101 protein-coding genes and 2 pseudogenes (2 of these 103 running past the window's edge) are annotated in these 112,622 nt (G+C 70.0%); 65 read left to right on the top strand and 38 right to left on the bottom strand.

The annotated features are described in order from the left end of the window. Together ACTMTI_RS10345 and treS are read left to right on the top strand one after the other, a co-directional pair. On the top strand, positions 1-1,397 hold the 3' portion of the coding sequence (locus ACTMTI_RS10345) for an asparagine synthetase B family protein (RefSeq protein WP_441119893.1). 241 nt of this gene lie to the left of the window's left edge; the window shows 1,397 of its 1,638 coding nt (coding positions 242-1,638); the start codon falls outside the window, past its left edge; the stop codon is at positions 1,395-1,397. Between the two features lie 261 nt (positions 1,398-1,658). Then, complete coding sequence (gene treS, locus ACTMTI_RS10340; protein ID WP_441119891.1) at positions 1,659-3,368, top strand: maltose alpha-D-glucosyltransferase; 1,710 nt, start codon at positions 1,659-1,661, stop codon at positions 3,366-3,368. On the opposite strand, the gene ACTMTI_RS10335 is transcribed toward treS, so the two are convergent. From ACTMTI_RS10335 to ACTMTI_RS10325, 3 genes are read right to left on the bottom strand one after another with little or no spacing between them, the layout of a single operon-like run. Beyond that, positions 3,355-5,622, bottom strand: a complete 2,268-nt coding sequence (locus tag ACTMTI_RS10335) for an FtsX-like permease family protein (RefSeq protein ID WP_441119890.1) — start codon at positions 5,620-5,622, stop codon at positions 3,355-3,357. The genes treS and ACTMTI_RS10335 overlap by 14 nt on opposite strands. Positions 5,623-5,650: 28 nt before the next feature. Beyond that, complete coding sequence (locus ACTMTI_RS10330) at positions 5,651-6,379, bottom strand: ABC transporter ATP-binding protein (RefSeq protein WP_441119888.1); 729 nt, start codon at positions 6,377-6,379, stop codon at positions 5,651-5,653. After that, entirely contained in the window at positions 6,376-6,882 is a 507-nt protein-coding gene (locus ACTMTI_RS10325) for a PadR family transcriptional regulator (protein WP_441119886.1), read from the bottom strand. The genes ACTMTI_RS10330 and ACTMTI_RS10325 overlap by 4 nt, the downstream gene beginning before the upstream one ends. A 128-nt stretch (positions 6,883-7,010) precedes the next feature. Between ACTMTI_RS10325 and ACTMTI_RS10320 the strand changes: the two genes are divergently transcribed. From ACTMTI_RS10320 to ACTMTI_RS10285, 8 genes are all read left to right on the top strand, one after another. Further along, positions 7,011-8,261, top strand: coding sequence for an ABC transporter substrate-binding protein (locus ACTMTI_RS10320; RefSeq protein WP_441119884.1), 1,251 nt, complete (start codon positions 7,011-7,013; stop codon positions 8,259-8,261). Positions 8,262-8,268: 7 nt separating this feature from the next. After that, positions 8,269-9,591, top strand: coding sequence for an ABC transporter substrate-binding protein (locus ACTMTI_RS10315; RefSeq protein ID WP_441119883.1), 1,323 nt, complete (start codon positions 8,269-8,271; stop codon positions 9,589-9,591). 12 nt (positions 9,592-9,603) lie between these two features. After that, positions 9,604-10,980 carry an ABC transporter permease subunit gene (locus tag ACTMTI_RS10310; protein ID WP_441119881.1) on the top strand — a complete coding sequence of 459 codons (1,377 nt, stop codon included), beginning with the start codon at positions 9,604-9,606 and terminating at the stop codon, positions 10,978-10,980. Further along, a complete protein-coding gene (locus tag ACTMTI_RS10305) occupies positions 10,977-11,879 on the top strand; it encodes a carbohydrate ABC transporter permease (RefSeq protein WP_441119879.1) in 903 nt (300 codons plus the stop codon). Before ACTMTI_RS10310 ends, ACTMTI_RS10305 begins: the two co-directional genes overlap by 4 nt. Positions 11,880-11,962: 83 nt before the next feature. Then, the gene (locus ACTMTI_RS10300) at positions 11,963-12,640 is read left to right on the top strand and encodes a uracil-DNA glycosylase (protein ID WP_441119878.1); all 678 of its coding nucleotides are present in this window, start codon (positions 11,963-11,965) and stop codon (positions 12,638-12,640) included. Positions 12,641-12,650: 10 nt separating this feature from the next. After that, the gene (locus tag ACTMTI_RS10295) at positions 12,651-12,971 is read left to right on the top strand and encodes a hypothetical protein (RefSeq protein ID WP_441119876.1); all 321 of its coding nucleotides are present in this window, start codon (positions 12,651-12,653) and stop codon (positions 12,969-12,971) included. 354 nt (positions 12,972-13,325) lie between these two features. Beyond that, complete coding sequence (locus ACTMTI_RS10290) at positions 13,326-13,616, top strand: MTH1187 family thiamine-binding protein (protein WP_441119874.1); 291 nt, start codon at positions 13,326-13,328, stop codon at positions 13,614-13,616. Positions 13,617-13,770: 154 nt separating this feature from the next. Further along, positions 13,771-15,366, top strand: a complete 1,596-nt coding sequence (locus ACTMTI_RS10285) for an FAD-dependent monooxygenase (protein ID WP_441119873.1) — start codon at positions 13,771-13,773, stop codon at positions 15,364-15,366. 27 nt (positions 15,367-15,393) lie between these two features. Here ACTMTI_RS10285 and ACTMTI_RS10280 read toward each other — a convergent pair whose 3' ends face one another. The 4 genes from ACTMTI_RS10280 to glgX all read right to left on the bottom strand — a co-directional run bounded on the left by ACTMTI_RS10280 (position 15,394) and on the right by glgX (position 22,494). Continuing rightward, positions 15,394-16,377 carry a hypothetical protein gene (locus ACTMTI_RS10280; RefSeq protein ID WP_441119872.1) on the bottom strand — a complete coding sequence of 328 codons (984 nt, stop codon included), beginning with the start codon at positions 16,375-16,377 and terminating at the stop codon, positions 15,394-15,396. A gap of 178 nt (positions 16,378-16,555) precedes the next feature. Further along, positions 16,556-18,271, bottom strand: coding sequence for a malto-oligosyltrehalose trehalohydrolase (gene treZ, locus ACTMTI_RS10275; protein WP_441119870.1), 1,716 nt, complete (start codon positions 18,269-18,271; stop codon positions 16,556-16,558). Next, positions 18,261-20,408, bottom strand: a complete 2,148-nt coding sequence (treY, locus tag ACTMTI_RS10270) for a malto-oligosyltrehalose synthase (protein ID WP_441119868.1) — start codon at positions 20,406-20,408, stop codon at positions 18,261-18,263. Before treY ends, treZ begins: the two co-directional genes overlap by 11 nt. Next, entirely contained in the window at positions 20,401-22,494 is a 2,094-nt protein-coding gene (gene glgX / locus ACTMTI_RS10265; protein ID WP_441119867.1) for a glycogen debranching protein GlgX, read from the bottom strand. The genes treY and glgX overlap by 8 nt, the downstream gene beginning before the upstream one ends. Before the next feature lie 219 nt (positions 22,495-22,713). Between glgX and mscL the strand changes: the two genes are divergently transcribed. From mscL to pip, 17 genes are all read left to right on the top strand, one after another. Next, a complete protein-coding gene (gene mscL / locus ACTMTI_RS10260) occupies positions 22,714-23,133 on the top strand; it encodes a large conductance mechanosensitive channel protein MscL (RefSeq protein ID WP_441119866.1) in 420 nt (139 codons plus the stop codon). Between the two features lie 52 nt (positions 23,134-23,185). Then, positions 23,186-23,758 (top strand): hypothetical protein, encoded by a 573-nt coding sequence (locus ACTMTI_RS10255; RefSeq protein WP_441119864.1) that lies wholly within the window; start codon positions 23,186-23,188, stop codon positions 23,756-23,758. Positions 23,759-24,223: 465 nt separating this feature from the next. Continuing rightward, positions 24,224-25,207, top strand: a complete 984-nt coding sequence (locus ACTMTI_RS10250; protein WP_441119863.1) for a UDP-glucuronic acid decarboxylase family protein — start codon at positions 24,224-24,226, stop codon at positions 25,205-25,207. A 12-nt stretch (positions 25,208-25,219) separates the two neighbouring features. After that, on the top strand, positions 25,220-26,749 hold the full coding sequence (locus ACTMTI_RS10245; protein ID WP_441119861.1) for a hypothetical protein: 1,530 nt from the start codon (positions 25,220-25,222) through the stop codon (positions 26,747-26,749). Continuing rightward, a complete protein-coding gene (locus ACTMTI_RS10240) occupies positions 26,739-27,728 on the top strand; it encodes a GNAT family N-acetyltransferase (protein WP_441119859.1) in 990 nt (329 codons plus the stop codon). Before ACTMTI_RS10245 ends, ACTMTI_RS10240 begins: the two co-directional genes overlap by 11 nt. A 28-nt stretch (positions 27,729-27,756) precedes the next feature. Next, positions 27,757-28,119 carry a YybH family protein gene (locus tag ACTMTI_RS10235; protein ID WP_441119857.1) on the top strand — a complete coding sequence of 121 codons (363 nt, stop codon included), beginning with the start codon at positions 27,757-27,759 and terminating at the stop codon, positions 28,117-28,119. Then, entirely contained in the window at positions 28,120-28,899 is a 780-nt protein-coding gene (locus ACTMTI_RS10230; protein WP_441119855.1) for a hypothetical protein, read from the top strand. Continuing rightward, positions 28,896-30,254, top strand: a complete 1,359-nt coding sequence (locus tag ACTMTI_RS10225; protein WP_441119853.1) for a phenylacetate--CoA ligase family protein — start codon at positions 28,896-28,898, stop codon at positions 30,252-30,254. Before ACTMTI_RS10230 ends, ACTMTI_RS10225 begins: the two co-directional genes overlap by 4 nt. Further along, positions 30,232-30,975, top strand: a complete 744-nt coding sequence (locus tag ACTMTI_RS10220; protein WP_441119851.1) for a HalD/BesD family halogenase — start codon at positions 30,232-30,234, stop codon at positions 30,973-30,975. Before ACTMTI_RS10225 ends, ACTMTI_RS10220 begins: the two co-directional genes overlap by 23 nt. Before the next feature lie 4 nt (positions 30,976-30,979). Next, positions 30,980-32,008 carry a glycosyltransferase family 2 protein gene (locus tag ACTMTI_RS10215; RefSeq protein WP_441119849.1) on the top strand — a complete coding sequence of 343 codons (1,029 nt, stop codon included), beginning with the start codon at positions 30,980-30,982 and terminating at the stop codon, positions 32,006-32,008. Beyond that, on the top strand, positions 32,005-33,213 hold the full coding sequence (locus tag ACTMTI_RS10210) for an ATP-grasp domain-containing protein (protein ID WP_441119847.1): 1,209 nt from the start codon (positions 32,005-32,007) through the stop codon (positions 33,211-33,213). The genes ACTMTI_RS10215 and ACTMTI_RS10210 overlap by 4 nt, the downstream gene beginning before the upstream one ends. Next, positions 33,210-33,884 carry a hypothetical protein gene (locus tag ACTMTI_RS10205; RefSeq protein ID WP_441119845.1) on the top strand — a complete coding sequence of 225 codons (675 nt, stop codon included), beginning with the start codon at positions 33,210-33,212 and terminating at the stop codon, positions 33,882-33,884. Before ACTMTI_RS10210 ends, ACTMTI_RS10205 begins: the two co-directional genes overlap by 4 nt. 2 nt (positions 33,885-33,886) lie before the next feature. Beyond that, complete coding sequence (locus ACTMTI_RS10200) at positions 33,887-35,167, top strand: phenylacetate--CoA ligase family protein (RefSeq protein ID WP_441119843.1); 1,281 nt, start codon at positions 33,887-33,889, stop codon at positions 35,165-35,167. Then, on the top strand, positions 35,164-36,399 hold the full coding sequence (locus tag ACTMTI_RS10195) for a hypothetical protein (RefSeq protein WP_441119841.1): 1,236 nt from the start codon (positions 35,164-35,166) through the stop codon (positions 36,397-36,399). Before ACTMTI_RS10200 ends, ACTMTI_RS10195 begins: the two co-directional genes overlap by 4 nt. Beyond that, positions 36,389-37,858 carry a cation:proton antiporter gene (locus ACTMTI_RS10190; protein WP_441119839.1) on the top strand — a complete coding sequence of 490 codons (1,470 nt, stop codon included), beginning with the start codon at positions 36,389-36,391 and terminating at the stop codon, positions 37,856-37,858. The genes ACTMTI_RS10195 and ACTMTI_RS10190 overlap by 11 nt, the downstream gene beginning before the upstream one ends. Before the next feature lie 5 nt (positions 37,859-37,863). Continuing rightward, a complete protein-coding gene (locus ACTMTI_RS10185; protein WP_441119837.1) occupies positions 37,864-38,883 on the top strand; it encodes an NAD-dependent epimerase/dehydratase family protein in 1,020 nt (339 codons plus the stop codon). Positions 38,884-38,931: 48 nt separating this feature from the next. Beyond that, positions 38,932-39,903, top strand: a complete 972-nt coding sequence (gene pip / locus ACTMTI_RS10180) for a prolyl aminopeptidase (protein ID WP_441119835.1) — start codon at positions 38,932-38,934, stop codon at positions 39,901-39,903. Here pip and ACTMTI_RS10175 read toward each other — a convergent pair. Further along, complete coding sequence (locus tag ACTMTI_RS10175) at positions 39,857-40,405, bottom strand: phosphatase PAP2 family protein (protein ID WP_441119833.1); 549 nt, start codon at positions 40,403-40,405, stop codon at positions 39,857-39,859. The two genes, pip and ACTMTI_RS10175, sit on opposite strands and share 47 nt — an antisense overlap. Before the next feature lie 231 nt (positions 40,406-40,636). On the opposite strand from ACTMTI_RS10175, the gene ACTMTI_RS10170 reads away from it, so the two are divergent. Further along, positions 40,637-41,431, top strand: coding sequence for a universal stress protein (locus tag ACTMTI_RS10170; RefSeq protein WP_441119831.1), 795 nt, complete (start codon positions 40,637-40,639; stop codon positions 41,429-41,431). Between the two features lie 5 nt (positions 41,432-41,436). On the opposite strand, the gene ACTMTI_RS10165 is transcribed toward ACTMTI_RS10170, so the two are convergent. Then, the gene (locus ACTMTI_RS10165) at positions 41,437-42,552 is read right to left on the bottom strand and encodes a glycosyltransferase (RefSeq protein WP_441119829.1); all 1,116 of its coding nucleotides are present in this window, start codon (positions 42,550-42,552) and stop codon (positions 41,437-41,439) included. Further along, positions 42,549-43,523 (bottom strand): glucosyl-3-phosphoglycerate synthase, encoded by a 975-nt coding sequence (locus ACTMTI_RS10160; RefSeq protein WP_441119827.1) that lies wholly within the window; start codon positions 43,521-43,523, stop codon positions 42,549-42,551. Before ACTMTI_RS10160 ends, ACTMTI_RS10165 begins: the two co-directional genes overlap by 4 nt. An 18-nt stretch (positions 43,524-43,541) precedes the next feature. Between ACTMTI_RS10160 and ACTMTI_RS10155 the strand changes: the two genes are divergently transcribed. Then, on the top strand, positions 43,542-44,633 hold the full coding sequence (locus tag ACTMTI_RS10155; RefSeq protein ID WP_441119825.1) for a Gfo/Idh/MocA family protein: 1,092 nt from the start codon (positions 43,542-43,544) through the stop codon (positions 44,631-44,633). Positions 44,634-44,637: 4 nt separating this feature from the next. Continuing rightward, positions 44,638-45,741: a zinc-dependent alcohol dehydrogenase gene (locus tag ACTMTI_RS10150; protein ID WP_441119824.1), complete on the top strand. Its 1,104-nt coding sequence runs from the start codon at positions 44,638-44,640 to the stop codon at positions 45,739-45,741. A gap of 9 nt (positions 45,742-45,750) precedes the next feature. Here ACTMTI_RS10150 and ACTMTI_RS10145 read toward each other — a convergent pair. The 3 genes and pseudogenes from ACTMTI_RS10145 to ACTMTI_RS10135 form a co-directional block, all read right to left on the bottom strand. Further along, positions 45,751-46,929: pseudogene (locus ACTMTI_RS10145) on the bottom strand (MGH1-like glycoside hydrolase domain-containing protein); the annotation flags it as partial. Then, entirely contained in the window at positions 46,926-47,711 is a 786-nt protein-coding gene (locus ACTMTI_RS10140; protein WP_441119822.1) for a sugar phosphate isomerase/epimerase family protein, read from the bottom strand. The gene ACTMTI_RS10140 and the pseudogene ACTMTI_RS10145, both read right to left, overlap by 4 nt. Before the next feature lie 3 nt (positions 47,712-47,714). After that, positions 47,715-48,743 (bottom strand): zinc-dependent alcohol dehydrogenase, encoded by a 1,029-nt coding sequence (locus ACTMTI_RS10135; RefSeq protein ID WP_441119821.1) that lies wholly within the window; start codon positions 48,741-48,743, stop codon positions 47,715-47,717. Between the two features lie 114 nt (positions 48,744-48,857). Here ACTMTI_RS10135 and ACTMTI_RS10130 point away from each other — a divergent pair, with 114 nt between their 5' ends. From ACTMTI_RS10130 to ACTMTI_RS10110, 5 genes are read left to right on the top strand one after another with little or no spacing between them, the layout of a single operon-like run. Further along, complete coding sequence (locus ACTMTI_RS10130; RefSeq protein ID WP_441119819.1) at positions 48,858-49,745, top strand: sugar phosphate isomerase/epimerase family protein; 888 nt, start codon at positions 48,858-48,860, stop codon at positions 49,743-49,745. A 32-nt stretch (positions 49,746-49,777) separates the two neighbouring features. Then, positions 49,778-51,148, top strand: coding sequence for an ABC transporter substrate-binding protein (locus ACTMTI_RS10125; RefSeq protein WP_441119817.1), 1,371 nt, complete (start codon positions 49,778-49,780; stop codon positions 51,146-51,148). Continuing rightward, positions 51,145-52,116, top strand: coding sequence for a carbohydrate ABC transporter permease (locus ACTMTI_RS10120; RefSeq protein ID WP_441119815.1), 972 nt, complete (start codon positions 51,145-51,147; stop codon positions 52,114-52,116). Before ACTMTI_RS10125 ends, ACTMTI_RS10120 begins: the two co-directional genes overlap by 4 nt. After that, the gene (locus ACTMTI_RS10115; RefSeq protein WP_441119813.1) at positions 52,103-52,948 is read left to right on the top strand and encodes a carbohydrate ABC transporter permease; all 846 of its coding nucleotides are present in this window, start codon (positions 52,103-52,105) and stop codon (positions 52,946-52,948) included. Before ACTMTI_RS10120 ends, ACTMTI_RS10115 begins: the two co-directional genes overlap by 14 nt. Before the next feature lie 3 nt (positions 52,949-52,951). Further along, positions 52,952-54,106: an ROK family transcriptional regulator gene (locus tag ACTMTI_RS10110; protein WP_441119811.1), complete on the top strand. Its 1,155-nt coding sequence runs from the start codon at positions 52,952-52,954 to the stop codon at positions 54,104-54,106. A gap of 6 nt (positions 54,107-54,112) precedes the next feature. On the opposite strand, the gene ACTMTI_RS10105 is transcribed toward ACTMTI_RS10110, so the two are convergent. Next, on the bottom strand, positions 54,113-54,862 hold the full coding sequence (locus tag ACTMTI_RS10105; protein ID WP_441119809.1) for a helical backbone metal receptor: 750 nt from the start codon (positions 54,860-54,862) through the stop codon (positions 54,113-54,115). Between the two features lie 218 nt (positions 54,863-55,080). Here ACTMTI_RS10105 and ACTMTI_RS10100 point away from each other — a divergent pair, with 218 nt between their 5' ends. Further along, positions 55,081-55,884, top strand: coding sequence for an SAM-dependent methyltransferase (locus tag ACTMTI_RS10100; protein WP_441119808.1), 804 nt, complete (start codon positions 55,081-55,083; stop codon positions 55,882-55,884). Between the two features lie 3 nt (positions 55,885-55,887). Continuing rightward, positions 55,888-56,790: a TIGR03619 family F420-dependent LLM class oxidoreductase gene (locus ACTMTI_RS10095; protein WP_441119807.1), complete on the top strand. Its 903-nt coding sequence runs from the start codon at positions 55,888-55,890 to the stop codon at positions 56,788-56,790. On the opposite strand, the gene tpx is transcribed toward ACTMTI_RS10095, so the two are convergent. Both tpx and icmF read right to left on the bottom strand, forming a co-directional pair. After that, complete coding sequence (tpx, locus tag ACTMTI_RS10090; RefSeq protein WP_441119805.1) at positions 56,783-57,283, bottom strand: thiol peroxidase; 501 nt, start codon at positions 57,281-57,283, stop codon at positions 56,783-56,785. The two genes, ACTMTI_RS10095 and tpx, sit on opposite strands and share 8 nt — an antisense overlap. Positions 57,284-57,427: 144 nt before the next feature. Next, positions 57,428-60,625, bottom strand: coding sequence for a fused isobutyryl-CoA mutase/GTPase IcmF (gene icmF, locus ACTMTI_RS10085; RefSeq protein WP_441119803.1), 3,198 nt, complete (start codon positions 60,623-60,625; stop codon positions 57,428-57,430). A 105-nt stretch (positions 60,626-60,730) separates the two neighbouring features. On the opposite strand from icmF, the gene ACTMTI_RS10080 reads away from it, so the two are divergent. Then, positions 60,731-61,780, top strand: coding sequence for a glucose 1-dehydrogenase (locus ACTMTI_RS10080; RefSeq protein ID WP_441119801.1), 1,050 nt, complete (start codon positions 60,731-60,733; stop codon positions 61,778-61,780). Between the two features lie 128 nt (positions 61,781-61,908). Here the strand turns inward: ACTMTI_RS10080 and ACTMTI_RS10075 are convergent, their stop codons facing one another. After that, entirely contained in the window at positions 61,909-62,802 is an 894-nt protein-coding gene (locus ACTMTI_RS10075; protein WP_441119799.1) for a CHAP domain-containing protein, read from the bottom strand. A 181-nt stretch (positions 62,803-62,983) separates the two neighbouring features. Beyond that, complete coding sequence (locus tag ACTMTI_RS10070) at positions 62,984-63,754, bottom strand: PP2C family protein-serine/threonine phosphatase (RefSeq protein ID WP_441119797.1); 771 nt, start codon at positions 63,752-63,754, stop codon at positions 62,984-62,986. A 76-nt stretch (positions 63,755-63,830) separates the two neighbouring features. Between ACTMTI_RS10070 and ACTMTI_RS10065 the strand changes: the two genes are divergently transcribed. From ACTMTI_RS10065 to ACTMTI_RS10050, 4 genes are all read left to right on the top strand, one after another. Next, positions 63,831-65,981 carry an N-6 DNA methylase gene (locus ACTMTI_RS10065; RefSeq protein WP_441119795.1) on the top strand — a complete coding sequence of 717 codons (2,151 nt, stop codon included), beginning with the start codon at positions 63,831-63,833 and terminating at the stop codon, positions 65,979-65,981. Positions 65,982-66,019: 38 nt separating this feature from the next. After that, positions 66,020-66,910 (top strand): serine/threonine-protein kinase, encoded by an 891-nt coding sequence (locus ACTMTI_RS10060; protein ID WP_441119793.1) that lies wholly within the window; start codon positions 66,020-66,022, stop codon positions 66,908-66,910. 278 nt (positions 66,911-67,188) lie between these two features. Beyond that, complete coding sequence (locus ACTMTI_RS10055; RefSeq protein ID WP_441119791.1) at positions 67,189-68,184, top strand: LacI family DNA-binding transcriptional regulator; 996 nt, start codon at positions 67,189-67,191, stop codon at positions 68,182-68,184. Positions 68,185-68,196: 12 nt separating this feature from the next. Continuing rightward, entirely contained in the window at positions 68,197-69,057 is an 861-nt protein-coding gene (locus ACTMTI_RS10050) for a phosphotransferase (protein WP_441119790.1), read from the top strand. 2 nt (positions 69,058-69,059) lie between these two features. Here the strand turns inward: ACTMTI_RS10050 and ACTMTI_RS10045 are convergent, their stop codons facing one another. Together ACTMTI_RS10045 and ACTMTI_RS10040 are read right to left on the bottom strand one after the other, a co-directional pair. After that, a complete protein-coding gene (locus ACTMTI_RS10045; protein WP_441119789.1) occupies positions 69,060-69,584 on the bottom strand; it encodes a carboxymuconolactone decarboxylase family protein in 525 nt (174 codons plus the stop codon). 15 nt (positions 69,585-69,599) lie between these two features. Beyond that, complete coding sequence (locus ACTMTI_RS10040; RefSeq protein WP_441119787.1) at positions 69,600-70,361, bottom strand: SDR family oxidoreductase; 762 nt, start codon at positions 70,359-70,361, stop codon at positions 69,600-69,602. Between the two features lie 61 nt (positions 70,362-70,422). Here ACTMTI_RS10040 and ACTMTI_RS10035 point away from each other — a divergent pair, with 61 nt between their 5' ends. Beyond that, positions 70,423-71,295 (top strand): LysR family transcriptional regulator, encoded by an 873-nt coding sequence (locus ACTMTI_RS10035; RefSeq protein ID WP_441119786.1) that lies wholly within the window; start codon positions 70,423-70,425, stop codon positions 71,293-71,295. A gap of 75 nt (positions 71,296-71,370) precedes the next feature. After that, a complete protein-coding gene (locus ACTMTI_RS10030; protein ID WP_441119785.1) occupies positions 71,371-71,610 on the top strand; it encodes a DUF3040 domain-containing protein in 240 nt (79 codons plus the stop codon). Here the strand turns inward: ACTMTI_RS10030 and ACTMTI_RS10025 are convergent. The 4 genes from ACTMTI_RS10025 to ACTMTI_RS10010 all read right to left on the bottom strand — a co-directional run bounded on the left by ACTMTI_RS10025 (position 71,584) and on the right by ACTMTI_RS10010 (position 74,160). Further along, positions 71,584-71,838, bottom strand: coding sequence for a DUF6343 family protein (locus ACTMTI_RS10025; RefSeq protein WP_441119784.1), 255 nt, complete (start codon positions 71,836-71,838; stop codon positions 71,584-71,586). The genes ACTMTI_RS10030 and ACTMTI_RS10025 overlap by 27 nt on opposite strands. Positions 71,839-71,859: 21 nt before the next feature. Next, positions 71,860-72,564, bottom strand: coding sequence for a maleylpyruvate isomerase family mycothiol-dependent enzyme (locus ACTMTI_RS10020; RefSeq protein ID WP_441119783.1), 705 nt, complete (start codon positions 72,562-72,564; stop codon positions 71,860-71,862). 16 nt (positions 72,565-72,580) lie between these two features. Then, on the bottom strand, positions 72,581-73,285 hold the full coding sequence (locus ACTMTI_RS10015; protein WP_441119781.1) for a DUF4344 domain-containing metallopeptidase: 705 nt from the start codon (positions 73,283-73,285) through the stop codon (positions 72,581-72,583). 140 nt (positions 73,286-73,425) lie between these two features. Next, complete coding sequence (locus ACTMTI_RS10010; protein WP_441119780.1) at positions 73,426-74,160, bottom strand: hypothetical protein; 735 nt, start codon at positions 74,158-74,160, stop codon at positions 73,426-73,428. A gap of 190 nt (positions 74,161-74,350) precedes the next feature. Between ACTMTI_RS10010 and ACTMTI_RS10005 the strand changes: the two genes are divergently transcribed. Beyond that, on the top strand, positions 74,351-75,223 hold the full coding sequence (locus ACTMTI_RS10005) for a sugar kinase (RefSeq protein WP_441119779.1): 873 nt from the start codon (positions 74,351-74,353) through the stop codon (positions 75,221-75,223). A 106-nt stretch (positions 75,224-75,329) separates the two neighbouring features. On the opposite strand, the gene ACTMTI_RS10000 is transcribed toward ACTMTI_RS10005, so the two are convergent. Together ACTMTI_RS10000 and ACTMTI_RS09995 are read right to left on the bottom strand one after the other, a co-directional pair. Continuing rightward, the gene (locus ACTMTI_RS10000) at positions 75,330-75,587 is read right to left on the bottom strand and encodes a type B 50S ribosomal protein L31 (RefSeq protein ID WP_441119777.1); all 258 of its coding nucleotides are present in this window, start codon (positions 75,585-75,587) and stop codon (positions 75,330-75,332) included. A gap of 28 nt (positions 75,588-75,615) precedes the next feature. After that, positions 75,616-76,377 carry an SDR family NAD(P)-dependent oxidoreductase gene (locus tag ACTMTI_RS09995; RefSeq protein ID WP_441119775.1) on the bottom strand — a complete coding sequence of 254 codons (762 nt, stop codon included), beginning with the start codon at positions 76,375-76,377 and terminating at the stop codon, positions 75,616-75,618. A gap of 93 nt (positions 76,378-76,470) precedes the next feature. On the opposite strand from ACTMTI_RS09995, the gene ACTMTI_RS09990 reads away from it, so the two are divergent. Both ACTMTI_RS09990 and recQ read left to right on the top strand, forming a co-directional pair. After that, positions 76,471-77,664 (top strand): MFS transporter, encoded by a 1,194-nt coding sequence (locus ACTMTI_RS09990; RefSeq protein WP_441119773.1) that lies wholly within the window; start codon positions 76,471-76,473, stop codon positions 77,662-77,664. 160 nt (positions 77,665-77,824) lie between these two features. Further along, complete coding sequence (gene recQ / locus ACTMTI_RS09985; RefSeq protein ID WP_441119772.1) at positions 77,825-79,645, top strand: DNA helicase RecQ; 1,821 nt, start codon at positions 77,825-77,827, stop codon at positions 79,643-79,645. A gap of 434 nt (positions 79,646-80,079) precedes the next feature. On the opposite strand, the gene ACTMTI_RS09980 is transcribed toward recQ, so the two are convergent. Then, positions 80,080-80,676 (bottom strand): TIGR03086 family metal-binding protein, encoded by a 597-nt coding sequence (locus ACTMTI_RS09980; protein ID WP_441119770.1) that lies wholly within the window; start codon positions 80,674-80,676, stop codon positions 80,080-80,082. Between the two features lie 150 nt (positions 80,677-80,826). Here ACTMTI_RS09980 and ACTMTI_RS09975 point away from each other — a divergent pair, with 150 nt between their 5' ends. Further along, positions 80,827-81,357 carry a hypothetical protein gene (locus ACTMTI_RS09975; protein WP_441119769.1) on the top strand — a complete coding sequence of 177 codons (531 nt, stop codon included), beginning with the start codon at positions 80,827-80,829 and terminating at the stop codon, positions 81,355-81,357. Between the two features lie 7 nt (positions 81,358-81,364). Here ACTMTI_RS09975 and ACTMTI_RS09970 read toward each other — a convergent pair whose 3' ends face one another. After that, positions 81,365-82,180 (bottom strand): lysophospholipase, encoded by an 816-nt coding sequence (locus ACTMTI_RS09970; RefSeq protein WP_441119768.1) that lies wholly within the window; start codon positions 82,178-82,180, stop codon positions 81,365-81,367. A 46-nt stretch (positions 82,181-82,226) separates the two neighbouring features. On the opposite strand from ACTMTI_RS09970, the gene ACTMTI_RS09965 reads away from it, so the two are divergent. Next, positions 82,227-82,868: an alpha-ketoglutarate-dependent dioxygenase AlkB family protein gene (locus tag ACTMTI_RS09965; RefSeq protein ID WP_441119767.1), complete on the top strand. Its 642-nt coding sequence runs from the start codon at positions 82,227-82,229 to the stop codon at positions 82,866-82,868. Here the strand turns inward: ACTMTI_RS09965 and ACTMTI_RS09960 are convergent. The 4 genes from ACTMTI_RS09960 to ACTMTI_RS09945 all read right to left on the bottom strand — a co-directional run bounded on the left by ACTMTI_RS09960 (position 82,852) and on the right by ACTMTI_RS09945 (position 86,342). Further along, positions 82,852-83,541: a helix-turn-helix domain-containing protein gene (locus ACTMTI_RS09960; protein WP_441119766.1), complete on the bottom strand. Its 690-nt coding sequence runs from the start codon at positions 83,539-83,541 to the stop codon at positions 82,852-82,854. The two genes, ACTMTI_RS09965 and ACTMTI_RS09960, sit on opposite strands and share 17 nt — an antisense overlap. A 9-nt stretch (positions 83,542-83,550) precedes the next feature. After that, positions 83,551-84,006, bottom strand: coding sequence for a hypothetical protein (locus ACTMTI_RS09955; protein ID WP_441119764.1), 456 nt, complete (start codon positions 84,004-84,006; stop codon positions 83,551-83,553). A gap of 66 nt (positions 84,007-84,072) precedes the next feature. Continuing rightward, positions 84,073-85,110 (bottom strand): alpha/beta hydrolase, encoded by a 1,038-nt coding sequence (locus tag ACTMTI_RS09950; RefSeq protein WP_441119763.1) that lies wholly within the window; start codon positions 85,108-85,110, stop codon positions 84,073-84,075. A 17-nt stretch (positions 85,111-85,127) separates the two neighbouring features. Then, the gene (locus ACTMTI_RS09945) at positions 85,128-86,342 is read right to left on the bottom strand and encodes an amidohydrolase family protein (protein ID WP_441119762.1); all 1,215 of its coding nucleotides are present in this window, start codon (positions 86,340-86,342) and stop codon (positions 85,128-85,130) included. 97 nt (positions 86,343-86,439) lie between these two features. On the opposite strand from ACTMTI_RS09945, the gene ACTMTI_RS09940 reads away from it, so the two are divergent. Further along, the gene (locus ACTMTI_RS09940; protein ID WP_441119761.1) at positions 86,440-86,883 is read left to right on the top strand and encodes an SRPBCC family protein; all 444 of its coding nucleotides are present in this window, start codon (positions 86,440-86,442) and stop codon (positions 86,881-86,883) included. A 3-nt stretch (positions 86,884-86,886) separates the two neighbouring features. Here the strand turns inward: ACTMTI_RS09940 and ACTMTI_RS09935 are convergent, their stop codons facing one another. Continuing rightward, positions 86,887-90,036: a BTAD domain-containing putative transcriptional regulator gene (locus ACTMTI_RS09935; protein WP_441119759.1), complete on the bottom strand. Its 3,150-nt coding sequence runs from the start codon at positions 90,034-90,036 to the stop codon at positions 86,887-86,889. Between the two features lie 89 nt (positions 90,037-90,125). Between ACTMTI_RS09935 and ACTMTI_RS09930 the strand changes: the two genes are divergently transcribed. Further along, positions 90,126-91,604, top strand: coding sequence for an MFS transporter (locus ACTMTI_RS09930; protein ID WP_441119757.1), 1,479 nt, complete (start codon positions 90,126-90,128; stop codon positions 91,602-91,604). 26 nt (positions 91,605-91,630) lie between these two features. Here ACTMTI_RS09930 and ACTMTI_RS09925 read toward each other — a convergent pair whose 3' ends face one another. Both ACTMTI_RS09925 and ACTMTI_RS09920 read right to left on the bottom strand, forming a co-directional pair. After that, positions 91,631-91,984, bottom strand: a complete 354-nt coding sequence (locus ACTMTI_RS09925; RefSeq protein ID WP_441119755.1) for a nucleotide pyrophosphohydrolase — start codon at positions 91,982-91,984, stop codon at positions 91,631-91,633. Between the two features lie 81 nt (positions 91,985-92,065). Then, positions 92,066-92,704: pseudogene (locus tag ACTMTI_RS09920) on the bottom strand (maleylpyruvate isomerase family mycothiol-dependent enzyme); the annotation flags it as partial. A 45-nt stretch (positions 92,705-92,749) separates the two neighbouring features. Here ACTMTI_RS09920 and ACTMTI_RS09915 point away from each other — a divergent pair. After that, positions 92,750-94,384 carry a serine/threonine-protein kinase gene (locus ACTMTI_RS09915; protein ID WP_441119753.1) on the top strand — a complete coding sequence of 545 codons (1,635 nt, stop codon included), beginning with the start codon at positions 92,750-92,752 and terminating at the stop codon, positions 94,382-94,384. A gap of 76 nt (positions 94,385-94,460) precedes the next feature. Here ACTMTI_RS09915 and lanL read toward each other — a convergent pair whose 3' ends face one another. Next, on the bottom strand, positions 94,461-97,136 hold the full coding sequence (lanL, locus tag ACTMTI_RS09910) for a class IV lanthionine synthetase LanL (protein WP_441119752.1): 2,676 nt from the start codon (positions 97,134-97,136) through the stop codon (positions 94,461-94,463). Positions 97,137-97,259: 123 nt separating this feature from the next. Then, positions 97,260-97,430, bottom strand: coding sequence for an SflA family class IV lanthipeptide (locus ACTMTI_RS09905; protein WP_165959921.1), 171 nt, complete (start codon positions 97,428-97,430; stop codon positions 97,260-97,262). A gap of 289 nt (positions 97,431-97,719) precedes the next feature. On the opposite strand from ACTMTI_RS09905, the gene ACTMTI_RS09900 reads away from it, so the two are divergent. The 3 genes from ACTMTI_RS09900 to ACTMTI_RS09890 all read left to right on the top strand — a co-directional run bounded on the left by ACTMTI_RS09900 (position 97,720) and on the right by ACTMTI_RS09890 (position 101,207). After that, positions 97,720-99,630 (top strand): ABC transporter ATP-binding protein, encoded by a 1,911-nt coding sequence (locus ACTMTI_RS09900; RefSeq protein WP_441119750.1) that lies wholly within the window; start codon positions 97,720-97,722, stop codon positions 99,628-99,630. Next, positions 99,627-100,466 (top strand): MauE/DoxX family redox-associated membrane protein, encoded by an 840-nt coding sequence (locus ACTMTI_RS09895; RefSeq protein WP_441119748.1) that lies wholly within the window; start codon positions 99,627-99,629, stop codon positions 100,464-100,466. The genes ACTMTI_RS09900 and ACTMTI_RS09895 overlap by 4 nt, the downstream gene beginning before the upstream one ends. Positions 100,467-100,685: 219 nt before the next feature. Continuing rightward, a complete protein-coding gene (locus ACTMTI_RS09890; protein ID WP_441119747.1) occupies positions 100,686-101,207 on the top strand; it encodes a hypothetical protein in 522 nt (173 codons plus the stop codon). Between the two features lie 193 nt (positions 101,208-101,400). Here ACTMTI_RS09890 and ACTMTI_RS09885 read toward each other — a convergent pair whose 3' ends face one another. Next, positions 101,401-102,411: a LacI family DNA-binding transcriptional regulator gene (locus ACTMTI_RS09885; protein WP_441119746.1), complete on the bottom strand. Its 1,011-nt coding sequence runs from the start codon at positions 102,409-102,411 to the stop codon at positions 101,401-101,403. Between the two features lie 142 nt (positions 102,412-102,553). On the opposite strand from ACTMTI_RS09885, the gene ACTMTI_RS09880 reads away from it, so the two are divergent. The 10 genes from ACTMTI_RS09880 to ACTMTI_RS09835 all read left to right on the top strand — a co-directional run. Then, positions 102,554-103,843, top strand: coding sequence for an extracellular solute-binding protein (locus tag ACTMTI_RS09880; RefSeq protein WP_441119745.1), 1,290 nt, complete (start codon positions 102,554-102,556; stop codon positions 103,841-103,843). Continuing rightward, positions 103,840-104,796 (top strand): carbohydrate ABC transporter permease, encoded by a 957-nt coding sequence (locus ACTMTI_RS09875; RefSeq protein WP_441119744.1) that lies wholly within the window; start codon positions 103,840-103,842, stop codon positions 104,794-104,796. The genes ACTMTI_RS09880 and ACTMTI_RS09875 overlap by 4 nt, the downstream gene beginning before the upstream one ends. Next, positions 104,796-105,638: a carbohydrate ABC transporter permease gene (locus ACTMTI_RS09870; RefSeq protein WP_441119743.1), complete on the top strand. Its 843-nt coding sequence runs from the start codon at positions 104,796-104,798 to the stop codon at positions 105,636-105,638. The genes ACTMTI_RS09875 and ACTMTI_RS09870 overlap by 1 nt, the downstream gene beginning before the upstream one ends. Before the next feature lie 4 nt (positions 105,639-105,642). Beyond that, entirely contained in the window at positions 105,643-107,010 is a 1,368-nt protein-coding gene (locus ACTMTI_RS09865) for a glycoside hydrolase family 5 protein (RefSeq protein WP_441119741.1), read from the top strand. A gap of 111 nt (positions 107,011-107,121) precedes the next feature. Next, the gene (gene efeU / locus ACTMTI_RS09860) at positions 107,122-107,955 is read left to right on the top strand and encodes an iron uptake transporter permease EfeU (protein ID WP_441119740.1); all 834 of its coding nucleotides are present in this window, start codon (positions 107,122-107,124) and stop codon (positions 107,953-107,955) included. 11 nt (positions 107,956-107,966) lie between these two features. Continuing rightward, positions 107,967-109,109, top strand: a complete 1,143-nt coding sequence (gene efeO, locus ACTMTI_RS09855) for an iron uptake system protein EfeO (protein ID WP_441119738.1) — start codon at positions 107,967-107,969, stop codon at positions 109,107-109,109. Between the two features lie 348 nt (positions 109,110-109,457). Beyond that, positions 109,458-110,699, top strand: coding sequence for an iron uptake transporter deferrochelatase/peroxidase subunit (gene efeB, locus ACTMTI_RS09850; protein WP_441119737.1), 1,242 nt, complete (start codon positions 109,458-109,460; stop codon positions 110,697-110,699). 154 nt (positions 110,700-110,853) lie between these two features. After that, on the top strand, positions 110,854-111,093 hold the full coding sequence (locus ACTMTI_RS09845; protein ID WP_441119736.1) for a hypothetical protein: 240 nt from the start codon (positions 110,854-110,856) through the stop codon (positions 111,091-111,093). A 123-nt stretch (positions 111,094-111,216) separates the two neighbouring features. Beyond that, a complete protein-coding gene (locus tag ACTMTI_RS09840) occupies positions 111,217-112,188 on the top strand; it encodes an STM4015 family protein (RefSeq protein WP_441119734.1) in 972 nt (323 codons plus the stop codon). Beyond that, positions 112,188-112,622 carry the start of an STM4015 family protein gene (locus ACTMTI_RS09835; RefSeq protein ID WP_441119733.1) on the top strand. Its footprint extends 537 nt past the window's final position, so 435 of the gene's 972 nt are visible here — the first part of the coding sequence; the start codon lies at positions 112,188-112,190; its stop codon lies off the right edge, out of view. Before ACTMTI_RS09840 ends, ACTMTI_RS09835 begins: the two co-directional genes overlap by 1 nt.

Genomic DNA, 112,622 nt, shown 5'->3' with positions numbered 1-112,622 from the left:
AGACGCCGGGGCTGATCGGCGATGACAACCGGGTCGCGCTCCACGCGGGCGCGCTCGGGCTGGTGGACGTCTACTACGTGCGCCAGGGCGAGGCGGTCTACTTCTCGTCGCTGATCCAGCCGCTGCTCAGCCTGGTGCCGATCACGATCGACTGGTCGGCCTGGGCCTCGATCATCCAGGTGACGTTCCCGCTGGGCGAGGCGACCCCGTACACCGAGGTCAAGCGGCTGCCGGGAGCCAGCGCCGTGGTGTTCGAGCACGGCCGGCTGGCCACCGAGCGGCGGCTGCCGCGCTGGCTGCGTACCGAGCCGTACGAGGCGTGGACCAGCCCGGAGGAGATCGTCGAGCTGCTGCACCAGGTCTACGCGGACTACGAAGGACGCAAGCTGCTCGTGCCGGTCAGCGGCGGCTACGACTCGCGGCTGCTGGCGAGCGTGGCCAAGGCCCGCGGCGCGGACGTCGAGTCGTGGACGACGAGTCCCGACGACGGCACCGACACCGACATCGCCTTCGCCAAGGCGATCACCAAGGAGCTGGGCATCCCGCACCGGGTGATCACCCAGGACGCCGCCGGCTACCCGCAGGACGCGGCCGAGGTGGCCCGCCGGCTGGAATACCTGACCCCGCACCACGCCTGGTACGCGCCCTTCGCCAAGGAGGTGCACGGCGCGGGCCGGATCCTGATCGACGGGCTGGCCGGTGGGCCGCTGCTGAAGAACTTCATGGTCAGCGGGGCCGCGCTGGAGGCGAGGACGCAGGCCGAGCGGTCGGCGGCGGTGCTCGGCTCGCTGTCTCTCGGCGCGCCTTCCCTGCCGTTCCTGTCCAAGAGCGCCGCGGAGTGGATCGAGGAGTCCGTACGCGAGCAGTTCGCGGCCGCCACCTCCATGCTCCACGGGCACCGCGCGGAGCTGCCGCTGTCGGTGCTGCACACCAGGACCGTACGGGGCATCGCGCGCTCGGCGGTCAACCTGGTCGGTCCCGAGGCGTCGTTCGCCGCGCCTTTCATCCACCCGGACTTCTTCGACGCCGCGCTGTCGGTGGGCGTGGCCCGCAAGGACAAGGGCCGCTTTTACCGAGAGGTGCTGCACGCGGCCAATCCGCGGGTGGCCGCGTTGCCCTCGACCAATGTCGTCAAACAACCGCTCCAGCGGGTGCCGTTGCGCTCCACGGCCGGGCCGGCCCGCGTTTATGGGCATCGAATGCTGGAGACCGTGGCGGACCGGGTGCCGGGGCTGTTGTCGGAGGAGCTGCACGAGGTGATCGCGGGTGGCCCCGACGAGCTGACCAGGTTCAACGGCTGGAATGACCGCTTCTGGGTGCGTGGATTGGTACTCTTCGGGCTCTGGTTGAGCGACTTCGAAAACGACCTCGCGGACCTGGCCCCACCTTTTTCATGAACCCTGGGTAACAGTGCGGTTACATACGGATCTCGTGGGTATTAACCGTCGCACAGCAGAAGCGGGTTCCGGAAAGCCAACGGGCTGGTAGTGTTCGGCCCGTAAGCGCCGCACAAACGAGCACCAGATCACAAATCCGGGCTCGTTCGAGGGCAGTGGGGTTCGCAGGGATGACGACCCCACGCGGCGCGGTCACCAGCAAAGAACGCCGGGGTAACCGGTGACTTCGTCCTGCCCACATCTCTTCCTGTGAGCGACAATATGATCAACGCATCCCCATCGCCGGAGCCGATCTCCGAGGCGTTCGTCTCCGAAGATCCGGCCTGGTACAAGCGGGCGGTGTTCTACGAGGTGCTCGTCCGGGGGTTCAAGGACTCCAACGGCGACGGCACCGGCGACTTGCGCGGGCTGATCGAGAAGCTCGGCTACCTTGAGTGGCTTGGCGTCGACTGTCTGTGGTTGTTGCCGCTCTACGAGTCGCCGCTGCGCGACGGCGGCTACGACATTTCGGACTATATGAAGATTCTTCCGGACTTCGGGGATCTCGGGGACTTTGTCCAGCTGATCGAGTCCGCCCACGAGCGTGGCCTGCGGATCGTCACCGACCTCGTGATGAACCACACGAGCGACAAGCATCCCTGGTTCCAGGCGTCCCGGCACGACCCCGAGGGGCCGTACGGCGACTTCTACGTCTGGTCGGACCACCCCGGCGGCTACCCCGACGCGCCGATCATCTTCATCGGTGCCGAGGAGTCCAACTGGACCTACGACCCGGTGCGCAAGCAGTACTACTGGCACCGCTTCTTCCACCACCAGCCGGACCTGAACTATGACAACCCGGCGGTGCAGGAAGCCATGCTGGAGGTGCTGCGGTTCTGGCTGGACCTGGGCATCGACGGGTTCCGGCTGGACGCGGTCCCCTACCTGTTCGAGCGGGAGGGCACGGCGTGCGCCGGGCTGCCGGAAACGCACTCGTACCTGAAGATGATCCGCGCCGAGGTCGACCGCCTCTACCCGGACCGCGTGCTGCTGGCCGAGGCCAACGGCTGGCCCGAGGACGTCGTGGAGTATTTCGGCGACCCCACGACGGGAGGTGACGAATGCCACATGGCCTTCCACTTCCCGCTCATGCCGCGCATCTACATGGCGGTCAAGAAGGAGACCCGCGAGCCGATCTCCGAGATCATGTCGCTCACGCCGAAGCTGCCCGAGCACGCGCAGTGGGGCATCTTCCTGCGTAACCACGACGAGCTCACGCTCGAGACGGTGACCGAGGAAGAGCGCGACTACATGCACAAGGAGTACGCCAAGGACCCGCGCATGCGGGCCTACCTCGGCATCCGCCGGCGCCTTGCCCCGCTGCTCGACAACGACAGGGACCGGATCGAGCTGTTCACGGCGCTGCTGCTGAGCCTGCCGGGCTCGCCGATCATCTACTACGGCGACGAGATCGGCATGGGCGACAACATCTGGCTGGAGGACCGGGACGCGGTCCGCACGCCGATGCAGTGGAGCCCGGACCGCAATGCCGGGTTCTCCACGGCCGACCCCGGCCGGCTCTACCTGCCGGTCGTCATGGACCCGATCTACGGCTACCAGGCGGTCAACGTGGAGGCCCAGCAGCGCCATGAGGGCTCGCTGCTCCACTTCACCCGCAAAATGCTGGAGATCCGCCACAAGCACCCGGTGTTCGGCATCGGCGCCTACACGGAAATGTGGTCGTCGAACCCGTCCGTGCTCACGTTCGTCCGCGAGGACGGCGACGACATCATGCTGTGCGTGAACAACCTGTCGAAGTTCCCGCAGCCGGTGGAGCTGGACCTGCGCAGGTTCGAGGGCCTGATCCCGGTCGAGGCGCGCGGCGGGGTGCCGTTCCCGCCGGTCGGGGAGCTGCCCTACCTGCTGACGCTGCCCGCTCACGGGTTCTACTGGTTCGCGCTCAAGCCCGCCGAGGCCGTCAGCGCGACGTGACCGGCACCTGGGCACGGGCCGCGCGACGCGCCGGGATGAGCGCGACCGCGAGGGCCGTGCCCACGACCGCCACGATGGCGATGGCCAGCGTCGAGGCCGAGGGCGGGCGGCCGATGCCCGCCCCGACGCCGCTCGTGTAACCCTGCAGGTCGATCAGCCCGGTCACCACGGACGCCCCCACCGCGGCGCCCGCGCCGACGCCGAGCACGACCAGCAGTCCCGTGCCGGTCACGAGCGTGGCCATGACCTGGCGGGGCGTCAGCCCCATGGCCTTCAGCACGGCCAGGTCGAAGGCATGGTCGCGCAGGCCGAGCGCGCTGGCGGTGAGCAGGTTGGCCAGGCCGATCAGGGTCAGCACGACGATCAGCGCGACGATCACCACCCTGATGATCGACAGCCGGTCCGCCGGGTTGACCGCGGCCTGCACGTCCAGGCTCTCCCCCGACTCGGCCAGCAGCCTGCCGCGTACTTCCGCCTGGTCGGCGCCCGGCTTCAGGGCGAGCGCGTAGAACTCCGGCGGCACCGCGTCCTTGGCCGCCAGGCTGTCGAGCCCCACCGAGATCACCTCGCCGTCCAGGTCGGGCTCGACGGTCCTGCCGACGATCCGGACGATCAGCGGTGTGCCGCCCACGGTGAGCCGCACCCGATCGCCGATCTTGATGCCCAGCAGGTCCAGCAATCCCTGGCCGGCGACGGCCTCGCCCTGGCGGCCGTACATGCGGCCCTCGACCACGGGGAACGGGTACGGCTCCGTCGAGCTGCCGATGGCCCGCACCCGGACCGAGCGGGCCTCGCCGGGGGCCAGGGCGTTGACGTCGGTGCCCGGGTAGACCGCGGCCACGTCCCGGTCCCGCTCGGCGATGCGCTTGGCGTCGGCCGACTCCAGCTTGCCCGGCCTCACGTACAGGCTCGCGTGCTGGCCCACCTGCTCCGGATGGTCGGCGAAATTGTCCAGCGTGGCCCACACGCCGAGCCCGATCGTGATCATCATCATCGGCACGGCCAGCCCGAACGCCGTCAGGAACGCGGGCACCCGTCTGGTGAAGGCGTCCCTGGTGCCCAGCACGAGGGCGGGCGGGAGACGTACGAGGAGGGCGAGCCTGGCCAGCCTGGACAGGTGGCCGCGCGGCGGGGCGGCGGGCACGTCGGGGATCGGCGGCGTGCGGCCGCCGCGCCAGGCGGGCAGCCCTACGGCGGCCAGCACCACCAGCGCCGTGCCCGCGACGATGGCCAGCACCGGCCCCGGCGCGACCGAGGTCGCCCCCAGCATCGCGGCCATCACGCCCCAGCCCGCGATGGTGCCGATCGCCACACCGAGCAGCCCGAGCGCGCCGTGCTCGACCAGCAGCAACAGTGCGACCTGCCCCTTGGTGAAGCCCATGGACTTGAGCGTGGCCAGGTCGCGTAGCTGCCCGAGCACCCGGCCGCCGGCCGCGTTGGCCAGCGCGAGCGCCGCGGCCACCAGCCCGACCACGCCGAACAGCGCCAGCAGCGTGCCCAGCAGCCGGTTGTCCAGCTCCATCGCGGCCCTGACCTCGCGCCAGGTGTAGACCCGCTGCAGCTTGTCGTCCAGCATGACCACCACGCGTTGCGAGACGACCTGCGTGGCGTCGGGGTCGGCCAGGCGCAGCCCGGTCACCCACTCGCTGCGGCCGAGCATGGGCTCGATCCTGTCGAGCATGGCCGGCAGCACGTAGGCCAGGCCGGGCGTCCACTGCGGGTAGAAGCCCTGCTCGGCGGAGTCGGCGATGCCGCGCACGTAGAGGGTGTGCCGCTCGCCGCTGAGCGCGATGACCGTGAAAGGGGCGCCGATCCTCAGCCGCAGCGTGGTGGCGAAGGAGCGTTCGACCACCACCCCGTCGGGCTGAGCAGCGTCCAGCCACCTGCCCTCGGCCACCAGCGGGTGCGCCACCTGCGGCGGCGTGGCGGTCATCGCGCGCAGCGCGGCCGGCTCCTTCTTGCCGTCCTGCGCCACGGTCACGGGCGCCGACCGGTACGGGCCGGCGACCTGCGTCACGCCGTCGATGCCGCCCAGGGCCACCTGCGGGCTGTCGTCGGTGTAGAGCCAGACGTGAGCCCCGTCGGTCTGGGCGAACAGGCTCCGCCACGGGTTCGTGCCGTCCTCCAGCAGGGTCGCCGCGGTGATCAGCGCGGCCACGATCCCGGCCACGGCCAGCACGGTCAGCACCGCCTGGCCCGCCCTGGCCCGCAGGTCGGCCTTGATCCACCGGCTCCCCGCCAGCGCGGTGCTCATGGGTGGCTCACCGCCGGCCGCCGCTCGCTCATCGGAGGTCGATCACCTCGCCGGCCGTGCCCGTGCGCCTGCGCGCGATGCGGCCGTCGTCGACGATCTCCCCGTCGAACAGCGACACCAGCCGGTCGGCCAGACTCGCCACGCGGGCGTCGTGCGTGACCATGACGATCGTCTGGCCCTCCTTGTGCACCTCGCTGAGCAGCCGCAGCACGTCACGCGTGTTGCGGCTGTCGAGGTTGCCCGTCGGCTCGTCGGCCAGCAGCAGGCTGGGCTGGTTGGCCAACGCCCTGGCCAGCGCGACCCGTTGCTGCTCGCCGCCGGACAACTGGGCGGGCGAGGCGTCGGCGCGATCGGTGAGGTTGAGCGCGCCGAGCAGGCTCTCCCTGCGCTCGCGGGCCACCTTGGGCGAGACCCCGGCCAGTAGCGCCGGCAGCTCGACGTTGTCGCCGACGGTCATGTTGGCGACGAGGTTGAAGAACTGGAAGACGAAGCCGATCTTCTTGCGCCGCAGCAGCGCCCACGCGCTCTCCGACAGCGTGTCGACGCGCTGCCCGTCGAGCCAGATCTCGCCGCTGGTCCTGGTGTCGAGCCCGCCCAGCATGTGGACGAGCGTGGACTTCCCGGAGCCGGAAGGCCCCATGATCGCGACGAACTCGCCCGGCTCGATCTGCAGGTCCACGCCACGCACGGCGGGCACGGGAACCGCGCCGTCCTGGTAGATCTTGACCAGATTGACCGTTTTCACTACCGCGCTCATGCCAGATCCTCCTGGCATCGCTCCAGCCAGTCAAGATCCGCCTGCAGGTGCAGCATGGCTCCTTCGATGAGCAGTGCGGCCACCCGGTCGGTCGGCGGCGTGCGGGACAGGAGGTCGTTGAGATCGCTCATGAGCCCCAGATAGTGGCGGCGCTGCCGGCTGATCAGCGCCATCCGGTCGGCGATGCCCGTGAGCGGCGCGAGCACGAGCTTCATGAAGAACTCGTCGCGTACCCTGGGTCCCTCGGTGGGCTCGTCCACCCAGGTGGTGAGCACCTCGCGGCCCTTGGCGGTCAGGTAGTAGACCTTCTTGTTGGGCCGGTTGGACTGCTCCACGTCCACGGCCCTGACCAGACCGTCCTTCTCCAGCCTGCCGAGCGTCACGTAGATCTGGCCGATGTTGGGCGAGGGATACGCGCCGCCGAAGGTCTGCTCGAGCGCCTGCTTCAGCTCATAGCCGTGAGCCGGCTCTTTGGCCAGGAGCGCCAGCAGGTGAAGCCGCACGCCTCATCTCCCGCCTGTGTTACGAATGCGTTACGTGATTATCCGTTGACCTTCAGATTACAGGTGTGCATAACATGAATGCATGTACCTAACACGTATGTAACCACTCTGAACATGGAGGAAACAGAGTGCTGCGCTCGCTTCGGCTCACACTGGCCATGCTCCTGGCGACGGCCGGCTGCGCCTCGGCGGGCGATGAGGGCGGCGGCGACACGGGGACGGGCGGAACCGGGCCCATCACGTTCGCCACCGGCCGCGACACCACGGCATACCTGCAACCCCTGCTCGATCGCTGGAACCAGGCCCACCCGGCCGAGAAGGTGACGCTGCTGGAACTGCCCGAGGCCGCCGACGAGCAGCGCGCTCAGATGGTGGCCAACCTCCAGGCCCAGAGCAACCGCTACGACGTGCTGGGGCTCGACGTGGTGTGGACCGCCGAGTTCGCGGAGAACGGCTGGATCATCCCCCTGGAGCGCGGGTTGTTCCCGCTCGACAGGTTCCTGCCGCCTGTCGTGGAAACGGCGGTCTACAAGGACAAACTGTGGGCGGTCCCGTACACGAGCAACGCGGGACTGCTCTACTACCGGACCGACCTGGTCAAGAAGCCGCCGCGGACGTGGGCGGAGCTACGCGACCAGGCACGACAGGTGACGAAAAAGCACAACGTAGAAGGCTATGCCGGCCAGTTCCTGGCCTACGAGGGGCTCACCGTGAACTTCTCCGAGGCCGTGCAGTCGGCCGGGGGACAGATTCTCAGCCACGACGGCTCGGAGGTGACGCTCGACCCGGCCACCGGCGAGACCGCGCTCGATTTCCTGCTCCAAGGGCTGCGCGAGGGCTGGATACCCAAGGAGTCCCTGAGCTTCAAGGAGGAGGAGTCGCGCCTGGCCTTCCAGGAGGGCCGGCTGGCGTTCGCCCGCAACTGGCCGCACGCGTACGGCCCGGCGAAGGCCGAGCTGGGCGACAAGATCGCGGTGACCAGGCTGCCCGGGCTGAACGGGCCGGGGTCCAGCACGCTGGGCGGCGTCAACCTGGCCATCAGCGCCTACTCCAAGCACCAGCACACCGCACAGGAGTTCATCCGCTACTTCACGAGCCTGGAGAACGAGCGCCGGGTGCTCACCGAGGGCTCGTTCCCGCCTGTGTGGACGGAGCTCTACGACGATCCCGCACTGATCAAACGTTTCCCGTACCTGCCGGTGCTCAAGGAGAGCATCCTCGCCGCCAAGGCACGGCCGATGAGCGCCAACTACAACCAGCTGAGCCTGGTGATCGCGAGCTCGGTCGCCAAGGCCCTGAGCACCCCCACCCCCGAGTCCGCCGACGACGTCGCGGCCTCCATGAAGTCCGAACTCGAAGAGATCATCAGAACCCAGTGAGGCAGTCATGCGAAAAGCCAGAGCAGCAGCGATCCTGGCCGGGCTTGCGGTAGCCGTCGCCGCCTGCGGAAACGCTCCCACCACGACCCAGCCCACGGCATCGAGCCCGGCCACGGCGGGCGGCGGCGACAAGTCGCTGCAGGGCGTCAAGATCGAAATTGCCGCCAAGTGGACGGGCAAGGAGCAGGAGAATTTCGAGCAGGTACTCAAGGCCTTCGAGGACAAGACCGGCGCCGAGGTGACCTACGCCTCCACCAATGAGGACACCGCCGCCTACCTCGGCCCGCGCATCCAGGCCGGCAGCCCGCCGGATGTGGCGATTCTGCCGCAACCGGGTCTAGTGCAGCAGTACGCCGAGCAGAAGGCGCTCAAGCCGCTGAGCGATGCGGTCATCACAGAGATCGACGGCAACTACACGCCGTACTGGAAGGAGCTCGGCTCCGCCGACGGGCAGGTCTACGGCGTGCTGGTCAAGGCCGCGCACAAGTCGCTGCTCTGGTACCGCGATCAGGCGTTCCAGGACGCCGGCGTGCAGCCTCCGACCAACTGGGACGAGCTTCTGAAGGTCTCCCAGACCATCGCGGACTCCGGCACTCCCCCCTTCGCGTTCTGTGGCGGCTCGGGCTGGACGCTGACCGACGTGTTCGAGAACGTCTACCTGTCCGTCGCGGGCCCGGAGAAGTACGACCAGCTCTCCAAGCACGAGATCCCGTGGACCGACCCCAGCGTCGCCACTGCGCTGGAGAAGATCGGGCAGATCGTGGGCAAGAAGGAATACATCGCGGACGGTAGCTCCGGCGCCCTGCAGAGTGTCTTCCCGGACTGCGTGAACAAGGTCTACGGTCAGAAGAAGGCCGCCATGGTCATCGAGGGGGACTTCGTCGCCACCGAAGCCACGCAGGCCGGGGCCAAGGTGGGCGAGGACGCCAAGTACGTCCCGTTCCCGAAGGTGGGCGACACCGCGCCGGTCATGGTCGGCGGTGACATCGCGGTCGCGATGAAGGACTCGCCCGGCGCCATGGCGCTGCTGCAGTTCCTGGCCTCCAAGGAGGGCGGCGAGATCTGGGCCAAGCTCCCCGGCTACCTGTCGCCCAACAAGAACGTCTCCCCCGACAACTACCCCGACGAGCTGACCAAGCAACTCGGCCAGACGATCATCTCGGCCGGCGACGCCGTCCGCTATGACATGTCCGACCTGGCGCCGAGCGCCTTCGGCGGCACCGACGGCAAGGGCGAGTGGAAGGTGCTCCAGGACTTCCTGCGCAACCCCGCCGACATCAAGGGCGCCCAGACCGCGCTCGAAGCCGAGGCCAAGAAGGCCTGGAAGTAAAGAGGTAAGGCCGTGACCGAACGGTTGGACGGCCCGCAGGACCCGCCCGCGGAGACCGCGGGCGGGCCCTCCACCGGACCGGCTGAAACCCCCCGAACGCAACGACGCCTCGGCCCCTCCCCCGTGGTCGCGATCGCCTTCCTCCTTCCGGCGGCGCTGCTGCTGGGAATCTGGGTGGTCTACCCGATCGTCTACTCGATCTTCCGGAGCCTGTTCGACGCGAACGGCACCGGATTCGTCGGGCTGGGCAACTACACGACGATCTTCTCCGATCCCGCTACGTTCACCACGATCCGCAACAACCTCATCTGGGTGGTCGTCGCGCCGATCGTGGTCACCACGCTCGGCCTGATCTTCGCGGTGCTGACCGAGCGGATCAAATGGGCGACGGCGTTCAAGCTGATCGTGTTCATGCCGATGGCGGTCTCGCTGATGGCGGCGGGCGTGATCTTCCGCCTCGTCTACGAGGAGGACCCGGACAAGGGCCTGGCCAACGCGATCCTGACCACCGTGCACGACACGTTCTCCTCCTCACAGGGCTACCCGGAGGCCCGCCCGCGCGAGGGCGACCAGTCGCAGGTGGCCGCCCAGAACGGCGCGGTCGTCACCAAGCAGCCCGCCCAGGCGGGCCAGCCGGTGCTGATCCCCATCGTCGGCGTCAAGCCGGCGGTCATGCCGGGCAACGCGCAGCCGGCCAAGGCTCCCCCGGCGGGCAACGAGCTGTCGGGAACCGTCTGGTTCGACTTCACGCCGGGCGGCGGCGGGCAGAGCGGCGCGGTGGACGGCACCGAGAAGGGCCTGCCGGGCATGACCGTCGAGGCGGTCCAGAACGGCCAGGTCGCGGGGACCGCCACGACCGCCGACGACGGCACGTTCCGCTTCCAAGGACTCCCCGCCGGCTCCTATGTCGTACGGCTCCCGCAGTCGAACTTCCAGGCCGCCTACGGCGGGCTGACCTGGCTCGGCCCGACCCTCATCACCCCGGCGATCATCGGCGCGTTCGTCTGGGTGTGGGCCGGGTTCGCCATGGTGCTGATCGCGGCGGGGCTGTCGGCGATCCCGCGGGACGCCTTGGAGGCGGCCCGCATCGATGGTGCCACGGAGTGGCAGGTGTTCCGCAGGATCACGGTGCCGCTGCTGTCGCCGGTGCTGCTCGTCGTCTTCGTGACGATGATCATCAATACGCTGAAGGTGTTCGACCTGGTGTTCATCATCGCGCCGCCCTCGGTCCAGCCCCAGTCGAACGTGGTCGCGCTGGAGATGTGGCGTGTGGCGTTCGGCGGCGGGAACAACCAGGGCCTGGGCAGTGCGCTGGCCATCTTCCTGTTGATTCTGGTCCTCCCCTTCATGATCATGAACATTCGCCGGTTCAGGAGGGAGAGCTCATGACCGCCGCCGCTACCGCCACGGCGCCGCCCAGGCTGGAGACGGGCACGCCACGCAGGGGCGTACTCGGCAAGATCGTCGATCGCCTGGGCAGTGGGATCGTCCAGGTCGTGATGGTGGTGCTGGGCCTGTTCTGGCTGGTGCCCACGCTCGGCCTGCTGGTCGTCTCCATGCGAACCACGAAGGTCAACAACGCCGAGGGCTGGTGGACGATCTTCACCAAGCCGGCCGAGCTGACCATCGAGAACTACAAGAACCTGCTGAGCGGCGGGTTCACGGCGTCCTTCTGGAACACCGTGCTGATCACGGTGCCGACCACGATCCTGGTGATCGGCATCGCGGCCATGGCGGCGTACGCGTTCGCGTGGATGGACTTCCCCGGGCGTGACGCGGCGTTCCTCGTGGTCGTCGGGCTGCTGATCGTGCCCATCCAGATCGCGCTGATCCCCGTCGCCACCCTCTACGGAAACGCCGGGATCTTCGGCTCGATCCCGGGAGTGGTGCTGTTCCACGTGGCGTTCGGACTACCGTTCGCGATCTTCCTGCTGCGAAACTTCTTCGTCGGCATCCCCGCCTCGCTGCTGGAGGCGGCACGGATGGACGGCGCCCCGGAGTGGAAGATCTTCGCGTCGGTGGTGTTCCCGCTGGGCAAGCCCGCCATCGCCTCGCTGGGCATCTTCCAGTTCTTGTGGGTGTGGAACGACATGCTCATCGCGCTGGTCTTCGCCAACACCGACAACCAGCCGATGACGAAATACCTGCAGTCTCAGATGCGGCAGTTCGGGTCGAACGTCGACATTCTCTCCTCCGGCGCGTTCCTGTCGCTGATCATCCCGCTGATCCTGTTCTTCGCGTTCCAGCGGTATTTCGTGCAGGGCATGATGGCCGGATCCGTCAAGTGACCCGTCCGTCGTGATCATTCTGGTACGGCTTGCGGTGACGTTTCGGCCACAAGCCGTACCAGACCTAGATAAGCTCAACGGCCATGGCCGGTCGTCCCCTGAACGAAGTCGTCGAAGCCGGATGGGCCACAGCGCTGGAGCCCGTCGCCGAGCAGATCTCCCAGATGGGCGAGTTCCTGCGCAAGGAAATCGCCGAAGGCAGGCAATACCTGCCCGCGGGCGCGCATGTGCTCCGCGCGTTCAACCAGCCCTTCGACGAGGTCAAGGTCCTGATCGTGGGCCAAGATCCCTACCCCACACCCGGCCACCCGGTCGGGCTGTCGTTCTCGGTGGCCCCCGAGGTGCGGCCACTGCCGGGCAGCCTGGTCAACATCTACAAGGAGATGGAGACCGATCTCGGCCTCCCCCGGCCGGCCAACGGCGACCTGACGCCGTGGGCCGAGCAGGGCGTGCTGCTGCTCAACAGGGTGCTCACCGTGATGCCCGGCAAGCCCGCCTCGCACCGCGGCAAGGGCTGGGAACAGGTCACCGAGCAGGCCATCCGCGCACTGGTGGCGCGTGACAAGCCGATGGTGGCGATCCTGTGGGGCCGCGACGCGCGCAACCTGGCCCCGATGCTCGGTGACGTGCCGCGCATCGAGTCCGCCCACCCCTCCCCGCTGTCGGCGCGCAGCGGCTTCTTCGGCTCGCGGCCGTTCAGCCGGGCCAATGAGCTGCTCATCCAGCAAGGCACCGCACCTGTCGAGTGGAAGCTGCCCTAAAGTCGTCGCCATGAGTGATGAACCGAAATTCCTGCGCCTCACGGTTGAGCTGACCGTCGAAGTGCTCGACATGGAAGCGTTGCAGGCGGCGGCGCTGGCCGAAATCCGGCATCCCGACGCGGACCTCACCGACGAGGAGCGCACGGAGCAGGCCGAACTGGTCAATACCGACGACACCGGCGCCTCGGCGCTGCAGTGGCTGATCGAGCCGGACCACGTGCTGTCCCTCGTCGACCACATCACGGTGATCGAGCCCCGCGAGGCCGTGCTCGGAGTGGAGCCGTCCGAGGGGCCCAGCGAGGAAGAGGAAGAAGAGCACGACCACGCGTGACGGCATGTTCAGCGGTGGCCACGGCGCTCGGCGGCGTCGTGGCTTTCGCATGTCAGGCTCCCATGTGAGCAGCCCGGCCTGGCACCGGCTCGGGTGCGGCTGCTGATTCCGGCTGGAGCTCACGGAGGCGGGCCGGCAGGCGCTCGGTAAGATCGAAACCCTCCAGGCTCAGGTGAGCGCCGGCATCTTCGGCGGGCTTAGCGTGGAGGATCAGGAGCAGTTGGAGCGGCTCCTGGCCAAGTTCGTGGGCGCGGAGAGCCCGTACTCGCCGTCGCAAGAGGGCACGCGGAGTCCGCGCCCGCCATCCTGAGAGGGCGCGGAGAGTCCGGGCCCTTCGTCGCAAGGGGGCGCGCAGTGATCGTCGCATTCTCCATCACCCCGCTGGGCGTCGGCGAGGGCGTCGCCGAACCCGTCGCCCGCGCCGTCAAGGTGGTCCGCTCCAGCGGACTGCCGAACCGGACGGACGCGATGTTCACCACCGTCGAGGGCGAGTGGGACGAGGTCATGGACGTGGTCAAGCGTGCCGTGGAGGCGGTGGCGGAGGTCGCTCCCCGGGTGAGCCTGGTGCTGAAGGCCGACGTCCGGCCGGGAGTCACGGACGGCATGACGTCCAAGATCGAGTCCCTGGAACGCCACCTCCCGTAACGGATTCCACGTCGGACCCTCGGGCGCACGGGCGCTCGGGGCTGTCGGCCTGCACTCCTCGGACAAGTCGAGATATGTCTTGACTGTCTCGACAGACGCGACATATCTTGTTGTTCGATAACGCGATAGTACGCGTCTTCGGAGGTGGAGAGCAATGGAGCGAGAGCGAGTGCCGGTCCTGGTGGTCGGCGGCGGATACGCGGGGCTGAGCGCGGCCACCCTCCTGGCCTGGCGCGAGGTGCCGGTCATGCTGGTCGAACGGCACCCGGGCACCTCGATCCAGCCCAAGGCGTTCGGCGTCGGCCCGCGAGCCGTCGAGCTGCTGCGCCCCGTGCCCGGCATCGAGCAGACCCTGAGCGACATCTGGGTGGGCATCGGCGACAACATGCGCATCGCGATCGCCAAGGACCTGACCGACCCGAACCCGCACATGATCATGAGCGACGAGCAGGAAGAGTTCGCCTTTCTGGCCGGCGTCACTCCCGCCGCGCCTGTCGGCGCGCCCCAGGCCGAGATCGAGCGCGTGCTGCGGGCCAAGGCCGAGGAGCTGGGCGCCGACCTGCGCTTCTCCACCGAGCTGGTCTCGCTGGAGCAGGATGCGGACGGGGTGACGGCGCGGATCCGCACCGCCGGTGAGGATCGCCTGGTGCGGGCCGACTACGTGGTGGCCGCCGACGGATACCGCAGCTCGCTGCGGCGGCTCCTGGGCGTGCCCACCTCCGGCAAGGGCGAGCTGGGCCAGATGTGCTCGATCATGTTCGACGCGGACCTGTCCGGGCTGGTACGCGAGCGCGAGGTCACCCTCTGGTATCTGCAGAACGACGTCTTCACCGGCGTGATCGTGACCGGCACCGGCGTGGGCGCGCACGTGCTCGGCGTCAACCTCGCCGAGGGCGAGAGCGAGGCCGGCTTCACCACGGAGCGCTGCGTCGAGTCGGTACGGATCGCGATCGGCCGCCCCGACCTGGACGTGCGCATCCTGGACAAGACGACGTTCGCCATGGCGCACATGCTGGCCGACACCTACCGCGCAGGACGGGTGTTCTTCGCCGGGGACGCCGCCCACACCATGCCGCCCACGGGCGGGCAGGGCGGCAGCACGGCGCTCCAGGACGGCTGCGACCTCGCCTGGCGGCTCTGGCTGGTGATCACTGGCCAGGCCGGCCCCGACTTCCTCGACACCTACGACGCCGAGCGCCGCCCGATCGGCACGCTGACGGCCGACGCCCAGCTGGCCAACCTCGGCGTACGCATGCCGCCTGCCGCCCGCGTCGGCTACCCGGAGCCCCTGGAGGACCCGGTGGGCGCCCTCATCGGATATCGCTACCACTCCACCGCCATCCTGGATGAACCCGGCGACGACGGCTCGATCCTGGAGGACCCGCGCGTGCCGAACGGCCGTCCCGGCAGCCGTGCCCCGCACGTGGTGCTCGACTGGGAGGGACAGCGCATCTCGACCATCGACCTGTTCGGCTCCGGTTTCGTGCTGCTGGCCGACAAGGACGGGGGCCAGGTGTGGATGGACGCGGGGCGCCTGGTCAAGGAGCGGCTCGGCGTGCGGCTGACGCGGCTGCTGGTGGACGAGGAGCTGATGGACGTGGATGGACGCTTCCGGGAGCGGTACGGCATCAGCGGGGGCGGCGCCGTACTGGTCCGGCCTGACGGATATGTGGCCTGGCGCACCCAGGAGCCCAGCCAGGACCCGGCGGCCACCCTGGAGCGGGTCATGCGGCAGATCCTCAGCCGCTGACGTGCCTGAAACAGGCACGGCTCCCCCTCAGGCCGCCAGGACTTGCGCCGGGTCCGGCGTGCGGCAACCGATCGACGTCAGCGTGGTGTGCCCGGCTCCCTGAGCAGCGCACAGCCAATCGTTCAGGGAGCCGGTGAAACCCGAGGGCGGCCCGACCTTGAGGCAGGTGATCTGGCCGGTGCCGGGGACGGGGCCGACCTTCAGCCGGCGGATGCTGCCGGTGCGGCCCAACTCGCCGGCGTCGGCGTCATAGGGGGTCAGCTGGACGCCGAACGGCAGGCCGTCGCCGTCGGGCCGGTCCGACGGCTGGATCCGGAGGAAGTCGTCGATCCGGCGTTCGGTGGCGTCCGGATGGGTGGCGACGTCGGTCAGATGGTCGGTGACCAGGCGGTGGGCCACGGTGCGCAGGAGGTTGGTCGCGCACAGGTTGTGGGCGCAGGCGGCGCCGTCGAGGGTGATCTCCGGCAGGGCGAAGCGGCGCAGGCCGCGCGAGGTGACGCGCAGGCAGTCGCACACGGCCGTGTCGGCCGGGTCCCACGGCGGGCAGGTCGCGGCGTCGTGGACCTGGAGGTCCCAGGCCAGCCAGTCGTCGCCGAGCCGGAAGTCCGAGGGCTCGCCCGCGCATCTGCCGCAGGTCAGAATGGCGGAGCCGGTCAGGGGATCGATCAGGACGCCGTCGCATTCGCGGGCCAGCGCCCGGGCCACCGCCCGCGCCACCTGCACGTTGGCGGGGAGCTCGCATGGGGGCGCCGTGGTGGCCACCACGAGGTGCCCCTTCGTACGCCGAAGGCGGCGTCTCTCGTCGTCGGTGAGCGTGGCTCCGACCGGTCTCCACGGGGACGCGTGGTGGGTCACGGACAGGGACCCGCCGCGAATCGCGCTGATCGCGGCCTTCCTGTGCGGCCCTCCGACGCGCCAGGGCACGAATGACCCGACATCGAAGGGCAGGTGCTCCATGGCGACGACGAACGTGGAGGTCAGCGCGCGAGGCAAGGGCAGGACGATCTTCATGAGTGGCCTCCGTGATCCGGATCCCATCGGTTGGTGAGGTCCCGTCGGTTGGTGAGGCACCCAGGATCGGAGAACGCGCGCGGCCGGAGTTGGATGGAACCCGGTTCTGTGGACAACGCCTCAGATCGCGCCGTCCCTGTGGATGAGGCAGCACGCGGTGTTCAGCGTGTGGCGGGATTCAGGACCCGGCGGCGCGGCAGATCGCCATCGACTGCCCAGGTAGCCGCAAACCCTCCGCACCGACCACGACAGGTTCATCGGAGGCCAGCAGCACCGTCTCCGCGGCCACCGGCAACGTCACCGACTCCTGTGCGAAGTTGACGCTCACGGCAAGCGTCCCCCGCCACATGAGCAGCCACTTCCCCAGCGGATCCACCTCCACCCGCACCCGGTCCAGCCGCGGGTCGGACAGCTCGGGCAGCGCCTTGCGCAGCGCGGTCAGGTCGCGGTACCAGCACAGCAGCGACCAGTGCGCCTCCTCCTTCACCTCGCTCCAGTCCAGCTTCGAGCGCAGGAACGTCTCCTCCTCCGACGGATCGGGCGCCTCCCACGCGTACCCGAATCCCTCGAACTCCCGCTCCCTCCGCACCCCCTCGCTCTCGCGCAGCTCCGGTTCCACGTGATCGGAGAAGAACAGGAACGGCGTACGCGCCCCCCACTCCTCGCCCATGAAGAGCATCGGCGTGAACGGCGAGGTCAGCAGCAGGCCGGCGCCGAGTTTGAGCGCCGGGATGGGCAGCCGGTCGCCCGCCGGCCGGTTGCCGATCTGGTCGTGGTTCTGCAGGCAGGCCACCAGCCGGTGGCCGGGCACGCCCGCGAAGGACCGTCCGTGCGCGCGCCCGCGGAAGCTCGAATGGCTCCCGTCGTGCAGCACGCCGCCCGTCAGCACCTTCGCCAGCGCGGACAGGCCGGCGAAGTCCGCGTAGTAGCCGTGGCTCTCCCCGCTCACCGCGCAGTGCAGGGCGTGGTGGACGTCGTCGTTCCACTGGGCGGTCATGCCCAGCCCGCCGGCCTCCAGCGGGCGTACCGTGCGCGGGTCGTTGAGGTCGGACTCGGCGATCAGCGACAGCGGCCGGCCGACCGCGCAGGCCAGCGCGTCGGCCTCCTCCGACAGCTCGGCCAGCAGGTGCTTGGCGCGGCTGTCGTGCAGCGCGTGCACGGCGTCCAGCCGCAGCCCGTCGATGTGGTAGTCGCGCAGCCACTGCATCGCGTTGCCGATGAGGTAACGCCGCACCTCGTCGGAGCCCGGCCCGTCCAGGTTGACCGCGTCGCCCCAGTAACTGCCCTTGAACCCGGCGAAGTACGGCCCGAACGGATGCAGGAAGTTCCCCGACGGCCCCAGATGGTTGTAGACGACGTCCAGGATCACGCCGATCCCGGCCCGATGGCATGCGTCCACGAACGACTTCAGCCCGTCCGGCCCTCCGTACGTCTCGTTGACCGCGTACAGATCCACCCCGTCATACCCCCAGTTCCGCCCGCCGGGAACGGGAGCCACGGGCATGATCTCCACGAAGTCGACGCAGAGTTCGACGAGGTGGGGCAGCTTCTCGATCGCCGCCTGGAACGTCCCCTCAGACGTGAACGTCCCGACGTGCAGCTCGTAGATCACCGCCCCGCGCAGGTCGCGGCCCTTCCAATCGTGGTCGGACCAGGTGAAGCGGGCGTGCTCGTACACGGCGCTCGGGCCGAAGATCCCCTCCGGCTGCCGCCGTGAGCGGGGGTCCGGGTACGGGCCGCCCCCGTCGACCAGGAAGGCGTACGTGGTGCCGTGCCCGGCCCCCGCCACTTCGGCCGACCACCACCCTCCCGCACCGGGAGACATCACCCGGCGCCCGCCCAGGATCTCCACCTCTACTGCCGTGGCCTTCGGTGCCCAGACCTCAAAGATCATGTCTCTCCAGGAGTGAGACCGGATACTGATGGAGCAGGTGTGCCAGCGGGATCCGGCCGGTGTAGAGATCGCCGGTGAGCAGGTCCCGCCATGTCCCCGAGGGCAGCGTTAAGGTCGTGGCGCCCCAGCCCGTCCTGGCCAGGCGCACTGGGAGCCGGGTGGCGACGGCGACAGCCTGCGGCCGGTCGCGGATGTCGGCGGCGTTCCCGCGGGCGAAGGCGATCACGTGCCCGGCCGCCTCCCCTTCCGCCGGCAGCGGCAGGTACGGCGCCGCGCCCCCGAGCCGCCGGCGAAGCCGCAGCGCCTGGGTGGTCACCAGCAGCTTGGCCGCGTCCCAGGAGGTCTCCGGTTTGCGCGGGTACGACACCGGCCGCCGGTTGTCCGGGTCGACGAGCGAGAAGTCGGTGGTCTCGTTGCCCTGGTAGACGTCCGGCACCCCGGGCATCATGAGCTGCACCAGCTTGGCGCCCAGCGAGTTGGACATCGCGAAGGGCTCGATCCGCTCGGTGAACTTCCCGATCGGCAGCCGGACGGCGGCTTCGGCGAAGTCCCGCAGCCCGCGCTCATAGGACGGATCCGGATTTATCCAGGAAATGGTGGTTTTCGCCTCGCGGGCCGCCTTGAGCAGGTAATCCGTGAACCGCTCGGCGGAGATCGGCCACGCGGCCATGAGGTTCTGCCAGGCCAGATAGTCCAGGTGAGGGTCGAAGCGCACGGCGGCCGACCACTGCGACACCGCCGCGGCCCACTCCTCCGGCAGCTCCGAGAGCACCGACAGCCGGGCCCGCACGTCCTCGGAGCGTTTGGTGTCGTGCGTGGACAGCGTGGTCATCGTGTACGGCGGCATCTCGGCACAGAAGTCGTGGAAGTCCTCCACCGAGACCCCGAACGCGTCCGGCTCGCCGCCGACCTCGTTGAGGCAGGCCAGCGGATACCACCGGTAGAGCGCCGTGTCCTCGACGCCCTTGGCCATGACGGGGCCGCACGCCTGCTGGAAGCGCACGATGGCCTCGGCGGAGCCGTACAGGACCTCGCGGACCAGCGGTTGCACGGCGGGCGAGCAGGCCTCGGCGGCCATCTCGACGATCTCGACGGACTCGGGCGGCGGCGGCTCCCCCGGCACCACGTACGCGCGATAGACCGGCATCGCGGCCAGCAGCTCGCGCACCACCGCCGGGTCGCACGAGGTGGCCCTGGCGAGCCGGTGGACCTCGGGACCGAAGAACAGCTCCAGCACCTCCCGCTTGGCCTGCGCCATCACGGGACGATATTCCGGTGGCTGCCCGGTCAGCCCGGTGAACAGCCGGACGAGCGGCTCCCTGCCCGCCGGGTCGACGAAGAGGCCGTTGACGCGGTTGAGCACGTCGTAGCCGGTGGTGCCGTCGCAGGGCCAGTCGCCGGGCAGCCGCTCGGGCCCGATGAGGATCTTCTCGACGACCGTCCAGGTCTCGCCCGCCCGGGCGCGTAGGCGTTCGAGGTAGCCGCGCGGATCGGTCAGCCCGTCGGGGTGGTCCACACGCAGCCCGTCGACCAGCCCCTCGTCGAGCAGCCAGAAGATCACCTCATGCGTGGCGAACAGCACGGAGGGGTCCTCCACGCGCAGCCCGATCAGCGTGGACACGTCGAAGAAGCGCCGGTAGCCCGGCCCCTCACGCCAGTCGACCAGCCGGTAGTGCCCGGGGTGGGGGAAGGCGTGCTCGTGGTAGCGCAGCACGTCGCCGTCGACCACGGGCGGCGTGTCGTCCCCGAGCACCGGCAGCGCGACCTTCCCGCCGGCCCAGTCGATGTCGAACCAGTGCGCGTACGACGAATCCGGCCCGTCCTTCAGCACCGACCAGAACTGGGCGTTGACCGTGTTCATGTGGTTCGGCACGATGTCCACGACGATGCCCAGGTCCTGCGCGGCGAGCTGCTGCGCCATCTCCCGGAAGCCCGCGGCCCCGCCGAACTCCTCCCTGATCCTGGAGTGGTCGGTGACGTCGTAGCCGTGCCGCGACTCCGGCACCGACTGCAGGATCGGCGACAGGTAGACGTGGCTCACGCCGAGGTCGCGCAGGTAGCCGGCGATCTCGGCGACCTGGGCGAAGCCGAAGTCCGGGGTCAGCTGCACCCGATACGTGGACGCCGGCCTAGACACGACGCAGCACCCGTACGCTGCGGCCGGGCACCGCGATCGCCTCGCCGCCGCGGCACATCCGCGCGTCGAGCCTGATCGGCATGGCGGTGTCGATCTCTGTGTGCCACATTTCGCCGAATTCCTTGGGGATCGTGAACTTGATCGTGTCGTGATGGGCGTTGAACAGCAACAGGAACGAGTCGTCCCTGATCGGCCGGCCGCGCCGGTCCGGCTCGGTGATGGCCTCGCCGTTGAGGAAGACGGCCAGGGACTTGGCGTACCCGACGGTCCAGTCCTTGTCGGTCATCTCCTCCCCGGAGGGGGTGAACCAGGCGATGTCGTTCAGCCCGCGTACCGGCTTGCCGTAGAAGAACCTCCTGCGGCGGAACACCGGGTGCTTCTTCCGCAGGGCCGCCAGGCTCTGCGTGAACTCCAGCAGCAGCCAGTTCTGCCGCACGTCCGACCAGTCCACCCAGGTCAGCTCGTTGTCCTGGCAGTAGCCGTTGTTGTTGCCCTTCTGCGTACGGCCCAGCTCGTCGCCGTGCGAGAGCATCGGCACGCCCTGCGACAGGAAGAGCGTGGTGAGGAAGTTGCGTTTCTGCTGCTCGCGCAGCGACTCGACGGCGATGCCCGCGGGCCCCTCCTCACCGCAGTTCCACGACCTGTTGTCGTCGGTGCCGTCGCGGTTGCCCTCCTTGTTGGCCTCGTTGTGCTTGTGGTTGTACGAGACCAGGTCCTGCAGGGTGAAGCCGTCGTGGCAGGTGACGAAGTTGATCGAGGCGGCGGGGCGGCGGCTGTCGTGCTGGTAGAGGTCGCTCGACCCGGTGAACCTGGACGCGAACTCGGGCAGCGTGGCCGGCTGCCCGCGCCACAGGTCCCGGATCGTGTCGCGGTAGCGGCCGTTCCACTCCGTCCAGCGGGACGGGAAGTTCCCGACCTGGTAGCCCCCTGGCCCGACGTCCCACGGCTCGGCGATGAGCTTGACCTGCGACAGCACCGGGTCCTGCTGCACCAGGTCGAAGAACGTGCTCAGCCGGTCCACCTCGTGCAGCTCCCTGGCCAGCGTCGAGGCCAGGTCGAAGCGGAACCCGTCGACATGCATCTCGATGACCCAGTAACGGAGCGAATCCATGATCATCTGAAGGACGTGCGGCGAGCGCATGAGCAGGCTGTTGCCCGTGCCCGTGGTGTCCATGTAGTAGCGCTTGTCGCTCTCGACCAGCCGGTAGTAGCGGGGGTTGTCGATCGCCCTGAACCCCAGCGTGGGCCCCAGATGGTTGCCCTCGGCGGTGTGGTTGTAGACGACGTCGAGGATGACCTCGATGTCCGCCTCGTGCAGCCCTCTCACCATGGCCTTGAACTCCAGCACCTGCCCGCCGCGCTGTCCCTGGCTGGAGTAGCGGTTGTGCGGGGCGAAGAAGCCGATCGAGTTGTAGCCCCAGTAGTTGGACAGGCCGCGCTGCTCCAGGATGTGGTCGGTGACGAACTGGTGCACCGGCATCAGCTCCAGCGCCGTCACGCCGAGCTTGGTCAGGTGGTCGAGGATCTCCGGGTGGTGCAGCGCCGCGTACGTGCCGCGCAGGTGCTTGGGGATCTTCGGATGGCTGATCGTCAGCCCCCGCACGTGGGCCTCGTAGATCACGGTGTCGTGGTACGGCGTCGCGGGCGGCCGGTCGTGGCCCCAGCCGAAGAACGGGTTGATCACGATGGAGCGCGGCACGTACGGGGCCGAGTCGCGGTCGTTGCGCGTGTCCGGCTGGCCGAACCGGTAGCCGTAGACCGCCTCGTCCCAGGTCACGCCGCCCTCGATGGCCATGGCGTACGGATCGAGCAGCAGCTTGTTCGGGTTGCACCGCAGGCCGCGCGCCGGCTCGTAGGGCCCGTGGACGCGGTAGCCGTACCGCTGGCCCGGGCCGATGCCCGGCAGGTAGCCGTGCCAGATGAACCCGTCCACCTCCGTGAGCGGCACCCTGGACTCGACGTTGTCCTCGTCGAACAGGCAGAGCTCGACCTTGTCGGCGACCTCGGTGTAGAGCGAGAAGTTCGTGCCCGCGCCGTCGTACGTGGCCCCGAGCGGATAGGGGTCTCCCGGCCAGATCTCGATCATCGAGGCTCCCTTGCGGTCTCTCCCCATGTTCCGTTCCCCCGCTCTACCGGACAAGCCCGGGCGCCATTGACCACCTTGTTCCCTTCCACGCTCACCGCGTCGTTACTCTCCCCGAATGGGCAGGCCGCCCCCGACGGCGCGGTATCGGAGGCGACCCACTCACACAGCATCGCTCCGCACGGGGTTTGCGGCACGCGTTCCCGGCAATGTGCCGACCTCATGAGTGGCTTCAAACAGTTCTTACTCCGCGGCAACATCGTCGAGCTCGCGGTGGCGGTGATCGTCGGCGCCACCTTCAGCGGGCTGGTACAGGCGCTCGTCACGGATCTGATCACCCCGCTGATCGGCGCGATCACCGGCGGCCGGCAGCCCGACTTCGCCCAATACTCCTTCACGATCAACGGCAGCAGGTTCAAGTACGGCGACTTCCTCAACCACCTGCTCAGCTTCCTGGTGGTCTCAGCCGTCGTGTACTGGCTCGTCGTGACCCCGATGACCCGGCTGATCAGCATGCTCCACCGGGACAAGGCCGCCGCGACCAAGCAATGTCCCGAATGTCTCAGCGACATCCCGGCCGAGGCCCGCCGCTGCGCCAGCTGCACGTCCGAGCTGGTACCGGATTCGGTGAAGCCCAGCTAGGTTGTCGTGCCCCGTGCGCACGGCCGGGGTCCGGGTCAGACAAGATGGACCGATGAGCGTTGAGTTGATGGTCTGGGACGAGCCGGTGCCGATCACCAGGGACCAGGCCCGCGCCACCTATCTGGCGGTCAAGAGGACCGAGCCGGTGACCGGGGACGTGCCTGACGTGGCCAAGGAGCTGCCCGGGAAGGTCACGCTCTATCCGGGACACGTGCTGGTGACGATGGACCTGGACACCATGGACGAGATGTCCGCGCAGGTGTTCACGATCGCGCGGGCACACGGGCTGGTCTGCTACGACCCGCAACGCGACCTGGTGCACAACGTGGCGCCACTGGGCGTCTATGAGGGCATGCAACTGCATTCGGGCGACGGGATGATCGTGCTCGACCCGGACCTGGCCCTGGTGCACGACGTGCTCGGCACGCTGTCCACGCAGAACCCGTTCGTCGCCCTGGTCAACTTCGGCCGGCACTTCCTGCAGGTCTCGCCCGGCTACGAGCTGGAGTACAAAGAGGGCACGCTCATCCGCACGATGGTGCCGGAGCTGGCGGAGGTGCGCCAGGCGTTCAACGAGTACGCCACCGGCGACCGCTCGTTCCTGACCCGCCAAGAGTGGACGTAGCAGGGCGTGCCCCCGCGGCCTGCGGGTCCTCCTTGGCCGCGATGACGCACCGTCCGGCGCTCCACAGCAGAGGGCCCGACGCTGCGTAAACCTTTACGGAAAGCGGTGTCGAGAAACTTATTGTGACATCACGCCCGGAAGCGCAGGCCAGGCTAATTTCGGACGTCCGTTATTGCCATTTCGCCAAAAGTCGTGTGAAGCGGCTTTGTCCTGCCGTGTCCAGATATGACCTTCGCGTCGATAGTTTGTCGTCAAAAAAGATGATTGACGCTGGCGTTGTGAGCGTCATACTCTGCCGGAAGGTTTTACGGGGGATTCTTCGAGCGCTTCGCAAAGCGTCGTCAGCTCATGTCTTTACCACGGGGGACGCACGCCCGATCGGCTGCGTCGTACGAGTAAAGCGGGGGAACATAGCGTGCTGTTCAATGCTGCCGTCAATGCTGGCCAGGACGGCGGGGATGACATATGAGACGCCCCGCTGTGGCCATTACCGGCGGTGCTGGATTTCTCGGCTCTCACCTTTGTGAACGTTTTCTCGGCGAGGGCTACGACATTGTCTGCGTGGACAACTTTCTCACCGGCTCCGTCGCCAATGTCGAACATCTCATGCCCGACGACCACTTCCGCCTCATCCGCACGGACGTGTCCCAGCACCTGGTCGTCCCGGGCGCGCTGGACGCCGTGCTCCACTTCGCCTCGCCCGCCTCACCCACGGACTACCTCCGGCTGCCCATCGACACGCTGCGGGTCGGCTCCAGCGGCACGTTCAACGCCCTTGAGCTGGCCAAGGAGAAGGGCGCCCGGTTCGTCCTGGCCTCCACCTCCGAGACGTACGGCGACCCGCTCGTCCACCCGCAGCCGGAGACCTACTGGGGCAATGTGAACCCGGTCGGCCCGCGCGGCGTCTACGACGAGGCCAAACGCTTCGCCGAGGCCATGACCATGGCCTACCGGCGGGCCTGCGGCGTCGACACCGCGATACTGCGGATCTTCAACACGTTCGGGCCCAGGATGCGGCCCTTCGACGGCCGGGCGATCCCGACGTTCATCAGGCAGTCGCTGCTCCACGAGCCGATCACGGTGTCGGGGGACGGCAGCCAGACCCGGTCCATCTGCTACGTGGACGACCTGATCGAGGGCGTCTTCCGGGTGTTCAACTCCGATATGGACGGCCCGGTCAACATCGGCAACCCGCACGAGATCTCCGTGCTCGCGCTGGCCGAGTGGATCAGGGAGCTCACCGGCTCCACGTCGGAGATCACGTTCGTGCCGCGCCCGCAGGACGATCCCGAGATCCGCCGTCCTGACATCACGCTCGCCAAGACCCGGCTGGGCTGGACGCCGCGCACGCCGATCGAGGAAGGGCTGCGGCAGACCATCGCCTGGTTCCACGAGCACCCGCAGCTTTGGAGCGCCGAGAACCTGGCCGGTGCGGCCTCCGCCTCCTAGGAGCAAGCGCGCATGACCTCTACTGCCGAGGTCGGCTATGCCGACCTGTTCAAACAGGACCGTTCTCATCCACATTGGGCCTACGACTACGCTCAGCGCCTGATCGAGCGGCACGGTCCCGGGCGACGAGTGGTGATCCAGACCAGCATGTCGCCGAGCGGCCGCTTCCACGTCGGCAACTTCCGCGACACGGCGTGCGCCTACCTGATTCACCGGGCGCTGCGCAGGCTCGGGCAGGACTCGCTGATCCTGCTCAGCTTCGACGACTACGACCCCATCCGGCCGAGCCAGGCCGCCCGCCAGCCCGAGCTGGCCGGGTACGGCGCGCGCCCGCTGGGCGCCGCCACCGAGCGCAGCACGCGGATCTGCCGACGCTACATCGCCGAACTGAAGCGCATGGGCATCTGCCCGGCCGAGGCCGACGCCGACGGCCGCACTCCGGCCGACGCCGCCTGGCAGACCCACTACCAGCACGAGCGCTATCTCGCCGGCACCTACGTGCTGCTCCAGAGCCGCTACCTGCGCGGCGCGGGCAAGCTCGGCAAGCTGCTCGGGCAGGCTCCCGAGCACCTGTTCAGCGTCTACTGCGAGCAGTGCGGCCGGGGCACCACGCGCAATCTCGAGCTCGGCCGAGACCGGGTGCGCTACGCCTGCGACTCCTGCGGCGCCCTGACCACCACCCGGCGCATCGAACTGGTGAAGCCGGCATGGGCGCTCGACTGGACGCTGCGCGTCACCCACGAGGGCATCGACTGCGAACCCGCGGGACAGGACCACTGCAGCGCGGGCAGCACGATGGACCGCACCAGGGTGATCTACCGCGAATATCTGCGCGCGCACCAGCCGGTGATCGTGCCGTACGGCCTGGTCCGCCAGTCCGGCGAGCGTGGCAAGATCTCCGGCTCGCGCGGCGGCGGCCTGACGCTCAGCGATCTCATGCGGGTGATGCCGCCCCAGCTGATCCTCTTCCTGTACGGCAGGCCCAACTGCCTGTCCGACTTCCGCATCGGCCTGGACTTCCCCGCCTTCGTCTCGTACTACGACGCCTATGACCGGTTCCTGGCCAAGGCGCGGGCGGGCGACCGGCGGGCCGCCGTGCTCCACGGCCTCATCACCGACGAGGGCGACGAGAACGTCGCGCTGCCCGGGATGCGGCGTGTGCTCGGGCTGCTCCAGAGCTGCTGCTATGACGTCGAGCGCGTCACCGCCATTCTCGGCCCGGCCGCCGCCGAGCGGGTGCGGCACGCCCACGCGTGGCTGGCCTCCCACGGCCCCCGCTGGATCGACCGGACCGCGGCGGCCGCGCCCGAGGGGCTGCTCCCCGACGGAGACCTGCCCGAACGCTGGGACCGCGGGTCGTACAGAACGCTCTATCTGACGCTGTTCGGCACCGAGTCGGGACCACCGCTGAGGCGGCTGACGGAGATCTTCGGCCGGGACGCACTCGTCGCGGCCGTCCGCGCCTACCGCGACCACGGCGAGCGCCCGCTGCGTGCACGGGTGCTCGCCCAGCTCAGGCCGGATGAAGCCGATGCGTGCTGAGATCATCGACCCCACAGTGGAGCCGGTGCCCGCCGACTGGGAGCTCTTCCGCAAGCGGGAGGGCCTGATCGCGGCCTGGCAGGCGGACGCGCTCACCGCCGTCGCCTGGTGCTCCACCCGGCCGGTCCGGCTGGGGGTCGTGCGTGACGGGGGCCAGGTGATCGCCCTGTTCAGCGGGGAGGTCACCAGGTTGCCGCCCAGCAAAGGCAGGTACGCCGACCTGGGGAGGCTGCCGCTGACCGGGTGGTTCAACTGCCGCCTGCTCATCGGCTTCACCAGCGGCTTCGCGTTCGCCACCGAGCTGTCCGCGAAGGGCAGGGCCGCCGCGCTCGACGCGTTCGAGAAGGCGCTCCGGCGCCGGCTGGGCAGGCACTGCCTGGGCATCCTCTACCGGCAGATCACCGACGATCTGCTGCCGATGGTGGGCCGCAGGCTCCGGCCCCGGTTCGCCACCGCGCCCAACACCCTGCTGCGCAACCGCTGGCCCGACATGGACGCGTACTTCGGCGACCTGCCGCGCGACCGGCGGCGCCGGCTACGGAAGATCCACGCCGAGGCCGCCGAGGGAACGCGGGTGCTCGCCGGCGTGAGCGAGATCGACCCCGTACAGGCGAGCGCGCTGGCCCAGGCCACACTGCGCAAGCACGGCCGCTTCGACCCGCCCCTGCCCGCCCGCTACTTCCGTGCGCTCAGTGGCGAGTCCGAGGTGCGCTACTTCGGCCACCTCGACGGGGATCGGCTGCTCGCCTTCGACCTCACCTTCGACGACGGCCGGCGGCTGGTCACCACGGTCACCGGCGCGCTGGAGGTCAGGGACGGCGGCCGCCGCAACCTCTACTTCGACCTCTACTTGCGCGAGATCGCCTACATGATCGAGCACGGCCGCGAAGGGTGTGAGTTCGGCAAGGGCATGGCCGAGCTCAAGCAGCGGTTCGGATGCGAGCTCATCCCCCAATCCGCAGTGATCGCCGCGTGGTGACACACCTGATATCCGAAGGGCACGACTAATGGAGTTCTCACAGGCGCTCGACGCGCATCTGAAGGCCATCGAGGCACGCGACCTGGACACGTTTCTGGAAACCCTCCACCAGGACGCCACGCTGATCCTGCCGAACGGCACGCTTCTCCGCGGCAAGGACGCGATCGCCGAGTTCCACGCGAGCTGGTTCGGCGACCCCGACTGGTCCATGCGGACCGAGACGGTGCGGACGGAGACGGCGGGGGATTCCGCGTTCGTGGTGCTGTCGGTGGTGTACGACGACCTGGATCCGGAGGGGAAGCCGTACCAGAAGACGTACTACCTGACCCTCTACTTCGCGCGGGCCGGCGAGCGGTGGCTGCTGGTCCACGACCAGAACACGTTCTGCTGAATGAGCGCGCGGAGATTCTCGCAACGGGCCTGGGACCAGCGGTTCCAGGCAGCGGTGGCGCGGGCGTTCGCGACCGTGCCGTACTACCGCGAGATGTGGGCGGAGGCGGGCGCCCCGCTGGAGGAGCCGGTGGTGACGCCGGTGGCGCGACTGGACGCTGTGCTGGACAGGCTCTACCCGCTGGCCAGGCCGTACGAGCGGCAGCGGGAGGAGCCCGGCTGGACCGGCGAGCCGGGCGAGCTGATGGAGGCGCTGAAGCTGACCGGCGACTACCGGGGCGAGCCGCTGTTCGAGGTGCGCAGGGCCCTGCTGGACTGGGAGCGGATCGGCAGGGCGCGCTACCACGTCGTGCTCGGCGCGGACGCGGAGGTCGCGGACCCCGAGCTGCGAGCGGCCGGCGTGCGGGCCTTCCACGCCGCCCGCGAACCCGCGCTGTTGGGCGATCCGGCCCAGATCGCCGCGCTGCCCGCCCATCCCGGCCGGGCGCGCGTGTTCCTCCGCCGGTCCCTGACGGACCTCGGCACCCGCGACTCCCGGCATGGAGAGGTCGTGCATGACCCACGCCTCGGCTATCTCGGAGGCCGCTACCGGACCTGCGGGCACGTGCACCTGAACTGGCGGCGCGTCCACGCCCGCCAGAGTCCGTCGGGCCCCCTGCTCACCCTGCTGCGGCGGCGCCGGCCGACGCTGGCGGGCATCTCGGTGCCCGGCACCGCCCACCTCGGCGTGCAGCACTGCCCCGAGCACGGCACGCCCATCTTGCGCGAGGTGGCATCGTGAGCAGGCTGCGCTCCTCGGTCAACCTCGTGCCGGTCGCCTACCACCTGGCCCGCGTCCGCCGGCAGGAACGCCTCGAGCATGCGGCGCAGCAGCGGCTCCAAGCCCAGCGGCTGGGCGCCCTCGTACGGTACGCCTACGCCCGCGTCCCCTACTACCGGCGCGTGTTCGACCGCGCCCGCGTCGAGAGCCTGCGCACCGCACACGACCTGGCCGGATTCCCGGTCCTGGACCGCATGGACGTGCACAACGGCGGGACTGACCTGCTCGCGGCCGGATTCACCGCCGCCAACACCCGCGCCGCCACGACCAGCGGCTCCTCCGGCATCCCGGCCACGATCCGCAACTCCGAGCGCGACCTGGGGTATCTGCGCGCCACCTACTTGCAGGACATGCTCGCCACGGGGCTGCGGCCCACCGACAGGATCGCCTACTTCCGGGTCAGCTCGTTTCTGCGCCATCCGCTCGAACGCCTGGGTGTGGGGCGGAGCTTCCACGTCCCCACCGACCGGCCGCTGGACGAGCAGGTGGAGGCCTTCCTGGCGGCCCGGCCCACGTACCTCATGGGGCTGCCCAACATCATCGCCAGTGTGGTGGACGAGCTGCGGCGGCGCGGCATCGCCTACGACGGCGTCAGGACCGTGATGTTCGGGGGAGAACGGCTCACCCCGGCCGCTCGCGCGTACATCCTCGACTACTTCGGGGCCACCCATCACGAGGTTTACGCCTGCGTCGAGACGTTCACCATCGCCCGTACCTGCCCGGCCGGCAACCTGCACCTGCGCACGTCCGACCTGGTCGTCGAGGTCGAACACGAGGACGGCGGCGTCTCGGTCGAGGACGGCGAGGGCGAGATCCTCATCACCAGGCTGCGCGGCCGGGCCATGCCGCTGATCCGCTACCGGCTCGGCGACCGGGTGCGGATCACCGCCGGCGACTGCCGCTGCGGCACGACCGGGACGCCGATCGTGCGCGAGGTGCTGGGCCGCAGCCAGGACCGCATCGCCGCCGCCGACGGCAGGCGTTACTACGGCGATTTCCTCACCTACGTCGTCCAGGAGTTTCCCGAGGTGATCCGGATGCAGCTGCTCCAGCACCGGCCGGGGACGATCGAGGTGGTGGTCGTGCTGGCCGCGGGCGCCCGCGGCGGCGTCACGGCCGACATCACGGACGCCCTCCGCCGCAAGGCGCCCGACCTGGAGATCGCTGTGCGGCAGGCGCCGCGGATCCTCCCGGAGGCCAACGGCAAGGTCAAGATCGTGAAAGTACTCGATGCCTCCGGAGATCGCGTGCTTTCCGCTGGTTCACCCCTTCACAGAGAAAGGCACACGTCAGATGTCGTTGAAGGAATCGATTGACCAGCGTCTCGCCGAGCACCTGAAGACGGCGTACGCGGACGACCACGTCGTACGCAAGCTGTCGCAGCACTACCGGCGCGAGGGCTACGTGAAGCTGCCCGGGCTGGTCCCGCAGTCGCTGTTCCAAGAGACCAGCGACGAGGTGCACCGGCTGCTCGATCTGCATGAGAAGCGGATCGACATCCATCTCGCGGAGACCGGCAACTCACCCCGCTACATGAGCACGATCAGCCAGCAGGCCATCGCCAAGGACAGCGAGCTGATCCCGGCCATCTACGAGTCGCAGGCGCTCATGGACTTCCTGTCGCGGCTGGCGGCCCAGCCGGTCGTGCAGTGCCCGTGGGAGGAGGAGAAGTACATCGCCATCCGCCAGCACAAGAAGGGCGACACCCACGGCTGGCACTGGGGCGACTTCAGCTTCACGGTGATCTGGATCATCGAGGCGCCCGAGGCCAAGTACGGCGGTCAGCTTCAGACCATCCCGCACACCGACTGGAACAAGGCGGACCCGCGCGTCGAGGAGTACCTCCAGGAGCACCCCATCAAGACGTGGGGGCACGTCACCGGCGACCTGTACTTCCTGCGCTCGGACACCACTCTGCACCGCACGATCCCGCTGAACGCCGACAGGACCCGCATCATCCTCAACACCTGCTGGGGCAGTGAGTCGGACGCCAAGAAGGAGGCCACTCACGAGACCATGCAGGCGATGTTCGACTGACGCGATGTCGGACACCATGCCCCCGACGGGCGCGCATGCGGGCACGGTCCGCATGCCGCCCCTCGGCATCACCGCGATGATCCCGTGCTACAACGAGATCGACTGCGTCGAGCGCGCCTACCAGGAGATCCGGGCCGAGCTCGAGAGGTACGAAGACGTCGAGCTGCTGTTCATCGACGACGGCAGCACCGACGGGACGCTGGACGCGATCAAGCGCTTCGCGGCCGCGGAACCGCGGGTGAAATACCTCTCCTTCGCCAGGAACTTCGGCCTGGAGGCGGCCTTCTCCGCCGGATTCAAGTACGCGTCCAAGCCGTGGACGGTGCAGTTCGACGCGGACCTGCAGTCGCCTCCGCACGAGCTGCACCGCCTGGTGGAGAAGGCGCTCGAGGGGTACGACGTGGTCTTCGCCGTGCGCGAGAACCGCCAGGACCGGTGGTACCGGCGCCTCGGCACCTGGGCGCACCAGATGATCGCCCAGCGCTGGCTCGGGATCGAGCTGCCGACCGGCGCGTCGGTGTTCAGGCTCGTCAGGACCAGCGTGGCGCGGAAGGTGGCGGACAGCAGGCTGTCCACGCCGTACTTCATCGCCACCATCCCGCTGATCGGCGCTCGCTACACCACGCTGCGCACCACGCACCGGCCGCGGGTGGGCGGCACCGGCAAGTGGAATCTGCGCAAGCTGTTCTCGCACGCCATCGAGCTGTTCGTCGGGTTCTCGTTCCGGCCGCTGACCTGGCTGATCGGCCTGGCCGGGGCGGTGGTGGCGGGGAGCGTGGCGATCCTGGCGCTGGCGCTCTCCGGGCAGATCGGCCTCTACCTGATCGGCGTGGCGAGTCTGGTCACCGCCCTGGTCACGCTCGTCCTGCTGGCGCTGGTGGCGCGCTATCTCGTACGCGTGATGCGCGTGCAGGCGATCAGCGTGCCGCGCTATCAGATCCGCGAGGCCAACATCCCGATTCGCGCGGATGAGGCCCTGTACGGCTATGAGACCCCCTTTGTCGTCGCCGAAGTCTGGGAGAACGCCAGTTGAGAAACCTCATCGTGCTCGGCGGGGGCGAGGATCAGATCCCCGCCTACCGGGAGGGCCGCAGGCTCGGCTACCGGGTGATCGGCGTGGATCAGCGCCCCGACGCGCTCGGCGCCGCCGAGGCCGACCAGTTCCTCTGCATGACCAGCAGAGATCCAGAGGGCATCGCCCGCGCCTTGGGCCCGATCGACGTCGCGGCCGTCATCTCCCCGGCCAGCGACGCGGCCCAGGAGTCGGTGGCCGAGCTGAGCCGGATCTACCGCACCGCCCACAGAACCGCGCCCGGCGCGCTGCGGTGCTCCGTGGACAAGGGCTACTTCCGCGAGGTGATCGACCGGCTGGGGTTGCCCGCGTACCGCTATGCGCAGCACAACAGCGTCGAGGAGCTGACCAGGGCGGCTGCTGAGCTGGGCTACCCGCTGATCGTCAAACCGGCCGACTCGTCGGGCAGCAAGGGCATCACCGTGCTGGACGGCCCGGCCAACCTGGTGGGCGCGATCGAGCACGCCTGGAAACACTCCTTCTCCCGGCAGGTGATCCTGGAGGAGCTGATCGAGGGCCGGCACGGCGCGGTGGAGTCGTTCTTCGCCGATGGCCGCCTGGCGTTCATGGCGGTCACCGACCGCATCATCACCGGCCCGCCCGCGATGATCAGCCTGGCCCATGTGGTGCCCGCCGACCTCGACGAGTCCGCGCACGCGCGGCTGAGCGAGGCCGTCACCGCCATCTGCGCCGAGGTCGGCCACCGGCAGGGCCCGGTCAACTTCGACCTCGTGCTCACGCCGGGCGGCGACCTCTACTTCATTGAGATGGGCGCCCGGCTGGGCGGCAACGGCATGCCGCTGATGGTGCGGCACGCGTTCGGACTGAACACGGTCGAGGCGGCCATCCGGCTGGCGCTGGGCGAGCCGCTGACCATCGACGTCACGCACCGGCGCACCGCCGCGCTGCGCATCCTCGCCGCGGCGTCCGACGGCGTGCTCACCGCCGTCGAGGGGCTGGACGCGCTCAAGCGGATTCCTGAGGTGGCGGACGTGCAGGTGTTCAAGGCGCCCGGTGACCACGTGCGCGCCTACACGCAGGCCGGGAACAAGCTCGGCTACCTGGTCATGGTCTCCGACACGCGGAAGCAGCTCGAGGACGCGCTCGACCGGGCCCTGCGCACTCTTCGATTCGAGATCGAGCCCGATGTGAAAGGTTCAGCATGACTCCCCGTAAGCCGCTCGGCTTCGTGATATTCGCCGCGCTGGCGGTCGCCGCCGCGGCGTTCGTGTGGTTCGGCCTGCCCCACGACCGGGAGGTGAAGTCGCTGGGGATCTTCCTGGTGAAGCTGCTGCCGTTCGTCTTCGCCACCGAGGCCATCGCCAGGCTCGACGTGGAGTGGGCCAAGCGGATCAGGCTCGTGCTCTTCCTGGTGCCGCCGGCCTTCCTGCTGTATTTCCTCTACTTCGTCCCGAAGATCTTCTTCTTCGGCGGGGTGGAGGCCGGCACGAGGGAGGCGTACTACGGGCTGTACTACCACGTGCTCACGGTGACGCCGTTCCTCATCCTGTCGATGGTGCTGGCCTTCCGGCTGGGCGGCGGCACGGCGGCGCTGGTGCGCAGGCTGGCCTTCGGCATGCTGCTGCTGATGCTGTCGGGGCTGGAGGACCTCGCCTTCCTCACCGTCAACGACCACACCGACCCCGCCTACGCCACCATTCCCGAAGTGTGGGACTGGGCCTCGCACATGACCGTGTTCCTCGGCCACCCTCCGACCAAGTACGAGGCGTACGCGTTCATCGTGGTCCACGTGGTGCTCGCGCTGGCGGTGTTCTTCAGCCCGCAGCGCTGGTGGGACGCGCTCAAGGTGCGCTTCGTCCGAACCGAGAGCGCGTAGCGATGCTCGTCCGGGAGGCGGCGTATGTGCCGCTGACCATCGCACGGCAGTACGGCGGCACGGCCGCGTTGCGCCGCCGCCAGCTCCGCGGGCTCAACCGGATGCTGGAGCTGGCCCGCACCCGGGTCCCCTACTACCGCGACGACCCGCGCTACGCCCGTGGCCCGCTGCGCAGCCTGGCGGAGCTGGCCGAGCTGCCGGTGCTGGACAAGCAGGTGCTGCGGGAGCAGCCGCTGGAACGCATGCTCGCCGACGGCGTGGACCTGGCGCGGTGCCTGTCGTTCCAGACCAGCGGCAGCACGGGGCGGCGGGTCAGGATCGTGCACGACCAGGACAGCCACGACTACCACATGGCGGCGTGCGTGCGCAGGTTCCTGGCCACCGGCCGCTACCTGCCCACGGACCGGCTCAGCCACATCCGGCCGTTCGCGCCGCCCGCCCGCATGTTCGAGCGGTTCAACCTGTTCAGGCGGCACGTGATCCTCTCGCATCGGCCGATGCGGGAGATCAAGGAGGAACTGCTGGCCAACCGGCCCAAGGTACTGATCGGCTACCCGGTCCACCTGCGGGCCCTGTTACGGGAGCTGACCCAGGAGGAGCTGGCGCGGCTGCGGCGCACGCTCAGGATCGTCATGACGGAGTCGGAGCTGCTGCTGCCCGAGCACCGGACGATGTTCGCCGAGCGGTTCGGGGCGCCGGTCTTCGACGAGTATTCGGCGTTCGAGGTGCTGAACGTCACCTACGACTGCCGGCACGGCCGCGCCCACCTGGGGGAGGATCGTGTGTACTGCGAGATCGTCGACGAATCGGGCAAGCCGCTGCCGGACGGCCGGCCTGGTCAGGTGGTGGTCACCGCGTTCCTGGAACGGGCGATGCCGCTGCTGCGTTACAGCCTGGGCGACATCGGCCTCATCGAGCCCGGCCGCTGTCGCTGCGGCCGCCGCTTCCGCACTCTGCGCCTGACTACGGGACGCAGCAACGACTACGTCACGCTCCCGTCGGGAGAGCGGCTCTACCCCGACGCGTTCCTGCACCTGGCGGCCACCCACCCGGGGATCAGCGAGTGCTTCGTCCACCAGGACCCGGCCGGACTGGTACGCGTCCACGTCGTGCCGAGCGGAGACGAGCCCGCCGAGCGGGTCTTCGCGACCGTGCGCGAGAAGCTCTTCACTCTGGCCGGTGGCGAGTTCCCACTGGAGGTGGTGGCGGCCGAGTCCGTGCGGATCACGCCGGGCGGCAAGGGCAAGTTCGTCACCTCCGACTACGTCGCCGTCTCCGCATGAGACTTCCCGGGACCGCGACGCCGAAGAGTCTGGCGGCGCTGCTCGGCGGGCGGGCCACCTTCCGCGGGACCCTGCTCCTGGCGAACCTGGCGCTCCTCGTGGCGTGGGGTCCGGCCGACTACGCCGGCTACGCGCAGGCCATGGGCGGCCTGGCCTTCCTCACACCACTCGTCGCGACCGGGATCGAGAAGTGCGCGCTCAAGCTGATCCCCCGGCTGCATTACACCGTCCCCGCACTGATCGGCGTCTTCGTGGCCCTGGCCGGGCTGCTGGCGGCGGTGGCGCTGGCCGTCCTGGCCGGGATGCTGGCACTCGGGCACCACGGGCCGTGGCCGGTGGCCGTGCTCGCCGGGCTGACCGCGATCTGCCTGGGACTCAACCAGGTGCTCGTCGGTCTCGCCAGAGCCATCGGCAGGCCGGCGCAGGACGTGGCCAACCACCTCGTGCTGTCCGCCGCGATGGGCTGCTGGGCGGTGGCGGCGCTGGCGCTGGGAGCCACGCCGGTGCTGTTCCTCGCGCTGTACGCGGGCACGCTGACCGTGCTCAACCTGGTGTTGCTCGCCGGGCTGCGACCCTCGTTCGGCGGGCTGCGCCGCCGCACGCTCCTGCGGGCCGCGACCGGCAACTCGCTGCGGATGGCCGTCCCCGACCTGGCCGGCGGGCTGACGATGAGCCTGATGTTCTTGGCGCTGTCGGTGGCGGGTGCGAAGGACGAAAGCACCGGGCTCTACATGGCCGCCACCGCCTCGTCACTTGTCCTCAACGCCTTCTCCTACCTCCTGCGCATCCTGCAGCCCGACGTGTCCAGGTCGCTGCACCAGAAGGACCTCACCGTCGCCTACAACCGGCTGTCGCGCTGGCTTCGCCTCCTGCTGCTGGCGGGCACGCCGTACGTGCTGGCCGCGCTGGCCGCCGCGCTGGCGGGGCTGCGGCCGTACGGGGGCGTGGGCGTCGTCATCCTGTACTTCGCCGTCGTCCCGGTCGTCTTCGCCGTGGGCAGCGCCAACTACCTGATGGAGAACGCCACCCGCGAGGCGCTGACGGCGACCGCGGCCGGGGCGGCGCTGTCGCTGGTCGTGGCGGGGGCGCTGGCCTTCCTCGTCGTGCCGTGGGCGGGCGCGCTCGGCGCGGTGGCCCTGCTCGCCGTCGGCGAGCTCGTCCACGCGGTGGCGATCCTGCACTGGTTGCGGCCACGGCGTGAGCCTTCTCGGGAGTGTGAACATGCACGTTGAGACACCGTTGGAGGACACCGAGCAACGGCTGCTGCCCGCACCCGTGCGCGGTGTGATCCTGGCGGTCGCGCTGACCGTCGGGGCCGTGGTGGTGCTCATGGTGGCCTTCGGCGTCGGCGGTGCGGGTTCGGGACACCGGGTCGCGCCGGCGGCGGCGCAGGCGCAGGAGGTGACGCGCGCCGAGTTCACGCTGCGGCTGTTCCTCGGGGTGGCCGTGATCGGCGGGTTGGCCTCGCTCGGCGGCGTGCTGGCCCGCAAGATCGGCCAGCCGTCCGTGGTGGGGCAGATGGTGGCCGGGCTGCTGCTCGGGCCCTCGGTGCTCGGCTCGCTGGCGCCAGGCGCAGTGGAGCTGATCATGCCCGACTGGATCATGCCCGACCTGAACCTGCTCGCCCAGGCCGGATTGGCGATCTTCATGTTCACGGTGGGCATGGAGTTCGACCCGGGCGTGCTCGGCCGCCAGCGCAGCGTGATCGGGGCGGCCAGCCTGGCGATGATGGCGGTGCCTTTCGCGCTGGGAGCCGTCGCGGCGATCCCGTTCTCCGCCGCGCTCGCCGGGCCGCAGGCGGGCATGACCGACTACGTGCTGTTCATCGGCACCGCGCTCAGTGTCACCGCCTTCCCGGTGCTGGCCAGGATCGTGCAGGAGGCCGGCCTGTCCGGCACCAGGCTGGGCTCGCTGGCCATGGTGTGCGCGGGCGTGGCGGACGTGCTCGCCTGGTGCGCGCTGGCCGTGGTGCTGGCGATCAGCCACGCGCGGGGGCCATCAGGGGTGCTGGCCGCGGTCGGGCTGACGGCAGCTCTGGTGCTGCTCCTCCTGTTCCTCGTACGTCCCGCGTTGCGTGCCCTGACCGCCCGCTTCGCCGGGACCACGCTTCCCACGGCGGCCAGCCTGGCCCTCGTGCTCGGATTGATCTTCGCGCTGGCCGCGGCCACGGACGCCATCGGCGTCCACGCGATCTTCGGGGCGTTCCTGGCCGGAGTCGTGCTCCCCCGTGACGCCACCCTGCTCGGCACCGTGCCGGAGCGGCTGGGGACACTCAACCAGGCGCTGCTGCTCCCGGTGTTCTTCGCCTCGATCGGGCTGCAGACGAACGTCCGCATGGCGTTCGACCAACCGGCCGTCCTGGTCGGCGGGGCGGTCCTGCTCGTGGTCGCGGTGCTCGGCAAGCTCGGCACGGCCGCGGTGGTCGCGCTCGGCGGGGGCATGCCCAGGAAGCTCGCGCTCGGCCTCGGCGTGCTCATGAACGCCCGCGGGGTCACCGAGATCGTCGTGCTCAGCACCGGCCTGAGCGTCGGCGTCATCAGCGGCGGCGCCTTCACCGTGCTGGTGGTGATGGCGCTGTTCACCACCGTGATGGCGGTACCGGCGCTCCGCCTGCTCAAGCTGTTCAACCCCACGCGGCCCATGCCAGGGCCCGCGCCGCACCACGCCGTCACCGCCAGCAGGAAGGAATGACTCTCATGACCCCAACATCACTGGTCACCGGAGGCGCGGGGTTCATCGGCTCGCATGTCGCCGCTGATCTGCTCCGCGCTGGTCACCAGGTCGTGGTTCTCGACGACCTGTCGGGCGGGGACGCGGCCAACGTGCCCGACGGTGCCCACTTCCACCAGGGCAGTGTCTGCGACCAGGACGTGGTGGACGCGCTCTTCGCGACCTGGAAGTTCGACTATGTCTTCCACCTGGCCGCGTACGCCGCCGAAGGGCTGAGCCACTTCATCAAGCGCTACAACTACACCAACAACGTGATCGGCAGCGTGAACCTGATCAACGCGGCCGTCAACGCCGGGACCGTGCGGTGCTTCGTCTTCACCTCCTCCATCGCCGTCTACGGGCACGCCGAGCCCCCCATGTCGGAGGATCTGACGCCCGCACCGGTGGACCCGTACGGCATCGCCAAATACGCGGTCGAGCAGGAGCTGAAGGTCAGCCATGAGATGTTCGGCCTGCCGTACGTCATCTTCCGGCCGCACAACGTCTACGGCGAGCGGCAGAACATCGGCGACCGCTACCGCAACGTCATCGGGATCTTCATGAATCAGATCCTGCGCGGCGAGGAATGCACGATCTTCGGGGACGGCGAGCAGACCCGGGCCTTCAGTCACATCGACGACGTGGCCCTGCCGATCGCCCGCTCGATCGGCAACCCGCGAGCCTATGGCGAGATCTTCAACATCGGCGGCGACACCCCTCACACGGTCAACGAACTGGCCAGGGCCGTGGCGGAGGCGATGGACGCGCCGCTGCGGGTGCGGCACCTGGAGGCGAGGCACGAGGTCGTGCACGCCTTCTCCGCCCATGACAAGGCCCGGGACATCCTCGGCGTGGGCGCCGGCTCGGTGCCGCTGGCCGAAGGGCTGGCCCAGATGGCCGCCTGGGCGAAGAAGCACGGGCCGCAGGAGCCTTCGGTCTTCTCGGGGATCGAGGTGAGCCGCAACATGCCGCCCTCCTGGCAGGCTCTGGTCATCGACCGCCCCTGACATCAACGAGAAGGAGGCCGGACCCGGTCCATGGCAGGATCGGTGGCCATGAGAACCCTGTATCCGCCCATCGAGCCCTATGACTCCGGCCTGCTGGACGTCGGCGACGGCAACGAGATCTACTGGGAGGTCTGCGGCAACCCCGACGGCAGGCCGGCCGTCATGCTGCACGGCGGCCCCGGAGGCGGGTGCACCACCAAGCACCGCCGCCAGTGGAACCCGGAGCTCTACCGCATCGTGCTGTTCGACCAGCGCAATTGCGGCCGTAGCCGGCCGCACGCCGCCGACCCCGCCACCGACCTCAAGGCCAACACCACCTGGAACCTGGTGGCGGACATGGAGCGGCTGCGCGAGCATCTGGGCATCGAAAGGTGGCAGGTGTTCGGCGGGTCGTGGGGCAGCGCGCTGGCGCTGGCGTACGCGCAGGCGCATCCCGAGCGGACGACCGAGCTGGTGCTGCGCGGGATCTTCACGTTGCGGCCGCAGGAGTTGCGCTGGTTCTACCAGGAGGGGGCCTGTTACCTGTTCCCTGACCTGTGGGAGCGGTACGTGGCCCCGATCCCGGAAGAGGAGCGGGGCGATCTGATGGCGGCGTTCCGCAGGCGGCTCGAAGGCGACGACGATGCCGCCCGGCTCGCGGCGGCCAAGGCGTGGGCGCAGTGGGAGGCGGGCACGATCACGCTGCTGCCGGACCCCGAGCTGGTCGCCGAGTTCGGGGAGGAGCGGATGGCGGTGAGCTTCGCCCGCATCGAGAACCACTACTTCCACCACGGCGGCTGGTTCGAGCCCGATCAGCTCATCAGGAATGTCGACAAGATCCGGCACATTCCTGCCGTGATCGTGCAGGGCCGATACGACGCCTGCACCCCGATGGCCACCGCGTGGGACCTGCACCAGGCGTGGCCGGAGGCGGAGTTCCACGTGGTGGACGACGCCGGGCACGCCTACATCGAGCCCGGCATCCTGGACCGGCTCATCGAAGCGACAGACGACTTCGCGCGAGGCGTACGGCAGGGGTGACGGCACCCACGCACAGCAGCGCGAACAGCGGCGCCAGCGCCAGCCCGATCAGGAAGCCCCCGGCCACGTCGTGGGGGTAGTGCACGCCGACGAACACCCGCGAGAACGCCATGACCGCCGCCAGCGGGAACACCACCCATGCGAGCGCGCGCCAGGCCAGCACGAGGGTGGCGGCCGCGCCGGCCGCGATCACGGAGTGGTTGCTGGGAAAGGACCAGTCGTCCGGCGGCGGGCAGTCGGCGATCGTCACGATCCCGCCCCGGCACGGCCGGTCCTCGCGGACGAGGATCTTCACGACCTCGCTCACGACGTACGCGACCACCACCCCGGCCGGCCCGGCGATCACCAGCGCCAGGTCCCGCGCCGGTGCCCGCCACGCACGCAGGGCGGCCACCACGAAGAGCGCCGCGAACACGAATAACCCGGCGTCCGTGCCCACTTCGGCGAGCGTGTGGAGCCACGCGGGCGTGGTGAGGGCGAAGTCGGCGATGTCGCGGTACACACGTGTCCAATCCGTGAACGGGCAATGGACACGACCTTACGAACTGCGGCCTTCACACGCCTCGACCTTATGGCGGAATGTCGGCAAATTTCTCCCCCAAACGGTCGATCCAGCCAGGATCTCGCTGCGGATACCATCAAGACTGATCTTCGCGGTTTTGCACCTCCGCGCGTTTGCAACGGTCCGATCAACGCCGCGTAACCCCAGTTCAGAGCGGGTAAGAGCGGAGTCGTGATCGGAGAGCACGTGATCGTCGGCTACACCAGCGATTCGGGCGGTCGTGACGCTCTGGCGCTCGGTGCCGCGATCGCGCGGGTCACCGGCGGCGAGCTCACGATCGCGACGATCTACCCGCCGGGCAGCCCCGGACTGGCGGTCGAGGCGCAGGCCAACCTGGCGCACGCGGCCGAGGAGCTGGGACCGATGCCGGCGGAATACCTCACCTACGAGAGCAGGGGTCCGGGGCGCGGCCTGTCGGTGCTGGCCAGCAGGATCAGGGCCGACCTGATCGTGGTCGGCTCGGCGAGCGGCGGGCACCGCGGCCGCATCGCGATCGGCGCCACTTCCGACCACCTGCTGCACCTGTCCTCGGAGGCCGTCATGCTGGCGCCCGCCGGCTACGTCCCGGCCGACGGGATCGACCGCCTCACGCTGGCCTACGTGCACCGGCCGCAGTGCGACGCGGCGGTCGAGAGGATGGCGCAGGCGGCGCTGCGGCTGGGCGTGCCGCTCCGGCTGGTCACGTTCGACCTTCGTACCGAGGACCAGGGCAAGCTCAGGGACGATCTCGCCCTGGCGGTGCGGCTGGCCTGGGAGAGCACGGGGATCGAGGCGGAATCGGAGGTGGCCGAGGGCCACGACGTGACCGCCGCGATGGCCGACGTCGAGTGGCTGCCCGGCGAGCTGCTGGTCTGCGCGGCCAGCGAGGACGCGCAGCCGTACCGGGTGTTCCTCGGGGAGCTCGCCATGAAGGCACTGCGGGCCGCCTCCAGCCCCGTCACCGTGCTGCCCCGCGGTTTCTCCTGACCCGCCTACGTGCGCATGACCCGCTCGTACAACTCCAGATAGCGATCGGCCATCACGGACGGCGAGAAGCGGCGGTGGGCCTCACGGCGGCACTCCTCCGGGTCCAGCTCGTCCACCCGCAGCACCCACTCGGCCAGTTCCTCCTCGCTGTCGGCGAGGAAGCCCGTGCGGCCGTGGTCGATGATCTCCGGGAGGCAGCCGCGGCGCAGGCCCACCGGCGGCACCCCGAGTGCCAGCGCCTCGACGACGGCCGTGCCGCCGGGCTCGTCCCACTGGATCGGGAAGAGCGCGGCGCGGGCCGAGGCGTAGAGGTGGTCCCTGTCCGGGCCGCCCACCGCGCCGACCCACCTGACCAACTCGCCGTCGAGATAGCGGGACACCTGGTCGAGGTGGTAGCGGACGTCGGGGTGGCTGTGCAGCGGGTGGTACGGGTTCTGGGCCACGACGTCCAGTTCGGCCTGGGTGTTGCGGCCGCTGACCGGCCCGGCCAGCACCAGCGGCAGCCCGAGCTTCTGGCACAGCCTGGCCGCCACGTGCTGGCCCTTGAGCTGGCAGATCCGGCCCATGACCACCAGGTGCTCCCCCCGCTCCGCCCGCACGTCGCCCTCGGCGAGCGGGGTGGCCAGGTAGACCGCGCCGAGCGAGGCCGCGCGCAGGGCCTCGGGGGCGCGGGCGAGCTGCGACTCCGAGACGCCGTTGACCGCGATCGACGGCGGGAACGCGCCGTAGAAGGCCGGATGTTTTCGCAGGTCCCAATGGAGGGTGTGGAGAACGGGCGGCCCGCCGAGCGCGGACAGCACCGCGGGCCCGACCACTTCCAGGTGGTCGTGGACGAGGTCGATGTCGTCGCGGGCGCGCAACTCGGCCGCCACCCGGGCCTGGTGCGCGTGCGCGATGCCCATGACCTGGTTGTACGGCTTCTGCAGCTCCGTGAACTGGCCCTCGTCGAAGACGCTGATCAGCTCGTCCACGTCGAGCGTGCTCGACCCGGCGGAGGCCAGCACCACGTGTACGCCACGCGCGCGCAGCGCGGGCACCAGCGTGGCCACCACGTTCTCGATCCCGCCGTAGCCGGGAGGCGGAACCGACAGCCACGGTCCCGCGTTCACCAGGACTTTCATGCCACATCCTCCTCCAGTACGAGGGAGGCGAGCGGAGGTCGCTCCGCCACGGCCACGTCCACCAGATCCGCCTGCCCATCGAGCCCGAACTGCAACAGCGTGTGCGCCGGAGGCTCCGACGCCATCACGCGGCCCTGGCGTTCCAGGCGCGACCAGGCGGTGAGCATGATCTGTCCGGCCATCCGGCCGAGCGCGGTCATCGACTGGTGGGTGTGCGTGCGATCACCCAGGTCCACCTGGGCCATCGCGTCCAGCCCGACGAGCTGGAGCAGGTCCACGAGGAGCCCGAACTCCACGCCGTACTCGGTGACGAACGGCACCCGTTCGAGCACCTCGCGCCGGCCGGCGTACTCGCCGCCGAGCGGCTGGGCGATTCCGGCCAGTTCCGGCCAGAACATGTTGATCAATGGCCTGGCCACCAGTTCGGTGACCCGGCCGCCGCCGCCGCGCTGCACGACGCCGTCCGCGCCGGTGTACGGCCGCTCGTACGTCGCCTTCACGAACTGCGTGTCGGCGTCCACCAACAGCGGCCCCACCAGCCCCGACACGTAGTGCGCGCCGAAGCTGCGCAGGTCGGAGTCCACGAACACGACGATGTCGCCGTGGGAGGCGGCCAGCCCCTTCCACAGCGCTTCACCCTTGCCCGTCAGCGGGGGAAGTTGTGGGAGGACGTCGTCTTGCGCCACCACGCGGGCGCCTGCCTCGCGGGCACGTTCGGCGGTCGCGTCGGTGGAGCGGGAGTCGACGACGAGGATCTCGTCGACGAGTGGGGTTCGTTCGACGAGGTCACGGCGGATGACGGTGACGATGTCGCCCACTGTGCTCTCCTCGTCACGAGCAGGCAGCACAACGCTCACCGTGGTGTTTCCCTTGGCCAGCATTAAAGCGTCGACCGGCCACTCGGCTGCGGTGCTCGAGTGCGGGCCGTACCATTCCTGGACCCTGGCCAAGGCTCGCAGATCTGTCTCCATGCAGTCAGCCCCGATCTCATGAGGTCACGGCTTCTGCCCGCTGGGAGTCCTTACGAACATGTTTGTTTGCTTACGCCCAAACGTGGCATATGCCGAGTTGTGTCCCCAATGACCCGTGTCGGCATCGTGGGTGCCGGAAATGTAGCCGCTCGTCATGCGGACGTCCTGTCCGAGTTCCCCGATGTCACGATCGCTGGTATCGCCGACACGGACCTCCACAGGGCCGAAGCTCTGGCCTCCAAGCATGGCTCCCCCGCCTATGGCAGCCACGCCGACCTACTCCATGCCGACGGTCTGGATGCTGTCTATGTCTGTGTGCCTCCTTTCGCGCACGGTAACCCTGAACAAGATGTTCTGTCGTGCAATCTACCGATTTTCGTGGAAAAACCCCTTTCACTGGACCTCCCAACGGCGCAAAACATCGCCGCCGAAATCGAGCGGAGATCTCTGCCGTCCGCGGTCGGCCACCACTGGCGCTACCTGGACATCGTGGAGCGAGCCCGCGACCTGCTCGCCGACCGCCCGGTACGCCTCGCGCTCGGCCACTGGCTCGACAAGGTCCCCCCGGTCGGCTGGTGGCTGGATCAGAGCAGGTCGGGCGGCCAGATCGTCGAGCAGGCCGTCCACGTGCTGGACCTGGCGCGAGTCCTGGTGGGCGAGGTGACGATGGTGCACGCCGTGCCCGCGGAGAACACCGTGGACGGCGAGGTGGACCGGGCCACGGCCGCGGTGCTGCGCTTCGCCGGCGGCGCGGCGGGGCTGCTGGCCACCTCGTGCCTGCTGGAGCACAAGCACCGGGTGGGGCTGGAGGTGTGCGCCGACGGCATCGCGCTGGAGCTCAGCGAGACGCGGCTGCTGGTCGACGGCGAGCGCGTGATCGAGGACGACGGGCTGGCCAAGACGCGGGTGGACAGGGAGTTCATCAATGCCGTGCAAGGCAAGGACGCCGACGTGCGCGTGCCGTACCGTGAGGCTCTGCGAACCCACCGCCTGGCTCTGGCGCTCGCGCGGTCCGCGGCGGACCGAAGCCCGGTGACGCTCGAAGCCGACCAACCAGAGCAACGGGAGAAGGCTGCGGCATATGGCGACCGAGCCGGCCTCGCGGAGTGAGGCCATGACCAAACTCCTGAGTATCGAAGGGCCAGGGCGGGTGGCGCTGGTGGAGGAGAAGCTGCCGGACGTGCCCGAGGGCGGGTTCATGGTGGCCACCACCCACAGCGGCATCTCGGCGGGCACCGAGCTGACCTACGTCAAGGGCACCAACCCCTACCTGACCTCGTCCTGGGACCAGGCGCTCGGCCTGTTCACGGAGGGCACGCCGGCGATCGCCTATCCGGTGCGCGGCATCGGCTACATGCAGGTCGGCCTGGTGGTGGAGACGCGTACGCGGGCCGTGGCCGAAGGGGCGCTGGTGGCGATGTGCTACGGGCACCGGACGGCGTACGTGGCGGACCCGATGACGGACCGGTTCGTGGAGCTGCCCGAGGACCTCGATCCGGTGCTCGGCATCTATGTCGCCCACATGGGCCCGATCTGCGCCAACGGCCTGCTACACGCGGCCCATGACCTGCACGGACCCGCCGTGCAGCAGCTCGGCGACGGCGTACGCGGGCGGCGGATCGTGGTCGTGGGCGCCGGTGTCGTCGGCCTGCTGACGGCCTGCTTCGCGATGTCCTGCGGCGCGGCCGAGGTTGTGGTCGTGGACGAGACCCCGGCCAGGCTCGCGGTCGCCGAGTCGCTCGGCGCGCACGTCCTGCTCGCGGACGACAACCCGGCGGTGGCGCTGAAGCGCCGCTGGCGGCACGGCGTCGACGACCGCGGCGCGGACGTGGTGTTCCAGTGCCGGGGCCAGACCCGGGCGCTGGCGCTCGGCCTGCGGCTGTTGCGCCCGCAGGGCACGCTGGTGGATCTGGCCTTCTACACGCAGGGCGCGCAGGAGGTGCGGCTCGGCGAGGAGTTCCACCACAACGGGCTGACCGTGCGCTGCGCCCAGATCGGCCGGGTGCCGCGCGGCCTGGCGCACGCCTGGGACAGGGAGCGGCTCTCGCACGAGACGATCACCCTGCTCAGGGAGCACGGCAGGCTGCTACGCGAGCACCTGATCACCGACGTCGTCGGTTTCTCCGACGCCCCCCAGTTCCTCACCGATCTCGCGGCCCGGCGCCGGCAGAGCATCCAGGCCGTGCTCAGCGACCACGTCGAGGATGAGGGCGGCTGACCAGCTGAAGTCCCCGCAACCGTGCCCCCGCAGTGTGAAGGGGTCGAAGTATTCGCGGAACCCGGAGTGCATCACCAGGTTGAGCATCCCGTCGGCGACCGGGACCGCCAGGTCGGGGCGGCGCTCCTTGAGCCCCTGCCAGACCAGCCACGTGAGGTTGATCCAGCTCGGGCCGCGCCAGTAGCGGACCGGGTCGAACTCGGGCGCGGACGGGGAGAAGCTGGGCAGGATGCCGTCCTTGAGCGCGAACCTGTCCAGCGCCGTCGCGATCAGCGTGTCGGCGATCTCGTCCGGCAGATCGGGCAGCATGAGCGGCGTCAGCCCGGCGGCGCTGCTGGAGTGGATCACGCGGCCGGTGCGCACGTCGCGGGACTGGAACAGGCCGCCGTCGTAGAGGTGCTCGACCATGGCGGCGGTGATGGCGGCCGCCTCGCGCTCGTGGGGCTCGGGGTCGAGGCCGCACTCCTGCGCGATCTTGGCGAGGGTCGATTCCGCGACGCCGTACGCGGCGTTGAACAGCGGATCCTCGACGTGGAACGCGCCAGGCCGGCGGTAGCCGGAGTCACGATAGGCGGTGGCGAGCGCGACGTAGCGCTCGTAGTCCCGGTCGGTGGGCCGCTCGTCGGCGCTGACGTCGGTGAGGTCCCGGCGGACGAACCCGGCCGGGCGGCTCTGCACCTCCTGCAGCGGCAGGTCCCAGGCCGGGCTGTTGTCCATGCCCGACTCCCAGGGGTGCACGATCGAGATCAGGCCCTCAGGGGAGCGCCTGGCCGCGCGCAGGAACTCCTGCTGCGCCACGAGCCTGGGGTAGATCCTGCGCAGGAACGCGGGATCGGGGTCGGCCAGGTGGGTCTTCCAGGCGGCCAGCGCGTGCACCGGCGGCTGGATGATGCCGGAGGTCGCCGACCCGGACGGGGCGTGGGCCTGCCAGAACTCGGGACCGGGGAAATAGGCCCCGTCCGGCACCTTCGGGTTGAATACGATGTGCGGCACCCGGCCGTCGCGCCACTGCGCGCCGAACAGGCTGAGCAGCTCCGACCTGGCTCTTCTCGGCGCCCAGCGGGCGTGTCCGATCGCGATGAAGGCCGAGTCCCAGCTCCACTGATGGGGATAGAGCCGACGGGAGGGAACCGTGTAACTGCCGTCCCAGTTAGCCACCAGGACGCGCACGGCGTCGCGAAGGATCATAGGAACTTCCTGACGAAGGCCGCTGTTTGGGGGAGAACGATCTCGGGCTCGCCGCGCAGCCGGCATTCGAGCGCGAGGTAGCCCTCGTAGCCGAAGGCGTCGAGCGTGGCCAGCTGCGCGCCCCAGTCGAGGTGACCGGTGCCCGGCTGGTTCCTGTTGGACTCGCTGATCTGCATGTGCGCGAGGTAGGGGGCGGCCTCGGCCAGCGCGCGGCAGGGGTCGTCCTCCTCGATGTTCATGTGGTACGTGTCGCCGACGACCCTGATCGAGTCCATGGCGCAGTAGAAGACCGCGTCGGCGAGCGAGTTGACCATGTGGTTCTCGTAGCGGTTGAGCGGCTCCAGCATGATCAGCACGCCGTTGCGCTGCGCGTGCTCGCCGAGGATGCCCAATGCCTCGGCCAGCACCTCGCGGTCCTCCTCGGCGCTGCGCGGCGGCTCGAACGGCGGCAGCCGGAGGGAGAACTGGCCCCAGGACGCAGGCGTCATGACGCCGATGCCGCCCAGCTCGGCGATCACCGTGAGCTGCGACCTGAGCTGCTGGATGGCGTCCTTGCGCTTGACCGGGTCGAAGTCACCGATGAAGTGCGGCATGTCCACGCAGACCGTCGGCATGACCACGCCGTCGGCCAAAGCCCGCTTGAGCTCGGTCAGGCGGCCGGCGAAGTGGAAATCGCCCTTGCCGCGCAGCTCGATGGCGTCGAACCCGGCATCGACCGCGAACGCGAATTTCTCCTGCAGCGTGCGGCCAGGCAGAAGCTGCTCCTGTACGGCGAGCTTCACTTGTTACTCCTCGAATCGGAAGACGAGCTGGAGCACCTCGGACTGGTGCTTGTCGAGCAGGTCGAAGGCCTCGGCGGCCCTCTCGATGGGCATGACGTGGCTGATGAGCTCGGCGGCGTCGATCTCGCCGCGGTGCACGAGCTCCATGAACGTGCGCTGCAGACGCTCGACGTCCCATCGGTGCGCCAGCCACGAGGCGACCCCGCCGATCTGGGAGGAGACGAGCTGGACCTGGTTGTGGTGGAACTCCTCGCCCAGCCGCAGCCCGACGCCGTCACCCTGGTAGAAGCCGGCGGCCACGACCCGGCCGCCCTTACGGACGGTCCTGATGGCCTCGTGCAGGCCCTGGTGGCTGCCGCTCAGCTCGATGACGGTGTCGGCGCCCTCGACGCGCTTGCGCATGAACTCGGCGACCGAGCCCGCGGCCACGTCGAACGTCTCGGCCGCGCCGAACCTCCTGGCCAGCTCCAGCCGGTCGGGGATGGAGTCGGCGGCGATCACCCTGGCGCCGCTGAGCACGGCCAGGCGGGTGGCGAGCAGCCCGATGACGCCCTGGCCGAAGACCGCGATCTGGTCACCCAGATGCACGTCGGCGGCGTGCACGGCGTTGAGCGCGATGGCGCCCACGCGGGCGAAGGCGCCGGTCAGCGGGTCCGCGCCCGGCGGCAGCACGTGGCCGACCAGCTTTTCCGCCGGCACGACGGCCTCGGCGCGATGACCCCAGATGCCCCACACGAGGGCACCGACAGGGGGGTCCGCGACGTCGGCCGCCGCCTCCACCACCTCCCCGACCTCCTGGTATCCCCAGCCGGTGAGGGGGTAGGCATGCGTCTGACCGTCGACGAAGAGCCGGCGCTCGGTGTCCCACTTGCGGGTCAGATATGGATTTGTTCCGCGGTAGGCGGTGAGCTCGGTGCCGGCCGAGACCCCGGAGTAGATCGTACGGACCCGCACGGAGCCCGGAACGAGATCGGCGGGCGACTCCAGGCCGAGGCGGACATGGCCTGGCTCTTCAAAGGTGATGACGCGCATTCCCCAACACTTACGCTTATTGATCAAACAAAAGAGAAAGATTTATTCCTTGTTTGCACACGTTAGGTGTGCACGTAACACTCTTAAGTCTACGACTTCTGATGGGAGCGACTGATGAAATTGGGGTTTCTGACCGCGTGTCTTGTGGAAAGTGACCTTACCGACATCGCGGACTGGGCTGTGGGCCAGGGATTCGAGGCCCTGGAGGTCGCGGGCTGGCCATCTTCGGATGGCCGAAATCACATCAGAGTTGATCGTTTCGACGACGTCGAACATGATCGAATCAGGCGAATCGTGACCGAGAGCGGACTTACGCTTTCCTCGATCGCGTACTACGAAAACAATCTTCACCCCGAGCAAGGGCCGCAGGTGAACGCGCATGTGCGGCGCTGTGTGGACGTCGCCGCGGCCCTCGGCTGCCCGACCGTCGGCACGTTCGTGGGCCGCGATCCCGGGCGTCCGGTGCGCGACAATCTTAAGCGGGCCGAAGACGTGTTCGGCCCGCTCGTGGAGTACGCCCGGCAGCGCGACGTCGAGATCGTCATCGAGAACTGCGTGATGAAGAGCTGGCATCCCGACGGATATCCGGGCAACCTCGCCTACTCCCCCGAGCTGTGGGAGTGGATGTTCGCGCTCGGGCTCAAGCTCAACTACGACCCCTCGCACCTGGTGCCCCTCGGCATCGACCCGGTCGCGGCGCTGCGCCCGTACATCCCGAACATCGCCCACGTCCAGGCCAAGGACACCGAGTTCCTGCCGGGCAAGATCGACCGGTACGGCTTCCACGGCCCGATCAGCGGCGAGAAGGGCTGGTACCGCTTCCGCGTGCCCGGCCTCGGCCGGATCGACTGGACGCGGGTGATCGACGCGCTCTACGAGGGCGGCTACGACGGGGTGGTGTCCGTGGAGCACGAGGACCCCGTCTGGAGCGGAAACACGGAGAGGGTACAGACCGGTCTCGGTATCGCCTACCGTACGTTGCGCCATCTGATCCCGGGGTAAGGGCGGCGTATCCCCGATCAGAGGAGCGTGCAATGCCCAAGAAGGTAACCGCCGTCCTCTCCGTCGCCCTGCTGACCGTCGCCTCGCTGGCGGCGTGCGGCGACGGTGGCGAACAGTCGCCCACGGCCAACAAGATCAAGGTCTGGACCGAGGAGAACCTCGATGACCGGATGGCCGTGCAGAAGAAGATCATCGCCGAGTTCACCCAGCAGACCGGGATCCAGGTAGAGCTGGTCGGCGTGGCCGAAGACCAGTTCAGCCAGACCGTGACGGCCGCCGCCGCGGCGGACGACCTGCCCGACGTGATCGGGGCGCTGCCCCTGGCGTCCGTACGCGAGCTGGAGGCCAACGACCTGCTCGACACCGAGACGCCGGGCAAGGTCGTCGACCAGCTCGGCCGGAGCTCGTTCTCGCCGCGCGCCCTGGAGCTCGACACCTCGGGAGGCAAGCTGCTCGCGGTGCCCAGCGACGGCTGGGCACAGCTGATCCTCTACCGCAAGGATCTGTTCGACAAGGCGGGGCTGCAGCCCCCGGACACCTACGAGGCCCTGCAGGCGGCGGCCGCGAAGCTCAACACGGGCGGGGTCGCGGGCATCACGCTGGCGATCGCGCCGAAGGACTCCTTCACCGCGCAGAGCTTCGAGCACGTCGCGCTGGCGAACGGCTGCCAGCTCGTCGACAATTCCGGAAACGTCAGCCTCGACTCCCCTCAATGCGCGCGGGCCTTCGAGTTCTACGCGAACCTGGCCAAGAACCACTCGGTCAAGGGCAAACAGGACGTCGACACCACCAGGGCCACCTACTTCTCCGGCAAGGCCGCCATGATGATCTGGTCGTCGTTCATCCTGGACGAGCTGGCCGGGCTGCGGAAGGACGCGCTGCCGAGCTGCCAGGAGTGCCGCGAGAACCCCGAGTGGCTGGCCGAGAACACCGGCGTGGTGACGGCGCTGAAGGGCCACGACGCGAGCGCGCCCGCGCAGTACGGGGAGATCGTCTCGTGGGCGATCACCCGTGACGCCGCCAAGGACTCGGCCGCCAAGTTCGTCTCGTACATGATGAACGAGGGCTACGAGCGCTGGATCGGTATGGCGCCCGAGGGCAAGTTCCCCGCCCGCACGAACTTCCAGGACGCGTGGAGCAAGCTGCCCGCGGGAGTCGACACCAAGAAGCCGCTGTCCGACGTCTACCCCGCCGACGTGCTCGACGACCTGCGCAAGAGCCCTGACACGTTCGCCCGCTGGGGCATCCCGCAGGGGCAGGGCAAGCTGGTCGGCGCCATCATGGGCGAGCTGCCGGTGCCCAAGGCGCTGAGCGGGGTCGTCGACGGGTCACTGACCCCGCAGGCCGCCGCCGCCCAGGCCAAGACCGACGTCGAGACGGTCAAGCGCGGGATCCGGCAGTGAGCGGCCGGGCCGCGGCTCCCCCGCGTACGACCGAGCCGGCGCCGCCCCCGGAGCGCCGGCCACCACGGACACTGCGGCAGCAGGAGGGCCGCGCCGGGCTCCTGCTGATCTCGCCGACGCTGATCATCACGCTTGTCGTCGTGGTGCTGCCGCTGCTGTGGGCGATCATGCTGGCATTCCAGGACGCGCGGCTGATCAACATCCGGCGAGTGGGCGTCTTCGGCCACTACACGCTGGAGAACTTCGCGTACGTGGTCGCCGAGCCCGGTTTCTGGACGGCGTTGGTCAACACGCTCGTCTACACGGTCGCGGGGACGGCGCTGTCGATCGCGATCGGTCTGGTGGCGGCGCTGGCGCTGCGGGACAAGTTCAAGGGGCGGACTTTGGTCCGGGCCTCGATCCTGATCCCGTACGTCGCGCCGGTCGTGGCCGTGGCGTTCCTGTGGGAGACGATGCTCAACCCCCAGTACGGCATCGTCAACACCTGGCTCAGCGAGCCGATCGCGTTCCTCAGCCAGGCCAAGGGCGAGTTCCTGGGCATCCAGGTGCCGGTGGCGCTGCTCACGGTGATCGCGTTCGAGGCGTGGCGGTATTTCCCGTTCGCGTTCCTGTTCATCCTGGCCCGGCTGCAGGCGCTGCCCAAGGAACTGGACGAGGCCGCGGTCGTGGACGGCGCCACGCCGACCCAGCGCTTCCGGTACGTGATCATGCCGCAACTGTGGCGGATCATCGCGTTGCTGTCGGTGCTGCGGTTCGTGTTCACGTTCACCAAGTTCGACGACGTCTACCTGCTGACCGGCGGCGGCGCCGGCACCGAGGTGGTCAGCGTGCGGGTCTACAACTTCCTGACCGCCCGCGACGACATCGGCGCCTCGGCCGCTCAAGCCATCGTGCTCGCGGTCGTGCTGGTCGTGTTCCTGGCCATCTACCTCAGGTTCTTCGGGGGAGGCGAACGTGAGCAGGGATAGGTTCGAGCGGGCGCTGTTCCGCGTCCTCAGGCCCCTGGTCATCGCGGTGCTCTTCCTGATCACCGCGTTCCCCCTCTACTACATGGTCATGCTGTCGATCCGCGACATCCAGGAGCTCATCCTGGAGCCGGGCTCGCTCTGGCCGGCCACGTTCACCCTGGACACCTACGTGAACGTGCTGACCAAGCAGGGATTCCTGACCTTCATGGGCAACAGCGCGATCGTCGCCGTCGCCTCGGTGGCGGTCACGCTGCTGGTCTCGATCCCGGGCGCGTACGCGGTGGCTCGGCTGCGCTTCTTCGGCCGGCGACAGGTGCATTTCCTGTTCCTGGCCGTCTATCTTTTTCCGGCGATCGTGCTGGCGATCCCGCTGTTCGTGCTGTTCACGATGCTCGGGCTGCGCGGATCGCTGATCGGACTGATCCTCGTGTATATCGCGCAAACGGTGCCCGTCACGGTATACATGCTCCGCAACTACTTCGAGACCGTGCCGCAAAGCGTCGAAGAAGCGGCCGCGATCGACGGGTGCACGAGACTGTCGACCATCTGGCGGGTGGTTCTGCCGCTGTCCAAGCCCGCGCTGATGGCCACCGGACTCTACGCCTTCATGATCGCGTGGAACGAGTTCCTGTTCGCCCTGCTCTTCCTCGTGGAGAAGCGGGAGAGCTGGACCGTTTCGCTGGGACTCTCACAGCTTGCGGGGAGCATAGAGATCCCTACAACGGTCCTGATGGCCGGATCGGTGGTGCTGACGCTGCCCATCGTGATCGTGTTCTTCGCCGGCGAGCGACTTCTGACAGAAGGGCTGACGGCGGGAGCCGAGAAGGGATAGACGATGCTGACGGCAGGGCAGATCCTCCAGCTCATCCGCAATGGCACCTGCCGGACGCGCAAGGAACTCATCGAATACACCGGCCTGTCCCGTTCCACGATCACCGACCGGGTCGACCGGCTCGTCGACGCCGGATACATCCACGAATCCGGCGTGGGCGCTTCCGGGGGCGGGCGACCGCCCTCGGTGCTCGACATCGACGCGACCAAGCGGCTCATGCTGGTGGCCGACCTGGGCGCCACCCACGCCAGGGCGGCGCTGACCGACCTGGCCGCCCGGCCGCTGGCCGAGGAGGGCACCGAGATGCGCATCGACCGCGGCCCCGACGCCGTGCTGTCGTGGGTGCGGGAGGCGTTCCAGCGGATGCTGGACCGGATCGGACGGCCGGCGGGCGACGTGTGCGGCGTCGGGCTGGACCTGCCCGGCTCGGTGGACCGCACCAGCGGCCGGGTGATCAGGTCGTTCCTGATGCCCGGATGGGACGACCATCCGGTGGGCGAGGCGGTCGGCCGGGCGTACGACGTGCCCATCCTGATCGAGAACGACGCCAACGCGATGGCCCTCGGCGAGTGGTATTCCTCCTGGCGGGACACCGCCTCCCTGATCCTCGTCAAGGTGTCGACCGGGATCGGCACCGGCATCATCCTCGACGGGCAGATCTACCGGGGGGTCGAGGAGGCCGCGGGGAACATCGGGCACGTGCGCATCCGCGAGAGCGACGACCGCGTCTGCACCTGCGGCTCGCGCGGCTGCGTCGCCTCGCTGGCCAGCGGTCACGCCCTCGCCGTCGACCTGGGCCAGGAGTCCAGCCGCGACGTGGTCCGCCTCGTCCATGCGGGCGATCCGACGGCCATCGCCCGTACCCAGGAGGCCGGGCGCACGCTGGGCGTCGTGCTGGCCACCGCGGTGAGCCTGCTCAACCCGGGTGTGCTGGTGCTGGCCGGGGACATGGCGGAGACCAGGGAGCACTACCTGACGGGAATCAGGGAGATCGTCTACCGCCGCAGCCTGCCGTACACGACCAGGAACCTGGAGATCGTCACCTCCTCGCTGGGCGACCGGGCGGGAATCGTGGGGATGGCGGTGATCGTCATGGAGCACGTGCTGTCGCCCGCCTCCGTGGACGCCTCGCTGGCGGCGTCTCAAGCGGTGGACTGACGGCTCTCAGCCGCTGAGCGCACGCCGCAGGAGGGCCGGCGCCTCGACCAGCGAAGGCCCGTACCACGTGAGCATGCGGCCGCTGACCAGGGCGCAGGTGAGCCCGGGGAAGCACTCCGGGCCGTCGGTCGCGGAGAAGGCGTAGGGCTCGTCGGGCAGGACCACGAGGCCGGGCCGCCGCTCCACCAGCTCAGGCAGCGGGATCTTGGGATAGCGCTCGGCGTGGCCCGCGTACAGGTTGTCGACGCCGAGGCGCCTGAGCACGTCGCCGGTGAAGGTGTCGCGGCCGACGACCATCCACGGGCGGCGCCAGATCGGGATGATCGCCGTCCTCCGCGGACCCTCCACGGGCGCCCGCCACGCCTCCTCCGCCGCGTCCAGCCAGGCCGGGCGGCCGGTACGGCAGGCGTGCCGGAACATCCGGTCCAGCGACGCGAACGCCTCGTCCAGGGTCTCGATCTTCGTGACCCAGACCGCGATGCCCGCCTGGCGCAGGGCCTCGATGTCGGGCGCGCGGTTCTCCTCGGCGTTGGCGAGCACGACGTCGGGCCGGAGCTTCTCGATCGCCTCCAGGTCGGGGTTCTTGGTGCCCCTGACCCTGGCCACGTCCAGATCGGGCGGGTGCGAGCACCAGTCCGTCGCCCCGACCAGCGCCTCCGGCAGTGTCGCCGCCACCGACTCGGTCAGCGACGGCACCAGGGACACGATCCGCCGCACGGTCGGGGGAATCTCCACAGGCACGCCGGTGTCATCCATAACAGCAGCGTCTTCTACTCTCTGTGTTTACATCAGTAAAACGGACATCAGCCTAGCCTCGTCGCATGCCGACCGAGGCCGGGAAGCGATCAGGGTCGCATGGCGAGCACCGACAACAGTTCATACCCCTAGATCGACGGGTAACTGGGGAGAATGTCGGTATAGATGCATAGAATCTTGACCAAAGATCATTAACTCGTGATCGGGGGGATCGACGGTTGGACCAGGAGTCGCAAGGCTTCGATCCGGACACGCCGAACGTTGCCCGGCTTTATGACTACTACCTCGGGGGCAAGGACAATTTCCCGGCCGATCGGGCGGCGGCCGAGCGGATTCTGCAGGTGGCGCCCGAATTGCGGGCCGCGGCTCGGGCGAACCGGGCGTTCCTCGGGCGGGCCGTGCGCCACCTCGCCGGGGCCGGCATCAGGCAGTTCCTCGATATCGGCACGGGACTGCCGACCCAGGAAAACGTGCACCAGGTCGCCACGAAGGTCGCCCCCGACTCCCGGGTGGTCTACGTGGACCTGGACCCGGTGGTGCTGGTGCACGCCAGAGCGCTGCTGGACGGCCAGGGCGGCACGACGGTGGTCCAGGGCGACCTCCGCAAGCCCGGCGAGATCCTGAGCCATCCCGACGTGACGCACACGATCGACTTCAGCCGTCCCGTGGGCGTGCTGCTGGTGGCGGTCATGCACTTCATCGCCGAGTCCGAAGAACCTCAGGAGATCATCGCGACCCTGCGTGAGGCCATGGCGCCCGGCAGCTACCTGGTCATGTCCCACGGCACGAGCGACGCCAGCGCCGCCGCGGCCGACAAGGGCACCGAGGTCTACCGCAACGCCAGCGCCCAGCTCACCCTCCGCGACCGGGAGCGGATCACGGCCCTTTTCGAGGGCTTCGAGCTGGTCGAGCCCGGCCTCGTCTGGTTGCCGGAATGGCGTCCTGAGCCGGCCGACACGATCGACTTCATCGACAGCCCCGCGTCGTCGCTGATCCTGTGCGGCGTAGGCAGGAAGATCTGAGGCATGGACATCGGACTGGCCGTGCCTCAGTTCGGCAGGTTCGCGACGCTGACCAGCGTGCTGGCGGTGGCGCGGGGGGCCGAGGACATGGGGTTCGCGGGCCTGTGGGCCGGCGACCGGCTGCTGACGCCGCTCCAGCCGAAGGATCGCTATCCGGGCGGTGACGGCACCATGCCCGAGGCGCACCGGGTGTTCCTGGACCCGTTCGCGGTGCTGTCGGTGGCCGCCTCGGCGACCTCCACCGTACGGCTGGGCACCAGCGCCCTGAACGCCTGCTGGTATCCCCCGCCCGTCCTGGCCCGCTCGCTCACCACGATCGACCACCTCAGCGGCGGCCGGCTCGTCGCGGGCCTCGGGCTCGGCTGGTCCTCCGACGAGTACGCCGCCGTAGGCGTGCCGTGGAAGGGCCGGGCGAAGCGGTACGACGCCACCCTGGACGCGCTGGAGGCCATCTGGAGCGCGGACCCGGTGTCGTTCGAGCACGAGCTGTGGACGATCGCGCCCAGCCACATCGAGCCCAAGCCGGCCCGCCGCCCACCGCTCTATCTGGCCGGTTTCACCAAGCAGGCGCTGTGCCGCGTCGGCCGCAGGGCCGACGGCTGGCTGACGGCCACGCTGCCCATCCCCATGCTCACGGCGATGTGGAAGACCGTGTGCCGGAGCGCCGAGGAGGCCGGGCGCGACCCCGGCACGCTCCGCATGGCGCTGCGCGCCAACCCCGACATCACCGGCCAGGGGAACCCGCCGAGGAGCGGCACGGTCGCGCAGATCTGCGACTACCTGGCCACCGCGGCGGAGGCCGGGGTCCACGAGGTGATCCTGGACCTCCAGCACACCGCCACGAGCGACCAGCACCTGCTGGAGCTGGCCGGGGAGTTCAAGGCCCGGCTTTTCAGCTCTACTTGAGCGCGGTCAGCGCGCCCTCGTAGTCGGGCTCCTGCGTGATCTCCGGCACCAGCTCGGTGTAGATCACCTTGTTGTCGCCGTCGAGCACGACCACCGCGCGCGCCGCCAGCCCCGCCAGCGGCCCGGACTCCTGCGCCACGCCGTAGTCGGCCAGGAACTCGCGGCCGCGCATGAGCGACAGCATCGTCACGTTGTCGAGCCCCTCGGCGCCGCAGAACCGCTTCTGCGCGAAGGGCAGGTCGGCGGAGACGCAGAGCACCTCCACGCCGGGGAGCTCGGCGGCGACCTGGTTGAAGCGGCGCACCGAGGCCGCGCAGACGCCGGTGTCGACGCTCGGGAAGATGTTGAGCACCTTGGTCGACTGGCCGAAGTCGTCCAGCGAGCGCTCGGCCAGGTCCGTGCCCACCAGGCGGAACGCGGGCGCGGTGTCGCCGGGCTTGGGGAAGGTCCCGCTCACCGTGATGGGGGTGCCCTTGAAAGTGACGTCGGACATGGAAAGCCTCCTGATAGCGATGTTCCCGGGACGCGATCCTATCGGCGCGGCCCGGGAGCACCCGGGGTCCCCCGCCATCTCGGAGTCGCGCCGGTACTGGCCCCCGCCATCTCAGACGTCGCGCCGGTACTGGCCCCCGCCGTCTCAGACGTTGCGCCGGTACTGGCCCCCCGCCTCGAACAACGCGTCGGTGATCTGGCCGAGCGAGCAGAACCGGGACGCCTCCATCAGCACCTCGAAGACGTTCCCGTCCGACATCGCCACCTCGCGCAGCCTGGCCAGCTTCGCAGGCGCCTCGGAGCGGTTGCGGTCGTGGAAGGCGTGCAGGCGGTCCAGCTGCGAGTGCTTCTCCTCCTCCGTGCCCCTGGCCAGCTCCACCTTGTGCGGGTCCGGCTCGTCGTCGCCGCGCGGGTTGCGGAAGGTGTTGACGCCGATGATCGGCAGCGAGCCGTCGTGCTTGCGCATCTCGTACAGCATGGACTCGTCCTGGATCTTGCCGCGCTGGTAGCCGGTCTCCATCGCGCCCAGCACGCCGCCGCGGTCCGACAGGCGCTCGAACTCGCCCAGGACGGCCTCCTCGACCAGGTCGGTCAGCTCATCGATGATGAATGAGCCCTGCAGCGGGTTCTCGTTCCTGGCCAGGCCCCATTCGCGGTTGATGATGAGCTGGATGGCCATGGCGCGGCGGACCGAGTCGGCCGACGGGGTGGTGACGGCCTCGTCGAAGGCGTTGGTGTGCAGGCTGTTGCAGTTGTCGTAGATCGCGATCAGGGCCTGCAGGGTGGTGCGGATGTCGTTGAAGTTCATCTCCTGGGCGTGCAGGGACCGGCCCGAGGTCTGGATGTGGTACTTCAGCTTCTGCGAGCGCTCGGCGGCGCCGTATCTCTCCCGCATCGCCACCGCCCAGATGCGGCGGGCCACCCGCCCGAGGACGCTGTACTCGGGGTCCATGCCGTTGGAGAAGAAGAACGACAGGTTGGGCGCGAAGTCGTCGATCTTCATACCCCTGGCCAGGTACGCCTCCACGTACGTGAAGCCGTTGGCCAGGGTGAACGCGAGCTGGCTGATCGGGTTCGCGCCGGCCTCGGCGATGTGGTAGCCGGAGATCGAGACCGAATAGAAGTTGCGCACGCCGTTCTGGATGAACCATTCCTGGATGTCGGCCATCATCCTGAGCGAGAACTCCGTGGAGAAGATGCAGGTGTTCTGCCCCTGATCCTCCTTGAGGATGTCGGCCTGGACGGTGCCCCGGACGGTGCCCAGCGTGCGCCCGCGCAGCTCCGCGGCCTCGTCGGGTGATGGCTCGCGGCCGTGCTCGGCGCGGAAACGATCGAGGGCCTGCTCGACGGCGGTGTTGAGGAAGAAGGCCAGGATCGTGGGCGCCGGGCCGTTGATCGTCATGGACACCGACGTGTTGGGGGCGGCCAGATCGAACCCGTCGTAGAGCACCTTCATGTCGTCGAGGGTGGCGATGGAGACGCCCGAGGTGCCGACCTTTCCGTAGATGTCGGGGCGCAGGTCCGGGTCGTGGCCGTACAGCGTCACCGAGTCGAACGCCGTGGACAACCGGGTCGCCGGCTGGCCCTCCGACAGCAGCTTGAAACGCCTGTTGGTACGGAACGGGTCGCCCTCGCCGGCGAACATCCTGGTCGGATCCTCGTCGTCGCGCTTGAACGGGAAGACCCCGGCGGTGAACGGGAACATCCCGGGCAGGTTCTCGCTGCGCAGGAACCGCAACAGGTCACCGTGGTCGGTGTAGCGCGGCAGGGCGACGCGCGGGATCCGGTTGCCCGAGAGCGTCTCGCGCCACAGCGGGGTGTGGATCTCCCGGTCGCGTACCTTCACGACCAGTTCGTCGGCCGTGTAGCGCTCCTTGACGGTGGGCCAGGTCTCGATCAGGGCACGACTCTCGTCGGTGAGCTCCCGGTCCGCCTGGGCGTGCAGGTCCTTCAGCCGGTCGTCGTCCAGGAGCTCCTGGACGGCGGCGAGCTGCTGGCGCCGGCGGGCCACCTCCGCCTGGGCAAGGGTCTCGGCGTGGTAGGCGCGGACGGTCTCGGCGATCTCGGCCAGATAGCGGGACCTGGCGGGCGGCACGATCGCCGCCGACGCCTGCGAGGTGCGTTCGGACACCTGCGGCAGCAGCCCCGGCCCCGCCTCCTCTATCAGGAGGCCCTTGAGGTGGTGGTAGAGGGCGGTGACCCCGGCGTCGTTGTAGCGGGCGGCGATGGTGCCGAAGACCGGCATGTCCTCCGGTCTGGCGCCGAACGCCTCGCGGTTGCGTACGAGCTGGCGGCGCACGTCGCGCAGCGCGTCCTCGGCACCGCGGCGCTCGTACTTGTTGATCACGACGGCCTCGGCGAAGTCCAGCATGTCGATCTTCTCGAGCTGGGACGCCGCGCCGAACTCGGGCGTCATCACGTAGATGGGCACGTCCACGTGTGGAACGATCCCGGCGTCGCCCTGGCCGATGCCCGGCGTCTCCACGATCACCAGGTCGTATCCCGCGGCCCGGCAGGCGGTGATCACGTCGTCGAGGCAGGCGGGCACCTCGTTGGCGGCGCCCCTGGTGGCCAGGGAGCGGAAGTAGGTCTGGGGGCCCAGACTGTTCATCCTGATGCGGTCGCCGAGCAGCGCGCCGCCGCCGCGCCTGCGGGTGGGGTCGATGGCGATGACGGCGATGCGCAGTTTGTCGTCGTTGTCGACGCGGAACCTGCGTACCACCTCGTCGGTGAGCGAGGACTTGCCCGAACCGCCCGTACCCGTGATGCCGAGCACCCGCGCGCGTCTTTCCCCAGCGGCGCGCTGGAGGCCCTCCACCAGGCCGGCGGGGGCGCGGCCGGCCTCGACGAGCGTGATGGCGCGAGCCAGCGCCGCCTGGTCCCCCGAGACCACGGCCTCCACCGAGGGCGGATCGCCCACCTCGTAGTCGCAGTCCTCGATCAGCTTGTTGATCATTCCCGGCAGGCCGTACCGCTGGCCGTCGTCCGGCGAGAAGATCCGCGTGACGCCGCGCGAGTGCAGCAGCTTGATCTCCTCGGGCACGATCACGCCACCGCCGCCGCCGTACACCTTGACGTGGCCCGCGCCGCGCTCGCGCAGCAGATCCACGAGATAGGAGAAGAACTCGACGTGCCCGCCCTGGTAGGAGCTGATCGCCACGCCCTGGACGTCCTCCTGGATCGCGGCCGTGACGATCTCGTCCACGGAGCGGTTGTGTCCGAGGTGGATCACCTCGGCCCCCTGCGACTGGAGGATGCGCCGCATGATGTTGATCGCCGCGTCATGGCCGTCGAACAAGGCCGCGGCGGTAACAAAACGGACTGGGTGTACCGGGACGTGCACGCCTGATCACTCCTTCGTGAGGGCTCTCCCTCCCGAAGATACTAGGACGTCCTACTATTTCCCAAGAACCTCCGGGGTAAGGACTGCGCAGGAGGTGACGCCGACATGCGTGCGCTGACGTTCACGCCGGGCAGCAAAGGGAGCCTCGACGTGCGGGAGCTCCCCGATCCCGAGCCTGCCAAGGGCGAGTTGCTGATCCAGGGCCTCGCTCTGGGGATCTGCGGGACCGACAGGGAGCTGGCCGCCGCCGAGTACGGCTGGCCGCCGCCGGGCAGGGACCGGATGGTCATCGGCCACGAGTCGCTCGGCCGGGTGCTCCAGACGCCGGAAGGCTCCGCGTTCTCCGCCGGCGACCTGGTGGTGGGCGTGGTACGCCGGCCCGATCCCGTGCCATGCGGGGCGTGCCGGCGCGGCGAGTTCGACATGTGCCGCAACGGCCGCTACACCGAGCGCGGCATCAAGGAGATCGACGGGTACGCGAGCGAGCGCTGGACCATCGAGGCCGGGTACGCCGTGCGCCTGGATCCATCGCTGGAGAGCGTCGGCATGCTGGTCGAGCCCACCTCTGTGGTGGCCAAGGCGTGGGAGCAGATCGACCGGATCGGCTCGCGGGCCTGGTTCGAGCCGCGCACGGTGCTCGTGACCGGGGCCGGGCCGATCGGGCTGCTGGCCGCGCTGCTGGGGCGGCAGCGCGGGCTGGAGGTGCACGTCCTCGACCGGGCGCCGGCGGGGCTGAAGTCCCGCCTGGTGACCGACCTGGGCGGGACCTATCACTCCGCTTCGTCGCTCGAGGCGTTCGCCAAGGCCAAGCCGGACATCATCATCGAGTGCACGGGTGCGGGGCAACTGGTCATCGAGGCCATGATGACGACCGCGGCGGCGGGCATCGTGTGCCTCTGCGGGCTCGCGCCCGGCGGGCGGCTGCATCGGGTGGACGCGGGGGTGATCAACCGGGACATCGTGCTGGAGAACGACGTGGTCTTCGGCACCGTCAACGCGAACCTGCGCCACTTCAGGAACGCGGCCGCCGCTCTGGCGGAGGCGGATCCGGGGTGGCTGGAACGGTTGATCACGCGGCGGGTGCCACTGGATCGCGCCCTGGACGCCTTCGAGCCCGGCGACGACGTCAAGGTCGTCATCGACCTCACCACCTGAGCACAGCACACCCCACACCGGCACGGCGCGGCACGCGGCGCGCGGGGTGAGTGCCCCTTCAGCGCAGCGCGCTGGTGTGGCTCTTGGCTTGGTCGCGCGCGGCAGGGCTCCGCGGCCGGCGTGGGGGCTCAGCTGGGTTCGTAGGGTTTGCGTCTCTTGGGGGTGGGATGCAGGGTGGCCGCGTGGCCGGAGCCGGCTGGGACGCGGCTCCTGGGCGGCTGGCCGGACTGCCTGGCGACGGCGGGTTTTTTGGCCGCACCGGCCGGCGCCTTCTCTCCGGCAGGGACCCGCTCGCGGGCCGGGGGTTCCCCGGGTGTCGCGGGGTTGTGCCGGATCGGTGCCTGGCCACGCGCCCGGCTCTTCTCCGCCGTTGGCGCGTTCCATCGGCGGCGCCAGAGCCAGGCGAGGCGGCGGTGGGTGCCGCGGCGGCGGCCGGAGACCCGTAAGGAGAGCACGATGGTTAAGAGCACCATGGCGGCCAGCAGCGCGGGCGGCGTGCCGAGTACGTCCAGCGGCGACCCCTGGCCGATCTGGGACCGCGGCGGCGACACGAACGGCCGCTCGGTCGAGCGGATCTCGTCGAGCTTCTCGGCCTCGGCCTTCACCAGGCGCGGGATCCCGTACCCGACGACCTTGTCGGTCTCCCTGGTCTTGCGCTTGAGCCAGACGCGGTCGACGTTCGCCTCGATCGTGTGGATCTTCTTGCCGTCGACCCGCTCCACGACCCCGACGTGGTCGATGCCCTTGTAGCTCTTTCCGCCGCGCCAGTCGAAGAAGACCAGGGCTCCCGGCTCCGGACGCTGCGTCCACGCGCCTTGCTTGATGAACCAGGCCGCGTGGGAAGGCGTCCAGGCGAACTCGCCGACATAATTGGTGAGCCCGGCTTTGTCCGCGGCCCAGGCGAGGAACATGTCACACCACGGCGCGTTGCGGTATTGGGTGTCTTGGACGCGATCCGCGTACCACTGGCCGAACTTGGTGAACTGGCCGCTCTTCTCCTTATAGCCGAGTTCCTGGCGCACCGTTTCCAGCAGCTCGTCCGCAATCGGGTCCAGGGCGACTCCTCCCAGAAAACCGACAAATCACGATGGACTGTAGTAGCGCCATCGCGGAATTGCGCGCATCACCGGGAAACTGTCTTGCTATGAGCTGAAATTTCGGTTATGTGACTGCTGGGGCAGGTGAGACTGACGTCAACCAGCGTTAGGCGCCGGCACCAACGCGATAGACGGTTACGTCCCCCGCGCCGGGCGCCACCACGTCGGCGACGATCACGGTCACGTTGTCGGGCGAGCCGCCCTCGTTGGCCAGATCGATGAGCCGCTGGACGGCCGCGGCCGGGTCTGCCACCGTGGTCAGGACCTCGTGCAGGATCTCGGGCCCGAGCACGGTCGTGAGCCCGTCGGAGCAGAGGAGGTAGCGATCATCAGGCTCGGCCTCGCGCAGCGCCATGTCCGGCTCCGCCCTGCCCTCGCTGCCCAGCACGCGCAGCACCATCGACCGCCGCGGGTGCACAGCGGCTTGATCCTCCGTTATGCGCCCTTCGTCCACCATCGACTGCACAAGTGTGTGATCCTTGGTCATCTGGTAGAGAGCACCATCGCGAAGCAAATATCCGCGGGAGTCACCGAGATGAGCCAGGGCGAACCGGTAGCCGTCCCACAGCATGGCGGTCACCGTGGTCCCCATCCCCCTGCGCGCGGGGTCGATGTCGGCCAGCTCGACCAGCCGGCGCCCGGCCTCGTGCACGGCGCCCTCCAGCGCCGCCTCCAGATCGGAGCCCGTCTCGGGAAGCGTGACATCCAGTTCGCGCATGACGGCGATCGCCGCCGAGCTCGCCAGCTCGCCGGCCGCGTGCCCGCCCATCCCATCGGCCACCACGAGCAGCCGGCCGCTCGCATAGCCGGAATCCTCGTTCTGCTCCCTGCGGCGGCCCACGTCTGATCCGGCGGCATAGCGGATGTTGTGCTTCATACCCTGCAGTAAATCATTGGTTGAAAGACTTCACAAGCAGATGCGCTGAAGACTCGTGTGAACTACTGTGGGCTCCATGAGCCACGACCCGACCGTCAACGCCGGGGACATCGCCCGGCTCGCCGGTGTCGGGCGGGCCGCGGTGAGCAACTGGCGCCGCCGCCACGACGACTTCCCCCAGCCCATCGGCGGCACAGCCAACCAGCCGCTGTTCTCGCTGCGCCAGGTCGAGTCCTGGCTGCGCCGCTATGGGAAGTCCTACCAGGTCTCCCTGGGAGATCGGGTATGGCAACGCCTGAAAGCCGCTGGCGATTTGCGGCTGGGCGAGCTGGTGGCCCAGGCGGGAGCCCTGCTCACCAGCCACCCGAGCGCCCTCGGCAGCGAACCGGCCGCGGCCGCCGACAATCTCGCCGCCACCGGGCGTGTCCCTCACTCCGCGCCGGACGGCGGCGGAAGCGCCGGGCACGGAGACGGGCGCACACCGGTCGCCGAGCGGCCGGGCGTCGAGAGCCCATCGGGCACCGGGCGGGCAGGCGCCGAGAGCCCGCCGCACCCCGGACGGGCGAGCGCCGAGGATGCCGCAGACGCCGGGCGAGCCGTTGACGGGAGCGTGCGGGGTTCGGGGTCCGAGCCGGACTCGCAGAGCGAAGGGCCAGGCGCGCAGAGCGAAGAGCCCGGGTCGGAGCCAGGCGGGCCGGGGTCGCAGCCCGGCTGGCCGGCGTCGGCGGCGGATGGGCTGGATCCGGAATTGGCCGAGCTCGTGCTGGAGCTGGCCGCGCAACAGGACCCGCTGACGGCGTACGAGTTCCTCTGCGAGCGCTACCTCGAGGCCCACTCCCGGCAGCTCTCCGTCACCCGCGAGGACGTGGCCGAGCTGCTGGTCCGGCTCGTACGCGCCGACGGCGCCACGATCCTCGACCCGGCCTGCGGCGTCGGCACGCTACTCCTCGCGCCGGCCCGGATGGCTCCGGGCGCCGGCGAAGCGCCGCGGATCGCGGCCAGGATGCTCGGCCAGGAGCTCAGCGAGACCTCGGCCGCCATCACCGCCTCCAGGCTCGCCCTGCGCGGCATCGATGCCGAGGTCGTGTCCGGTGACTCGATGCGCCACGACGGCTTCGCCGGGCGGAAGGCCGACGCGGTGGTGTGCGACCCGCCGTTCAACGAGCGCGCCTGGGGCTATGAGGAGCTGACCGGCGATCCGCGCTGGGAATACGGCCTGCCGCCGCGCGGCGAGCCCGAGCTGGCCTGGGTGCAGCACTGCCTCACGCACGTCAAGCCCGGCGGTCTGGTCGCCATCCTCATGCCTCCGGCCGCCGCCAGCCGCAAGGCGGGCCGCCGCATCCGCGCCAACCTCCTGCGCGCGGGCGCGCTGCGGGCCGTCGTCGCGCTGCCCGGCTCGGACCTGTGGCTGCTGCGCCGCCCGGCGGCGGGCGAGCGGCCGCCGTCCGACGTGCTCATCCTCGACGCCACCGCGGACCTGGCGAGCGTCGAGCCGGCCTGGCAGGCGTACCTGGAGGACCGTTCCGACCAGACGGTGCGCATCATCGACCTGCTGGCCGACGAGGTCGACATGACGCCGGCCCGCCACCAGCGGCACGACGACGTCGGCCGGGCGTTCGCCGAGATACGCGACCGCTTCCTGGCGGCCGCCGCCGTGCCGCCCGATCTGAAGGTCCTGGAGCAGCCGCTCGACCAGCCCGCCACGACGCTGGGCGACCTGATCAAGGAAGGCCTGGTGAGCACCTCGCAAGCCCCGCCCAAGATGGCGGCGGACGGCGGCGAGGTCCCGGTCCTGACTTCCGACGACGTGCTCAACGGGACCCCGCCGTCCGGCTCCACGACCATGCAGCAGGGCCTGATCGCCATCCACGCCGGTGACGTGGTGGCCTCCTACTCCAGCGTGCGGGTGATGGCCGACGGCGGCGGCGCGGTGCTTGGCCCGCACCTGACGCTCTACCGGGTGGACACCCGCCGGCTGGACCCCGACTTCCTGGCCGGCTACCTGCGTGCCGCGGGCGGCCGGGTGACGACCGGCTCCAGCAGGTTCGACGTGCGGCGCACCCGCCTGCCGCGGCTGTCGCTGAAGGAGCAGAAGGCGTACGGCGCGGCGTTCCGGCAGCTGGCCGTGCTCGAGGACGCCATCCGCGAGACCTCGACGCTGGGTCAGACGCTGATCAGGCTGGGCCTGGACGGGCTCGCCGACGGTCACCTGCACCCACAGTCCTGACGGTGTAGTTTTTCCGGAAAGGCTGCGGGGAGGGGCGAATGGTCATCGGTGACCGCTATGAGCTCGACGACCTCCCTCTCGGGCAGGGGGGCATGGGTGCGGTCTACGCCGGGCACGATCGCCACCTCGACCGCCGGGTGGCGGTGAAGCTGCTCAGGCTGCCCAGCGGCCCCGATCACGAGCTGGAGCGCCGCTTCATCCGCGAGGCGCGCATCCTGGCCAGGCTGGAGCATCCGGGCGCGCCGGTCCTCTACGATTTCGGCACCCACGAGCAGCGGCTCTACCAGGTGATGCAGTTCATCGAGGGCGTGACGGTGGCCGACGTGGTCAGCGAGCACGGCCCGCTGCTGGTGCCCTGGGCGGCGGCCATCGCGGCCCAGGCGTGCGCGGTGCTGTCGGCGGCGCACGCGCTGTCGATCTGCCATCGCGATCTCAAGCCGACGAACCTCATGCTCTGCCCGGACGGCAGCGTGAAGGTGCTGGACTTCGGCCTGGCCATGCTGCGTGACGCGGAGGTCACCACGTTCACCAGGATCGGGCAGATCCTGGGCACGCCAGCGTACATGGCTCCCGAGCAGATCCAGCACGGCGTCGCCGAGCCGCGCAGTGACCTGTACTCGCTGGGGTGCGTCCTGCACGAGATGCTCACCGGCGAGCAGCTCTTCACCGGCCCCACCGACTACGTGGTCTTCGAAAAGCAGGTCAAGGAGCGCCCACCGGCCATTCCCGGCCTTCCCGGCGAGCTGGAAGCGCTCCTGGGCGAGCTGCTGGAGAAGAAGCCGGACGACCGGCCCGCGGACGCGAACGAGCTGTACCAGCGGCTCGACCCGTTCGCCGTCGGGCTGCCCATGCTGCCCGGCTTCCTGGCCACCGCGCCCAGCCCGGGCCGCATGTACGCCCGCATGGCGGGCCGCGCGCTCAGCGGCTGAGGCCGCGGAGGCGTTCCCGTACGGCCGGCTCGTGAACGCGCTCTCTCGCCAGCCTCGCCCCGCGCCCCAGAAGGCTTCCATGACCCCTCGAATCCGGCTCGCCGTGCCCCTGCTCGGGACCGCGTGCGGCGGCGGGAACACCGGCGGCGGCCCAGCATCGTTCACGTGGACCACGAGACGCAGACCACGGTGCTCAAAGACAGCGCTCTCTGGCACAGAGACGTGATCGGGAGGAACGGCCTGTAGATTTTGCCCGTGCTCTTCCTCATGGTGCAGTCATGAGACGCCCGACCCTGGAGGCGGTCGCCGCCCGGGCGGGTGTCTCACGGGCCACCGCGTCCCGCGTGGTCAACGGGCAGACGACGGTGGCGCCCGACATCCGCGACGCGGTGCTGCGTGCGATCGACGAGCTGGGCTATGTGCCCAACTCGGCCGCGCGCAGCCTGGTCACCCAGCGCACCGACTCCATCGCGCTGGTCATCAGCGAGCCCGGCACCCGGGTCTTCTCCGACGACCCGTGGTTCTCCATGGCGATCAGGGCGGCGTCGATGGAGCTGGAGGAGGCCAACAAGCAGGTCGTGCTGATGCTGGCGGCCAACGCCAAGAGCCACGCCAGAGTGGAGCGTTACATCGCGGGCGGGCACGTGGACGGGGTCATGCTGATCTCCATGCACGGCGCCGACCCGCTGCCCGCCGCGCTGTCCCGGTTGCGCGTCCCCGTGGTCTCGTACGGGCGGCCGGCCGTTCCCGTGGACATGCCGTACGTCGACAACGACAACGTGGGCGGCGCGGAGGCCGGGGTCAGGCACCTGGTGGCGTCGGGGCGGCGCAGGATCGCCACGATCGCCGGGCCGCAGGACATGATCGCCGGCCAGGACCGGCTGACCGGCTACCGCAACGTGCTGCGCGACTCCGATCGCCGCTCGATCGTCGCGGTCGGCGACTTCACCCGCGAGTCCGGCGCAGTGGCGATGCGGCAGCTCCTCGGCGACGACCCGCACCTGGACGCCGTCTTCGTGGCCAACGACCTGATGGCCGTCGGCGCCCTGCAGGCGCTGCGGCAGGCCGGACGGCGGGTCCCGGACGACGTGGCGGTGGTGGGCTTCGACGACATCGAGGCGGCGAAATACACCGAGCCGCCGCTGACGACGCTCCGGCACCCGGTGACCGAGCAGGCCGCGGCGATGGTCCGCATGCTGCTCGGCCTCTTCGCGGGCGGCTCCCGGGACCCGGTCATCCTGCCCACGGAGTTGGTGATCCGCGAGTCCGCCTGAATGGATAGGGTTGTGATCTCCAACAGCACCGCTCTGGCCGTCGCCGTCTCCGTCGCCGAGGATCACGGGATTCGGGTGCCGGACCCGGTGGTTCTCAACGACTCCTTCAACCTGCGGATCCACCTGCGGCCCGCGCCGGTCGTGGCGCGCGTCCCGACGGTCACCGCGCTCGGGCGGCCGCGACCGGCCGCGGCGCTGCGGCGGGAGCTGGAGGTCGTGTCCTACCTGCACGGGCGGGGCGCGCCGGTGGTGCCGCCGAGCGACCTGCTGCCGCCGGGGCCGCACGTGCGGGACGGGGTCGTGGTCTCGTTCTGGGCCCATGTCGAGCACGACGCTTCCTACGAGGTCACGCCGGAGGAGGCCGGACGGGCGCTCGCCGTCCTGCACGAGGCCCTGCGGGGGTTCCCCGGCCGGCTTCCCTACCTGGGGCCGGTGCTGGACGAGCCCGTGCGCCTGCTGGAGCTGCTCGACGGCGCGGTCGAGCCGGACGCGCTGGCCCGGCTGCGGGACGCGCACGCCGGGCTCGTTCTGGAGGGCGGGGCGGCGCAGGCCGTCCATGGTGACGCGCATCCGGGCAACCTGCTGGCGACCCCCGCCGGACTGCTCTGGAACGACTTCGAGGAGACCATGGCCGGGCCCGTCGAGTGGGATCTGGCCTGCATGTTGCGGACCACCCGCCTCGACGGGCCGGCGGCCGTCCTGGCCTACGGCGCCGACCCCGGCGACCCGCGCTTGCGTGCCCACATGGCGGCTCGGGCGCTGCAGGGCACGCTGTGGCTGCTGGTGAGGGCGCTGCGGTTTCCCGCAGAGTCAGGTACGGCCCGCGCGGCGCTGGAGGCGTGGCTGCGCGACCCCAGCGGGGCCACCCGGTGAGACTACGCCCGGAAGACGCGGAGCTGGAGCGCGAGCGTCGTGTAGTAGCCGACCAGCGTGGTCAGCTCGAACAGCGCCCGCTCCCCCAGCAGCGCGTATTCCGCCTCGTCCAGGTCCCCCTTGGCCACCAGGGCTCGGGTCACGGCGAGCACCGCCGCCTCCTCCGCCGGGAGGTCCAGAGGAGTGCCGTCGCGCAGCGCCTGGAACTGGTCGTCGGTGAAGCCCAGGTCGCGCGCGATCGGCTCGTGGGCCGCCTGCTCGAAGGCGCTCTCGTGATGGTGGGCGACGACCAGGATGGCCAGCTCCCGCGCCCGGTCGGTCAGCGAGGAACGGTAGCGGATGGCCGCGCCCAGCTCCTGCAGCGGATCGCCGACGGACGGGCTGAGGAGCATCGCGTTGAACGGGCCCGTCAGCCCACCCTCGGAGTCGACCATGAACTTCCCGCGCGGGCCAGACGTGATCTTCTCGTAGAGCGCCCTGGCTTCGGGGTCCAGGTCGTGCGGCGGTGTTCTGCGGAGCCGTGCCATCTGGCGATCGTAACGTCAGACCGGCACCACGCCGCCGCGAGGACCGAGGAAGTAGCCGCCGGTCACGTCGAGGACGTGGCCGGTGATCCAGCGGGCGTCCGGCCCGGCGAGCAGGGCCACGGCGGCGGCGATGTCCTCGGGGCGGCCGATCCGGCCCAGGGCGGTGACGTCGGTGACCTGCCGCTCGGCGACGCCGTCGTGGTCGTCGCGGAGCCAGGCGTTCATGTCCGTCTCCGTGACGCCCGGCGAGACGGTGTTCACGGTGATGTTCCGCTCCCCCAGGATGGGGGCCAGGCTGAAGCCGAGCGTGTCGAGGGCGCCCTTGGTCATGGAGTAGACGAGGTCCGGCAGGGCGATGCGGACCACGGCCGAGGAGATGTTGATGATCCGGCCGCCGTCGTTCAGGAGCGGCAGCGCTCGTTCGATGATGAAGTACGGCGCCCGCACGTTCACCGCGAACACCCGGTCGAACAGTTCCTCGGTCACCGTGCCCAGGGTCCCGGCCAGGATGGCCGCGTTGTTCACCACGATGTCGAGACGGTCCTCCTGGATTCCCTCGAACAGCGCGTCCACGCCGTTCTCGAACGCCGCCTTGACCGCGTACGCCTGCCCGCCCGCGCCCTCGATCGCGGCCACCGTCTCCTTGGCCAGATCGTCGTTCCGCGCGTAGTGAACGATCACGCGGGCGCCGTCGGCGGCCAGGCGTTCGGCGATCGCCCGTCCGATGCCGCGCGAGGCGCCGGTTACCAGTGCTGTCTTGCCTGACAAATCACTCATGCGCCCATCGTGCGGGGCCGCTCCCGTATGCGTCCAAGACCGGCTGTTATAGCTTCTTGCTATGGATGCCCATATCCGGGATCTGCGGTATTTCGTGGCGGTCGCGGAGGAGCTGAGCTTCACGCGGGCGGCCGCCGAGCGGCTGTACATTTCGCAGCCCTCGTTGAGCAGGCAGATCAGGCAGCTGGAGCTGTCCATGCGGGCCAAGCTGTTCGAGCGCGACCGGCGTACGGTGGCGCTGACCGCGGCGGGCGCGGCGCTGCTGCCCCGAGCCCGGCAGATCATCGAGCAGTGGGAGGGCGCGCAGCGGGCGGTGGCGGCGGCGCGCGGGGACCGGATCCTGGTCGTCGGGTTCCAGACGCGGATCGGGCGCGGGCTCGTGCCCTCCATCACGAGCGCGCTGCCCGATTGGGAGCTGCGCTTCCGCCAGGTGCCGTGGCGCGACCCCACTGTGGGGCTGGGGGACGGGCAGGCCGACGTGGCCATCGCCTGGCTGCCGCTGCCCGGCGACGGCGAGTACGACTGGACGGTGGTGAGCACGGAGGACCGATGGGTGGCCCTGCCCACGGGCCATCGGCTGGCCGCCCACGCCAAGGTGGACTTCGCCGAGCTGGCCGAGGAGCCGTTCGTCGCCCTGCCGGTCTCCGCCGGGCCCATGCGGGACTTCTGGCTGGCCGTCGACCAGCGTTCCGCGCCGGCCGTGGTGCGGGCCGAGGCGGAGACGGCCGAGGAGGCGTTCGAGCTGGTCGCCTCCGGGCGGGCCGTGGTGCTGGTGTCCGCCGGGAACGCCGACCTCTACCGGCGCGACGACGTGGTCTGCCGGCCTGTCGCGGGACTGCCGCCGAGCGAGCTGGCCATCGCCTGGCGGCGCGGCGATCGGCGGCCGGCCGTGCGGGCCTTGGTGTCGGAATTCATTCGCTGCATGTGCGGCTGAGCCGCGCCTGCGGAGGGCTGGAATGCCTGCGCTACCGGTGGGTACATGCCTTTCACCGGCGTGGGTGGTGATGTCATGAGTCTCTCCGGAAGGGAACGCCGAATCCTCGCTGAGATCGAGCTGGCTCTCGAGCGGGAAGACCCCGAGCTGGCCGAGCGCGTGGCGGCGATCAACAGGATCGAGTCCGATGGGGGCATCTTTCCGCAAGCGTACGGCGACCGCCTGCGCATGTGGGCGCTCGCGCACGTCTGGAAGATCTTCCTGTTCGGCGCGCTGGTGATCGTGCTCCTACTGCTTGCGGTGCTGACCACCTGAGCGGCGGTGCCGCAGCACGAGCAGGTCGATGGCGGCGATGATGGCCACCACGGCCGCGATCGCGGCCTCCCAGCGCCAGACCTCCTGACCGGTGCTCATGGCGCGCGTGGCGAAGAACACCGCCGCCGCGACGCCCAACACCAGGGCCACCATGGACAGGATCCGCCGGGCGCGCAGCGGGCTGCGTGCGCTCAGTGGCTCCGTGCCCTCGCGGTTACGCAGCCACATGATGATCTCCTCTCCCAAGGCTCAGGCGAGACACCTCAGGGCCGCGGCGATGTGCGGGTCGAGCTCGTGGGAGCTGGGCAGGCGCCCCACCGTGGCCTCCACGAACTCGGGGTACGACAGCGTCGCGGTGCTACCGTTCACCGCCACCCAGATCTGCTCGGCCGTCTGCTCGACCTGCACCTTGGCCTCCTGCTCCGCCAGCACGAACCGCCCTACCTCGACCCGCCACAGCGTCCGCCCGTCCGCCTCCTCGTCCGACACGGGGACGCCGACGTCGTCGGCGTGGGTGGCGTACTCGGAGTCGTAGTGGAAGGCCTGCCGGCCGTTGGGGTACGGCCCCGCCATCGTGTCGAGCGGGGCGTCGTAGCCGAGCGCCCGCATGCGTCGCCTGGTCTCGCCGTTCTTGGTACGCCACTCCTCCAGTACCTGCTCGACAGGCAGGCCGCGGCGCCGGCGTACCGACCACTCGTTGAAGTCGTTGAACCCGGTCACTCCCTCGACGGTCAGCCGGGTCATCAGGTCCTGCACGGTCCCGTCCAGGCAGGCGTGGTTGTACATCTCCTCGCCCGCCAGGTGCGCGAGCACGTCGCGCACGGACCAGCCGGCGCACCGCGAGGGCCGCTGCCAGTCGCTCTCCCCGAGCCCGCTGAAAAACCGGTCCAGCCGGGCCGCCTCGGCGTCGAAGATTTCGAACGGGTTGAAGTCTTTGAGCAGGTCCTGGGCCATACCCGGACGCTACCCCTTATGCCGTGGCTTTCACGGCCATGGATCCGATGGCTGACTTGACCCGGTTGTACTCGTCGGCGCAGGACGGCGCCCGCTCGGCCGGAACCCAGCCTCCGCGCGCGATTGCGGCGTATTTGGCGGGGTCGCCGCCGTACAACAGGCAGGCGAACGTGGCGGATTCCGCGAGCCCGGACAGGTGGTCGACACCGGCGTGCCCGGCGAGCAGGTGGCGGGCCTCTGCGGCGCGCACCACGCGCTTGGGCGCGTCGGAGGCGAGCGTCAGCGCGGCGAACTGGTCGGCCTGCTCCTCGCCGTCGGCCAGGCCGTTCATGGTGGCCAGGGCGTGGCCGAGCTGGTGGTGGAAGAGCACGGCCAGCGCGGCGTCGATGCGCGCGTGCGTGGTGCGCGAGTCGGCCTCCTCGGTCTCGGAGATGCCGGTCAGCGTGCGCCGTACGTTGTCGACCAGCGAATAGCAGATCGTGATCCGGCGCTCCTCGCGATCCCAGGTGGCCGCCGCCCTGTCGCAGTCGCGGGCGACGACCTTGACCGGCTGGGGCAGTTTGATCTCCGTCTTGAGCGCCTCGCTGTCCTTCAGCAGCTGCCTGGCCTGCTCGGCGCGCGGAGATCCCGCGGGCTCGTACCGAACGGTCAGCTCGGGTGAAGGGGCCGTCCCCAACGTGCTCGTCATGCTCAGGACGAGGGCGATGAGGGGATGCGGCATGCGGTGCTCCTTCCGGGTCGATCACGGCAATGGGACTGTCCATGCGGCGATTGGATGATCGATAAACCACGGAGGAGGTAAAACATGCGGGAAAGCCGGAGGCCCGGCCCCCACAGGGGACCGGGCCTCAGGTGCGTGGATCAGCGACGCCACCAGGAGCCGTAGACCCGCACGTAGTCCGTGCGGCTCGTGGCACCATCGAGCTCGTCGTCGCCGTGGTACACGGCACGGAACGTGCCGCTGCGGTACGCCTTCGTCTTGGCGTAGAACTTGCCGCCCCACTTGGTGTAGGCGGAGGTGACCCACTTCCAGCCACCGGAGCCGTTGGCGCGGTAGTAGATGCTCACCTTCTCGCCGCGGACGCCCTCCCAGCCGTCGTCGTCAACCTGGAGACGGCCGGAGAAGTAGATGGACTTGCCCTTGCGGACCTTGTACGGGTCGGCGGTGAAGCGCGAGATGCGCGTCTCCGCCTTGCCCTTCTCGACCTCGACCGAGAAGAACGCCGTGTCCTTGGCGAGCTCCTTGCCCGCGGCGTCGAAGGCCACGGCGGTGGCCTGCCACTTGCCGGCCGGGTCGTTCTCGGTGAAGGGCACCGCGAAGCGCCATCCCTCGAGGTCCTTGACGTCCTTGGCAGCCAACGTGCGGGCGCCCTCGGGCGCCACGCTGAGCTCGACCTTCTTGACGTCGGAGCTGGCCCCGATGTCGAAGTACGCAGTCGTCTCCGCACCGGCCTTCACCTCGACCGGGTTCGGCGAGATGCTGCGGATCTTGAGCTCCGTGTCGAGCGTGGTACTGGCGGAGGCGGCGTGCGCCCCCGTTACCAACATGGCCCCGCCCACCAGGGCGGAAACGATACCTAGTGCGATCTTCCTCATGAGGGTGCTGATTCCTCTCCCCGTATCGCGTTGAAGCCGGCCCGGGGTGGCCGACTCCCTCACATACTTTGAGGCACACAGAGAGGAAAAGGTTGGGAAAAGATTAAGAAAAGTTCTCATCACGTGTTTAACCTGGACTGATGCAGAAAAATCCATGTTTAGTATGACTTGACCGACTACAGTCGGCCCCATGACCGACGTCTACACGCTGGGCGAGCCGCTCGGCATCGTCGCCAGCGGCCGGGTCCGCCACGAGAGCGAGGCCAGGCTGGACGTCTGCGGTCCGGAGTTCACGCTGGCCGTGGCGCTGGCCAGGCTCGGGCACCAGTGCGCGTACCTGGGCAAGGTGGGTGACGACGAGCTGGGCGCCAGGGCGATCACCGTGCTCAAGGGCGAGGGCGTGGACGTGGCCGACGTGCGCGTGTCCGAAGGGCTGCGCACCGGGCTGCTGCTCAGGGAGACCCGCGTGGCCCAGGAGCACAAGGTCTCGTACTACCGCGCGGGCTCGGCGGGGTCGCGGCTCGCACCCGGCAACGTGCCGATCGACCGGATAGGCGCTTCGAAGATGCTGCACGTCACCGGCGTCACGGCCGGTCTCAGCAGGGACGCGCTCGAGGCCGTACGAGTCGCCGTGAGCGCCGCGAAGAACGCCGAGGTGATGATCTCCTTCTCCGTCGAGTACGTCCCCGAGCTGTGGCCGTCGGTCCGCGAGGCCGAGGAGGTGCTCGGCGAGCTGGCCTGCGACTCACACCTGCTCTTCCTCCGCCAGGACGAGCTCGACCTGGTCAAGCCCGCCCTCACGCCGGAGCGCGAGGTCGTGGTGGACCGGGGCGCCAAGGGCGCCACCGTGCGGGCCGACCGGATGCGCTACGACGTGTCGGGCTGGCAGGTGCCGGTGGTGGACACGGCGGGCGCGGGCGAGGCGTTCGCGGCGGGCTACATCAGCGCCGCGCTCGACGGCCTCACTCCGCAGGAACGCCTGCACCGCGGGGCGCTGCTGAGCGCCGCCGCGGTGACCAGCGTGAGCGACTGGCAGGGGTTGCCCGACAGGGCCGAGCTCTAGCGCGGGAACGCCATGAGCGGCCGGCGAACCGCTCGCCCGCCCGCGCCGGCGACGAGGACCCTGACGGATGCCTCAAGCCGGGCGGACAGGGGCGCTCGAGCATGGGTCACATCTTCCCGCGGGACCCACCGTAACGCTGCTTGAAGCGCTCGACGCGGCCCGCGGTGTCGAGGACGCGGCCGCGGCCGGTGTAGAAGGGATGGCTGGCGGACGACACGTCCACGTCGATGACCGGGTAGGTCTTGCCGTCCTCCCACTCGATCGTCTTGTTGCTGGTCAACGTCGATCGGGTGAGGAAGGCGTACCCGACGCTCGGGTCTCGGAAGACGACCGGTCCGTACGCGGGGTGCAGGTTCTTCTTCATGCCCCCCTCAACCGGGCGACAACGGTTTTCATTCCCTGGCTTCGGGGTCAAGTCCGAGCACCGTCCGGCCGCCGTCCACGGGGACCGTCGCGCCGTTGACGAACGCGGCGTCGTCCGACAACAGGAAGGCCACCACCGAGGCCACCTCTGCTGACGTGGCCACGCGGCCCAGGGGATGAAGTGTGGCCAGTTGCTCCTCGACGGCCGCCGCTTCCTCCGGGGTGCGCGAGGCCAGGAAGGACGCGTAGCGCTCGGTGGCCACCGTGCCCGGGGCGACGGCATTGACCCGGATCCCGTGTTTGCCGTACTCGACGGCCAACGACCTGGTCAGGCCCTCGGTGGCGGCCTTCGCGGTCGCGTAGGGAAGGCTGCCGGGCACCGCCCTGGTGGCCTGGTGCGAGGTGATGTTCACGATGGCACCGGGGGTGCTGGCGGCGAGGAAGCGGCGCACTGCGGTGGCGCAGCCCACGACCGCCAGGTCCACATTGGCCGCGATCAGCGCTCTGACCTCGCCGACCGGGGACGAGTGGACGGAGGCGTCCCGGAACACGGCGGCGTTGTTGACCCAGCCCGTCAGGGTGCCCGACTCCTGCGCCAGGTCGGCGGCTCGGGCGGCGGCCTGCTCATCGGCCGCGTCCCCGATCACCGGGATCACTCCGGGACCGGCCCAGGCCAGGGCATCGGCGTCGCGCTCGACGGCGACGACGGTGCCCTTCTCCCGGAGCAGCCGCTCGACGACGGCCTTTCCGATGCCCCGTCCGCCGCCGGTCACCACATAGGAAAGACTCATGACCCGACGCTACCGACATCTCTCGGCGGCGCTTGCCGGTGACGTGATGCTTATCACCGTATTTCCGGCTGGTGAAGGGGAACGATCTGTGGCGTGGTCGCCCCTTCTGATGTGAAGTCGCCCGCCTTCATGATCAGCGCACTCGCGATCACGCAGACCGCCGGATATGGCGTGCTCTATTACGCGTTCTCGGTGTTCATCCCACCCATGTCCCGCGACCTGCACGCGAGTGTCGCGCAGCTCACCGGGGCGATCGCCCTGGCGGTCCTGGTCTCGGGGGTGGTGGCGCCGGTCGTCGGGCGCTGGCTAGACCGGCACGGCGGGCGCGCGCTGATGACGGTGGGATCCGCGCTCGGCGCGGCGGCGGTGCTGGCGTGGTCGCAGGTGCGGTCCGTGGCGCAGCTCTATCTGGTGTGCGGGGTGCTGGGCGCAGCGTCGGCGATGGTGCTGTACGAGGCCGCCTTCGCGGTGATCGTGGCCTGGTTCGACGCGGCACGGCGGGCGCGGGCGCTGCTGGCGGTGACGGTGGTGGCGGGGTTCGCCTCCAGCATCTTCCTGCCGCTGACCGGGTTCCTGGTCGACCGGTTCGGGTGGCGTCAGGCGCTGGTCATCCTGGCCGCCGGGTACGCGCTGACCGCCGTGCCCCTCCACGCGCTGGCCGTGCGCGGCCGGAGTGCGCCGCCTCATGCGGACCGCGCCGAGATCGTCGGAGCCGCGCTGCGCGAGCGGCCCTTCTGGCTGCTGGCGGTCGCGTTCCTGGCCCAGACCGGGGCAGTGGCGGTCATGGGCGTGTTGCTGGTCACGTACCTGATCACGCTCGGGCACCCGCCGGTGTTCGCCGCCGGCGTGGCGGGGCTGCTCGGGGTGCTGTCGGTGACGGGACGGCTGGTCACCACGGGGCTGCAGGCGCGGTGGCGGGTGGCGCTGATCACGGCGGTGATGTTCGGGCTGCAGGGACTGGCGGCGGTGCTGCTGCCGGTCGTGGGACGGAGCCTGCCGGGGGCCGTTGCGGCGGTGGTGCTGTTCGGGCTGGGGTTCGGGGTGGCGACGATCGCCCGGCCCGCGCTGGTCGCCGACCGGTACGGCACCACCGCGTACGCGTCGCTGAGCGGCGCGCTCACGCTGCCGATCACGGTGGCCAAGGCGATCGCGCCACTGGTGGCGGCCGGAATCGCACAGTTCGCCGGGTATCCGGCGGTCATGGGGGCGGTCGCGGCGGCCTGCGCCCTCGGAGCACTTTCCCTGGTGGCTTACGATAGGTCGCGTTCAGCGGCCTGTCGCAGGTAGCGGAGTGTGCACCTACGATAGGTCGCGTTCAGCGGCCTGTCGCAGGTAGCGGAGTGTGCACCTACGATCGTCGCGTTCAGCGGCCTATCGCTAATATCGGGTGGCGATCGCCCTCCGCGAACTCACGAAACGCTCGCCCGCGAACACGTAAGGTAGCCGCATGGATACCCCCATCGAGGCTCTGCACCGCGTGTTCGGCTACGACTCGTTCCGGGCGGGTCAGCAGGAGATCATCGACCATGTCGTGGCCGGCGGCGACGCGCTCGTCCTCATGCCCACCGGTGGCGGCAAATCGCTCTGCTATCAGATCCCCGCCCTGGTGCGCCCCGGCGTGGGAGTGGTCATCTCGCCCCTGATCGCGCTGATGCAGGACCAGGTCGACGCGCTGCGCGCGCTCGGTGTGCGGGCGGGGTTCCTCAACTCGACCCAGGACTTCGGCGAGCGCCAGCTGGTGGAGGCCGAGTTCCTGGCCGGTGAGCTCGACCTGCTCTACCTCGCCCCCGAGCGGCTGCGCGTGGAGGCGACGCTGCGGTTGCTGGCCAAGGGTGACATCGCGGTGTTCGCCATCGACGAGGCGCACTGCGTGGCGCAGTGGGGGCACGACTTCCGCCCCGATTACCTCGCGCTCTCCGAGTTGCGTGAGCGCTGGCCCGACGTGCCGCGGATCGCCCTGACCGCGACCGCCACCCCGGCCACGCACGCCGAGATCTCCTCCCGGCTCGGCCTCGACCAGGCCCGCCACTTCGTGGCCGGCTTCGACCGGCCCAACATCCACTACCGCATCACGCCCAAGAGCGAGCCCAAGCGGCAGCTGCTGGAGTTCCTGCGCACCGAGCATCCGGACGAATCGGGCATCGTCTACTGCCTGTCGCGCTCCTCGGTCGAGAAGATCTCCGAATTCCTGGTGGACAACGGCATCGCGGCGGTGCCGTACCACGCGGGGCTCGACGCCCGCACCCGCGCCACGCACCAGGCCCGTTTCCTGCGGGAGGACGGGCTGATCGTGGTGGCCACGATCGCGTTCGGGATGGGCATCGACAAGCCGGACGTGCGCTTCGTCGCCCACCTGGACCTGCCGAAGTCGGTGGAGGGCTACTACCAGGAGACCGGGCGGGCGGGGCGCGACGGACTGCCGGCGACCGCGTGGATGGCGTACGGACTGCAGGACGTGGTCCAGCACCGGCGGCTGGCCATGGAAGGCGACGAGGCGCACCGCCGCCGCCAGGTCCTCCACCTCGACGCCATGCTGGCGCTGTGCGAGACGGTGGGGTGCCGCCGCGTGATGCTGCTCGACTACTTCGGGCAGAAGGGCTCCGAGCCCTGCGGCAACTGCGACACCTGCCAGACGCCGCCGGAGTCGTGGGACGGCACGATCCCCGCCCAGAAGGTGCTCTCGACGGTGCTGCGGCTGGACCGCGAGCGGCGGCAGAAGTTCGGCGTCGGGCAGGTGGTGGACATCCTGCTCGGCAAGAAGACCGCCAAGGTGCTGCAGCACGGGCACGAGACGCTGAGCGTGTTCGGGGTGGGGGCCGACCTGGGCAACGCGGAGTGGCACGGGGTTGTGCGGCAACTACTGGCGCAGGGGGTGCTGGCGGTGGAGCCGGCCCATGGGGCGCTGGTGCTCACGGACGCCAGCGCGACCGTGTTGCGCGGACAGCGTGAGGTCCTGCTGCGCCGCGACACCCTGCGCCCGGCCCGCGCCAAGGTGGCGGCCCAGGCGAAGGCCCAGCCCGCGGCCGAGCTGCCCGCGGAGGCCGCCCCCGTCTTCGAGCGCCTGCGATCGTGGCGGGCGGCCACCGCGAAGGAGCAGGGCGTTCCCGCCTACGTCATCTTCCACGACGCCACGCTGCGAGAGATCGCCACCCGATCGCCGTCGTCGCTGGCGGAGCTGAGCACGGTGAACGGCGTCGGTGACAACAAGCTGGCGAAATACGGCGAGCAGGTTCTGCAGACGCTGGCCGGCGACGACCCCTTGTCCTGAGCCGCCCATACCGGACTGGAGACCCGTGACTTCGCAGAACACCAACGATCAGTTCTGAGACCCTTCGGCACCCTTCGCCGTGCGACTCCCGTAGGGGTGGTTCGCCGGTGACGAAAGGCCGAAACCGATCATGCGAAGGACGGGGCAGAGGCGCGGCGCGGGTGGTGGCGACGGCCGCACGAAGAACGGTCGTCGCCACCACGTAGGCTGGCCTGGTCGTGGCGATCGGGTGCGGCGCATCGCCGATCGACCGGCCGGAGGTGTGTCGATCTCCCCTGGCACCGCGGGATCGGCGCCCGCACGATCTTCTCACCGTGTCGGCCGAGCCGCTGCGGGTTCGCGGAGAGCCGCCCGCGGGTGACTCCGTACACGATTGATCGTACGGCGTTCGCGCGCGATCCGCAGGGCCGGGGTAGGCGTACCGGCTGTCGGGGTCAGGGACAGGCCGGCCAGTTCGGGTCGCGGCCGAGGTAGGCGAGCAGGTGGTCCTGGGCGGGTGCGCACGCGGGCACGGTCACCTGCCGGCCGAACCGGTCCGGCCGGTCCTCCTGCGTGACGAACAGCCGCGCCAGGTCGAGCAGCTCTTCGGCCATGAGGGGCGGGATCGGGCGCTGCTCCCCGCAGGTCCTGGCCACGTCCCAGCCGTGTACGGCGATCTCGATCGCGCCGACGGCGGCCACCATCGGGCTCGTCAGGTGGCGGTCGTGGATCGGGATCAGGTCGTTTCCGAGCGTGCCCGCCCACACGCCGAGGACCTCGGTGGCGTCGTCTCTGACGAGGAGGGCCGGGTTGCCGGCGCAGGCGGTCGCCCTCCGCGCGGGTGCGTGGTTGTGGCCGGAGGCGGCGTCGTTCAGCGTCCTGAGGGAGTCGGTCACGTGCTCCAGCAGGGTGTGCAGGGTCCAGCCCGCGCACGGGGTGGCACGGCAGAGGGTGGCCGGGGTCACGACACGCAGGCTGCCGAGGGTGTAGTCGATCGCCCGCTCCAGCAACGCCACGCCCGCCGTCAGAGCCAGTCCCCACTCGCCGCTCATATCGCCTCCTTGTATGTGAAGACGTCCTCGCGGGGCGAAAATCATCGCCCCGCGAGGACTTCTTTCGCGGGCTCGGCGGAGCAGCTCAGCCGGGCAGCTCCGCCGGGAACCTCTTTCGGCGATCCGGAGTAGGGAGAGCGAGGAGGTGCCATGAAGTGGTGGTTGATGGCAGGCGTGCTGGTGGCGGTGGCCGGGTGCGCCACCGGCGAGCGGGCCGGCGCACCGGCGTCCGGGGCTCCGGTGTCAGAGGCTCCGGAGTCTCGGGCTTCGGCGTCCGGAGGGCCTATTGACAGTGCCGGGAGCCCCAGTCCGGTCGTCACCGGCGCAGGGTGCAACGGAACTCCGGTGTTCCTGGGTGACGGGTTTCCCGAGGTGCGGGGGACGGCTCGGGACGCCGAACTGTGGGGGTTGCTGTTCACCCCGCCGCCCCCGCTCCCCCGCGGCGAAGAGATCAAGATCGTGTGGCGGATGACCGGCGAAGGGCCGCCGCAGATCAGGGCGACGCTCCCGGACGGCACCGCCGCCAAGCTCGTCTGGGGTCCCGAGGAGCATGGCGGGTCCTCTTGGCGGCGGCCCGGCCAGGAATGGGGCACCGGGTTCGTCTTCCCGAAACGCGGCTGCTGGAAGATCGAGCTCACCCGTACGCGCGGCTCGGGCCACGTCTGGCTGCCGGTCAGGTAGCAGTGGGTCAGCCCGCAGCCGCGAGTGCGCGGTCCACGAAGGCCGTGACGTCGTCCAGGACCTCGTCCTTGTTGGTCTCGTTGAACACCTCGTGCCTGGCCTCCGGATAGATCCGCTCGGTGAAGTCCGTGCCCCGGACGGCGTCTATCCCGGTACGGCTGCCGCGCAGCGGCACGAGCTGGTCCTCCTCCCCGTGCACCCACAGTGTGGGCAACGCCCCGAACGTCCCGCCCTTGGTGATCGTGGTCAGTGCCGTGGCGAACGCCTCCAGCGTGGCCCGCTTGAACGGCCCGTGCCAGACCAGCGGGTCGGCGGCGTACGCGGCGCCGACGGACGGGTCGCGGGAGAGCGTGGCCGGGTCGATCGGGATGTCGGGCAGTTCGTCGAGGGCCAGCAGCGCGGGAAGGACCTCCCACTCGCCGATCACCGGGCCCGACAGCACGAGCGCGGCCAGGCCGTCGCCGTGGCGCTGGGCGTAGCGGGCCGCGATCATGCCGCCCATCGAGTGGCCGATCACGACGACGGGCACGCCGGGGTGGGCGGCCCTGGCGCGTTCCTCGACCGAGTGGACGTCGGTGACCACGTCCTCGAAGTCCTCGATGAGCACCCGGTCGCCTGCCGACTTGCCGTGGCCCATGTGGTCGAGGCCGTAGACGGTGGCGCCGTGCCGGACGAGCCGGTCTGCCACGTGCTCGTAGCGGCCGATGTGCTCGCCGTACCCGTGGATCAGGACGACGATGTAGCGGGGCCGGTCGTTGGGCCATTCGCGGACCGTGTTCAGCCCTTGGACGCCGGTGAAGGTGTGCTCTCGGGACTCGGCCATGCTCACTCCTCGATCGAGATTGCTCAGCGGTCTATCGTGAATTCCCATGATCCCGTTGCCGATGAGGGAGATCGCGCCAGGGGCGGTGCACGTGCCGGGCTGGCTCACGCTGGACGAGCAGCGGCACCTCGTCCAGGCCTGCCGCTCATGGGCCACGGGACCCGTGCCGATCCGGCACACCGTGCTGCCCGGGGGCGGCGTCATGTCCGTGCAGACGGTCTGCGTCGGGTGGCATTGGCAGCCGTACAAATACACCCGTCTGGCCCATGACGTGAACGGGCGCAAGGTGGCCGACTTTCCCGATTGGCTCGGCGACCTGGGCCGCCGCGCCGTGGCCGAGGCGTACGACAGGCCCAGCGACGACTACGAGCCCGACACCGCGCTGATCAACTTCTATGACGGCCAGGCGAAGATGGGCATGCACCAGGACAAGGACGAGAGGTCCGACGCGCCGGTGGTGTCGCTGAGCATCGGCGACACCTGCGTGTTCCGCTTCGGCAACACCGCGACGCGCGGGAAGCCGTACACGGATGTCGAGCTGGCCTCCGGTGACCTGTTCGTGTTCGGCGGCCCGTCTCGGTACGCCTACCACGGCGTACCGAAGGTCTATCCGGGGACGGGCGATCCCGCGACGGGGCTTGCCTCGGGCCGCCTGAACATCACGATGCGCGTCACCGGCCTCCGGTGACGTAGTCGAACTCGTCGTCGGAGAGTGTGCGCCGCAGCGTCCGCAACACCTTGGCGGGGTCGTCGGCGGGCGCCTCCATGTAGAAGGGCTTCCCATTGCGCCCGAAGGTGATCGACGAGCCGCCCTCCCACTTGCCCAGCACCTCGGCGGGGGTGGTGAAGTCCTCGTCCGGCTCGAAGCCGAGCCCGCGGGCGTAGTCGACCGCCCCGAACACCAGGTGCTGGACCAGCTCGAACGGCGCTTCCTGCCATCCGGCGTATTCGCCGAAGAAGTATTCGCGAAAACGCCGCAGCTCACGGTCGTCGAGCACGTCGGGGCCGATGGCGGCCTTCACGCCCAGGCAGTAGACGTCGACCAGGAAGCCGCAGACCGTCATCCTGTCCCAGGTGTGCCGCCGGGCGACGAGCACGCACACCATGCCGTCGGCGCCCGACTCCGGAGCATCGTCCGTCCATCCGCGGGCCGGGTCGAGGCCGAGGCCCGCGCTCCAGCCGACGTTGATCCAGGACCCGACCACCTCGGGCTCGGCCGTGTCGGAGGTCTCCGCGGCGATCTGCCGCACCAGCGGCGCCACGACGGAGGGCGACACCTTGAGCGCGCGAGCGATCTCCTTCGGGGACCGGCCCTGGCCGCGCAGCTCGCGTACCCGTTCCTTCAATTCCGCTGTTTCCACCCGGGCAGCCTAGCCGTCCTGGCCGCAGGCATCGAGCCACCACCAGCCCCCGGCGAGCTCGAACCTGGGGCAGATGCGCCTGCCGAACCCGCTGGGTGTGCCGGTGAAGTGCGCGTACCCGACGGCGTCGCCGGGGAGGCCGACCCGGTCGGGCGACTCCCAGGTCACCACGCGGCAGGTGGCCGACACCTCGCTCATGAAGCCGAGCGGCGCAGGCGCCACCACGCCCAGGATCATGATCGCGTAGGTGGCGTTGGTGAGGAGGGGCCGGCCGCGGCGGGCCAGGACGACGAGCGCGGGCACGCTGAGGAGCGCGAACAGCCACACGGCGGCGATCAGCACGATCGGCGCCGGCAGCCACGGCTCGGTGAAGAGCCGGCCCATGTGCAGGGCCATCGCGATCACCGACACGGCCAGCGCGGCGACCCACAGCAGGAAAGCCCAGGAGGGAATCCGCCAGTTCACACAATGAGAGCGTAGACATCAGTTGTGCAGACGCCGCCCGCTGGATGTGGAGATCCGGTCAAGCTGTCAGCCCTCTGACAGGCGGCGGGCGAGCCAGGCGAGGGCGAGCGGGTAGCGGTATTCGATGCCGCCGTGCCCGGCGTCGAACAGCTCGAAATAGACCCGATCGTCCGGTACGCCCGCGGCTTCCAGCGCCCGCCGGAACGCGACCGCGCCGAAGTCCAGGAAGTATTCGTCCCTGTTGCCGGCATCCACCCAGATGGCCCGCATCGAGCGCAGCGCCTCGGCGTAGTGCGGCTCGCGGGCCATCACGACCGGGTCATGGGCCAGCCAGCGCCGCCACACCTCCGGCACGATCGCGCCGGTGTCGTCGAACGGCAGGTGCACGGTGCCATCCCCATCGGCGGAGTACGCGGCCGCGTAGGCGTACATCTCCAGCAGGTCCAGGTCGCCTTCCTTGGTGCCGGCGAGCCGGCCGCGGAAGTCGGCGAGGAACGTGTCGTACGAGCCGTCGTAGCTGTCGCGCAGTCTGCGCGCCAGGCCGGGGAACGACACCTGCGCGCTGACCTCGAACAACGCGTCACCGGCATGCGTGGCCAGCGCGCCGAACACGTCGGGCGCCAGCATCGCGGTCACCATGGCGCCGTAGCCGCCGCTCGACTTGCCGGTGATCGCCCGGTGGTCGCGATCGGCGATCGTACGGTAGCGCGCGTCCACCCACGGCACGACCTCGTCACGGAGATAGGAGTGGTAGCGGCCGGTGGCGGGCGAGTCGAGGTATTGGCTGCCGCCGAGCGAGGTCCACGCGTCCACGTAGACGACGATCGCGGGCGGCGCCTCGCCGCGCGCGAACACGCCGTCGGCCAGCTCGGGGTACGGCCGGCGGAACGGCGCCCGGTTCAGCCACATGGCGACGTGGCCGGTGTAGCCGAGCAGGACGTAGACGGAGGGGTAGCGGCGGTCGGGCGCGTCGTCGTACCCCGGCGGGACGTACACCAGCAGCGGCCGCTCGTGCGGATCCCCCAGGGGGTTGCCGCGCAGCAGGGCGCTGTCGATCACGTTGTGGTCGAGACGGCCGGCCAGATCGGCGGACCAGGGCAGCATGGGTCTCCTTCAGAAGCTCAGCCGACGGACGAGGTCACGGTGTCCACGCCCGTCTGGGTGACGGAACGCCCGGAAACGAGGACGAGGGCGAGGTTGCGCAGGTCGGCGAGGCGGTCGAGGGGGTCACCGCGGACCGCGATCAGGTCGGCGCGCTTGCCGGCCGCCAGGCTGCCGGTCACCGCACTCACCCCGCAGGCGTCCGCGGCCAGCACCGTGGCCAGCTCGATGATCTCCGCGTTGGAGTATCCGGTCTGGGCGAACACCTCCAGGCCCGCGACGTACTCGTCGGCGCGGTTGTCCACACCAGCCGAGCCGAACCCGCAGTCGGTGCCCGCGATGAGCCGTATTCCGGCCTCGCGCATGGCCGCGACCCCGCTCAGCCAGGCGTCGATCATCTCGCTTCCGACCTGCTCCTTCAGCCTCCAGTACACCCCGTGCACGGTAGGACAGACGTACGTGCCGCTGGCCGCGACCAGGTCGGCCAGCTCGGCGTCGTAGCGGTGGCCGGAAGAGGTGAAGAACGAGCAGTGCTCGATGGTGGCGACCCCGGCCTCGACGGCGCTGCGGATGGCCGCGTGCGCGTGGGCGTGCGCCGCGACGCCCTTGCCGCGCGTGGCCGCCTCCTCCACGACGGCCCTGATCTCCTCGGTGCTGTATTGGCGTATCCAGCTCGGCGGCGCGCTGGGCGTCATCTGGCCGCCCGAGGCCATGATCTTCAGGCAGTCGGCGCCCGCCCGCAGGTTCTCCCTGGCCACGCGGCGGATGGCGGGCTCGTCGTCGGCCTCGCCGCCCATGTACCAGCAGTGGCCGCCGGTGATCGTGATGGGCCTGGTCGCGACCAGGAGGTGCGGGCCGACGGCCAGGCCCTCCTCGATCGCGTCGCGTAAGGCCACGTCGAGGAAGTCGCGCCCGCCGAGGTCGCGGGCGGTGGTGACACCGGCGGACACGAGCTTGCGGGCGTTCTCCGCCATCCGCAGCAGCAGGTGGTGGTCGCTCTCGCCGCTCCGCCGCGTCACCGGGTTGACCTTGGCGTCGAACCCGAGGTGCACGTGCGCGTCGATGAGCCCGGGCAGCACGGTGTGGCCGGGCAGTTCGAGAACCTCGTCCGCATCGCCGGCGCTGCCGCGCGGACCGACGGAGGCGATGGTGGCGCCGTCGATGGCGACCTCGCCGTCCGCGATCACCTCACCGGGGCGTCCGGTGAGCACCTTGGCGGCGCGAATGATCCTCATGACCCCCAGCCTGCCACCTAAAGGCCGCGGGAAGGAGACCGTAAGCGCGGCGCGGCACCTTGGGTGCATCGAAACCTCAGCACGAAGGACGGCAGCGATGACCCAGACCGCCGCGTACGACCTCACCCGCATCTTCGACGCCCGCCGCGAGCTGGTGTGGGCCGCCTGGACCGATCCCGAGCGCTTCTCCCGGTGGTTCGGGCCCCGGACGATGGCCACGCCGGTCGGCCGGATCACCCTGGACGCCCGGCCCGGCGGGATCTGGCGGGCGTCGCTCGTGGGGGACGACGGGTTCGAGGTGACGCTCGACGGCACCTACCGCGAGGTGGCGGAGCCGGAGCGGCTGGTGTTCACCACGGGCGACCCCGACGATCCCGGCGACGGGCCCGCGTCCGTGGTGACGATCGACTTCGCGGAGGTGGGCGGCAAAACCGAGATGCGCTTCCACCAGTATGGCGTCAACACCGACCCGGAGCACGCCGAGCAGGCCAAAGCGGGTTGGCTCGAGTTCTTCGACCGCCTGGCCGAGCACGTCGAATGACCGTCACAGCAGGTCCTGGACGTCTTCGAGCTTGCCGGCGGCGCCCTCCTCGTACGCGGCCGCGAACGCCTCCGCCCCGAGCGCCTCGCGTACCCGCGCCGTGACCCGCTCGATCTCAACCAGATCGGACGCGTCCGCCGGGGTCTGGTTGCGCTCCCTGGCCCCCGCCACCAGGCCCAGCAGCCTGGCGGCCTGCTCGGTCGGCCCCGCGGCCGCGGCCGCGCCCTGCACCGCGGCCGCCATCGTCCACGGATCGCCGATCTTCCGTGCGGCGGCCAGCGCCTCGGCGTGCAGCTTCATGGCCGCGGCCAGGTCGCCGCGCAGCTCCATCAGATAACCCAGCTCGATCAGCGTGGACGGCAGGTGCAGCGGAGGCTCGTTGTCCGGGTCGCGCGGCACGCCTTCCAGCAGGCGGAGCAGATGCTTCTCGGCCAGGTCGAGCCGGCCCGACCGGCGCGCGGAGAACGCCAGGCCCATCTCCGCCATGATCTCGCCCTCCTTGTAGGCCTGGCCGGCGGCCAGTTTCATGGCGCGCTCGGACAGCTCGATGGCGCGGTCGTACGCGCCGTTCTGCATCGCCAGCCAACCCAGCCAGGCGATGCGCCCGGCGACCTCGGGCCAGAGCCCGAGGTCCTCGGCCATCCGCAGCCCTTCCGCGAACAGCCTGTTGGCCTGCTCTTCGTCGCCCGACAACCCCGCCATCCCGGCCAGCCACTCGGTGGCCTGGAGCATCCCCCAGCGGTCGCCCAGTTCGCTGAACAGCCGCATGCTCTCGCCGCCGTCGCGCTCCAGCGCCTCGGTGTCCCGCATGGTGAACGCGTCCCTCGCCTGGCGGCTGAGCGCGGCGGCCTCGCCCCACCGGTCGCCGACCGCCCGGAACGTGGCCAGCGCCCGGCCCGTCAGCTCCTGCCCGGTCGGCATGTCGCGAACGTGCAGCGCGACGAACAGCTCGGCCCTGGCCCGCTCGCGCGGATCTTCGACGGCCGCCAGCGTGGCCTCCCATTCGACCTGCTCGCCCACCATGAGCGCGAACCCGGCCTGCCAGGCCGCCGCTCTGGCCCCGGGCGGCGAGGCCGGGTCCGCGACGGACAGGGCCGCCGACAGCAACCGCCTGCCCTCGGCCAGCCTGCCGCGCAGGAACCAGTACCAGGCCAGCGCGTTCACCAACCGCGCCGCGCGCTCCCCGTCTCGCCGGGCGATGGCCGTGTCGAGCGCGGCCCGCAGGTTGGCGCCCTCCGCGTCCAGGCGCAGCAGCCAGTCCCGCTGCTCCGGCCCGTACAGTCCAGGCTCGGCCTGCTCGGCCAGCGCCAGGTAGTGGCGCAGGTGCGCGAGCCGTACGCGGTCGAGCTCGCCCGCGTCGGACAGCCGGGCGGCGCAGTACGCCGACACCGACTCCAGCAGCCGGTACCTGACTCCGGCCGGGGAGTCCGCGACGACCACGAGCGAACGGTCGACCAGCCGGGCCAGCAGGTCGAGCACGTCCAGCCCAGGGTCCGCGCAGACGGATTCGGCGGCCTCCAGCGTGCAGCCGTCGGCGTGCACCGCCAGGCGGCGCAGGACCAGACGTTCCTCCTCGGACAGCAGGTCCCAGCTCCAGCCGATCACCGCGGTCAGCGTCTGCTGGCGGGCGGGGGCGCCGCGCTGCCCGGAGGCCAGCAGCCGGAACCTGTCGTCCAGCCGGGCCACCACGCCGTGCACGCCGAGCGCCCGCACCCGGGTCGCGGCCAGCTCCAATGCCAGCGGGATGCCGTCCAGCCGCCTGCAGAGCTGCGCGACGGCCTGCGCGTTGCCCGCGTCGAGCGCGAAGCCGCGGGCGGAGGCGGCGGCGCGGGTCACGAACAGCCGGACGGCGTCGGAGCGGGCCATGACGGTCAGGTCGGTGCCGGCGGGCACGCCGAGCGGTGGCACGCTCCACAGCACCTCGCCCTGCACGGCCAGCGGCTCCCTGCTGGTGGCCAGGATCCGCAGGTCCGGACAGGCCCGCAGGAGCAGCTCGGCCAGCTCGGCGACCTGCTCGACCACGTGCTCGCAGTTGTCGAGGACGAGCAGCGTGCGGCGTTGCCTGAGCGCGCCGGCCAGTTGCTTCGCGGGGTCGGCGGAGGCCGCGTCCTCCCTGATGTCCAGGACCGCCATGACGGCCTCGATCGGTGAGCGGGAGGCCTGGTCCAGCTCGCCGCGCGCGGCCTGGTCCAGCTCGACCAGCCAGGCGCCGTCGGCGAAGTCGTCCAGCAGCCGGTTCGCCGCCTCCAGCGCCAGGCGGGTCTTGCCGACCCCGCCGCTGCCGGTGAGCGTCACCAGCCGCTCCTCGCCGACCAGGGCGCACACCTCGGCCAACGCCTCGTCCCGGCCGATCAGCTTGCTGACGGGGGCGGGCAGGTTCGTCAGCGGGCGCTCGGCGGGCACGCTCAGCGCCGGGTCCTGCCCGAGTATCGCCTGGTGGAGGGCGACCAGCTCGGGTCCGGGGTCGAGGCCGAGCTCGTCGGCCAGCCGCTCGCGCAGCTCGGCGTAGCCGGCCAGGGCTTCGCTCTGGCGTCCGGCCCGGTAGAGAGCGCGCATGTGCACGGCCCTCAGCCGTTCCCTGAGCGGATATCTGGCCACCAGGTCGCCGAGCTCGCCCACCAGCAGCCCGTGCTCGCCCAGCTCGAGCCGTACTTCGGCGTGCTGCTCCAGCGCCGACAGCCGCTGCTCCTCCAGGCGGACGATGGCCGATCTGGTGTACTCCTCGTCGGCGAAGTCCGCGTACGCGGGGCCGCGCCACAGCGCCAGCGCGTCGGCCAGCAGCCCTGCCCTGGCCCGCGGGCTGTCGGCGGCCTCGGCGCGGGCCAGCAGGCCGGCGAAGCGCTCCGCGTCCACGGCGCCGGAATCAGGGCGCAGCAGGTAGCCGGGGGCGCGGGAGACCACGAGGTTCTTGCCGCCCGGTTCGGCGTCCTCGAGCGCCTTGCGGAGTTGGGAGACGCGTACTTGGAGCGCGCCGGCGGAGTTGCCCGGCGGCTCTTCGCCCCACAAATCGTCGACCAGCCGGTCGACGGACACCGGATGGCCCTCGTGAACGAGCAGGTCCACCAGCAGCGCCCGTACCTTGAGGCCGGGAATCGTGACGGGCTCCCCGGCGTCGGTCCACACGGCCAGCGGCCCCAGCACCCCAAAACGCATGCTCGTCACCTTATGCGCGGCCTTAAGTCCGCGGAAAGAACATCGGAAGGCTCTTCCAGCACCGTGGAGGCAACTGGAAGGAGAATCACATGAACACCGATGTCCTCGCCGGACGGCGCGAATGGGCCGGGCTGGCGGTCCTGGCCTCCGTGGCCCTGCTGCTCTCCATCGACGTCAGCGTCCTCTACCTGGCGCTCCCGCATCTCAGCACCGACCTCGGCGCCACCGCCCCGCAACAACTGTGGATCATGGATGTTTACAGCTTCATGCTGGCCGGTTTCCTGGTCACGATGGGCACGCTGGGTGACCGGATCGGACGGCGCAGGCTGCTGCTGATCGGCGCGGCGGCGTTCGGCGTGGCGTCGGTGCTGGCCGCGTACTCGGTGAACGCCGAGATGCTGATCGCCACTCGGGCGCTGCTCGGCATCGCCGGGGCGACGCTGATGCCGTCCTCGATGGCGTTGATCCGGAACATGTTCCGGGACGGCAAGCAGATGGGCACCGCGATCGGGCTGTGGTTCGGCTGCTTCATGCTGGGCATGGCGGCCGGGCCGCTGGTGGGCGGGCTGCTGCTGGGGCACTTCTGGTGGGGGTCGGCGTTCCTGATGGGGGTGCCGTTCATGGTGCTGGTGCTGGTGAGCGGGCCGGCGCTGCTGCCGGAATACCGCGACCCGAACGCCGGGCGCCTCGACCTGACCAGCGTCGCGCTGTCGCTGGCGACGATCCTGCCGGTCGTGTACGGGCTCAAGGAGGTCGCCAGGAGCGGCTGGCACCCGGTGGCGGTCGCTGCGATCTCGGCGGGGGCGGCGTTCGGCGTGGCGTTCGTCCGGCGGCAGCGTCGCCTCGCCGACCCGCTGCTCGACCTGCGCTTGTTCGCCAACCGCGCCTTCGCGGCCACGCTCGGGATCATGCTGCTCGGGGGCATCGTCATGGCGGGCACGACGCTGATGACCACCCAGTACCTGCAAACCGTGCAGGCGATGTCGCCGCTGGAGGCCGGGCTGTGGCTGGTGCCGCAGAACATCGCCATGATCGTGGCCCTGACGCTGGCCCCGGCGTTCGCGCGCCGCTTCGGCACCGCGTACGTGATGGCCGCCGGGCTGGCGCTGGGCGCGGTGGGGCTGTTCCTGCACACGCAGGTGCCGAGCGCCGGTGGCACCGGACTGGTGGTGACCGGCCTCGTCCTGGCCTCCGCCGGCATCGCGCTGCCGATGGGCGTGGGCAACGGCGTGATGATGACGGCCGCGCCTCCGGAGAAGGCCGGGTCGGCGGCGTCGCTGTCGGAGACGAGCGGCGAGTTCGGCGTCGCGGTGGGCGTGGCCGCCATGGGCAGCCTGGGCACCGCCGTCTACCGCGGGCAGCTCCCCGACCACCTCCCGGTGGAGGCGGCCCGCGAGAGCATCACCGCCGCGGTGACCGCCGCCAAGGACCTGCCGGACCTGCTCGATCTGGCCCGCGCCGCCTTCACGACGGGACTGAACACGGTGGCCGCGATCAGCACGATCGTCTTCGTCGGCCTGGCCGTCGTCACGATCGCCGTGCTACGGCGGCACGACGCCGCGGCATGAGCCCAGCGCGCGCCGCCCGGGCCACCTCACGAAGAAGGCGGCGCCTTCCTGGCCGAGCCGCGGTAGCGGGTGGCGTCGTAGCGGCGCTCGTTGTCGTCGAGTTTGGCCCGCGCCGCCTCCACCAGGTCCACGCCCAGGACGTCGGCCAGCCGTACCAGGTAGAGCGTCACGTCGCCGAGCTCCGTACGCATCCTGGCGAGCGCTTCCGGATCGGGGCTCCCGGACTCGTCGGCGGTGAGCCACTGGAACTCCGCCACCAGCTCCCCCACCTCGCCCGCCAGCGCCATCACCAGATTCTTGGGCGTGTGGAACTGCTCCCAGTCCCTGGCCCTGGCGAACTCGCGCAGGCGTACGGCAAGCTGCTCCAACTCCGTCGTCACGTCGCCCGACCTTACCCACCCCCGCCAGCAGGTTGCCGACGGGCACTCCGGCCCACCGCCGCGCGCCTCCGCCTTGCGGACCTACTGCGTCGCGTCCTTCAGCAGGCCGCGCAGGTGCTCCACCGGCTCGGCGGCACCGGAGAAGGTCAGCGCCTCGCCGCCCGCGCGCCCCCACAGCCACAGCAGCACGTCCTGGGGCGGGCCCGAGATCGACGCATCGCCCGGGGACGCGTCCCGGGTGACCTCGACCCCCGACGGGACCGGCCGTACCAGCCAGCGGCCCTCGCCCGCGACGATCGACACCGTGCGGCCGTCGGCGCTCGCGAGGCGGTCGCCGAACTTCCCCGGCCACTTGCGGGAGGCGTAGGCGAGGAAGACCACCAGGACCTCGTCGATGCCGTCCACGGCCAGGTCGCCGGGGATGGGCGCGATGACCTCGCCCGCCGCGAGCTCGGCGTCCACCCGGTGCACCACCGTCTCCTGCGCCATCCTGCGGATCCAGAAGCCGACCGTCTGGTCAGGGTCGTACCAGGTGAGGGCTTGCTCCTCGGGCTTGCGGGAGGCGAACTCCGCGCGCAGCTCGGACAGGGTGCGATCCAGGTAGCGGAGCGGGTCTGCGGCATCGTGCTCCGGCGGCCAGCCGGGCCACGCGCCGCGCCGCATCACCTCGGTCTTGTGCTGGTAGACCTTGCCGACGTGGTTGACGAGGTCGGCGACGGTCCATCCGGGGCAGCCGAGCGATCAGCACCGTGTACGCTTCCGCGCGTGTCCGAATTATCGGTGCCCGGCTATGAGGTCAAGGGCGTGCTCGGCCAGGGCGGCTGCGGAGTGGTGTACCTCGCCGTGCAGTCGGCCGTCGGCCGTGAGGTCGCGCTCAAGGTCGACAACCGGGTGCTGTTGTCGGACCGCGACCGGCGCCGCTTCATGCGCGAGGTCACGGCGGCCGGCGCCCTGTCCGGCCACCCGCACGTGGTGCCCGTCTACGACGCTGGGCTGCTGCCCGACGGGCGGCCGTACATGGTGCTCGAACTGTGCCCCGGCGGATCGCTGGCCGGCCGGCTGCTCTCGCCGGCGGAGGCGCGCGACGTGGGCGTGCGGATCGCCGACGCGCTGGCCGCCGCGCACGCGCAGGGGGTGCTGCACCGCGACGTGAAGCCGGGCAACATCCTGCTCAACCGGTACGGCCAGGTCGCGCTGTCGGATTTCGGCCTGGCCACCATGCCGGCCTCCGGCCCCGACGCCTCGGTGACGCGCGAGTCCTTGACCCCTTCGTACGCCCCGCCCGAGGCGTTCGAGCTGGCCGAGCCGACACCGGCCGGTGACGTGTACGCGCTGGCGGCCACCGTCTACGCCCTGCTGTCCGGGCGCCCGCCGCGCTTCCCTGAGAGCGGCGTGCCGAACCTGGCGATGATCCTGGCCCTGCACCGCCTGCCCGTCCCGGAGATCCCGGGGGTGCCGCCGGAGTTGACCGCCGTGCTGCGGCAGGCGCTGGCGAGCGATCCGCGCGTGCGCATCCCGAGCGCCGCCGCCTTCCGCGACGCCCTCGCCGCCGTCCCCCTCGCCCCTTCCCCTGACCGCCCCTCCACCCCGCCGCCGGCGCACCACGGCGGGCCCGGCCCTTACGGCGGGCCACCCGGTTCTCCCCCCGGCCCCTACGGCGGCCCACCCGGCTCCAACCCCGGCCGCCACGCCGCCTCCCCACCCATCGACCAGCCGATGCCGCCTCAGGCCCCAAGCCCACGCCAGACCCCGGGCGTGCCGCAGGTTCCCGGTCTCGCGGCCGACACCAGACCTTCCACCGCACATGGTCTCAACAAGGCACTGGTCGCGATCATCGCCGCGCTGTCCCTGGTGATCGCGGTCGGCGCAGGCGTGATCGTCTACACCCAGATCATCCAGCAGGAGCCGGAGGTCCGGCAGGCCCAGCCCGGCCGCACGACGACTGCGGAGAAACCCGTGCAAGAGAAGGCCAAGGTGTTCGCCGGGCTGGACACGTACACCGACAACTGCCCGGCCGCCAAGGTGCGCGACGCCGGGGCGGCCTGCGTACGGGAGTCGGAGTGCTGGGGCGGCCTGGTCATCATCGTGGGCGACACGAAGGCCAGGCGGCTCGGTTGCGAGGAGACGCATTCGTGGGAGACGTTCGCGGTCGCCCCGATCCCCAAGGACGCCGAGACCTACGTGCAGCAGGACCTCGCCAAGCACCCGACCGTGAAGCGGGTGTGCAGTCGCGCGGTGCTCCTGGCCAGCAGGGTCGGCACGGCCAGGAACATCGCGGCCGTCAGATGGCGGGCCGACGTCATGCCGCCGTCGCAGGCCCAGTTCGAGGACGGGGTGCGCTACTACCGCTGCATCGGCAGCGTGACCGGCCAGCAGCCGCGCAGGCCCTTCTTCCATTAGGCCCGAGGGGCTGCTGGGAGCAACACGACCCGGTCCGGCTCCGGTGAGATGAACGAGCCCCCGTCGTTGATCCGTGCTATTCAGGCAGCCGCCAGCCGGCCGTCCACAAGCGCGTCCCCGAGCGGCGGTCGAGGCGGCGCAGGAACGACAGGACGCCCGAGGTACCGGTGCTCCAGGTGTAGGCCGCCTTGTCGAGGTCATTGCCGGGGAAGACCGGCTGCGCCGGCTCGCCGCCGGCGCGTACGAGCATCAGCTCGGCGACCTCCTCGGCGCCGCGCCAGTGGCCGTCGTCGCCCGTGACCATCGCCAGGTCGATCAGCGCCTCGCCGATGCCCGCCAGTCCGCAGCATTGCGAGACCACCCACGCCTGCGGGGCGACGACCAGGCACGCCCGCGCTCCCCGCTCGGCCAGGTCCAGGTAGCGGTCCTCGCCGTACGCGCGGGCCGCGTGCGCCAGCGCGCCGGCGATGCCCGACATGCCCTGGCACCAGGACGCCCCCATCGCCCGGGCATCCGGGCCGTGCAGCTCGCCGATCAGCGCCTCGGCCCGTACGGCCAGCGCCGCGAACCGTTCCCTGGCCGCCTCGCCGGCCGCCGGGTCGCCGGTGACCTCGTGGTAAGAGAGCAGGAAGTCCGCGCAGCCGGCGTCGCCGTGGGCGTACGCCGTGTCGACGGACACGCCGGAGCCGGGCTGGGCGGGCGCCACGGCGTCCTCCGACCGCGTGACGTCACCGGTGATCAGCAGCCGGGCGCACTCCGCGGCGAGCCGCAGGTGCCGGGCGTCGCCGGGTTCGACGGCGGCCAGCGCCAGGTGGCCCGAGCCGATGCCGGCCACGCCGTGCGCCTGGTCGGCCCGCTGCGGGCCATCCAGGGTGACCGGGTCCGGCGCCGCCAGCTCCGGCACGGCGGTCAGGCGGGCCGCGGTCAGGAACAGCGTGGTGCCGGTGCGGCCGAAGTACAGCGCGGGCGGGAGCTTGGCGGGTGGCATCACGCGGGCCGTCCACCGGGCCAGGTCCGCGGCCACGGCCTTGGCTTCCGGGTGGTGCAGCAGCTCCATGCCGACGCCTGCGCAGCCGCCGTAGACGTTGGTCACCGGCGGGCTCTCCCGGCGGGCGTCCTCGGGCGCGGCCATCAGCTGCTCGGCGAAGGCCGCGCACTCGCGCACGGTGTGGTCGAGCGCCTTGGACAGCAGTTCCCCGGTGAGCTTGGGCGTGGCGGGCAGGCTCCGCCGTCTCACCGGCGGCCGCTCGGCGGGGACCTGCCCGTCGCCGGAGCCGGTCGCGGGGCGCGGCCCGCAGGAGGACCTGATCTCGGCGGCGGCCGCGGCGCGGTCGGCGGGGTCGAGGCTCAGCAGGCCGGGCAGCAGGCCGAGGACGCCCGTCGTGACGTCCGGGAACATCCGTGCCAGGCACATGAGCGTGCGCTCGACGTTACGGACGGGGTCCGGGCCGATCATGATCGGGTTCATCCCGGTGGCCGCGAAGAACAGGGTGGCGCCCAGCGAGAAGTAGTCGTCGGCGGGCACGGAGTCGCGGTCGGTGTGCTGGTCGGGGACGCTGTAGCCGCGGCTCCAGCCGGGCAGCTGCAGTCCGTCGTACCTGCTGTTGCCGAAGTCGATGAGGGTGCAGCGGCCGTCCTCGCCGAGCACGACGTTCTTGGGCGACAGGTCGCGGATGACGACGCCGCGCGAGTGCACCGCGTCGATCACCTCCAGCAGCCGGACGGCCAGCGCTCCGAGGTCGCGCTCGCCGTGCGCGTCCTCCCTGGTGAACAGGCCGTCCTCCGCGACGAACCGGTTGAGGTCGCGGCTGCCCGCGTCGGTCATGACGAGGAACTCGTCCTCGCCGTGCCGGAAGTGATCGATCGGCTCCGGTACGCCCGCCACGCCCTTGAGCGCCTGGAGGACGCGCAGCTCGTTGCGGAGATACATCCGCAGGTCCCAGCCCTTGACGTTCTCCCCGACGTACGCGCGGGCCTCCTTGACCACGACCCGCCGGCCGGCGGCGTCGGTGGCGCGATAGACGTTGCCGCGCGGGCCGCGCACGACGCCGGACGTCACGCGGTACCGGCCGCCGATGACCCGGCCGGCGCCGCCGTCGGCGGCCTGCCCCGCCGTCTCCGCGGGCGGCCGCGTTCTCGGTGACGGCCGCTCACCAGGCTGCGGCACGTCCGACGGGCCGGCCTCTGGGCGGAACGGGTCGGTCGCCCAGGGCGGGCAGGCGAACTCGGGGCCGGCCGCGCCCGGCAGTTGCTCGCCGTCCGGCCCGATCACGATCAGCTCGAAGTCACCGTTCTCGTCCACCCGGTACTGCGCGGCGAACGGGGCGTACCTGTAGTACACCGGAGCGTCGGGGCGTATCCGCCGGTCGCTGACGATGCGCGGGGCCGACAGCCCGGACAGGGCGTCGGCGAGGGCGTGGCCCAGCTCGACCACGCGGTCCTGCTCCGGGTAGACGGTCATGGCCTTGCCCACGACTCCCGGGTCGACGTCGCCGGAGTTCAGCTCCATGAGTCTGTGGGCGGAGCGGGCGACCTTGAAGGCGCAACCGACGCCCGCCAGGATCGGCAACACGCGGTCAAGGGTGTCCGCGAGGGTGCCGGGACGTGCGGAAACATGGATTTTCCAGCCTTGTGATGGAATATCGCAATGAGGGTCGTGAACGCTGATCCACGTGTCGTCCTCGTATATTTCCCTACGATTCGACTCGGCAAATTGGGTAAGACGGTCGAGCACACTACTGTCCACGGTCATCCCTCAATAACGGAGCGCATCGGCCGATACGAGAAAAGGCCACCAGAGCAGCGCCGATGGCCTTTTCCCAGCGCTTTGTGTCACCACACGTCACCGCGTGGGATCAGGCGCTTCACACACGCTTCACACAATGGAGGGGCAGCAGGGGAAACTGCTGCACACCGTACGCTTGCAGGTGTTGACGCAGGCCTGAGGGCCGTGGAGCAGCTTGCTCAGCTCGCCTTCGAAGTCGACGGCGAGGTCTTCGTACTCCAGGACTCCGGCGTCACGGGGCTCCAGGGCGAGGACCGACATAAGGGCTCCTTCCTTGGCCACCTATGGGCGGCCGACGTGGGGATCCGAGCCTCGGGATGGCGCCGGTAGGCACCTTTCCCGCACTCTGCCCACGAGCAGGAATCGTTTACACGTTCCATGTCGCGAGCAAACGGAGGCATTATGTGCATATATTCGGAAGCCTGTCCAGAGGTGGCCGTAAGGGCCAAAATATGTTTACATGCACCTTTACACGGATAGTTTGATCTTCTAGATTGGCCTGCGTGATGGGGGGATCTCCGGCGTGCCGGCTGCGGAAGGGCACCCTCGCATGAGGCTCTGGCGGCGTAGAGCCGGAGCGAGCGTCCCGGACGAGAGGTCGGGGCTCGTGGTCGCGTACTGGGAGAGCCACGACGAGCACCTGCTGACCGCCACCCTCGGCACGATCGCCCGCAGGCTGCCGTCCTTGGTGGCCGCCGCACTGCGGATGGCGTGGCAGGCCAGTCCCCGCGACACGGCCGTGGCAGTGTCGGGCAACCTCGTGGCCGGTGTCTTCACCGTCTTCGGCCTGGTGGCCACCTCCAGTGTGCTGGCCGCGCTGTTCGCCGCCGGTCCCACGCCCGACCGGGTATGGGCCGCGCTGCCCTCGCTGTTGCTCGTGGCCGCCGCCACGGGGTTGCGCGGCGCGCTGCTGGCCGGCGCGGGGTGGGCGCAGGCCCGACTCAAACCGCAGGTCGAACGGCTGGCCGAGACGCGCCTGTTCGAGCTGACCACCAGGGTGGAGCTGGCCGCGTTCGACGACCACGACTTCCACAACGCGATGCGGCGGGCCCGTGACAGCGGCGTGCCCGACACCGCCACCGTGGTGGAGACGACGATCGCCGTGGTCACCGGCGCGGTCGGCGTGCTGGCCTCAGCCGTGGCGCTCGGCCTCCTGCACCCGATCCTCATGCCGTTGCTGCTGGTCACCGCCGTGCCTGCGGGATGGGCCGCGGTGCGCATGGCGAGGCTGGGCTACCAGGCGTTCTACCGGCTGTCCGCCGCGCGGCGGCGCAAGTTCATGCTGTCGGACCTGATGGCCGAGCGGCAACCCGCCGCCGAGGTGCGGGCCTTCACGCTGCGGGACTTCCTGCTCGGCCAGTACGCCAAGGTGGCCGACCTGGAGCAGGACGTCCAGCTCAACGTGGCGCGGCGGCGGGCCGCGACCAAGGCGGGCGGCGACCTGCTGACCGGCGTGGCGACGGCCGGCGTGTACATGGTGCTCGGCGTGCTGCTGGCCGTCGGCGTCATCCCGCTGTCGGTGGCCGGCGCCGCCGTGCTGGCGATCAGGACCGGGCAGGTGTCGCTCACCGCCCTGATCCAGACCATGAACCGGCTCTACGAGGCCGGCCTCTACTTCGGTGACTACCTGGCCTTCTGCGAGCTGGCCCGGGAGCGCGTCCCCCCGCCACCCGAGGCGCCCTCATCCCCCGCCGAGCCGGCGCCGTTCCGCCTGCTGACGGCCGAGAACGTCACGTTCACCTACCCCGGCGCCGACCGGCCCGCGCTGTCGGGCGTCAGCGTGACCGTCGGCCGGGGCGAGGTCATCGCCCTGGTCGGCGAGAACGGCTCGGGTAAGACGACCCTGGCCAAGCTGCTGGCCGGACTGTACCGGCCGCAGGAGGGCACGATCCACTGGGACGGCGTCGAGCTCGGCGCGTTCGACGGTGACGCGCTGCGGCGGCGGATCTCCGTGATCGCCCAGGACCACACCCGCTGGCCGCTCACCGTCCGCGAGAACATCGTCATGGGGCGACCCCTGGAGGAGGACCGGCTTGCCGCCGCGGCCGCCGCGGCGGGCGCCGACGAGGTGGTGGCTCAGCTGCCCGACGGCTACGACGCGCTGCTCGACCGCCGCTTCCGCGGCGGCCACGACCTGTCGGGCGGCCAGTGGCAGCGCATCGCCGTGGCCCGCGGGTTCTACCGTGACGCCGCGCTAGTCATCTTCGACGAGCCGACCTCGGCCCTGGACGCGCGCGCCGAGCACGCCCTGTTCGAACGGATCCGCGGCCACGCCGACGGCCGCACCATCGTGCTCATCACGCACCGGCTGGCCAGCGTCCGCTACGCCGACCGCATCTACGTGCTCGACGGCGGCACGGTCGCCGAGCAGGGCACGCACGCCGAGCTGATGGAGCGCGACGGCATGTACGCCGGCCTGTACGAGCTGCAGGCCTCGGCCTACCACCAGACGGTGCCGTGATCGTCGCCCAATCGGCGTACCTCGCCGTGGCCGCGGTGCTGCTGGTGGCGGCGCTCGGCAAGCTGCGCGACGTGCGCGGCTTCGCCCGGTCGGTGGCCGGCTACCAAGTGCTGCCGGGCGTGCTAGCGGGCCCGGCCGCGGTGGCCGTGCTCGTGGCCGAGCTGCTCGCTGCCGGGCTGCTGCTCGTGCCGGATGGCCGGCGGTGGGGCGCGGTGGTGGCGGGGGTCCTGTTCGCCGCGTTCCTGGCGGCCATGGCCTCCGTGCTGCGGCGCGGGATGGCCGTGGACTGCGGTTGCTTCGGCGGCCGTGACCTCGTCGGTGCCGGCACGCTGGTGCGTACCGGCCTGTTGCTGGTCCTCGCGGTGACGGCGGCCCTGACCGGGCCGGTCGCGTTCGCACTCGTCCAGCTCCCGGTGGCGGCGGTCCTGCTCGGGCTGGCCCTCCTGCCCGCGCGGCTGCTGCGCGCGGAGAGGGCCTCATCCGGGCCCCGTCCCGGCACCCGCTTCGCCCTGGCCGGCGCGCCGGAGCCGGCCGGTGACCGGGTGATGTACGCGTTGGTCTCGTCCGCGTGCGGGCTGTGCGGGACGATGCTGCCGGAGTTCGCCGCGACGGCCGCCCGCCTGGAGGTCGTGCTGGTCAGCGCGGCGGCCGGATACGGTGGCGGCGGGCTGCCCGTGGTCGTGGACCCGGAGGTCTTCGACCGCAACGACATCCCGTGGCCGCCGTACGTGGTGGTGACCGACCGCATCGGCACCGTCCTGGCGGCCGGCGTCGCGGCCGAGCCCGCACAACTGGAGCAGATCCTGTCCAGCGCCGGAGCCGTCGCTCCCCAGTGAGGAGTCGCGTGAAACCGGCCGCCGAATCCTCGCCCGCCCTCGACCGGCTCGCGCGCTGCTGACGGCTGTCGCTGATCCGTTCTGACATCCACCGCGGACCCGTAGCAGCACGCAGTCAGCCTGCTGTCAGCGGCGGCGAGCATCGTCTTGCTCATCGAGCCAAGAGGACGCCGGGGCCGAGCCACCGGCACCCGAGAACCCCTTGAGAAGGAACTCCCCGTGATCACGTTCGCCGCCGCACTGCAGCTACTCATCGCCCTGGCCTTCCTGAGCATCCCCCTCGTACGCCACCTCTACGGATCGAGCGCGAAAACGAACGCGGAGGCGGAGCTGACGCGCCAGGGCATCCGCACCACCGTCCTCGAAGAGAACAAGCTCAGCTTCGACGCCAGCGGCCACGAAACATACGTCCCCGCCACCGTCGCGCTGGTCATGACGGTTCTGGCCGTGCTCAACCTGTCCGGGATCGAGTGGGGACAGACGCTGTCCTGGATCTTCCAGCCGGTCGTTCTGGTCGGCAACTTCCTCATCCTGTACAGCCAGTTGACCGCCGCCAAGTCCGTGCAGGCCGCCTTCGCACGCAAGGGCGACCCGATGCTGCAGCGCATCGACGTACGGGCTCTCCTCAAGGCGGCCGAGAGCGGCTTCCCCACCTGGGTGATGCCGATTCTCCAGAACATCCGGCACACCGTGGTGATCGGCGGTTCGGTCCTTGTCCTGGCAGCGCTGATCATCGCCTGATGAGAGTCCCAGAGTCGTTCGGCCCCGGCGTCACCATCTGCGACGCCGGGGCCGTAACGCGTCTCGAGGTCCCTGTCGCAGTGGATCAGCAGCGTGGCCGTCTGCTGTCGTTCAGCCGTTCGCGCAGGTCGAAGCCGTCCTCGGCGTTGAGCACGGTGGCAGCGTCGGCGCGCAAGCCGACCACCCGGCAGAATTACTCGTATCGGGCGGTGCTTTCGCGCACGATCAGCTCCGTGGCCAGTTCCACGCGCTTGGTCTCCGGCACCTCTCCCCGTCCCATCGCCAGCACCGTACGGGTCGCCAGAGCCGCCATCTCCTGCAGCGGCTGGCGTACGGTGGTCAACGGGGGCCAGGCGGACTTGGCCAAGGGCAGGTCGTCGAAACCCACCACGCTCAAGTCCTCCGGCACGCGAAGCCCCCGCTGCCGGGCGGCCTCGAAAACGCCGAACGCCATCAGGTCACTCCCGGCGAAGATCGCCGTGGGCGGGTCCTCAAGAGACAGCAGGGCGTGGCCCTCGTCGTGGCCCGATTCCACCAGGAACGTGCCGCGCCGGATCAGTTCGGGCGCGAGTGGTACGCCGGCCGTCTCCAGCGCCGCCCGGTATCCGTCTATCCTCGCCTGGCTGCACAGCATGTCGGCGGGGCCGCTGATCATGCCGATGCGGCGGTGGCCGAGCTCCAGCAGATGCCGGGTGGCGGCCAGGCCGCCGTTCCAGTTCGTGGCGCCGACCGATACGACCCCGGGTGCGGGCTCGCCTTCCGGGTCCACCACCACGAATGGCAGTGAGCGGGCGCTGAGCTGGGCCTGCACGCCGGTCGACAGGCGTGACGCCACGATGACCACGCCGTCCGTCCTGCGGGCGGCCAATCGTTCGAGCCAGTCGCGTCCCGGCCCGGCGTGGGTGTGCAGGACGGAGATGACCACGCTGGCCCCGCCGTCGTGGGCGGCGCTCTCCGCGCCGCGCACGATCTCCATGGCCCACGGCGACTCGATCTCGGCGAAGACCAGATCCACCAGGCCGGCCGGGGTGTCGTCCTGGCTGACCCGCCGCTGGTAGCCGTGTTCCTGGAGGAGCCGCTCGACCCTGTGGCGCGTCGCGGGGGCGACCTCCGGGCGCCCGTTGATGACCTTGGAGACCGTCGGAATGGAGACACCGGCCTCTTCCGCGATCAGTGCGATCGTCACCCGCCTCTTCGCTGACACGATCGGGAGTGTACTGAAAGTTTCGGTTCAACGTCGCTCCCGCCCGAGGTATTGACGCTTTACATGCCGTTTCCTACGCTCCAGGCAACGAAATTATCGGGGGTTTCACGAAACTTTCAGCGACGCCGAGAAGGGGCCCCTAATGAGACGCACTTTCGTGTTGATCGCCACCGCCGTGCTGTTAGCCGGGTGCGGTGGCGGGGGTGGGGAAACCGGCACCTCACAGCCGAATCAAGGCGGTGGCTCGCCCGCCAAGGTCACGCTCGAATGGTGGCACCTGTCGACCTCCGAGCCACTCAAGTCGCTGTGGGCGCAGCGGGCCAAGGAGTTCGAGGCCAAGCATCCGAACGTCACCATCAAGGCCACCGTCCTGGAGAACGACGCGTACAAGGCCAAGCTGACCACGATCACGCAGTCCGGCAAGGCGCCCGACCTGTTCGCGACGTGGGGCGGCGGCGTGCTGAAACAGCAGATGGACGCCGGGCTGGTCAAGGACATCTCCGGCGATGTCGCGGACGTGCTGCCGAACTTCACGCCGGCGGCGCTGAGCGCGTACCAGTTCGACGGCAAGACGTACGCGCTTCCGACCGACATCGGCGCCGTCGGCTTCTGGTACAACAAGAAGCACTTCGAGAAGGCCGGCATCACGCAGCCGCCCGCGACGTGGGCGGAGTTCCTCGAGGACGTCAAGAAGCTCAAGGCGGCGGGCATCACCCCGATCGCGCTGGCCGGCAAGGAGAAGTGGCCGGGCCACTACTACTGGGCCTACCTCGCCATGCGCATCGCCGGCCTGGACGCGCTCAAGCAGGCGGCGGTGGACAAGGACTTCACCAAGCCCGACTTCGTGGCAGCGAGCCAGCAGGTCAAGGCGCTCGCGGACCTGCAGCCGTTCCAAAAGGGGTTCCTGGGCGCGGGCTACGGCACCCCTGATGGGCAGGCCGCCACGATGGGCAACGGCAAGGCGGCCATGGAGCTGATGGGCCAGTGGGCGCCGGCCGTGCAGGACTCGTCAGGCAAGGGGCTCGGCGACGACCTCGGCTTCTTCCCCTTCCCCATCGTCGACGGGGGCAAGGGATCGGCCACGGACGCGTTCGGCGGGGGCGGCGGCATCGCCGTCGGCACGGACGCCCCGCCGGAGGCCGTGCAGTTCGTGAAGTTCATGACCGAGATGGGCAACCACACCAAGGCCGTGGCGGCCGGCGGCGTGCTGCCGGTGCTCAAGGGCGAGGAGAGCGCGGTCAAGGACGCGAACCTCAAGCAGGTGGCGACCATGCTGGCCAACGCCGGCGGCTTCCAGCTCTACCTCGACCAGGCGTACCCACCCGCGGTCGGCCAGCAGGTCAACGACAGCGTGGCCGAGCTGATCGCCGGCACGAAGACGCCGGAGGAAGTCGGCAAGGACGTCACCGAAGTGGCGAAGACCGAAGAATGACGACACTCACGAAAGGGCCGGAGGCGGTCAAGCTTCCGGCCCCCGCTCCTGCCCCCAGACGGCGTGGCCGCTGGCTGACCATCGCCCTGTTCCTGGCGCCGGCGCTCGTCCTGTTCCTGCTGCTGGTCGTGGCGCCGATCCTGGTGGCCGGGTACGCCAGCGTGTTCCGCTGGAACGGGTTCGGCGGGCTGCCCACCAACTTCATCGGGTTCGACAACTTCACCCGGCTGTTCGGCACCGAGATCTTCGCCCAGGACCTGTGGCACCTGCTGGTGCTCGTCCTGCTGTCGGTGTGCGTGCAGTTGCCGTTCTCGCTGGCCATCGCGATGCTGCTGAACCAGCGCATCCGGGGGCGGGCGCTGTATCGGCTGGTGTTCTTCGCGCCGTACGTGCTCTCCGAAGTCATCACCGCCGTGCTGTTCTCGCTGATCCTCGCGCCCGACGCCGGCATGGCGAACCAGTTGCTGTCGGTGTTCGGGATCGAGTCGGAGTGGCTGGCCGACCCCGACACCGTGATGCCGTCGCTGTTCCTGGTCATGACGTGGAAGTACTTCGGCTTCCACATGATGATCTATCTGGCCGGCCGGCAGAACATCCCCAACGAGCTCATGGAGGCCGCCCAGATCGACGGCGCCTCCGGCTGGAAGACGTTCCGGCACATCACGCTGCCGCTGCTCGGGCCGACGATCCGGATCAGCGTCTTCCTGTCGGTCATCTACACCATCCAGCTGTTCGACCTCGTCTGGATCCTCACCGGAGGCGGCCCGTCGCACTCGTCGGAGACGATGGCCGTGACCATGATGGAGTGGGGCTTCAAACGCAACCAGGTCGGCTACGCCAGCGCGATCAGCGTCGTCATGTTCGTCCTCAGCCTCGTCTTCGCCCTCCTCTACCAGCGGTTCGTGATGCGCCGCGACCTGGCGGGCGCGACCACCAGCATCGGAGGCCGCTGATGGCCCACCGCAAGAAGGCCGCGGCCCGGCACAACACCCTGCCCCTGCACGCGATCGCGTGGATCGTCGGCGCGTTCATCCTCATCCCCGTGGTCTACGCGCTGCTCGGCGGGTTCAAGAGCAACAGCGAGCTGTCCGGCAACCCCTTCGGCCTGCCGGAGACGTGGGTGACCGCGAACTACACCGATGTGCTCGGCTCCGGCTCGTTCTGGCTGCAGCTGTGGAACAGCACGTTCATCGCGGTCATCACGACCCTGCTGACCGTCGGGCTGGCGGCGCTGGCGGGCTTCATCTTCGCCAGGTTCGCCTTCCGCGGCAGGGAGGCGCTGTTCACGCTGTTCACCGCGGGGCTGATGTTCCCGTTCGCGGTGGCCATCCTGCCGATCTTCGTGTTGCTGCGCACGTTCGGGCTGCTGGGCAACCCGCTCGGCGTCATCCTGACGCAGGCCGCGTTCGGCCTACCGCTGACGATCATCATCCTGCGCGGGTTCTTCAGGAGCATCCCGGGCGAGATCGAGGAGGCGGCCATCATCGACGGCTGCTCCCCGTTCGGGTTCTTCTGGCGGATCCTGCTGCCCATGGCCCGCCCGGCGATGGCCACCGTGTCGGTCCTCGCCATTGTCGGCAGCTGGAACCAGTTCATGCTGCCGCTGGTGGTCTTCACCGAGGAGTCGAGCTGGACGCTGCCGCTGGGCATCCAGCAGTTCCAGGGCCAGTACGCCTCCGACACCGCCCGTATCCTCGCCTATCTCGTCCTGGCCATGGTGCCCGCGCTCGGGTTCTACGCCATCGCGGAACGACACCTGGTCGGTGGTCTCACCGCAGGTGCTACGAAGGGGTGACCACATGCTTCAGGTATCCGGAGCCCGGCTCCTCACAGACGACAACACGCCGGTACGGCTCCGCGGAGTGGGCCTCGGGGGCTGGCTCAACATGGAGAACTTCATCACCGGCTTCTCCGCCAACGAGTCCTCGATGCGCACGGCCGTCCGCGACGTGCTCGGCGACGAGCGGACCGAGCTGTTCTTCGACCGGCTGCTGACCTCGTTCTTCACCGAACAGGACGCCGACCTGCTGGCCGGGCTGGGCATGAACTGCGTGCGCATCCCGGTCAACTACCACCACTGGGAGGCCGACGACCGGCCCTTCGAGATCGACGAGCGCGGCTTCCGGCACCTCGACCGGGTGATCGGCCTGCTCGGGGCGCGCGGCATCTACAGCGTGATCGACCTGCACGCGCTGCCCGGGTCGCAGAACCAGCACTGGCACTCCGACAACCCCACGCACGTGGCGGCGTTCTGGCAGCACCGGCACTTCCAGGACCGGGCGGTGCGCCTGTGGGAGGTCATCGCCGACCACTACCGTGACAATCCCTGGGTGGCCGGATACAACCCGGTCAACGAGCCGGGCGACGTGTCGGGCAAGGTGATCGGCCCTTTCTACGACCGGCTGGTGAAGGCCGTGCGGGCCGCCGACCCGGACCACATCCTGTTCCTGGACGGCAACACGTACGCTACCGATTTCTCGATATTTCGTGAGATGTATGAGAACACGGTCTTCGTCCTCCACGACTATGCCCTGGCGGGGTTCGCCCACGGCGGTCCCTATCCCGGGTACACCCGCGGCGAGTGGTGCGACCGGGCCGAGCTGGAGCGGACGTTCGCCAAGCGCTCCCGCTTCCAGCGTGAGACGGGCACGCCGCTGTGGGTGGGCGAGTTCGGGCCCGTCTACACCGGGAACCCGGCGGCCGACGCGCAGCGGTACCAGATCCTGCGCGACCAGCTCGACATCTACGACGGTCAGGACGTGGGCTGGTCGCTGTGGACGTACAAGGACGTGGGGTTGCAGGGGCTGGTGCACGCCTCGGGGCCGTACCTGCGGCGGTTCGGGGACTTCATCGCCAAGAAGCGGCGGCTCGGCGCGGACCGGTGGGGCTCCACCATGGAGGAGTCGGCGGACGTGCTCGCTCCCCTGCACACGTTGATCGAGACGGAGTTCCCCGGCTGGAAGCCGTACCCGTGGGGTGCCCGCTACCAGAGCGACGACCTGATCAGGCACATCCTGATCGCCCAGGCGCTGCTACCGGAGTACGCCGAGCTCTTCCGCGGACTCGGTGACGACGAGCTGGTCACGCTGGCCGACTCGTTCCGGCTGGAGCAGTGCGTACGCCGGGAGCCTCTTCTCGAACTGCTGGCCGACAACCTGGCAGGGTGACGAGTCCCACATCGTCACATCATTACCAGACTGTCGCTTTTGAGGGCTTGCGCTGAGTAAGCTGCGGCTGCCTAATTAGGTAAGCCTTTCCTCATCAAGCCAGGAGTGACGGTGCTCGCCAGTTACCTCATCGGACTGCGCGAAGGACTCGAAGCGGCACTCGTCGTCTCGGTTCTCGTCGCTTTCCTCGTCAAGAGCGACCGCAGGGACACGCTCCCCCACGTCTGGAGCGGCGTCGGCGCGGCCGTCGCGCTGTCCGCCGGGTTCGGGGCGTTGCTGACGTTCACGGCGGCACACCTGGACTTCACCGGGCAGGAGCTGTTCGAGGCGATCGCGTCGCTGCTGGCCGTGGCGTTCGTCACCGGGATGATCTTCTGGATGCGACGGGCGGCCCGCGCGCTCTCCGGCGAACTGCGAGGCAAGCTCTCCGATGCGCTGGAGGTGGGCTCGCTCGCGGTGGTCGTGATGGCCTTCCTCGCCGTGGCCCGCGAGGGGCTGGAGACCGCGCTGCTGTTCTTCGCCTCCGCGCAGAGCGCCGCCACGACCGCGCAGCCGGTGATCGGCATCACCCTGGGGCTGATCACCGCCGTGGTCATCGGCTGGGGCATCTACCGCAGTGCCATCAAGATCAACCTGACGAAGTTCTTCACCTGGACGGGGCTGCTGCTGATCCTGGTGGCCGCCGGGATCTTCAAGTACGGCGTGCACGACCTGCAGGAGGCCGGCATGCTGCCGGGCCTGAGCACGTACGCCTTCGACATCAGCGGCGCCCTCCCCGCCGACTCCTGGTACGGCGCCCTGCTGGGCGGCATGTTGAACATCACCCCGCAGCCGAGCGTCGCCGAGGTCGTGGCCTGGGCCGCCTACCTCATTCCCACTCTCTTCCTCTTCCTCCGCCCGCAGCGGACCAAGTCAACGCCAGCGCCCGCGTCGTCCGCGGCCTGAACAGGAGCATCATGCGTACCGCCCTCCGTCTGTCCTTCGGCGCGCTGGCCCTGGCGGGCCTCACCGCCTGCGGCTCCGGCGCCGCCCCCGCCCCGGCCCCCGCCGCGTCCGGGGCCGCCAAGCCCGGGAAGATCACCGTGGCCGCGTCCGACACCGAGTGCAAGGTCGCCGCGTCGGAGGTGGCCGCGGGCACCACGACGTTCGCGATCACCAACGGCGGCGCCAAGGTGACCGAGTTCTACGTGTACGCCCCCGGCGACCGCGTCATGGCCGAGGTCGAGAACATCGTCCCCGGGCTGACCAGGGAGCTCATCGCCGAACTGCCCGCGGGCGCGTACGAGACCGCGTGCAAGCCCGGCATGGTCGGCAAGGGCATCCGCAACCCGCTCAAGGTCACCGGCGAGCACAAGGCGCTCACGTCGGACGCCGCGCTCGCCGAGGCCGTCGCCAGCTACAAGCGCTACGTCAAGTCGCAGAGCGACACGCTGCTGGTAAAGACGCAGGAGTTCGTGGACGCGGTCAAGGCCGGCAAGATCGACGAGGCCAAGGCGCTGTTCCCGGTGTCGCGTACGTACTGGGAGCGCATCGAGCCGGTCGCGGAGATCTTCGGCGACCTCGACCCGGCCATCGACGCCCGCGAGGCGGACCTGGCCGAGGGTGAGGAGTGGACCGGCTTCCACAAGATCGAGAAGGATCTGTGGATCCACAAGGACATCAGCAAGTCGGGCCCGACGGCCGACAAGCTGATCGCCGACGTCAAGACCATCGTCGAGAAGGCGAACGCCGCCGAGCTCACCCCGCTGAACCTGGCCAACGGCGCCAAGGAGCTGCTCGACGAGGTGGCCACCGGGAAGATCACCGGCGAGGAGGACATCTGGTCGCACACCGACCTGTGGGACTTCGCCGCCAACCTCGAAGGCTCCAAGGCGGCCGTGCAGTCTCTCCGGCCGGTGCTGGAGGAGCGGGCTCCTGACCTGGTCAAGACGCTGGACGAGAAGTTCGCGGCAGCCGAGGCGGCGCTCGCGGTGCACCAGAAGGGGGACGGCTGGAAGCTGCACAACGAACTGTCCAAGGCGGAGCTGAAGACGCTGTCCGACGCGATCAACGCGCTGGCCGAGCCGATCAGCAAGATCGCCCCGGTGGTCGCGAAGTAGCGGGAGGTGGACGTGATGCCGGGAGCCACGGATCCTCGGGACGGCGAAGCCACGGACGGGAACGCTGCGAGCGGGGCCGCGAGCGGCAACGCTGCGAGCGGGGCCACGGACGGCAGCGCTGTGGGTGGAGCCACGGACGGGAACGCTGCGAGCGGGGCCGCGAGCGGCAACGCTGCGAGCGGGGCCACGGACGGCAGCGCTGTGGGTGGAGCCACGGACGGCAACGCTGCGAGCGGGGCCGCGAGCGGCAACGCTGCGAGCGGGGCCACGGACGGCAGCGCTGTGGGTGGAGCCACGGACGGCAACGCTGCGAGCGGGGCCGCCGACGGTAGTGTCCCGGGCCGGCGGGTGAGCCGTAGGAGCCTGTTCGGGTGGGGCGCGGCGGGCGCGGCCGTGGTAGGTGCCGGGGCGGTGGCGGCGAACTCACTGTTCGACGACCCACCGGTCGCGCACGCCTCCTCGACCTCCGACCCGTACCCCTTCTACGGCCGGCACCAGGCGGGCATCGTCACGCCCGCCCAGGACCGCCTCCATTTCGTGGCGTTCGACGTCACCACGGACAAGCGCGCCGAGCTGATGGAGCTGCTGCAGGAGTGGACCGCCGCGGCGGCGCGGGTGACGCAGGGCAAGGAGGCGGGGGCGTTCGGCGCGGTGGGCGGCACCCCGGAGGCGGCGCCCGACGACACGGGCGAGGCGCTCGGGTTGCCCGCCTCCGGACTGACGCTGACGATCGGGTTCGGGCCGTCGCTGTTCGACGACCGGTTCGGGCTGGCGAACAAGCGGCCCGCGGCCCTCGCCGACCTGCCGAAGTTCCCCGGCGAGCAGCTCATTCCCGATATTTCCGGCGGCGACATCTGCGTCCAGGCCTGCGCCCACGACCCCCAGGTCGCCGTGCACGCCATCCGCAACCTGGCCAGGATCGGCTTCGGCAAGGTCTCCGTACGCTGGTCGCAGCTCGGCTTCGGCCGTACGTCCTCCACGTCGCGCTCGCAGGCCACGCCCCGCAACCTGATGGGCTTCAAGGACGGCACGAACAATCTGAAGCTGGAGGACACCGACCTGCTGCGCGACCAGCTGTGGGCGGCCGCCGCGGACGGCGCGGACTGGATGGCGGGCGGCACGTACATGGTGACCAGGAAGATCCGCATGATGGTCGAGACCTGGGACCGCACCTCGCTCGCCGAGCAGGAGCAGATCTTCGGCAGGGACAAGGGCGAAGGCGCGCCGCTGGGCAAGAAGCGCGAGTTCGACGCGCTGGACTTCGCGGCCAAGGGGCCGGACGGGCAGCCGCACATCGCGAACGACGCCCACATCCGCCTGGCCCACCCGACCTCCCACGGCAACGCGCACCTGCTGCGGCGCGGCTACAACTTCGTGGACGGCTCGGACGGGCTCGGCCGGCTGGACGCGGGGTTGTTCTTCATCGCCTACCAGCGGGATCCACGCAAGCAGTTCGTGCCCGTACAGCTGACCCTGGCCAAGCAGGACCCGCTGAACGAGTACATCAAGCATGTGTCGAGCGGGCTGTTCGCCTGCCCGCCGGGGGTGCGCGACGCGGGAGACTATTGGGGTCGAACGCTCTTCGACTAATCGTGACGATCAGTCGCCCCCCAAGGCCGATGCCATACTGAAAGCCCTGGATGTCGCGCTGACCACGGTCGACACCGACACTGCCGCGTACATCGCCGAGCAAACGGAAATTGGTCTCGGAAATACCAAGGCCCGGCAGATCTGGAGATGTCTGATGTCCATGCAGAATTACCGATTCAAGTCCGAGTTCGCGGAGATGCTCAGGGCCGAAGGACGGGCCGAGGGTGAGGCCCGCGGTGAGGCGAAGTCCGTGCTGAAGGTCCTGGAGCAGCGCTCCATACCCGTGCCGGAGCCGACCCGGGACAGGATCCTGGCGTGCACGGACCTCACCCTCCTTGAGAGCTGGCTCGTCCGGTCGCTCAAGGCCACCACCGCCGAGGAGCTCTTCGACTGATCCCGGCTCGGCTGCCCACCGGGGTGCGCGACGGTGGTGACTCTTGGGGCGCTGTTGAGTGACGGAAGTGTCGGCCGGGTCTGGTAGGACAGGATGCGTCAACCCCCCGACCGAGGACTGTCCATGATCGAGTACGACTCGTACTTCGGCTACCAGCACCGCTACGCCGACAAATACGCCGGGCTGCCGGTGGTGCAGCTGACCTCGTCCCCCGGCGGGCCACCGCCCGACATCGGCGCGGTCGCGTGGCGGATCAGTGCGAGTTCGTGGCCCGACGACAGTCACGACAACATGGCCGACGCCTTCGACGCGTTCTTCGAGCTGGTCGACGCCTCTCAAGTCACCGCTGTCGTCATCGGCGAATGGGCGGACTGCTATACGGAGAGCTCCGCCGCCATCGTGGAGCGGCTGGCCCAGGAGGCGGCGCGGCTGCCCGCGCTGCGCTCGCTCTTCCTCGGCGCGATCAGCAGCGACTACTCCGAGATTTCATGGATCCAGCAGTCGGATATCACGCCGCTGCTGGAGGCGTACCCGCGACTCGAGCGCTTCGACGTGCGCGGCGGGGCGGGACTGCAACTGCGCCCGATACGACATGAATCGCTCAAGATGCTGCGGATCGAGACCGGCGGGCTCGACGGGTCGGTGACACGTGCCGTGGCCGGCAGCGACCTGCCCGCCCTGGAGCACCTGGAGCTGTGGCTCGGCGTCGGCGATTACGGCGGGACGACGATGATCTCCGACCTCGACCCCATCCTCCGGGGCGAGCGGCTGCCCGCGCTGCGCTACCTGGGACTGCAGGACAGCGAGCTGCAGGACGACATCGCCGCCGCCGTGGCGTCCGCGCCGGTCGTGGCCAGGCTGGAGACGCTCGCCTTGTCGATGGGCGCACTCACCGACCAGGGGGCCGAGGCGCTGCTCACCGGACAGCCCCTCACCCATCTGCGACGGCTCGACCTGCATCACCATTACCTCACCGACGAGATGATGCGGCGGCTGGCCGAGGCCCTGTCCGGCGTGGAGGTCGACCTGTCCGACCAGGTGAAGCCCGACGAGGACGACGACGAGGAATGGCGCTACGTGGCGGTGAGCGAGTGATGGACACCATGATCCACTACACCGAGCAGCCCAGCCACCGGGATACCTACTACGAGGAATACGCCGGGCTGCCCATTGCCCACGCGCCCTGGGACGAGGAGCTGGAACCGCAGCCGGAGGCCGGGTCGGTGGCGTGGCGGCTCACCGGGAACGAGTGGGACGACGACGCCCCCGACGAGATCGGCGAGACCCTCGACCGGTTCTTCGACAACGTGGACACCACGCAGGTCGCGGCCCTGGTCATCGGGCAATGGCAGGACTGCTACGACACCAGCTCCGAGCCCATCGTCGCGCGTCTCGCCCGCGATGCCGACCGCCTCCCCGGGCTGCGCTCGCTCTTCCTCGGCGCGATCTCGCCGGAGGAGTCTGAGATCTCCTGGATCCAGCAGTCCGACATCACGCCGCTGCTGCAGGCGTTCCCGAAGCTGGAACGC

The sequence above is a fragment of the Nonomuraea sp. H19 genome, assembly GCF_052068215.1.
GTDB lineage: Bacteria > Actinomycetota > Actinomycetes > Streptosporangiales > Streptosporangiaceae > Nonomuraea.
This window is presented reverse-complemented; position numbering and strand designations above follow the sequence as displayed.

What these genes read in the sequence shown, in the direction of transcription:
- ACTMTI_RS10125 (WP_441119817.1), top strand. Translation starts at nt 49,778, where the DNA reads ATGCCCAAGAAGGTAACCGCCGTCCTCTCCGTCGCCCTGCTGACCGTC.
- ACTMTI_RS10250 (WP_441119863.1), top strand. Translation starts at nt 24,224, where the DNA reads ATGAGACGCCCCGCTGTGGCCATTACCGGCGGTGCTGGATTTCTCGGC.
- ACTMTI_RS09950 (WP_441119763.1), bottom strand. Translation starts at nt 85,110, where the DNA reads ATGCTGCCCTGGTCCGCCGATCTGGCCGGCCGTCTCGACCACAACGTG.
- ACTMTI_RS10300 (WP_441119878.1), top strand. Translation starts at nt 11,963, where the DNA reads ATGGCCGGTCGTCCCCTGAACGAAGTCGTCGAAGCCGGATGGGCCACA.
- ACTMTI_RS10005 (WP_441119779.1), top strand. Translation starts at nt 74,351, where the DNA reads ATGACCGACGTCTACACGCTGGGCGAGCCGCTCGGCATCGTCGCCAGC.
- ACTMTI_RS09865 (WP_441119741.1), top strand. Translation starts at nt 105,643, where the DNA reads ATGCTTCAGGTATCCGGAGCCCGGCTCCTCACAGACGACAACACGCCG.
- ACTMTI_RS10235 (WP_441119857.1), top strand. Translation starts at nt 27,757, where the DNA reads ATGGAGTTCTCACAGGCGCTCGACGCGCATCTGAAGGCCATCGAGGCA.
- ACTMTI_RS10060 (WP_441119793.1), top strand. Translation starts at nt 66,020, where the DNA reads ATGGTCATCGGTGACCGCTATGAGCTCGACGACCTCCCTCTCGGGCAG.
- ACTMTI_RS09935 (WP_441119759.1), bottom strand. Translation starts at nt 90,036, where the DNA reads ATGCGTTTTGGGGTGCTGGGGCCGCTGGCCGTGTGGACCGACGCCGGG.
- ACTMTI_RS09870 (WP_441119743.1), top strand. Translation starts at nt 104,796, where the DNA reads ATGGCCCACCGCAAGAAGGCCGCGGCCCGGCACAACACCCTGCCCCTG.
- ACTMTI_RS10190 (WP_441119839.1), top strand. Translation starts at nt 36,389, where the DNA reads ATGCACGTTGAGACACCGTTGGAGGACACCGAGCAACGGCTGCTGCCC.
- ACTMTI_RS10065 (WP_441119795.1), top strand. Translation starts at nt 63,831, where the DNA reads ATGAGCCACGACCCGACCGTCAACGCCGGGGACATCGCCCGGCTCGCC.
- ACTMTI_RS10080 (WP_441119801.1), top strand. Translation starts at nt 60,731, where the DNA reads ATGCGTGCGCTGACGTTCACGCCGGGCAGCAAAGGGAGCCTCGACGTG.
- ACTMTI_RS10110 (WP_441119811.1), top strand. Translation starts at nt 52,952, where the DNA reads ATGCTGACGGCAGGGCAGATCCTCCAGCTCATCCGCAATGGCACCTGC.
- ACTMTI_RS10160 (WP_441119827.1), bottom strand. Translation starts at nt 43,523, where the DNA reads ATGGAGACAGATCTGCGAGCCTTGGCCAGGGTCCAGGAATGGTACGGC.
- ACTMTI_RS09930 (WP_441119757.1), top strand. Translation starts at nt 90,126, where the DNA reads ATGAACACCGATGTCCTCGCCGGACGGCGCGAATGGGCCGGGCTGGCG.
- ACTMTI_RS09880 (WP_441119745.1), top strand. Translation starts at nt 102,554, where the DNA reads ATGAGACGCACTTTCGTGTTGATCGCCACCGCCGTGCTGTTAGCCGGG.
- ACTMTI_RS10040 (WP_441119787.1), bottom strand. Translation starts at nt 70,361, where the DNA reads ATGAGTGATTTGTCAGGCAAGACAGCACTGGTAACCGGCGCCTCGCGC.
- ACTMTI_RS09875 (WP_441119744.1), top strand. Translation starts at nt 103,840, where the DNA reads ATGACGACACTCACGAAAGGGCCGGAGGCGGTCAAGCTTCCGGCCCCC.
- ACTMTI_RS09940 (WP_441119761.1), top strand. Translation starts at nt 86,440, where the DNA reads ATGACCCAGACCGCCGCGTACGACCTCACCCGCATCTTCGACGCCCGC.
- ACTMTI_RS10230 (WP_441119855.1), top strand. Translation starts at nt 28,120, where the DNA reads ATGAGCGCGCGGAGATTCTCGCAACGGGCCTGGGACCAGCGGTTCCAG.
- ACTMTI_RS10130 (WP_441119819.1), top strand. Translation starts at nt 48,858, where the DNA reads ATGAAATTGGGGTTTCTGACCGCGTGTCTTGTGGAAAGTGACCTTACC.
- ACTMTI_RS10305 (WP_441119879.1), top strand. Translation starts at nt 10,977, where the DNA reads ATGACCGCCGCCGCTACCGCCACGGCGCCGCCCAGGCTGGAGACGGGC.
- ACTMTI_RS09945 (WP_441119762.1), bottom strand. Translation starts at nt 86,342, where the DNA reads ATGAGGATCATTCGCGCCGCCAAGGTGCTCACCGGACGCCCCGGTGAG.
- ACTMTI_RS09845 (WP_441119736.1), top strand. Translation starts at nt 110,854, where the DNA reads ATGTCCATGCAGAATTACCGATTCAAGTCCGAGTTCGCGGAGATGCTC.
- ACTMTI_RS09905 (WP_165959921.1), bottom strand. Translation starts at nt 97,430, where the DNA reads ATGTCGGTCCTCGCCCTGGAGCCCCGTGACGCCGGAGTCCTGGAGTAC.
- ACTMTI_RS10035 (WP_441119786.1), top strand. Translation starts at nt 70,423, where the DNA reads ATGGATGCCCATATCCGGGATCTGCGGTATTTCGTGGCGGTCGCGGAG.
- treZ (WP_441119870.1), bottom strand. Translation starts at nt 18,271, where the DNA reads ATGATCTTTGAGGTCTGGGCACCGAAGGCCACGGCAGTAGAGGTGGAG.
- ACTMTI_RS10330 (WP_441119888.1), bottom strand. Translation starts at nt 6,379, where the DNA reads ATGAGCGCGGTAGTGAAAACGGTCAATCTGGTCAAGATCTACCAGGAC.
- ACTMTI_RS10195 (WP_441119841.1), top strand. Translation starts at nt 35,164, where the DNA reads ATGAGACTTCCCGGGACCGCGACGCCGAAGAGTCTGGCGGCGCTGCTC.
- ACTMTI_RS10030 (WP_441119785.1), top strand. Translation starts at nt 71,371, where the DNA reads ATGAGTCTCTCCGGAAGGGAACGCCGAATCCTCGCTGAGATCGAGCTG.
- ACTMTI_RS10070 (WP_441119797.1), bottom strand. Translation starts at nt 63,754, where the DNA reads ATGAAGCACAACATCCGCTATGCCGCCGGATCAGACGTGGGCCGCCGC.
- ACTMTI_RS10215 (WP_441119849.1), top strand. Translation starts at nt 30,980, where the DNA reads ATGTCGGACACCATGCCCCCGACGGGCGCGCATGCGGGCACGGTCCGC.
- recQ (WP_441119772.1), top strand. Translation starts at nt 77,825, where the DNA reads ATGGATACCCCCATCGAGGCTCTGCACCGCGTGTTCGGCTACGACTCG.
- ACTMTI_RS10205 (WP_441119845.1), top strand. Translation starts at nt 33,210, where the DNA reads ATGACTCCCCGTAAGCCGCTCGGCTTCGTGATATTCGCCGCGCTGGCG.
- ACTMTI_RS09840 (WP_441119734.1), top strand. Translation starts at nt 111,217, where the DNA reads ATGATCGAGTACGACTCGTACTTCGGCTACCAGCACCGCTACGCCGAC.
- treS (WP_441119891.1), top strand. Translation starts at nt 1,659, where the DNA reads ATGATCAACGCATCCCCATCGCCGGAGCCGATCTCCGAGGCGTTCGTC.
- ACTMTI_RS10155 (WP_441119825.1), top strand. Translation starts at nt 43,542, where the DNA reads ATGAGGTCACGGCTTCTGCCCGCTGGGAGTCCTTACGAACATGTTTGT.
- ACTMTI_RS10200 (WP_441119843.1), top strand. Translation starts at nt 33,887, where the DNA reads ATGCTCGTCCGGGAGGCGGCGTATGTGCCGCTGACCATCGCACGGCAG.
- glgX (WP_441119867.1), bottom strand. Translation starts at nt 22,494, where the DNA reads ATGATCGAGATCTGGCCGGGAGACCCCTATCCGCTCGGGGCCACGTAC.
- ACTMTI_RS10220 (WP_441119851.1), top strand. Translation starts at nt 30,232, where the DNA reads ATGTCGTTGAAGGAATCGATTGACCAGCGTCTCGCCGAGCACCTGAAG.
- tpx (WP_441119805.1), bottom strand. Translation starts at nt 57,283, where the DNA reads ATGTCCGACGTCACTTTCAAGGGCACCCCCATCACGGTGAGCGGGACC.
- ACTMTI_RS10240 (WP_441119859.1), top strand. Translation starts at nt 26,739, where the DNA reads ATGCGTGCTGAGATCATCGACCCCACAGTGGAGCCGGTGCCCGCCGAC.
- ACTMTI_RS10185 (WP_441119837.1), top strand. Translation starts at nt 37,864, where the DNA reads ATGACCCCAACATCACTGGTCACCGGAGGCGCGGGGTTCATCGGCTCG.
- ACTMTI_RS10010 (WP_441119780.1), bottom strand. Translation starts at nt 74,160, where the DNA reads ATGAGGAAGATCGCACTAGGTATCGTTTCCGCCCTGGTGGGCGGGGCC.
- ACTMTI_RS09995 (WP_441119775.1), bottom strand. Translation starts at nt 76,377, where the DNA reads ATGAGTCTTTCCTATGTGGTGACCGGCGGCGGACGGGGCATCGGAAAG.
- lanL (WP_441119752.1), bottom strand. Translation starts at nt 97,136, where the DNA reads ATGACCGTGGACAGTAGTGTGCTCGACCGTCTTACCCAATTTGCCGAG.
- ACTMTI_RS09970 (WP_441119768.1), bottom strand. Translation starts at nt 82,180, where the DNA reads ATGGCCGAGTCCCGAGAGCACACCTTCACCGGCGTCCAAGGGCTGAAC.
- ACTMTI_RS10045 (WP_441119789.1), bottom strand. Translation starts at nt 69,584, where the DNA reads ATGGCACGGCTCCGCAGAACACCGCCGCACGACCTGGACCCCGAAGCC.
- ACTMTI_RS10015 (WP_441119781.1), bottom strand. Translation starts at nt 73,285, where the DNA reads ATGCCGCATCCCCTCATCGCCCTCGTCCTGAGCATGACGAGCACGTTG.
- ACTMTI_RS10245 (WP_441119861.1), top strand. Translation starts at nt 25,220, where the DNA reads ATGACCTCTACTGCCGAGGTCGGCTATGCCGACCTGTTCAAACAGGAC.
- ACTMTI_RS10095 (WP_441119807.1), top strand. Translation starts at nt 55,888, where the DNA reads ATGGACATCGGACTGGCCGTGCCTCAGTTCGGCAGGTTCGCGACGCTG.
- ACTMTI_RS10335 (WP_441119890.1), bottom strand. Translation starts at nt 5,622, where the DNA reads ATGAGCACCGCGCTGGCGGGGAGCCGGTGGATCAAGGCCGACCTGCGG.
- ACTMTI_RS10150 (WP_441119824.1), top strand. Translation starts at nt 44,638, where the DNA reads ATGACCAAACTCCTGAGTATCGAAGGGCCAGGGCGGGTGGCGCTGGTG.
- efeO (WP_441119738.1), top strand. Translation starts at nt 107,967, where the DNA reads ATGCGTACCGCCCTCCGTCTGTCCTTCGGCGCGCTGGCCCTGGCGGGC.
- ACTMTI_RS09980 (WP_441119770.1), bottom strand. Translation starts at nt 80,676, where the DNA reads ATGAGCGGCGAGTGGGGACTGGCTCTGACGGCGGGCGTGGCGTTGCTG.
- ACTMTI_RS10020 (WP_441119783.1), bottom strand. Translation starts at nt 72,564, where the DNA reads ATGGCCCAGGACCTGCTCAAAGACTTCAACCCGTTCGAAATCTTCGAC.
- ACTMTI_RS10295 (WP_441119876.1), top strand. Translation starts at nt 12,651, where the DNA reads ATGAGTGATGAACCGAAATTCCTGCGCCTCACGGTTGAGCTGACCGTC.
- ACTMTI_RS10025 (WP_441119784.1), bottom strand. Translation starts at nt 71,838, where the DNA reads ATGTGGCTGCGTAACCGCGAGGGCACGGAGCCACTGAGCGCACGCAGC.
- ACTMTI_RS10105 (WP_441119809.1), bottom strand. Translation starts at nt 54,862, where the DNA reads ATGGATGACACCGGCGTGCCTGTGGAGATTCCCCCGACCGTGCGGCGG.
- ACTMTI_RS10000 (WP_441119777.1), bottom strand. Translation starts at nt 75,587, where the DNA reads ATGAAGAAGAACCTGCACCCCGCGTACGGACCGGTCGTCTTCCGAGAC.
- mscL (WP_441119866.1), top strand. Translation starts at nt 22,714, where the DNA reads ATGAGTGGCTTCAAACAGTTCTTACTCCGCGGCAACATCGTCGAGCTC.
- ACTMTI_RS10165 (WP_441119829.1), bottom strand. Translation starts at nt 42,552, where the DNA reads ATGAAAGTCCTGGTGAACGCGGGACCGTGGCTGTCGGTTCCGCCTCCC.
- ACTMTI_RS10135 (WP_441119821.1), bottom strand. Translation starts at nt 48,743, where the DNA reads ATGCGCGTCATCACCTTTGAAGAGCCAGGCCATGTCCGCCTCGGCCTG.
- ACTMTI_RS10055 (WP_441119791.1), top strand. Translation starts at nt 67,189, where the DNA reads ATGAGACGCCCGACCCTGGAGGCGGTCGCCGCCCGGGCGGGTGTCTCA.
- ACTMTI_RS10280 (WP_441119872.1), bottom strand. Translation starts at nt 16,377, where the DNA reads ATGAAGATCGTCCTGCCCTTGCCTCGCGCGCTGACCTCCACGTTCGTC.
- ACTMTI_RS09900 (WP_441119750.1), top strand. Translation starts at nt 97,720, where the DNA reads ATGAGGCTCTGGCGGCGTAGAGCCGGAGCGAGCGTCCCGGACGAGAGG.
- ACTMTI_RS09965 (WP_441119767.1), top strand. Translation starts at nt 82,227, where the DNA reads ATGATCCCGTTGCCGATGAGGGAGATCGCGCCAGGGGCGGTGCACGTG.
- ACTMTI_RS10255 (WP_441119864.1), top strand. Translation starts at nt 23,186, where the DNA reads ATGAGCGTTGAGTTGATGGTCTGGGACGAGCCGGTGCCGATCACCAGG.
- ACTMTI_RS10285 (WP_441119873.1), top strand. Translation starts at nt 13,771, where the DNA reads ATGGAGCGAGAGCGAGTGCCGGTCCTGGTGGTCGGCGGCGGATACGCG.
- pip (WP_441119835.1), top strand. Translation starts at nt 38,932, where the DNA reads ATGAGAACCCTGTATCCGCCCATCGAGCCCTATGACTCCGGCCTGCTG.
- ACTMTI_RS09975 (WP_441119769.1), top strand. Translation starts at nt 80,827, where the DNA reads ATGAAGTGGTGGTTGATGGCAGGCGTGCTGGTGGCGGTGGCCGGGTGC.
- ACTMTI_RS10315 (WP_441119883.1), top strand. Translation starts at nt 8,269, where the DNA reads ATGCGAAAAGCCAGAGCAGCAGCGATCCTGGCCGGGCTTGCGGTAGCC.